Origin of the sequence: Enterobacter cloacae complex sp. IR5402 (genome assembly GCF_049238125.1) — a bacterium.
Taxonomy (GTDB): Bacteria; Pseudomonadota; Gammaproteobacteria; order Enterobacterales; family Enterobacteriaceae; genus Enterobacter; species Enterobacter hormaechei_C.
Map to the genome: position 1 here is coordinate 56,272 of NZ_JBMKHO010000010.1, position 98,635 is coordinate 154,906.

The 98,635-nt window shown below is 55.7% G+C and carries 95 protein-coding genes and 4 tRNA genes (1 of these 99 cut by a window edge); 40 read left to right on the top strand and 59 right to left on the bottom strand.

Annotation, left to right across the window (positions count from 1 at the left end):
- The 5 genes from ACOTXL_RS16585 to ytfQ form a co-directional block, all read right to left on the bottom strand.
- Positions 1-1,305 carry the 5' portion of a methyl-accepting chemotaxis protein gene (locus ACOTXL_RS16585; protein ID WP_045350665.1) on the bottom strand. The gene continues 264 nt to the left of window position 1, outside the view, so only the first 1,305 of its 1,569 coding nucleotides appear in the window; it begins with the start codon at positions 1,303-1,305; its stop codon lies beyond the left edge, outside the window.
- A 93-nt stretch (positions 1,306-1,398) separates the two neighbouring features.
- Positions 1,399-2,400: a galactofuranose ABC transporter, permease protein YjfF gene (gene yjfF / locus ACOTXL_RS16590; protein WP_023302976.1), complete on the bottom strand. Its 1,002-nt coding sequence runs from the start codon at positions 2,398-2,400 to the stop codon at positions 1,399-1,401.
- Positions 2,387-3,412 carry a galactofuranose ABC transporter, ATP-binding protein YtfT gene (ytfT, locus tag ACOTXL_RS16595; RefSeq protein WP_161353898.1) on the bottom strand — a complete coding sequence of 342 codons (1,026 nt, stop codon included), beginning with the start codon at positions 3,410-3,412 and terminating at the stop codon, positions 2,387-2,389. The genes yjfF and ytfT overlap by 14 nt, the downstream gene beginning before the upstream one ends.
- A gap of 10 nt (positions 3,413-3,422) precedes the next feature.
- Positions 3,423-4,925: a galactofuranose ABC transporter, ATP-binding protein YtfR gene (gene ytfR, locus ACOTXL_RS16600; RefSeq protein WP_017383923.1), complete on the bottom strand. Its 1,503-nt coding sequence runs from the start codon at positions 4,923-4,925 to the stop codon at positions 3,423-3,425.
- 132 nt (positions 4,926-5,057) lie between these two features.
- Positions 5,058-6,014 (bottom strand): galactofuranose ABC transporter substrate-binding protein YtfQ, encoded by a 957-nt coding sequence (gene ytfQ / locus ACOTXL_RS16605; RefSeq protein WP_017383924.1) that lies wholly within the window; start codon positions 6,012-6,014, stop codon positions 5,058-5,060.
- A gap of 309 nt (positions 6,015-6,323) precedes the next feature.
- Between ytfQ and ppa the strand changes: the two genes are divergently transcribed.
- Entirely contained in the window at positions 6,324-6,854 is a 531-nt protein-coding gene (gene ppa / locus ACOTXL_RS16610) for an inorganic diphosphatase (protein WP_006810347.1), read from the top strand.
- 117 nt (positions 6,855-6,971) lie between these two features.
- Here the strand turns inward: ppa and ACOTXL_RS16615 are convergent, their stop codons facing one another.
- The 3 genes from ACOTXL_RS16615 to tamA are packed head-to-tail and all read right to left on the bottom strand — an operon-like array spanning position 6,972 to position 12,825.
- A complete protein-coding gene (locus ACOTXL_RS16615; protein ID WP_017383925.1) occupies positions 6,972-7,316 on the bottom strand; it encodes a gamma-glutamylcyclotransferase family protein in 345 nt (114 codons plus the stop codon).
- Positions 7,317-7,318: 2 nt separating this feature from the next.
- A complete protein-coding gene (gene tamB, locus ACOTXL_RS16620; RefSeq protein WP_045350664.1) occupies positions 7,319-11,095 on the bottom strand; it encodes an autotransporter assembly complex protein TamB in 3,777 nt (1,258 codons plus the stop codon).
- Positions 11,092-12,825 carry an autotransporter assembly complex protein TamA gene (gene tamA, locus ACOTXL_RS16625; protein WP_022650273.1) on the bottom strand — a complete coding sequence of 578 codons (1,734 nt, stop codon included), beginning with the start codon at positions 12,823-12,825 and terminating at the stop codon, positions 11,092-11,094. Before tamA ends, tamB begins: the two co-directional genes overlap by 4 nt.
- A 224-nt stretch (positions 12,826-13,049) precedes the next feature.
- Here tamA and msrA point away from each other — a divergent pair, with 224 nt between their 5' ends.
- Together msrA and ACOTXL_RS16635 are read left to right on the top strand one after the other, a co-directional pair.
- Positions 13,050-13,691 (top strand): peptide-methionine (S)-S-oxide reductase MsrA, encoded by a 642-nt coding sequence (gene msrA, locus ACOTXL_RS16630; RefSeq protein ID WP_003856057.1) that lies wholly within the window; start codon positions 13,050-13,052, stop codon positions 13,689-13,691.
- Positions 13,692-13,902: 211 nt separating this feature from the next.
- Complete coding sequence (locus ACOTXL_RS16635; protein WP_022650272.1) at positions 13,903-15,240, top strand: hemolysin family protein; 1,338 nt, start codon at positions 13,903-13,905, stop codon at positions 15,238-15,240.
- A gap of 83 nt (positions 15,241-15,323) precedes the next feature.
- Here the strand turns inward: ACOTXL_RS16635 and ACOTXL_RS16640 are convergent, their stop codons facing one another.
- Both ACOTXL_RS16640 and ACOTXL_RS16645 read right to left on the bottom strand, forming a co-directional pair.
- Positions 15,324-15,731 (bottom strand): hypothetical protein, encoded by a 408-nt coding sequence (locus tag ACOTXL_RS16640; RefSeq protein ID WP_023315275.1) that lies wholly within the window; start codon positions 15,729-15,731, stop codon positions 15,324-15,326.
- Positions 15,732-16,066: 335 nt separating this feature from the next.
- Positions 16,067-16,273 carry a DUF1107 domain-containing protein gene (locus tag ACOTXL_RS16645; RefSeq protein ID WP_003856054.1) on the bottom strand — a complete coding sequence of 69 codons (207 nt, stop codon included), beginning with the start codon at positions 16,271-16,273 and terminating at the stop codon, positions 16,067-16,069.
- Between the two features lie 324 nt (positions 16,274-16,597).
- Here ACOTXL_RS16645 and ACOTXL_RS16650 point away from each other — a divergent pair, with 324 nt between their 5' ends.
- On the top strand, positions 16,598-17,155 hold the full coding sequence (locus tag ACOTXL_RS16650) for a YtfJ family protein (protein ID WP_022650270.1): 558 nt from the start codon (positions 16,598-16,600) through the stop codon (positions 17,153-17,155).
- On the opposite strand, the gene cysQ is transcribed toward ACOTXL_RS16650, so the two are convergent.
- Entirely contained in the window at positions 17,149-17,889 is a 741-nt protein-coding gene (gene cysQ, locus ACOTXL_RS16655) for a 3'(2'),5'-bisphosphate nucleotidase CysQ (protein ID WP_015572488.1), read from the bottom strand. The genes ACOTXL_RS16650 and cysQ overlap by 7 nt on opposite strands.
- A 190-nt stretch (positions 17,890-18,079) precedes the next feature.
- Here cysQ and ACOTXL_RS16660 point away from each other — a divergent pair, with 190 nt between their 5' ends.
- Complete coding sequence (locus tag ACOTXL_RS16660; protein WP_023324053.1) at positions 18,080-20,023, top strand: bifunctional 2',3'-cyclic-nucleotide 2'-phosphodiesterase/3'-nucleotidase; 1,944 nt, start codon at positions 18,080-18,082, stop codon at positions 20,021-20,023.
- A gap of 93 nt (positions 20,024-20,116) precedes the next feature.
- Here the strand turns inward: ACOTXL_RS16660 and ACOTXL_RS16665 are convergent, their stop codons facing one another.
- Entirely contained in the window at positions 20,117-20,503 is a 387-nt protein-coding gene (locus tag ACOTXL_RS16665; protein WP_045350663.1) for a winged helix-turn-helix transcriptional regulator, read from the bottom strand.
- Positions 20,504-20,587: 84 nt separating this feature from the next.
- Here ACOTXL_RS16665 and ACOTXL_RS16670 point away from each other — a divergent pair, with 84 nt between their 5' ends.
- From ACOTXL_RS16670 to ACOTXL_RS16680, 3 genes are all read left to right on the top strand, one after another.
- Positions 20,588-21,436, top strand: coding sequence for an SDR family oxidoreductase (locus ACOTXL_RS16670; RefSeq protein ID WP_045350662.1), 849 nt, complete (start codon positions 20,588-20,590; stop codon positions 21,434-21,436).
- A gap of 81 nt (positions 21,437-21,517) precedes the next feature.
- Complete coding sequence (locus ACOTXL_RS16675; RefSeq protein ID WP_023315272.1) at positions 21,518-22,342, top strand: AraC family transcriptional regulator; 825 nt, start codon at positions 21,518-21,520, stop codon at positions 22,340-22,342.
- A gap of 75 nt (positions 22,343-22,417) precedes the next feature.
- Positions 22,418-23,383, top strand: coding sequence for a DMT family transporter (locus tag ACOTXL_RS16680; protein ID WP_045350661.1), 966 nt, complete (start codon positions 22,418-22,420; stop codon positions 23,381-23,383).
- Between the two features lie 87 nt (positions 23,384-23,470).
- On the opposite strand, the gene ACOTXL_RS16685 is transcribed toward ACOTXL_RS16680, so the two are convergent.
- Positions 23,471-25,120: a methyl-accepting chemotaxis protein gene (locus ACOTXL_RS16685; RefSeq protein ID WP_023315271.1), complete on the bottom strand. Its 1,650-nt coding sequence runs from the start codon at positions 25,118-25,120 to the stop codon at positions 23,471-23,473.
- Between the two features lie 245 nt (positions 25,121-25,365).
- On the opposite strand from ACOTXL_RS16685, the gene ytfE reads away from it, so the two are divergent.
- Complete coding sequence (gene ytfE / locus ACOTXL_RS16690; protein WP_003856046.1) at positions 25,366-26,028, top strand: iron-sulfur cluster repair protein YtfE; 663 nt, start codon at positions 25,366-25,368, stop codon at positions 26,026-26,028.
- Positions 26,029-26,114: 86 nt separating this feature from the next.
- Here ytfE and cycA read toward each other — a convergent pair whose 3' ends face one another.
- Complete coding sequence (cycA, locus tag ACOTXL_RS16695; RefSeq protein WP_003856045.1) at positions 26,115-27,524, bottom strand: D-serine/D-alanine/glycine transporter; 1,410 nt, start codon at positions 27,522-27,524, stop codon at positions 26,115-26,117.
- 314 nt (positions 27,525-27,838) lie between these two features.
- Complete coding sequence (gene fklB, locus ACOTXL_RS16700; RefSeq protein ID WP_008502892.1) at positions 27,839-28,459, bottom strand: FKBP-type peptidyl-prolyl cis-trans isomerase; 621 nt, start codon at positions 28,457-28,459, stop codon at positions 27,839-27,841.
- Positions 28,460-28,690: 231 nt separating this feature from the next.
- Here fklB and ACOTXL_RS16705 point away from each other — a divergent pair, with 231 nt between their 5' ends.
- On the top strand, positions 28,691-29,329 hold the full coding sequence (locus ACOTXL_RS16705; RefSeq protein ID WP_045330822.1) for an OapA family protein: 639 nt from the start codon (positions 28,691-28,693) through the stop codon (positions 29,327-29,329).
- A gap of 46 nt (positions 29,330-29,375) precedes the next feature.
- Here the strand turns inward: ACOTXL_RS16705 and ACOTXL_RS16710 are convergent, their stop codons facing one another.
- The 5 genes from ACOTXL_RS16710 to rpsF all read right to left on the bottom strand — a co-directional run bounded on the left by ACOTXL_RS16710 (position 29,376) and on the right by rpsF (position 31,897).
- A complete protein-coding gene (locus ACOTXL_RS16710) occupies positions 29,376-30,305 on the bottom strand; it encodes a DMT family transporter (RefSeq protein WP_017383942.1) in 930 nt (309 codons plus the stop codon).
- A 152-nt stretch (positions 30,306-30,457) separates the two neighbouring features.
- The gene (rplI, locus tag ACOTXL_RS16715) at positions 30,458-30,907 is read right to left on the bottom strand and encodes a 50S ribosomal protein L9 (protein ID WP_003856039.1); all 450 of its coding nucleotides are present in this window, start codon (positions 30,905-30,907) and stop codon (positions 30,458-30,460) included.
- Positions 30,908-30,948: 41 nt separating this feature from the next.
- Entirely contained in the window at positions 30,949-31,176 is a 228-nt protein-coding gene (rpsR, locus tag ACOTXL_RS16720; protein WP_000135199.1) for a 30S ribosomal protein S18, read from the bottom strand.
- Between the two features lie 4 nt (positions 31,177-31,180).
- Complete coding sequence (gene priB / locus ACOTXL_RS16725; RefSeq protein WP_003856035.1) at positions 31,181-31,495, bottom strand: primosomal replication protein N; 315 nt, start codon at positions 31,493-31,495, stop codon at positions 31,181-31,183.
- A gap of 6 nt (positions 31,496-31,501) precedes the next feature.
- Positions 31,502-31,897: a 30S ribosomal protein S6 gene (gene rpsF / locus ACOTXL_RS16730; protein WP_003856034.1), complete on the bottom strand. Its 396-nt coding sequence runs from the start codon at positions 31,895-31,897 to the stop codon at positions 31,502-31,504.
- Positions 31,898-32,237: 340 nt separating this feature from the next.
- On the opposite strand from rpsF, the gene yjfY reads away from it, so the two are divergent.
- Positions 32,238-32,513, top strand: a complete 276-nt coding sequence (gene yjfY / locus ACOTXL_RS16735; protein WP_017383944.1) for a DUF1471 family protein YjfY — start codon at positions 32,238-32,240, stop codon at positions 32,511-32,513.
- 134 nt (positions 32,514-32,647) lie between these two features.
- On the opposite strand, the gene ACOTXL_RS16740 is transcribed toward yjfY, so the two are convergent.
- From ACOTXL_RS16740 to ulaA, 6 genes are read right to left on the bottom strand one after another with little or no spacing between them, the layout of a single operon-like run.
- Positions 32,648-33,334, bottom strand: a complete 687-nt coding sequence (locus tag ACOTXL_RS16740) for an L-ribulose-5-phosphate 4-epimerase (protein ID WP_003856029.1) — start codon at positions 33,332-33,334, stop codon at positions 32,648-32,650.
- The gene (locus ACOTXL_RS16745; protein WP_022650261.1) at positions 33,327-34,187 is read right to left on the bottom strand and encodes an L-ribulose-5-phosphate 3-epimerase; all 861 of its coding nucleotides are present in this window, start codon (positions 34,185-34,187) and stop codon (positions 33,327-33,329) included. Before ACOTXL_RS16745 ends, ACOTXL_RS16740 begins: the two co-directional genes overlap by 8 nt.
- Before the next feature lie 9 nt (positions 34,188-34,196).
- Positions 34,197-34,847 (bottom strand): 3-keto-L-gulonate-6-phosphate decarboxylase UlaD, encoded by a 651-nt coding sequence (gene ulaD / locus ACOTXL_RS16750; RefSeq protein ID WP_003856025.1) that lies wholly within the window; start codon positions 34,845-34,847, stop codon positions 34,197-34,199.
- Positions 34,848-34,859: 12 nt separating this feature from the next.
- The gene (gene ulaC / locus ACOTXL_RS16755) at positions 34,860-35,327 is read right to left on the bottom strand and encodes a PTS ascorbate transporter subunit IIA (RefSeq protein WP_003856024.1); all 468 of its coding nucleotides are present in this window, start codon (positions 35,325-35,327) and stop codon (positions 34,860-34,862) included.
- A 9-nt stretch (positions 35,328-35,336) separates the two neighbouring features.
- The gene (gene ulaB / locus ACOTXL_RS16760; RefSeq protein ID WP_003856022.1) at positions 35,337-35,642 is read right to left on the bottom strand and encodes a PTS ascorbate transporter subunit IIB; all 306 of its coding nucleotides are present in this window, start codon (positions 35,640-35,642) and stop codon (positions 35,337-35,339) included.
- Positions 35,643-35,654: 12 nt separating this feature from the next.
- Positions 35,655-37,055, bottom strand: a complete 1,401-nt coding sequence (gene ulaA / locus ACOTXL_RS16765) for a PTS ascorbate transporter subunit IIC (protein ID WP_015572475.1) — start codon at positions 37,053-37,055, stop codon at positions 35,655-35,657.
- A 359-nt stretch (positions 37,056-37,414) separates the two neighbouring features.
- Between ulaA and ulaG the strand changes: the two genes are divergently transcribed.
- Together ulaG and ulaR are read left to right on the top strand one after the other, a co-directional pair.
- Positions 37,415-38,479: an L-ascorbate 6-phosphate lactonase gene (gene ulaG, locus ACOTXL_RS16770; protein ID WP_032671498.1), complete on the top strand. Its 1,065-nt coding sequence runs from the start codon at positions 37,415-37,417 to the stop codon at positions 38,477-38,479.
- Positions 38,480-38,589: 110 nt separating this feature from the next.
- Positions 38,590-39,345 (top strand): HTH-type transcriptional regulator UlaR, encoded by a 756-nt coding sequence (ulaR, locus tag ACOTXL_RS16775; protein ID WP_003856014.1) that lies wholly within the window; start codon positions 38,590-38,592, stop codon positions 39,343-39,345.
- Here ulaR and yjfP read toward each other — a convergent pair.
- Positions 39,342-40,064, bottom strand: coding sequence for an esterase (gene yjfP, locus ACOTXL_RS16780; protein WP_045350660.1), 723 nt, complete (start codon positions 40,062-40,064; stop codon positions 39,342-39,344). The two genes, ulaR and yjfP, sit on opposite strands and share 4 nt — an antisense overlap.
- A 137-nt stretch (positions 40,065-40,201) precedes the next feature.
- On the opposite strand from yjfP, the gene bsmA reads away from it, so the two are divergent.
- The 3 genes from bsmA to ACOTXL_RS16795 all read left to right on the top strand — a co-directional run bounded on the left by bsmA (position 40,202) and on the right by ACOTXL_RS16795 (position 43,057).
- On the top strand, positions 40,202-40,531 hold the full coding sequence (gene bsmA, locus ACOTXL_RS16785; protein WP_003856011.1) for a biofilm peroxide resistance protein BsmA: 330 nt from the start codon (positions 40,202-40,204) through the stop codon (positions 40,529-40,531).
- A 148-nt stretch (positions 40,532-40,679) separates the two neighbouring features.
- Positions 40,680-40,955: a DUF1471 family protease activator YjfN gene (yjfN, locus tag ACOTXL_RS16790; protein ID WP_003856009.1), complete on the top strand. Its 276-nt coding sequence runs from the start codon at positions 40,680-40,682 to the stop codon at positions 40,953-40,955.
- A 170-nt stretch (positions 40,956-41,125) separates the two neighbouring features.
- Positions 41,126-43,057, top strand: coding sequence for a methyl-accepting chemotaxis protein (locus ACOTXL_RS16795; RefSeq protein ID WP_045350659.1), 1,932 nt, complete (start codon positions 41,126-41,128; stop codon positions 43,055-43,057).
- Here ACOTXL_RS16795 and ACOTXL_RS16800 read toward each other — a convergent pair.
- Complete coding sequence (locus ACOTXL_RS16800) at positions 43,054-44,676, bottom strand: isovaleryl-CoA dehydrogenase (RefSeq protein ID WP_045350658.1); 1,623 nt, start codon at positions 44,674-44,676, stop codon at positions 43,054-43,056. The two genes, ACOTXL_RS16795 and ACOTXL_RS16800, sit on opposite strands and share 4 nt — an antisense overlap.
- Before the next feature lie 195 nt (positions 44,677-44,871).
- On the opposite strand from ACOTXL_RS16800, the gene ACOTXL_RS16805 reads away from it, so the two are divergent.
- On the top strand, positions 44,872-46,146 hold the full coding sequence (locus tag ACOTXL_RS16805; RefSeq protein WP_023315262.1) for an MFS transporter: 1,275 nt from the start codon (positions 44,872-44,874) through the stop codon (positions 46,144-46,146).
- Between the two features lie 91 nt (positions 46,147-46,237).
- Here ACOTXL_RS16805 and rlmB read toward each other — a convergent pair whose 3' ends face one another.
- The 14 genes from rlmB to nnr all read right to left on the bottom strand — a co-directional run bounded on the left by rlmB (position 46,238) and on the right by nnr (position 62,008).
- Positions 46,238-46,969 (bottom strand): 23S rRNA (guanosine(2251)-2'-O)-methyltransferase RlmB, encoded by a 732-nt coding sequence (gene rlmB, locus ACOTXL_RS16810; protein WP_003856001.1) that lies wholly within the window; start codon positions 46,967-46,969, stop codon positions 46,238-46,240.
- 63 nt (positions 46,970-47,032) lie between these two features.
- Positions 47,033-49,474 carry a ribonuclease R gene (rnr, locus tag ACOTXL_RS16815; RefSeq protein ID WP_003855999.1) on the bottom strand — a complete coding sequence of 814 codons (2,442 nt, stop codon included), beginning with the start codon at positions 49,472-49,474 and terminating at the stop codon, positions 47,033-47,035.
- A gap of 38 nt (positions 49,475-49,512) precedes the next feature.
- The gene (gene nsrR / locus ACOTXL_RS16820; RefSeq protein WP_003855998.1) at positions 49,513-49,938 is read right to left on the bottom strand and encodes a nitric oxide-sensing transcriptional repressor NsrR; all 426 of its coding nucleotides are present in this window, start codon (positions 49,936-49,938) and stop codon (positions 49,513-49,515) included.
- A 192-nt stretch (positions 49,939-50,130) separates the two neighbouring features.
- A complete protein-coding gene (locus tag ACOTXL_RS16825) occupies positions 50,131-51,429 on the bottom strand; it encodes an adenylosuccinate synthase (protein WP_003855997.1) in 1,299 nt (432 codons plus the stop codon).
- 103 nt (positions 51,430-51,532) lie between these two features.
- On the bottom strand, positions 51,533-51,730 hold the full coding sequence (locus ACOTXL_RS16830; protein ID WP_003855996.1) for a DUF2065 domain-containing protein: 198 nt from the start codon (positions 51,728-51,730) through the stop codon (positions 51,533-51,535).
- Between the two features lie 71 nt (positions 51,731-51,801).
- Positions 51,802-52,806, bottom strand: a complete 1,005-nt coding sequence (gene hflC / locus ACOTXL_RS16835; protein ID WP_003855994.1) for a protease modulator HflC — start codon at positions 52,804-52,806, stop codon at positions 51,802-51,804.
- Positions 52,807-52,808: 2 nt separating this feature from the next.
- Positions 52,809-54,068, bottom strand: a complete 1,260-nt coding sequence (hflK, locus tag ACOTXL_RS16840; RefSeq protein WP_003855992.1) for an FtsH protease activity modulator HflK — start codon at positions 54,066-54,068, stop codon at positions 52,809-52,811.
- 56 nt (positions 54,069-54,124) lie between these two features.
- On the bottom strand, positions 54,125-55,405 hold the full coding sequence (gene hflX, locus ACOTXL_RS16845) for a ribosome rescue GTPase HflX (protein ID WP_003855991.1): 1,281 nt from the start codon (positions 55,403-55,405) through the stop codon (positions 54,125-54,127).
- Positions 55,406-55,479: 74 nt separating this feature from the next.
- Entirely contained in the window at positions 55,480-55,791 is a 312-nt protein-coding gene (gene hfq / locus ACOTXL_RS16850; RefSeq protein ID WP_003855990.1) for an RNA chaperone Hfq, read from the bottom strand.
- 85 nt (positions 55,792-55,876) lie between these two features.
- Positions 55,877-56,827 carry a tRNA (adenosine(37)-N6)-dimethylallyltransferase MiaA gene (miaA, locus tag ACOTXL_RS16855; protein WP_003855989.1) on the bottom strand — a complete coding sequence of 317 codons (951 nt, stop codon included), beginning with the start codon at positions 56,825-56,827 and terminating at the stop codon, positions 55,877-55,879.
- On the bottom strand, positions 56,820-58,664 hold the full coding sequence (gene mutL / locus ACOTXL_RS16860) for a DNA mismatch repair endonuclease MutL (RefSeq protein ID WP_003855987.1): 1,845 nt from the start codon (positions 58,662-58,664) through the stop codon (positions 56,820-56,822). Before mutL ends, miaA begins: the two co-directional genes overlap by 8 nt.
- Before the next feature lie 9 nt (positions 58,665-58,673).
- Positions 58,674-60,014: an N-acetylmuramoyl-L-alanine amidase AmiB gene (amiB, locus tag ACOTXL_RS16865; RefSeq protein WP_045350657.1), complete on the bottom strand. Its 1,341-nt coding sequence runs from the start codon at positions 60,012-60,014 to the stop codon at positions 58,674-58,676.
- Positions 60,015-60,030: 16 nt separating this feature from the next.
- Complete coding sequence (gene tsaE, locus ACOTXL_RS16870; protein WP_003855970.1) at positions 60,031-60,492, bottom strand: tRNA (adenosine(37)-N6)-threonylcarbamoyltransferase complex ATPase subunit type 1 TsaE; 462 nt, start codon at positions 60,490-60,492, stop codon at positions 60,031-60,033.
- Entirely contained in the window at positions 60,485-62,008 is a 1,524-nt protein-coding gene (gene nnr / locus ACOTXL_RS16875) for a bifunctional ADP-dependent NAD(P)H-hydrate dehydratase/NAD(P)H-hydrate epimerase (RefSeq protein WP_045350656.1), read from the bottom strand. The genes tsaE and nnr overlap by 8 nt, the downstream gene beginning before the upstream one ends.
- On the opposite strand from nnr, the gene queG reads away from it, so the two are divergent.
- Positions 62,007-63,146 carry a tRNA epoxyqueuosine(34) reductase QueG gene (queG, locus tag ACOTXL_RS16880; protein WP_003855966.1) on the top strand — a complete coding sequence of 380 codons (1,140 nt, stop codon included), beginning with the start codon at positions 62,007-62,009 and terminating at the stop codon, positions 63,144-63,146. The genes nnr and queG overlap by 2 nt on opposite strands.
- A gap of 270 nt (positions 63,147-63,416) precedes the next feature.
- On the opposite strand, the gene ACOTXL_RS16885 is transcribed toward queG, so the two are convergent.
- The 4 genes from ACOTXL_RS16885 to orn form a co-directional block, all read right to left on the bottom strand.
- Positions 63,417-63,492 (bottom strand) — tRNA-Gly (locus ACOTXL_RS16885).
- Positions 63,493-63,537: 45 nt separating this feature from the next.
- Positions 63,538-63,613, bottom strand: a tRNA-Gly gene (locus tag ACOTXL_RS16890).
- A gap of 45 nt (positions 63,614-63,658) precedes the next feature.
- Positions 63,659-63,734, bottom strand: a tRNA-Gly gene (locus ACOTXL_RS16895).
- A 196-nt stretch (positions 63,735-63,930) separates the two neighbouring features.
- Positions 63,931-64,476, bottom strand: a complete 546-nt coding sequence (orn, locus tag ACOTXL_RS16900; protein WP_003855965.1) for an oligoribonuclease — start codon at positions 64,474-64,476, stop codon at positions 63,931-63,933.
- Between the two features lie 107 nt (positions 64,477-64,583).
- Here orn and rsgA point away from each other — a divergent pair, with 107 nt between their 5' ends.
- From rsgA to mscM, 3 genes are all read left to right on the top strand, one after another.
- Positions 64,584-65,636 carry a small ribosomal subunit biogenesis GTPase RsgA gene (gene rsgA, locus ACOTXL_RS16905; protein ID WP_003855964.1) on the top strand — a complete coding sequence of 351 codons (1,053 nt, stop codon included), beginning with the start codon at positions 64,584-64,586 and terminating at the stop codon, positions 65,634-65,636.
- A gap of 97 nt (positions 65,637-65,733) precedes the next feature.
- Positions 65,734-66,702 (top strand): archaetidylserine decarboxylase, encoded by a 969-nt coding sequence (gene asd, locus ACOTXL_RS16910; RefSeq protein ID WP_032645928.1) that lies wholly within the window; start codon positions 65,734-65,736, stop codon positions 66,700-66,702.
- A 19-nt stretch (positions 66,703-66,721) separates the two neighbouring features.
- A complete protein-coding gene (gene mscM / locus ACOTXL_RS16915; protein ID WP_003855962.1) occupies positions 66,722-70,045 on the top strand; it encodes a miniconductance mechanosensitive channel MscM in 3,324 nt (1,107 codons plus the stop codon).
- Positions 70,046-70,081: 36 nt separating this feature from the next.
- On the opposite strand, the gene yjeM is transcribed toward mscM, so the two are convergent.
- Together yjeM and epmA are read right to left on the bottom strand one after the other, a co-directional pair.
- A complete protein-coding gene (yjeM, locus tag ACOTXL_RS16920; RefSeq protein WP_003855961.1) occupies positions 70,082-71,581 on the bottom strand; it encodes a glutamate/gamma-aminobutyrate family transporter YjeM in 1,500 nt (499 codons plus the stop codon).
- A 178-nt stretch (positions 71,582-71,759) separates the two neighbouring features.
- The gene (epmA, locus tag ACOTXL_RS16925) at positions 71,760-72,737 is read right to left on the bottom strand and encodes an elongation factor P--(R)-beta-lysine ligase (RefSeq protein ID WP_003855960.1); all 978 of its coding nucleotides are present in this window, start codon (positions 72,735-72,737) and stop codon (positions 71,760-71,762) included.
- A 310-nt stretch (positions 72,738-73,047) separates the two neighbouring features.
- On the opposite strand from epmA, the gene frdA reads away from it, so the two are divergent.
- From frdA to frdD, 4 genes are read left to right on the top strand one after another with little or no spacing between them, the layout of a single operon-like run.
- Positions 73,048-74,838: a fumarate reductase (quinol) flavoprotein subunit gene (frdA, locus tag ACOTXL_RS16930; protein ID WP_045351090.1), complete on the top strand. Its 1,791-nt coding sequence runs from the start codon at positions 73,048-73,050 to the stop codon at positions 74,836-74,838.
- Positions 74,831-75,565, top strand: a complete 735-nt coding sequence (locus ACOTXL_RS16935; protein ID WP_003855955.1) for a succinate dehydrogenase/fumarate reductase iron-sulfur subunit — start codon at positions 74,831-74,833, stop codon at positions 75,563-75,565. The genes frdA and ACOTXL_RS16935 overlap by 8 nt, the downstream gene beginning before the upstream one ends.
- 10 nt (positions 75,566-75,575) lie before the next feature.
- The gene (frdC, locus tag ACOTXL_RS16940; protein WP_023324035.1) at positions 75,576-75,971 is read left to right on the top strand and encodes a fumarate reductase subunit FrdC; all 396 of its coding nucleotides are present in this window, start codon (positions 75,576-75,578) and stop codon (positions 75,969-75,971) included.
- Between the two features lie 10 nt (positions 75,972-75,981).
- Complete coding sequence (frdD, locus tag ACOTXL_RS16945; RefSeq protein WP_000609653.1) at positions 75,982-76,341, top strand: fumarate reductase subunit FrdD; 360 nt, start codon at positions 75,982-75,984, stop codon at positions 76,339-76,341.
- Positions 76,342-76,370: 29 nt separating this feature from the next.
- Here frdD and ampR read toward each other — a convergent pair whose 3' ends face one another.
- On the bottom strand, positions 76,371-77,246 hold the full coding sequence (ampR, locus tag ACOTXL_RS16950; protein WP_045351091.1) for a LysR family transcriptional regulator AmpR: 876 nt from the start codon (positions 77,244-77,246) through the stop codon (positions 76,371-76,373).
- Positions 77,247-77,378: 132 nt separating this feature from the next.
- On the opposite strand from ampR, the gene ACOTXL_RS16955 reads away from it, so the two are divergent.
- A complete protein-coding gene (locus tag ACOTXL_RS16955) occupies positions 77,379-78,524 on the top strand; it encodes a cephalosporin-hydrolyzing class C beta-lactamase ACT-25 (protein WP_045351092.1) in 1,146 nt (381 codons plus the stop codon).
- Positions 78,525-78,682: 158 nt separating this feature from the next.
- A complete protein-coding gene (locus ACOTXL_RS16960; protein WP_003855945.1) occupies positions 78,683-79,213 on the top strand; it encodes a lipocalin family protein in 531 nt (176 codons plus the stop codon).
- Here ACOTXL_RS16960 and sugE read toward each other — a convergent pair.
- Positions 79,210-79,527 (bottom strand): quaternary ammonium compound efflux SMR transporter SugE, encoded by a 318-nt coding sequence (gene sugE / locus ACOTXL_RS16965; RefSeq protein ID WP_003855944.1) that lies wholly within the window; start codon positions 79,525-79,527, stop codon positions 79,210-79,212. The genes ACOTXL_RS16960 and sugE overlap by 4 nt on opposite strands.
- A 262-nt stretch (positions 79,528-79,789) precedes the next feature.
- Here sugE and ACOTXL_RS16970 point away from each other — a divergent pair, with 262 nt between their 5' ends.
- Entirely contained in the window at positions 79,790-80,389 is a 600-nt protein-coding gene (locus tag ACOTXL_RS16970; protein WP_022650247.1) for a helix-turn-helix transcriptional regulator, read from the top strand.
- Between the two features lie 37 nt (positions 80,390-80,426).
- On the opposite strand, the gene ecnB is transcribed toward ACOTXL_RS16970, so the two are convergent.
- The 3 genes from ecnB to efp form a co-directional block, all read right to left on the bottom strand.
- Positions 80,427-80,573: a lipoprotein toxin entericidin B gene (gene ecnB, locus ACOTXL_RS16975; RefSeq protein WP_003855942.1), complete on the bottom strand. Its 147-nt coding sequence runs from the start codon at positions 80,571-80,573 to the stop codon at positions 80,427-80,429.
- A 108-nt stretch (positions 80,574-80,681) separates the two neighbouring features.
- A complete protein-coding gene (locus ACOTXL_RS16980; protein WP_045351093.1) occupies positions 80,682-80,813 on the bottom strand; it encodes an entericidin A/B family lipoprotein in 132 nt (43 codons plus the stop codon).
- 57 nt (positions 80,814-80,870) lie between these two features.
- Entirely contained in the window at positions 80,871-81,437 is a 567-nt protein-coding gene (gene efp, locus ACOTXL_RS16985) for an elongation factor P (RefSeq protein ID WP_003855940.1), read from the bottom strand.
- A gap of 40 nt (positions 81,438-81,477) precedes the next feature.
- Here efp and epmB point away from each other — a divergent pair, with 40 nt between their 5' ends.
- A complete protein-coding gene (epmB, locus tag ACOTXL_RS16990; RefSeq protein WP_003855939.1) occupies positions 81,478-82,506 on the top strand; it encodes an EF-P beta-lysylation protein EpmB in 1,029 nt (342 codons plus the stop codon).
- 65 nt (positions 82,507-82,571) lie between these two features.
- Here the strand turns inward: epmB and ACOTXL_RS16995 are convergent, their stop codons facing one another.
- On the bottom strand, positions 82,572-82,925 hold the full coding sequence (locus ACOTXL_RS16995; protein WP_003855938.1) for a DUF4156 domain-containing protein: 354 nt from the start codon (positions 82,923-82,925) through the stop codon (positions 82,572-82,574).
- Between the two features lie 233 nt (positions 82,926-83,158).
- On the opposite strand from ACOTXL_RS16995, the gene ACOTXL_RS17000 reads away from it, so the two are divergent.
- Genes ACOTXL_RS17000 through iadA form a run of 3 tightly spaced genes read left to right on the top strand, consistent with a single transcriptional unit; the run spans position 83,159 to position 85,438 of the window.
- Positions 83,159-83,806, top strand: coding sequence for a nucleoside recognition domain-containing protein (locus ACOTXL_RS17000; RefSeq protein ID WP_022650246.1), 648 nt, complete (start codon positions 83,159-83,161; stop codon positions 83,804-83,806).
- On the top strand, positions 83,803-84,264 hold the full coding sequence (locus tag ACOTXL_RS17005; protein WP_003855935.1) for a YjiG family protein: 462 nt from the start codon (positions 83,803-83,805) through the stop codon (positions 84,262-84,264). The genes ACOTXL_RS17000 and ACOTXL_RS17005 overlap by 4 nt, the downstream gene beginning before the upstream one ends.
- A gap of 10 nt (positions 84,265-84,274) precedes the next feature.
- Positions 84,275-85,438 (top strand): beta-aspartyl-peptidase, encoded by a 1,164-nt coding sequence (gene iadA, locus ACOTXL_RS17010; protein ID WP_045351094.1) that lies wholly within the window; start codon positions 84,275-84,277, stop codon positions 85,436-85,438.
- A gap of 65 nt (positions 85,439-85,503) precedes the next feature.
- Here iadA and groL read toward each other — a convergent pair whose 3' ends face one another.
- A complete protein-coding gene (gene groL, locus ACOTXL_RS17015; protein WP_003855930.1) occupies positions 85,504-87,150 on the bottom strand; it encodes a chaperonin GroEL in 1,647 nt (548 codons plus the stop codon).
- A 40-nt stretch (positions 87,151-87,190) separates the two neighbouring features.
- Positions 87,191-87,484, bottom strand: a complete 294-nt coding sequence (locus ACOTXL_RS17020; RefSeq protein WP_003855929.1) for a co-chaperone GroES — start codon at positions 87,482-87,484, stop codon at positions 87,191-87,193.
- 178 nt (positions 87,485-87,662) lie between these two features.
- On the opposite strand from ACOTXL_RS17020, the gene yjeH reads away from it, so the two are divergent.
- A complete protein-coding gene (gene yjeH, locus ACOTXL_RS17025; protein ID WP_023315246.1) occupies positions 87,663-88,910 on the top strand; it encodes an L-methionine/branched-chain amino acid transporter in 1,248 nt (415 codons plus the stop codon).
- 23 nt (positions 88,911-88,933) lie between these two features.
- Here the strand turns inward: yjeH and ACOTXL_RS17030 are convergent, their stop codons facing one another.
- Positions 88,934-89,398 (bottom strand): FxsA family protein, encoded by a 465-nt coding sequence (locus ACOTXL_RS17030; protein WP_003855925.1) that lies wholly within the window; start codon positions 89,396-89,398, stop codon positions 88,934-88,936.
- A gap of 334 nt (positions 89,399-89,732) precedes the next feature.
- Here ACOTXL_RS17030 and aspA point away from each other — a divergent pair, with 334 nt between their 5' ends.
- From aspA to ACOTXL_RS17055, 5 genes are all read left to right on the top strand, one after another.
- Entirely contained in the window at positions 89,733-91,169 is a 1,437-nt protein-coding gene (gene aspA / locus ACOTXL_RS17035) for an aspartate ammonia-lyase (protein ID WP_003855923.1), read from the top strand.
- Positions 91,170-91,285: 116 nt separating this feature from the next.
- The gene (locus tag ACOTXL_RS17040) at positions 91,286-92,587 is read left to right on the top strand and encodes an anaerobic C4-dicarboxylate transporter (protein ID WP_003855921.1); all 1,302 of its coding nucleotides are present in this window, start codon (positions 91,286-91,288) and stop codon (positions 92,585-92,587) included.
- A 113-nt stretch (positions 92,588-92,700) separates the two neighbouring features.
- Complete coding sequence (cutA, locus tag ACOTXL_RS17045; RefSeq protein ID WP_003855908.1) at positions 92,701-93,024, top strand: divalent cation tolerance protein CutA; 324 nt, start codon at positions 92,701-92,703, stop codon at positions 93,022-93,024.
- A complete protein-coding gene (locus ACOTXL_RS17050) occupies positions 93,000-94,709 on the top strand; it encodes a protein-disulfide reductase DsbD (RefSeq protein WP_023315244.1) in 1,710 nt (569 codons plus the stop codon). Before cutA ends, ACOTXL_RS17050 begins: the two co-directional genes overlap by 25 nt.
- Positions 94,710-94,758: 49 nt before the next feature.
- Positions 94,759-95,334, top strand: coding sequence for a transcriptional regulator (locus ACOTXL_RS17055; RefSeq protein WP_003855905.1), 576 nt, complete (start codon positions 94,759-94,761; stop codon positions 95,332-95,334).
- Here the strand turns inward: ACOTXL_RS17055 and ACOTXL_RS17060 are convergent.
- Together ACOTXL_RS17060 and ACOTXL_RS17065 are read right to left on the bottom strand one after the other, a co-directional pair.
- The gene (locus ACOTXL_RS17060; RefSeq protein WP_045351095.1) at positions 95,331-95,921 is read right to left on the bottom strand and encodes a LysE family translocator; all 591 of its coding nucleotides are present in this window, start codon (positions 95,919-95,921) and stop codon (positions 95,331-95,333) included. The two genes, ACOTXL_RS17055 and ACOTXL_RS17060, sit on opposite strands and share 4 nt — an antisense overlap.
- A 37-nt stretch (positions 95,922-95,958) precedes the next feature.
- Positions 95,959-96,804: an AraC family transcriptional regulator gene (locus ACOTXL_RS17065; RefSeq protein WP_045351096.1), complete on the bottom strand. Its 846-nt coding sequence runs from the start codon at positions 96,802-96,804 to the stop codon at positions 95,959-95,961.
- Between the two features lie 169 nt (positions 96,805-96,973).
- Here ACOTXL_RS17065 and ACOTXL_RS17070 point away from each other — a divergent pair.
- Positions 96,974-97,049: transfer RNA gene (locus ACOTXL_RS17070), tRNA-Phe, on the top strand.
- A 197-nt stretch (positions 97,050-97,246) separates the two neighbouring features.
- Positions 97,247-98,509, top strand: a complete 1,263-nt coding sequence (locus ACOTXL_RS17075) for a tyrosine-type recombinase/integrase (protein ID WP_045351097.1) — start codon at positions 97,247-97,249, stop codon at positions 98,507-98,509.
- The last annotated feature ends 126 nt before the right edge of the window (positions 98,510-98,635 follow it).

Genomic DNA, 98,635 nt, shown 5'->3' on the forward strand with positions numbered 1-98,635 from the left:
CGCCAGCTCGCTGCCCTCGTTCACGTGGGTTTGCGAATCGCTGATAAGCGAGCGGATCTCTTTCGCCGCATCAGCACTGCGGCTGGCGAGATTACGCACCTCACCCGCCACGACCGCAAAACCTCGCCCCTGCTCACCCGCACGCGCCGCTTCAACGGAGGCGTTCAGCGCCAGAATATTGGTCTGGAAGGCAATGCCGTCGATGACGCTCAGGATATCGGCGATGCGTGCCGAGCTGCCGGAGATGTCGCGCATCTTCTCAATGACATAGCAGACCATTTCGCTGCCGTGATCGGCGGTATCGGAGACCGACTTCGCCAGCTGGTGCGCCTGCTCGGCGTTATCGGCGTTAAGTTTCACCGTGGCGGTGATCTCTTCCATGCTGGCGGCCGTCTGCTCCAGCGAGGTGGCGGTGGATTCCGTGCGCTGAGCCAGGTTCATATTCCCGGCCGTCAGCTCGCGGCTGCCGGTATCAATCTGCGAGCTGGCGTCACGCACCCGCAGAACGGAGTCCATCAGCGACTGGCGCATCCCTTCGATCGCCGCGTTAAGGCGATTAAATTCCTGGCTCGCCGGCGCGTTCAGGGTATGGGTTAAATCCCCGGCCGCCACATGTTCCAGCTGGGCAATCGAGGCTGAAAGCGGCTTGAGCAGCATATGGCGCAGAACCAGCCAGGCCAGCACGATAATGCCAGCCGTCAGCAGCGCCGCGACGATAATCAGGATCAGCACGCGGGTTTTACTCGCCTGCACGGCGCTCACCTCCGCTTTGCCGCGCGCCTCGCTCCATGCCTGGAACGCCTGCATATCGTTATCAAACTGCTTCGCCACCGGGACCAGCTTGTTTTCCAGCAGATCGTAATAGCTGTCCGCGCTTTGCTCGTTCAGGGCTTTCAGCATCGAGCTGATACCCTGCTGGTTGTACACCGCCAGGCTCGCGGCGACGTTATCCAGCAGCTTTTGCCCCTGCTCATCCGCCACGCCGCTGCCGATCACGCCCTTCAGCGTTTTCTGTGCCAGCGCCACTTCCTGGTTAATGGTTTTGACCGCCCTGGCCGCATCGTCCAGCAGGCCGACCTCCATCATGCGGACGGCCTGCCCCGCTTCGTTACGCGCGCGCAGGATCAGCGTATAGCCGGCATTCAGCTGCACCATCTGTTCACCCTGAAGATGATTGATGCGCTGGAGAGAAGAGGAACTTTGTGTAAGGGCATAAATGCCGATGCCGCTGACAATCAGCAGCAGAAGGGTCATAACGGCCAGTAAAGAGAGCAAGCCGGTACGAATCGATAGCGTTTTAAGCATGATGTTATTTCCGGTAGCGAGATATTTCTGGGCATAAAAAAAGAGTATCGGCCGCTACCGGAAAATGTTTAGAGTTTAAGCAATTTCAGCATGTTATCGCCCTGTTACAGAGGTATTCACCCGGGTAACAGGCGAGCTCTGGCGGTTCTCCCACAGCACCGTCAGGCCGCGCTGGAGCGCGATAAAAATAAACAGCAGAATGCCGATGGCAATTTTGGTCCACCAGGAGCTGAGCGTGCCGTCGAAGTTGATATAGGTCTGAATCAACCCCTGGATCGCCACGCCAAACAGCGTGCCGAGCACCGTCCCCACCCCGCCGCTGAGCAGCGTACCGCCAATCACCACCGAGGCAATGGCGTCCAGCTCAACGCCCACCCCCGCCAGGGCATAGCCTGCCTGGGTATAAACCGAGAATACAATCCCCGCGAGCGTGGCCAGCCCGGTCGAAAGCATGTAGATGCGGATAGTCGTGCTGCGCGTGGAAATTCCCATCAGGTTCGCGGACGTGGCGCTGCCGCCAATGGCATAAACCTGGTTACCAAACCGGGTACGGTGGGCGAGGAAGATCCCGATCACCACCACGCCCAGCATCAGCAGCCCCATTGCGCTCAGGCGCCCCCCGCCGGGGATTTTCCACGCCAGGCTGGAGAGCGTGTCGTAGATCGGGTGGTTAATGGGAATTGACTCCTCCGACACCAGATAGCTCACGCCGCGCAGGAAGAACATCCCGGCGAGGGTGATAATAAAGGCCGGGATTTTCAGCGCATCGATCAAAAGCCCCATAAAGGCGCCGAACGCGCAGCCCATGACCAGCACCAGCGGAAAAGCCAGCAGCGGCGAAATGCCCCAAAAGCCAATCGCCTTGGCAAGGAACACGCCAGTAAAGGCGATCACCGACCCAACGGAGAGATCGATCCCGCCGGAGAGGATCACAAACGTCATGCCGACGGCGATAATGCCTAAAAAGGCATTGTCGGTCAGGATGTTGCAAATCACCCGCGTGGAGGCGAAGCCCGGGAACTGGGTCAGGCAGTAAAGGTATCCCAGCACGAACACGCCCAGCGTGATCATTAACGGCAAATTACGTTTTATCATGACCGCGGAACCTCTTAATGAGAGTGATAAAGCGCGGCGACTGCACGATAAGCACGATAAGCACCACGACCGCTTTGACGACCTGATTCAGCTCCGGCTGGAACCCGGAGAGCAAAATACCGGTATTCATACCCTGAATAATCAACGCCCCCACCACCGAGAGCAGCAGATTAAAACGTCCGCCCATCAGCGATCCACCGCCGATAACCACCGCAAGGATCGCATCCAGCTCGAGCCAGAGTCCGGCGTTATTGGCATCCGCTCCGCGAATATCGGCGGCCACGATCACCCCGGCAATCGCAGCACAGACGCCGCTCAGCACGTAAGTCAGCATCACCATCAGCCGCGTATTTACCCCGGCGTTTTTCGCGGCCCGAATGTTAATCCCCACCGCTTCGATGAACATCCCGAGCGCCGTTTTGCGGGTGAAAAGCCAGAACACCACCAGCGTCACCAACGCGACGATCACCGGCGTCGGGAAGAACAGAAAATTACCGCTGCCGATCCACGCCAGGCTCGGGGAGTTAAAGGTGACGATTTGACCGGAGGTGATAAGCTGCGCCACACCGCGCCCGGCCACCATCAAAATCAACGTCGCGACAAACGGCTGGATCTTGAGCACCGCGACCAGAATGCCGTTCCATAGCCCGGCTAGCACGCCGGAGCCCAGCGCGGCCAGCAGAACCACCGGCAGGCTGTGCCCGGCGACGGTCATCGAGGCGGCGGTGGCGCCCGCAATCGCCATTACCGCACCGACGGAGAGGTCGATCCCGCCAGTGGCAATGACCAGCGTCATACCAATCGCCAGCAGCGCCACGGGCGCGGCACGATTTAAGATGTCGATCGGGCTACCAAACAGCCGGCCATCCTGCACGACGATCTGGAAAAAATGCGGAGCCACCAGGCTATCCACCAGCAGCACCAGCAGCAGCGCCACGATTTGCGGCGTGCCGGTCGGCCAGCTGAAGCGGCGCTTCGCTTCGCCAGTTTGCGAAAGAGAACGGGACATCACATTTGACTCCTTACGCCGCGATGGCATTCATGATCGCCGGAACCGACAGTTTATCCAGCGGGATCTCTGCCACCTGCCTGCGATCGCGCATGATGATGACGCGATCGGCATAGCCGACCAGCTCCTCCAGCTCAGACGAGATCACCAGCAGCGCCAGACCGTCGGCGCAGAGCGTTTCGATAAGCCGGATGATTTCGGCGTGCGCGCCCACGTCGATACCGCGCGTGGGCTCGTCGAGGATCAGGAATTGCGGCTTGGTGAGCAGCCAGCGCGAGAGCAACACCTTCTGCTGATTACCGCCCGAGAGGAACTCGATGGGCTGTTCCGCGCTCGGGGTACGTATACCGAGCTGGCGGATGAAGCGCTCGGCAATCGCGTTCTGCTCGCGCTTAGGGATCGGACGCAGCCAGCCGCGCTGGGCCTGTAGCGCCAGAATGATGTTTTCCCGCACCGAGGCGGCGGCAATAATACCGTCCGTTTTCCTGTCCTCCGGGCAGAAGCCCACGCCGAGGCACGACGCCTGATGCGGTGAACGTAGCGTTTGTGGTTTGCCTTTGATCAGCGCCGTTCCGCTGTCGGCAGGTTTGATCCCGAAGATGACTTCGGCGGTTTCGGTGCGCCCGGAGCCTAACAGACCCGCCAGTCCCACAATTTCACCGGGGCGTACCTCGAGGTTAAACGGCGCGATGGTCCCTTTTCTGCCGTAATCGTGAAACGCGGCGATCGGTTTTTCGCTCAGCAGCGTACGGCCCGCGCGCTGAAGCGCGTTGGTCTCCAGCTCGCGGCCCAGCATCATTTTGACCAGCTCTATCTGCGGCAGCTCGCGGGTTTCCCGGCAGCCGACAAAGCTGCCGTTGCGCAGCACCGTAATACGGTCGCTCACCTCGTAAACCTGATCGAGGAAATGCGTCACGAAAATCAGGCTAACGCCCTGATTACGCAGCTGGCGCATCAGGGTAAAAAGCATCTCCACTTCCTGGGTATCGAGGCTGGCGGTGGGTTCATCGAGGATCAGCACTTTCGCCGAGAGATCGATAGCGCGACAGATCGCCACGATCTGCTGCATCGCCACGGAGAAACGGTTCAGCGGTTCGCGCACGTCGAGAGAGAAGCCATACGATTCCATCAGCTTCGCGGCGCGCGCTTCCATCTCTTTGCGGCGCAGCAGGCCAAAACGTCTGGGCTCGCGGCCAATAAACAGGTTATCCGCTACCGACATGTTTGGCAGCAGATTTACTTCCTGGTAGACCGTGCCGATCCCCAGTTGCTGGGCATGTGCGGTGTTTTTGGGCGAAATGGCGTTACCTTCCAGCCAGATAGCGCCGCGATCGGCGTGATAGACCCCGGTCAGGGTTTTAATCAGCGTCGACTTCCCCGCCCCGTTTTCGCCGAGCAACGCCATGATCTCCCCCCGCCGCAGGCTGAAATCAACGTTATCCAGCGCCTTAACGCCAGGGAAAAATTTACTCAGGCCCTCTGTGCGAAGGATTTCCTGGTGTTGTTCGGTGGTCATGGTTTCCCCCTCACCCTGACCCTCTCCCAGGAGGGGAGAGGGGACTATGTCGTGCCCATCTTTAATTTTCTGCCCAACCCGCCCTTTTCCCTCTCCCCTCCGGGGAGAGGGCTAGGGTGAGGGGGCGAGGGCTTAGTAGCCCATATTTTTCTTCTTCTCTAACTCTTCTTTCGCCGTGTCCGGCAGGTAGAGCGTGGATTTGGTGATGGTCAACTTCTCAGGCTGGGTGCCGTCTTTCTTGAATTTCTCCAGCGCATCGAATGCCGGGCCCGCCATATTTGGCGTCAGCTCCACGCTGGCGTTCGCTTCGCCGTCAATCATTGCTTTGTAGATGTCCGGTACGCCGTCGATCGAGCCGGTGAGGATATCTTTGCCCGGCTTCAGGCCCGCTTCTTTGATGGCCTGGATGGCGCCGATCACCATGTCGTCGTTGTGGGCGTAAACCATGCAAATATTTTTGCCGTTATTTTCTGCCTTGATGAAGCTTTCCATGACCTCTTTACCCTTGCTGCGGGTGAAGTCGCCGGACTGAGAACGGATGATTTTGATGTTTGGTGCTTTGGCGATGGCCTCCGCGAAACCTTTCTTACGGTCGATAGCCACGCTCGCTCCGACGGTGCCCTGCAACTCAACCACGTTACACGGCTTGCCATCCACCTGCTTCACCAGCCAGTCACCAATCAGTTTGCCTTCCAGCACGTTATCGGCGGTGACGGTGGTCATATAGAGAGATTTGTCTTTTACGTCGATGGAACGGTCGAGCAGGAAGACCGGAATTTCAGCATCTTTGGCTTCCTTCAGCACCGGCTCCCAGCCCGTAGCGACAACCGGGGCAATAAAGATGGCATCCACGCCCTGAGCGATAAACGAGCGCACCGCTTTAATCTGGTTCTCTTGCTTTTGCTGACCATCGGCGATTTTCAGCGTAATACCGCGCTTTTCGGCCTCACTTTTCGCCACATTCGTTTCAGCGGCGCGCCAGCCGGATTCAGATCCGACTTGCGAAAATCCCACGGTTAAAGGTGCGGCCATCGCCATAGACGACATGGCTGCCGAAACTGCTGTAACAAGAAGTAAGCGCTTCCACATATGAACGTCCTCGTAGGGTAGGTTATTGTTGGTTAAAAGATGTTCCGCGGATGAACTATAGCCAATGGAATATGTTACGGATTGCGTTACATCACACTTCAGAAAAGTGAATAAAACGTTAATCACAAGTTTGTAATCGCTTTCATTTCAACATTTAAAATGCGGCTGAGTTTATGGATTATCCTGTCATGGAAACGGTCTGAAAAGTGAAGGCGCGAGGGAGAGAAGTCGAAAACAGGCGGAGACTTTCAGCGCCAGTTGGCTATAATACCTGCCACTTGTTTACCATCCATTTTAAAGGACACCGACATGAGCTTACTCAACGTCCCTGCGGGTAAAGAACTGCCAGAAGACATCTACGTTGTGATCGAAATCCCGGCCAACGCAGATCCAATCAAATACGAAATCGACAAAGACACCGGTGCGCTGTTCGTTGACCGTTTCATGTCTACCGCCATGTTCTATCCGTGCAACTACGGCTACATCAACCACACTCTGTCTCTGGACGGTGACCCGGTTGACGTACTGGTCCCGACGCCATACCCATTGCAGCCAGGCTCCGTCATTCGCTGCCGTCCTGTTGGCGTGCTGAAAATGACTGACGAAGCGGGTGAAGATGCGAAACTGGTTGCCGTACCGCACACCAAGCTGAGCAAAGAGTACGATCACATTAAAGATGTGAACGACCTGCCAGAGCTGCTGAAAGCGCAGATCGCCCACTTCTTCGAGCACTACAAAGATCTCGAAAAAGGCAAATGGGTTAAAGTTGAAGGCTGGGATAACGCAGAAGCGGCGAAAGCAGAAATCATCGCCTCTTTCGAGCGTGCTGCTAAGAAGTAATTCTTACTGCTGATACTAAGCCCCGCGCGTCGGGGCTTTTTTGTGCCTTTCGATCCCGGTAACCCGTGCTAATGGGCGCAAAAAAACAACGCCACCTTACGGTGGCGTTGTCGTTTTTCAGAACTGGTCTCTGTCTAACCAGTTACCGCTTTCAATCAGCGTTAACCCGTCGACCGAACGTTGGTACACGTACATCCATGCACTGCCGTAAGGTGTCTGGATCAACTGGCGAGCGTATTCACCGCCCCTGGTGCGCAAGGCATCAAGTTCGGCCAGCGTGGCATTATCAATACGATAAACCTCACCCTGTACCGTTCCGTTCCCCGGAACTGCGCCTGGATAGTGGCCCAGACTGTACAACTGGTAGTTTTCGATTGTGTAATTTCCCAGCAACTGGGCGTTGGTCATCCAGTGGCTGTTGCCTTGCCTGGTTCGTAAACTGCCGTAAACAAATATTCGCATTGCTAAAACTCAAACTGATAGAGCAGATCAAGTGCCTGGTCTACGCCGGACACTGCTTCCAGATATAGCTTAGGCATCAGGCGATAACGTAACGTGAGTGTAGCCAGTGAGTCAAAGATCCCCACGCCATATTTTACCTGTAGACCCGGCAGTACATAGCCGCTGACCACTACCTGCGAAGAGTCACCCACGCCCTGAGTGTCCAGCGCCAGATTGCTTACGCCAAACGTCTCGCCGATTTTACCCACAACCTGACCACTTTGTGCAACCCCCAGACCGACTAACATTGATGTCATTGCCGCACCATCGCCCTGTTGGCTATCCAGACCCTGGCCGCGCAGCAGGTAAGAGAGCGCTTCCTGTTGCGACATGGCCGGGTCAGAGAAGATCTCTGCCTTAGGTTCATCGGCGGAGCCCGTCACGCGCACGCCCGCAATCACATCATCTTCGGTGGCTTCCGGATTACGTATCGCTTCGATATTGAGTACCGGCTGATCCGGTGGACCGGAGAACAGCAGCTCGCCTTTACGCACAATCAAATCCTGACCGTAGGCATGGAAGCGCCCTTCAGGAATATTGATTTGTCCATTGAGGCCAAGCCCCTGTTGATCCTGCGCCACTTTCAGGTCACCTGTGAGTCTCGCCTTCAGCCCAAACGCGTCCAAACGCACGTTATTCCCCACGTGCACGATAAGATTACTATTGATCGGTATGCCCGCGCTCTTCTGTTCAACAGGTTTCAGATTTTCATTGAGCATAACTTCATCACTGGAGACGCCAACCGCGCTTTCCGGCACTTCGTGAACCACGATGCGCGCCCACGGTACGTCAACACGGCCGTCCAGGGTGAAGAGACTCGGCGTTGCCTCAAAGACCACGTCTGGCGACACGTCCAGGCGCACCATCGGCGGTACCGTGATACGCACCCTGCTGCCCTTGGCCGCAATACGGGCGCGCCAGTTGTCGAGCTGGCTCCAGTCTGCGTCACCGCTCAGGTTGATTTGTCCCTGCTGCGTCAGCACTGAGCCACTGAGGGTTGAGCTTTGGCCGTTAAAGTTCATCGTCAGCTGGCTTGGCTGCATATCGAACGGCATAAAGTTACCGTCAATGTCCACGCCGTTTAACCGCATCTGGCCAAACAGCTGCGGGCTTTGCGCATCCCCCGCCAGACGCAGGTTGGCGCTGAGCATCCCCGCCGCCTTTTCTCCCCGCGAGAAGATCGGATTCACCATCGCCAGGTTGAAGTTGCGAATATTGACGTTGCCGCCGAGATTGCGCCGCCCTTGCGGATCGGTAATTTGCACCTGTCCGTCAAACTGACCGTTGTTGGTCAGGCGGATCAGCCATCCCAGTTCAGCACGATTGTTACGCAGGTCAGCGTTCACATTCAGGGTGTCGAACGCTACCGGCAGCGGCGCGTCATTGACCTCCTGCGTCACCTTCACGTTACGCCCGGAGAGCGTAACGCTGCCCTGCGGCAGCCCCTCTTTGGTGGTGTCCCACGCGACGTCCGCTTTACCGCTGAAGACCCCGCTGGCCTGGGTGGTTTCCGGCATAAACGGTTTCAGCATCGCCAGGTCGAAACGGTTGAGGTTGATCTGCGCGCGTCCTTCCGCGCCCGCATCAATGGTCTGCGGCACGCACAGCTCAGCATTCGGGTTGGTCCAGCAGTGTGGCCCAATGCTTAACTTTTGCTCCGCATTGCGGTAGTCCAGCGCGATGGATCGGGACAGCATCAGCGGGCCGACCGGCGTGCTGAAGCGGGTGTTATCCAGTACGCCCTTCCAGCGCGTTGCCTGGCGATCAAAACTGCCCGTCAGGTGCAGCTGCCCGGAGACCGGCTCGCCCTGCACGCGCAGCTGGAGATCGTGCTGCTTTTCGTTACCTTTTGCCGCCAGCGTGACCAGACTGATGTTCACGTCCGGCTGGGAGATACGCTCCACGCGCAGGTCCAGGTTTCCGCCGATCTGATCGGTGGATTTCACGTCCCCTTCGACGCGCACGCGGGCAATGGAAAGTTCCTGCCAGCGCAGGTTATTAGCGGTGATGTCCGCCAGCAGCTGCGGTGCCTCCACCGTACCGCGAACCTTCACTAACCCCTTCGCCGTGCCGCCAAGACCCGGCAGGGCGTTATCGAGATTTGGCGCGTCGATGGTGGCATCCAGATCGAGATCTTTCACCCCCAGCTCGCCTTTGATATCTGCCGTGTTGCGGCCCAGCGCCACGTGCAGGCCCGGGATCACCCACTGGAGATAGCTGTTGCCCTTAAGCGAGCCCTCTACGTTGACTTTGTTCTGCTTCACGTTGCCGGTGAGCTTGAGTTCCGGCACGTCCATCTGCCAGGTGCCACCGTACAGGCTACCGCGGGTTTTGATCAGGCCATCCAGTTTTGACGGCCAGTCCGGGACCTCTTTAGCGGTGTTGATCCCGGTCAGCTTCAGCTCGCCGCGCCAGCTGATCGCCTGCTGCCAGTCGAGCAGCGCGGTCAGCTCTGTTTTTCCTTCCAGCGCCGCCACGGTCAGCTTGTCGAGGTTAACCTGCAACTCGTTACCCTTCGCATCCAGGGTGATATCGGCGGGCGGTACCCCCTGCCCCTTCACTGCCGTGCGGAACGACAGCGTGTAGTCGGTCATTTTGCCACTCAGCTTCAGCTTCAGATCGTCAGCCTGGAACTGTTTTTCGCCGGTGAACGGCCAGTAAAGCTGCTTGCTGACAACCTCAAGGTTGAGCGGTAAACCGGCCTCTGCCAGCTGGGTTTGCCCGCGCAGCACCATATCCACCGGTCCGGAAAGGTTCACGCCGAACTCCAGCTTCTCACGCAGCGCGCCGCCGACCTTCACCTTCACCTTTTCGCCCTTCAGCGGATCGATGTTCAGGGCGCTGTTCAGCGTAATATCAACCGGCCAGTTGTCGCGCAGCTGCGCGTTGCCTGAGGCGTTCACCGAGCCCTGACTGGAGTCGATATCCAGCGCGTCGAGCTTCATGTTGCCGTCGATGCTGCTGACTTTAAGCAGCATGTTGAAGACTGTCAGATCGGTATCACCCGTCAGACGCAGCTGCTCGCCCTTAAACTCTTCGATATTGAGGTTCAGCGGCAGATGCACGTCGGTCATCTCCGGCAGAACCGGTTTCGAGAAGAGATCTTTCAGCGTTTCGCCCAGCGGTTTTTCTTCCGGCTGCGGGTTCTGGATCTTCGGCTCGACGATCTCTTCCTGCGCCACGTCGGCCACCTTCGGCAGCGCAATCAGCAGCCCTTGCAGGGAGGTTGGGGTCAGGGTGAGGTTTTTCTCCTGCCAGCGCAGACCGGAGGTGAAATCCATCACGGATACCGTCGTATCGTCGATTTTGATATTGACGTTATCCAGCGCAACCCGGTAGAGCGCAATCGGGTACGGCGTGGAGAGATTCAGCGGGCCGCTGTCCTCTTCTTCGACAGGCTCAGACTTCGGCATTTTTTTGGAATCTATCGCCACGTTAACGTCTTTTAGCGACAGATCGTTTACGCACAGCTGGCTGTCACGCAGGCAGCCGAGCTTGACCGCCAGATGAAACTCGCCCGCGTTCACCGCCACGCCGGGCTGTTCGTAACGGATATTTTTCAGGCGCAGATCGCGCCAGCCGCCCGTCACCTGGCCGATTTCCAGCCCCGGCACCCAGCGGTTCGCGGCGTTAAACAGCAGATGCAGGCCCGTGGTGGTGCCCACCAGAAACGCCACCGTACCGAGCAGTAATACGATAAAAATCAGCACCCCGAGGCTTATCTTCTTCCATAAACTCATAATTCAGGCCCCAGACCGATGTAAAACTGTAAACCGTGTTCGTCTTTGTCGCCCACCGGAACGGCGAAATCGAGCTTGATTGGCCCGACCGGTGACTGCCAGCGCACGCCTACGCCCGCGCCGGTTTTGAAATCGCTGCGGCGGATATCGTTCACCGCTTCACCGCCGTCAACGAACATCGCCCCCCACCACTTGCCGCTGACGTTGTACTGGTACTCCAGCGAGCCGGTCGCCAGTTTTGACGCCCCGGTCAACTGGCCTTTGTCGTTTTCAGGTGAGATCGATTTGTACTTATACCCGCGAATGCTGCGGTCGCCCCCGGCGAAGAAGCGCAGATCCGGCGGGACGCGTTCGAAATCACCGGTTTCGATCCAGCCGAGATTACCGCGCATCACAAAGCGGTGTTTGTCGTACAGCGTGCGGATCCAGACGTTTTGCGCCTGAAAGACGGAGAAGTCTACGTCGGAGCCCCACGCAGTGTTGGAGTAATCGATGGAGTAGCGCTGAGAGTCGCCCCAGGTCGGCATCAGGCCACCGCGCGAGCGGGTACGGCTGATCATCACGCCCGGATAAAGCAGCATGGTGGTGTTGGTAACGTTTGCCTGGGTAAAGTGGTCGAGGCTCCAGCGCAGGTTAATGGCGCGCTGCCAGCCGCTGGAGAGATCCCAGAAGCGTGATACCGCAAGCGTCGTCGAGTCCTGCTCGGTATCGTTCAAATCGGTACGCTTAAAGCCGCCCTGCACGAGGTAGTATTGCTCAAGCGGATTTTTCAGCAGCGGCATTTTATAGCTGAAGTCCAGCTGCTGTTCAGGCGCAGACAGGCTCACGCTGGTGGTCAGGCTGTGGCCGTAGGAGTTCATCCACGGTTTTTTCCACGAGGCTTTCACGCGCGGGCCGACGTCCGTGGAGTAGCCGACACCGGTCTCAATGGTGTTTTCGGTGCGCGGAGAGACCACGCCATGCAGCGGTAACACTTTCGTTTTACGGGATTTATCAAATTCCGGCGCCACCACCACGGAGTTAAACCAGCCCGTCGCGGACAAACGACGGTTCAGCTCGCCCAGGTCGCTGGACTGGTAATAGTCGCCCTTTTTAAACGGCACCAGGTTTTGCAGATACTCATCACGGATTTGCGATCCTTCGAAGGTCACATCGCCAAACCGGTAGCGCTCGCCGCTGTCGTAATCGATATCCCAGAATGCCTGACGTCGCTCAAGCGCAACGCCTAGCTGGCTTTTGTTGAACTGGCTGTCGAAGTAGCCTTTGCGCAGCGAAACGCTGGTTAATGATTTTTTAAAACGATCGTAATCCCCGTGATTGAGCACAGTGCCCACTTTCGGACGGGTGCTGAGCAGATCCAGGTAGTCACGATCCGTGCGCGCGCCGCCGCGCAGCACCACGTTCGTGCCGCCAATCAGGACGGGTTCGCCCGGCGAGACGCGGGCAATCAACACCTGACGTCCTTTTGCCGGCGGCGGGCGTAAATCGAAATCGATGGTGGGTTCGTAGTACCCCAACGCCTTTAAGCCTTCGCGAATGGCGTCATCCACGCGCGCGCGAAAACGCCGATCCGGCGTGACCTCATCGCTCTGGATAGTAGAAAGCTGCGCACGCACGTTTTTTTCCAGCGCCCCGGATAACCCCTCAACCTGCAAACGGACATTCGCCGCGCTGGCAATCCCGCTGGTCAGCAGTAAGCTGACTAAACATAACTGGCGGATCTTTGTCACGTTTTCTCCTGAATATCCCTGTTTCCACCCTGGAAGCAAATGCAGTGCCGCTCCGCGGCAAAATACGGCCTGAAAGCCAAAAACCCAAATTACGGGTTGAAAAAGGGTGTAACACCCAAATATTTCTTATGATTAAATCTAGACTCATTCATCGCATTTATTGTGTTCAATTAAACGCTTCGTGACAACCTTAACCGAAACAACGCTACCCCGGAGGCCCCACCGTGAGTTTATTTGATAAAAAGCATCTGGTATCACAAGCCGATGCGTTACCGGGACGCAACACCCCTATGCCAGTGGCGACATTACACGCCGTAAACAACCATTCAATGACAAACGTTCCTGATGGAATGGAGATCGCCCTGTTTGCCATGGGCTGCTTCTGGGGCGTAGAACGCCTGTTCTGGCAACTGCCGGGCGTGTACAGCACCGCTGCGGGCTACACCGGAGGATATACGCCTAACCCAACCTACCGCGAAGTCTGTTCCGGTGAGACCGGTCATGCTGAAGCGGTGCGTGTGGTGTATGACCCGAGCGTCATTAGCTATGAACAGCTGCTCCAGGTGTTCTGGGAAAACCATGACCCGGCGCAGGGCATGCGTCAGGGTAACGATCACGGCACCCAATACCGTTCGGCCATCTACCCGCTCACCCCAGAGCAGGAGGCCGCGGCCCACGCCAGCCTGACGCGTTTCCAGGAAGCGATGCAGGCGGCCGGTGATAAACGTCAGGTCACGACGGAAATCGCTACCGCGAAACCGTTCTACTATGCCGAAGACGACCACCAGCAGTACCTGCATAAAAATCCGTACGGCTACTGCGGCATTGGCGGCATCGGCGTCTGTCTGCCTCCACAACAGGACTGATTACGGCTTCAGCGCCACGCGAGCCGCGTGGCGCACAGCCTCTCCCTCCGGCCACTTTTTGCCGAAAACGTGACCTCTGGCAGGTTTACACGTCTTTACGCTATACTACCGCTGAAATAATCGGCTCAACGCTACGAGCTGACTTCAATGTGTCTTCACACGAATGGTATCAACTCCCCTTCTGAGGATCTGGCGAGAAGCCGGATAAACTATGTTAAACAGTATTTTAGTAATACTTTGTCTTATTGCCGTCAGTGCATTTTTCTCGATATCGGAGATCTCGCTGGCTGCCTCCCGTAAAATCAAACTGAAGCTGCTTGCCGACGAGGGCAACATCAACGCATCACGCATTCTGAAAATGCAGGAAAACCCCGGCATGTTCTTTACCGTGGTGCAGATTGGCCTGAACGCGGTCGCCATTCTTGGCGGTATCGTGGGTGATGCAGCGTTTTCTCCGGCGTTTTATGGCCTCTTTGTTAAGTACATGTCCGTAGAGCTGGCCGAGCAGTTGAGCTTCATCCTCTCCTTCTCCCTGGTGACCGGCTTGTTCATTTTATTCGCGGACCTGACCCCGAAACGCATCGGTATGATTGCGCCAGAAGCTGTGGCTTTGCGTATCATCAACCCGATGCGCTTCTGCCTTTATGTCTTCCGTCCGCTGGTGTGGTTCTTTAACGGCCTGGCGAACGTCATTTTCCGCATCTTCAAGCTGCCGATGGTGCGTAAAGACGACATCACCTCCGATGATATTTATGCCGTGGTGGAAGCCGGGGCGCTGGCAGGCGTGCTGCGCAAGCAGGAGCACGAGCTGATTGAGAACGTTTTCGAACTGGAATCCCGTACCGTGCCGTCCTCCATGACCGGCCGTGAAAACATCATCTGGTTCGATCTGCATGAAGACGAGCAGAGCCTGAAGACCAAAGTGGCGCAGCATCCACATTCCAAGTTCCTGGTCTGTAACGAAGATATCGACCATATCATCGGCTATGTGGACTCCAAAGACCTGCTGAACCGCGTGCTGGCAAACCAGAGCCTGGCGCTGAACAGCGGCGTGCAGATCCGCAACACCCTGATTGTGCCGGACACCCTGACGCTCTCCGAAGCGCTGGAAAGTTTCAAAACCGCCGGGGAAGACTTCGCGGTGATCATGAACGAATACGCGCTGGTGGTGGGCATTATCACCCTCAACGACGTTATGACGACCCTGATGGGCGACCTGGTCGGCCAGGGGCTGGAAGAGCAGATTGTTCAGCGTGACGAAAATTCATGGCTCATCGATGGCGGTACGCCGATTGAAGACGTCATGCGCGTGCTCGACATCGACGAGTTCCCGCAGTCCGGCAACTACGAGACCATCGGCGGCTTTATGATGTTTATGCTGCGTAAAATCCCGAAACGTACCGACTCAGTGAAGTTCTCCGGCTTCAAGTTTGAAGTGGTGGATATTGATAACTACCGCATCGATCAGCTGCTGGTAACGCGTATTGATAGCAAACCGACCGTGCTGGTGCCGAAACTGCCGGATGCGGAAGAGAAGGTGTCGGCGTAATTTATGAAGGGCAGCGTTGAGCTGCCCTTTTTGTTTTAAAACGGAAGCTGCCGTTTATGTAATTTAAATAATTTTTTAAGTCCTTAGAAGGGGGACGAATTGAGATAAATAAAGGCAGAGCCTACGATATTATTAAATTTAAAAATATCCCCGCTTACTTTAAGAAAAATCGTTCTGTCTTCAATGCTAACTTTCACGCCAGGATCGGTGGTGACAAGGAAAGGTTCATAACCATTTTTAATGTCTTCTAAAAAAACTTCATCGGTCTTTTGTGCCGTGTAAAGATAATATTTATATACGAAAGAAGTCGTCGCACCCGCGCTGCTTTCCGTGATATACAACATAGACTTATCAGCTACGGCATGCCGATAAACTATAGTCTGTTCAAGGTAAAAAAAGTCACCAAGCATGCGCCAAATCCCATATCCTATGGTAGCTAACATAAATAACACAAATATATTCTTATTTTTAAAAACCAGATCTCGATGCATAATTATTCCATTTATTTTCCATGCGTAACGGCTTCCCTTCTCAGCCAACAGTTAAAGCTGACCTTTTTACAACTCGCTTATAAAAAGTATAGGGGTATTGTTTATGCCATGGATAATAAGTCCAATAGTGATCCAAGTTTTTAATGTTTTATATCAATTTTTAGCACTGAAAAAGATTTTAAGAAAAACTTCATCAATTCATGGTTATGCCCGTTAATACAAATAACGCCAAGTCAAAACTATCTGCTTCAGGGTATGTCTCTGGACTGGCCCTACAAACATCAACGGCTCCCATTGGGAGCCGTCTTTTTAACAACTACTGCATAGCACGTTGGTTAAGCCATCTCAGTTTGCAGACGCATAACCTGACGGTTGACTTCGGACATCACAGACAAGTGCTGTTTGTCCTTCACTTTCGGGATAAGGATTTTGCCCTTATCGAACTCAAAAGCGCCAACATCCTTGATGTACAACCGTCCACGGAACAGGATCTTCACGTACTTCGCCACCTGAAGCGGGTTGTAGCGTTGGAAAATTTTCATTCTTGTATCTCCTGCGAATCATACGCTCTTGCGGTGCCACAATCGGCCCGACTGTCCTGAGCGCAAATTTTGATGCCCAATGACTATAGACCAGAACCTCGTACTTACCCAGTGTGCATAAGTTTATTTACCGTTTGATTACAATTATTCAGAATAATCTTTGCAAAGCGTGATACAGCGCAGTATATGCCGTCGTTTTTGCATAGATATGTGCGTTCGCCCGCAAACTGGCATCGGGATTGCGGGAAAAGCCTATTGATCGCACTTATGATTAAAAGCGCATGACCAAGTGGTCGGATCACCTGCTAACAATAAGGAAACACCATGACCCTACGTAACCTCCTGGCAGCAGCTTGCCTGTTGCTGCCGCTGATGGCTTCCGCACACAACATTGAAAAAGGACAACGTGTCCCGCCGGTCGGGATTGCTGACCGGGGAGAATTGATTCTCGACAATGATAAGTTTAGCTATAAAGCCTGGAATAGCGCGCAGCTTGCGGGCAAAGTGAGAGTTGTACAACATATTGCCGGACGTACATCCGCTAAAGAGAAAAACGCTACCCTCGTGGAGGCGATCAAGGCCGCAAAACTCCCGCACGATCGCTACCAGACCACCACCATCGTGAACACCGACGACGCCATTCCCGGCTCCGGCATGTTTGTGCGCTCAAGCCTTGAGAGCAATAAGAAGCTCTATCCCTGGTCGCAGTTTATTGTCGACAGCAACGGCGTGACGCGTAAGGCGTGGCAGCTGGAAGAGGAGAGTTCAGCGATTGTCGTGCTGGACAAAAACGGTCGCGTAGAGTGGGTTAAAGACGGCGCGCTGACGCAGGATGAGGTGCAGCAGGTGGTTGCCCTGCTGCATAAGCTGCTGACTCAGTAAAGTGACACCCGGAAGCCCGGATTCAGGAATGACTCGCGCGGGGTGTAGTCCAGTGGCTTACCCTGCCAGTCATGCACATGCGCGCCAGCGGCCGCCGCCACCGCATGCCCTGCCGCCGTATCCCAGACGTTCGTCGGCCCGAAACGGGGGTACAGCTGCGCCTGCCCTTCCGCCACCAGACAGAACTTCAGCGACGAGCCAATCGACGTCGTCTGGTGTTCACCCAGCTGTTGCAGATACTCCTCCAGCTCGCTGTCACTGTGCGAGCGGCTGATCACCACCAGCGGAGGACGGGCATCACGCACCTGGATCTGCTTACGCACGCCGCACTCTTCCTTCCAGGCTTTACCTTCCGCCGCGCTGTACATCACCTTCATCACCGGGGCATAAACCACGCCCAGTACCGCTTTCCCTTTTTCAATCAGAGCGATGTTGACGGTGAATTCACCGTTACGCTTGATAAACTCTTTCGTGCCGTCCAGCGGGTCGACAAGCCAGTAACGCTGCCAGTGCTGACGTTCATCCCAGCTCTGGGGCGCTTCTTCAGAAAGGACCGGAATATCCGGCGTCAGGGCCTGCAAACCTTTCAGGATCACCGCATGCGCCGCGATATCCGCCGCCGTCACCGGGGAGTCATCCGCTTTGCTGACAACATCCATCGGTTTCGCACCGTCGTACACCTGCATAATGGCATCACCCGCATCCCGTGCGAGCTGACAAATTTTATCTAACATTCTCCACCTCTTCGTTAACGCAGTGGGCATAACTTATTGTTTTAGTTATATCGTAATGTGAACAATTCCGCTATCTGTGAAGCAATTCTGGTTTCAGCGCCCTTTTTTCTGGCAGCATTCACACTTCTGTAAGCAACAAATACTACATACATATTCTTTTGTGGCTTGGATCGAAAAAAGGACTCCTCAGATGATTAAGTTTAGCGCAACGCTCCTGGCAACGCTGATTGCGGCAAGCGTTCAGGCAGCGACGGTGGATCTCCGTATTCTGGAAACCACCGATCTGCACAGCAATATGATGGACTTCGATTACTACAAAGATACCCCTACGGAAAAATTCGGACTGGTACGCACGGCAAGTTTGATCAACGCCGCCCGCGGTGAAGTGAAAAACAGCGTGCTGGTTGATAACGGGGACTTAATTCAGGGCAGCCCGCTCGGCGACTACATGGCGGCGAAGGGGCTGAAAAAAGGCGAGATCCACCCTGTCTATAAAGCGATGAACACCCTGGATTATGCGGTTGGCAACCTGGGCAACCACGAATTTAACTACGGCCTGAAATACCTGCACGACGCGCTGGCAGGGGCAAAATTCCCGTACGTTAACGCCAATATCATCGACGTTAAGACGAAGAAGCCGCGCTTCACCCCTTATCTGATTAAAGAGACCGAGGTTGTCGACCAGGACGGTAAAAAACAGACGCTGAAAATCGGCTATATCGGTTTTGTACCGCCGCAGATCATGACCTGGGATAAAGCCAACCTCGACGGGAAAGTAACCGTCAACGATATTACCGAAACCGCGCGCAAATACGTGCCGGAGATGCGGGCGAAAGGGGCGGATGTGGTGGTCGTCGTGGCCCACTCCGGCCTCTCGGCCGACCCGTATCAGGTGATGGCTGAGAACTCCGTGTACTATCTCAGCCAGGTGCCGGGCGTGGATGCGATCCTGTTTGGTCACGCCCATGCCGTCTTCCCGGGCAAAGATTTCGCTGATATCAAAGGCGCGGACATCGAAAAAGGGACGCTCAACGGTGTGCCATCGGTGATGCCGGGCATGTGGGGTGACCACCTTGGCGTGGTGGATCTGGTGCTGAATAACGACAGCGGAAGCTGGAAAGTCACGCAGTCGAAAGCGGAAGCGCGTCCGATCTACGACGCAGCGGCCAAAAAATCTCTGGCAGGGGAAGATAAAAAGCTGGTCGACGTCCTGAAGCATGACCACGACGCGACGCGTGAATTTGTCAGCAAGCCGATCGGTAAATCGGCTGATAACATGTACAGCTTCCTCGCGCTGGTACAGGATGACCCGACCGTGCAGGTAGTCAACATGGCGCAGAAAGCCTATGCGGAGCACTATATTCAGGGCGATCCGGATCTGGCAAATCTGCCGGTACTGTCTGCCGCGGCGCCATTCAAAGTGGGCGGACGTAAGAACGATCCGGCCAGCTACGTTGAGGTGGAAAAAGGCCAGCTGACCTTCCGTAATGCCGCCGATCTCTACCTCTATCCCAACACACTCGTGGTGGTGAAAGCCACCGGGAAAGAGGTGAAGGAGTGGCTGGAGTGCTCTGCCGGACAGTTCAACCAGATCGATCCGCACAGCAGCAAACCGCAGTCGCTGATTAACTGGGACGGTTTCCGCACCTACAACTTCGACGTGATCGACGGCGTGGATTATCAGATTGACGTTACCCAGCCCGCGAAATATGACGGCGAATGTCAGGCCATTAATCCGCAGGCAGAACGCATCAAAAACCTGACCTTCAACGGCAAAGCGATTGATCCTAATGCCACTTTCCTGGTGGTGACCAACAACTACCGCGCCTATGGCGGTAAGTTTGCCGGTACGGGTGACAGCCATATCGCCTTTGCCTCACCGGATGAGAACCGTTCGGTGCTGGCGGCGTGGATCAGCGCGGAGTCGAAAAAGGCGGGTGAAATTCATCCGGCGGTGGATAACAACTGGCGTCTGGCACCGATCCACAGCGACACTAAGCTGGATATTCGCTTTGAGACATCTCCGTCCGATAAAGCAGCCGCGTTTATCAAGGATAAGGCGCAGTATCCGATGCAAAAGGTCGCGACGGATGATATTGGGTTCGCGATTTATCAGGTGGATTTGAGCAGGTAGCGATGATTGTGCCGGGTGGCGGCTTCGCCTTACCCGGCCTACCCGCAATCCTCGATCCCGTAGGCCGGGTAAGCGCAAGCGCCACCCGGCATTTCATGCCGCACGCTCGTCCCTATTCGCCATCACCTGCCGCGTATTGACCTCAATCCAGTCGGCCAGCGCGGCCACCTTCTCGCTTACCTCCCGCCCCAGCGGCGTCAGGCTATACTCCACATGCGGCGGCACGACCGGATACGACACGCGATCGACAAACCCGTCATGTTCCAGCGCCTGTAAAGACTGAGCCAGCATCTTCTCGCTGACGCCGCCCATCTTGCGGCGCAGATCGCTGAAGCGATGCGTCCCCTGACGTAACGCCACCAGGATCAGCACGCCCCAGCGGCTGGTTACGTGTTTGAGCACCTCCCGTGACGGGCACTGTTCCGCAAAGAGGTTGCCATCGCGCATTTGCTCGCTGAGCGTTGGTATTGTTGTTTTCATACTTACCTTTTTGTACGTACTTACTAAAAGTTAGTTATGGTGATAGTGTGCCACAACACCAGACAAACACGAAGGAGATTCATCATGATCGCGATTACCGGCGCAACCGGCCAGCTTGGCCAACACGTTATTGAAGAACTGCTGAAAACCGTTCCGGCCAGCCAGATCGTGGCTATTGTGCGTAACCTGGCGAAAGCCGAAGCGTTGCGTCAGCAAGGGGTCGTTGTGCGTCAGGCGGATTACACCGATGAAGCCGCATTTACCACCGCACTGAACGGCGTGGATAAACTACTGCTCATCTCCTCCAGCGAAGTGGGCCAGCGCGCCGTACAGCACCAGAACGTGATAAACGCCGCCAAAGCCGCCGGGGTGAAATTCATCGCCTATACCAGCCTGCTGCATGCTGACAAATCCCCGCTGGGTCTGCACGTTGAGCACGTCGAAACCGAAAATGCCCTGGCGGCCTCCGGCGTGCCTTACGCCCTGCTGCGCAACGGCTGGTACACCGAAAACTACCTGGCAAGCGCGCCGCCAGCGCTGGAACACGGCGTGTTTATGGGGGCCGCAGGCGAAGGCAAAATTGCCTCTGCGACCCGTGCGGATTACGCGGCGGCGGCAGCGAAAGTGATTTCTGAAGAGGGTCATGCCGGCAAGGTGTATGAACTGGCGGGTGATAATGCCTGGACGCTGAGCGAACTGGCTGCGGAACTGAGCAAGCAGAGCGGTAAGCCGGTAACGTATCAGAACCTCAGCGAAGCCGATTTCGCCGCTGCGCTGAAGGGCGTTGGTCTGCCTGCCGGGCTGGCGGAAATGCTGGCGGACTCCGACACCGGCGCGTCCAAAGGCGGCCTGTTCGACGACAACCATACCCTGAGCAAGCTCATTGGCCGCCCAACCACACCGCTGGCGGAAAGCGTCAAAGCCATCCTGTAGTTGTTAAAAATTGGTTATTTTTTGTGGCATCCCCTCGGGTCATCTCTGATAATGAAGCGATGACCCACAAGGAGGCTCACCGTGCAAGGCGTACCGGAACAGTTCACTGATGAGAGAGACAGCGCGCGCTTTCGCCATCTGGCGCAGCTGCCGGGCCTGGAGCTTTATCACGCCCATATCTCTGACTACGCCTTCGAGCCGCACACTCATGAAGCCTTCGGTATCGGCACCATCGAAACCGGTGCCGAACGCTTCCGCTATCGCGGTACCCAGCATCTTGCCGCGGAAAAATCCGTCGTGACCATGAACCCGGACGAGATCCACACCGGGGAATCCGCCACTGAAGGCGGCTGGCGCTACCGGATGGTCTACATCGAACCCGACCTGCTGGAAGAGGTCACTGGCCTGCGTCACTGGTGGTTTAGCGACGTCACGCGTCACGATCCGCTGCGCTCGCAACAGATAGGCCAGTTGATTTATGGCCTGTGGCACACGGACGATCCGCTGGCGCAGAAGGGGCTGCTACTGGATTTGATTCAGACTTTTCAGCCGCTGGCCCACCATGCGCCGGTGGTGCAGGAGGCCACGCACCGCTTCGAACGCGTTCGCGACTACCTGCACGACAACTATATGCGCTCGCTGACCCTGGACGAGCTGGCTAACGTTGTCTCGCTCAGCCCGTACCATTTTCAGCGCCAGTTCAAAGCCCATTTCCACGTTACGCCCCACCAGATGCTGATGGCCATCCGGCTGTGGCGCGCCAAAGCATTCCTCACCCATGGCATGCCTGCCGCCGAGGTGGCCGCCGCGACCGGGCTGACCGATCAGTCGCACCTGACCCGCGCCTTCACCCGTCGCTACGGCATCACACCCGTGCGCTACCAGAAACAGGTTATGCCGCGCTAATGCGCAACCTCATACAATACGCGCCCGTTTTGCCCTCCTACACTGAGCGCAAAGTGAATCAAGATGGATGGAAAAATGATTAGCGGCGTGTTGTATGCCCTGCTTGCGGGTTTGATGTGGGGGCTGATTTTTGTCGGCCCGCTGATTGTGCCGGAGTACCCGGCAATATTGCAGTCGACCGGACGTTACCTGGCGCTGGGGCTGATTGCCGTGCCGCTGGCGTGGCTGGGGCGCACGCGTCTGCGTCAGCTGGGCCGCCAGGACTGGCTCACCGCGCTGGGGCTGACCATGATGGGTAATCTGATCTACTACGTCTGTCTGGCGAGCGCCATTCAGCGCACCGGTGCGCCGGTGTCGACCATGATTATCGGCACGCTGCCGGTGGTCATCCCGGTTTTCGCGAACCTGCTTTACAGCCAGCGTGACGGCAAACTGGCGTGGTCAAAAATGGCGCCGGCGCTGGTCTGCATTGCCGTGGGGCTGGTGTGCGTGAATATTGCCGAGCTTCGCCATGGTCTGGAAAATTTCAGCGTGTGGCGTTACGGTTCAGGGATCTTTCTGGCGTTTATTTCGGTTGTCTGTTGGGCCTGGTATGCCCTGCGCAACGCACGCTGGCTGCGGGAAAACCCGGATAAACATCCGATGATGTGGGCGACGGCGCAGGCGCTGGTCACCCTCCCTGTCTCGTTGCTGGGCTATGTGGGCGCGTGTGTCTGGCTGGGTAGCCAGCAACCGGCATTTACCCTGCCCCTCGGACCGCGCCCGTGGGTATTCGTCGGGCTAATGGTCGCCATTGCCGTGCTCTGTTCGTGGGTGGGCGCGCTGTGCTGGAACATTGCCAGCCAGAAGCTGCCGACGGTGATACTGGGGCCGCTGATTGTCTTTGAGACGCTGGCCGGGCTGCTCTATACCTTCCTGATGCGTCAGAGCGTGCCGCCGCTGCTAACGGCCTGCGGGATCGCGCTGCTGGTCGTTGGGGTGGTGATTGCGGTGAGAGCGAAGCCGGAAAAACCGATGGTCGTTCCGGCGTCGGAGGGGTGATTTCTGCCGGGTGGCGCTGACGCTTACCCGGCCTACAAAATAACGCCTCGTAGGCCCGGTAAGGCGTAGCCGCCACCGGGCAAGCCTTTAGAACGTCTCCCAGTTCGCTTCAGACGCCGTTGCTACGGGCTGCGCCTTAGGCGCGTAAGCCTTCACGGGCGCGGCTTTCACCGCCTGGTTGCGGGTGATCTTAAACACCGCCACCGCGTCGTTCAGGCGTGCTGCCTGATCTTCCAGCGCCGCCGCTGCCGCCGCAGACTCTTCCACCAGCGAGGCGTTCTGCTGGGTGACGCGATCCATCTCCGCCACCGCCTGACCCACCTGGTCGATACCGCGGCTCTGTTCGTCGGAGGCCGACGCAATCTCACCCATGATGTCCGTTACGCGCGTAACCGCATTGACGATCTCCGCCATCGTCGCGCCCGCTTCATTTACCAGCTGAGAACCCGCGTTGACGCGTTCGCCGGAATCATCGATCAGCGCTTTGATCTCTTTCGCCGCCTGCGCGCTGCGCTGCGCAAGGGTACGCACCTCGCCCGCGACAACCGCGAAGCCACGTCCCTGCTCGCCCGCGCGCGCCGCTTCTACCGCCGCGTTCAGCGCCAGAATATTGGTCTGGAAAGCAATGCCGTCGATCACGTTAGTAATTTGCGCGATTTTGCTGGAACTGGTGGCGATTTCATCCATGGTGCGCACAACGCCCTCGACCACGTTACCGCCCTTCTTCGCGGTGGAAGAGGCGTCCAGCGCCAGGCGTGACGCCTGACGCGCGTTATCGGCGTTTTGCTTCACGGTAGCGGTTAACTGTTCCATGCTGGCTGCCGTCTCTTCCAGAGAAGCGGCCTGCTGCTCGGTACGGGAGGAGAGATCGTTGCTGCCCGCCGAGATTTCACCCGCGCCGGTGTAGATGGTATCTGCGCCTTCACGCACCACGCCCACCGTGTTGGCCAGCGCAGTCTGCATCTCCTGAACGTTGCGCGCCAGGATCGCCATTTCATTTTTACCCTCAGCCTGAATCGGCTGGGTTAAATCCCCTGCGGCAATGGCGCGGATATGGTTGATCACCTCTTCCAGCGGCAGCAGCAGCACGCGGCGCATCGCAATCCAGCTGGAAATAATCACCGCGATCACCAGCAGCATCACCGCAGAAAGGATCCACAGAATGCGTTTGTAGTCGCTTTCATTGTCCTGGATACCTTTGGCGGTCAGCGCGGCCTGCGCCTCACGCCACTCGCGATAAACCTTTTGCATCGCGGTCTGCTTCTGTTCGGCATTTTGTTTGAACATATCTTCCAGATTGCCCTGCCCCAGCAGAACGTTCATTTGCGTCAGCGTGGCGGAGTAGACGCGGTACTGCTCTTCCAGGCGATCGGCCAGGTGCTCGTCCATACCCGGCGTTTCCGGCAGCGCATAGTATTTATCGTAATGGGTCTGGGCATCGGCCAGCAGGTTTTTCGCGGTATTGACCAGCTCGTTCAACTGCCCGCCGTTAATCTGCGACGCCATGCTGCTTTGCAGGCGCAGCATGCCGCGGTTGAGGGTGACGCGCGCCTGGTTCAGGCTGATCCAGGCGTCGGTAAACTCCGCAACGTTCTGGCTGGAAAGCTGAGAAACGGTGAAGTTCTCTTTATCGTTATTGAGTGCATTAATGAAAATGCCAGCGGAGATCAGCTGCATGATGCCGAGCACAAGCAGCACCGAAATCAAAAGAGTAATGACTTTTATACGTTTAAACATGCGTTGCCTTATTTATATACAGGTATTGTCTGACCTGTATCTATCGGCACGCGCGGCAGGTTGTTTACTGTTTCTCCACCTTTAAAAACTTTCGAAAGCCCTTTTCTGCATTCAATCAGCAAGTTAAAAGCACGCTTTTTTTGTGATCCCTTTCTCGTTTTCACCCTTGCCTCTAAAGGGTTATAGTATCCACTTAAAGATGCATTTAAAATGCATCTTATATTTCTGATGATGAGGTAACTGCTATGGCCTTCCGCGACCAACCCTTAGGCGAGCTGGCGCTCTCCATCCCTCGCGCTTCTGCGCTGTTCCGTAAATACGATATGGATTACTGCTGCGGTGGTAAGCAAACGCTGGCGCGCGCAGCGTCGCGTAAAGAGCTGGATGTAGAGGCTATCGAAGCGGAGCTGGCTCAGCTGGCTGAACAGCCCGTCGACAAAGACTGGCGCACTGCGCCGCTGGCTGAAATCATCGACCATATCATTGTGCGTTACCACGATCGTCACCGCGAGCAGCTGCCGGAGCTGATTTTACAGGCGACCAAAGTTGAACGCGTTCATGCCGATAAACCTTCCGTACCGCGCGGCCTGGCGAAATACCTGACCATGCTGCACGAAGAACTTTCCAGCCACATGATGAAAGAGGAGCAGATCCTCTTCCCGATGATCAAACAGGGCATGGGCAGCCAGGCCATGGGGCCCATCAGCGTGATGGAAAGCGAACATGATGACGCCGGCGAACTGCTGGAAGTGATTAAACACACCACCGACAACGTCACACCGCCGCCAGAGGCGTGCACCACCTGGAAAGCCATGTACAACGGCATTAACGAGATGATCGACGATCTGATGGAACACATCAGTCTTGAGAATAACGTTCTGTTCCCGCGTGCATTAGCGGGGGAATAAAAAAGCCCGGCGGCGCTAGCGCTTACCGGGCCTACAACGTCCGCGAACGTAGGCCGGGTAAGCGTCAGCGCCACCCGGCAACATGCTTAACGCATGCTCGCCATACGTTTCTTACCGATAAACAGCCAGCCCAGCCCCAGCGCAATAAACCACAGCGGCGTGACGATCAGCGCCTGGCGGGTATCTTCTTCCAGCGTCAGCAGCACCAGCACGAAGACGAAGAACGCCATGCACACCCAGCACATCAGCTTGCCCAGCGGCATCTTGTAGATCGACTTCTCATGCAGGTGTGGACGCTGTTTGCGGTACACCAGGTATGAGCAGAGGATAATGGTCCAGACGAACATGAACAGGATCGCCGACACCGTAGTGATCATGGTGAACGCGCCGATTACGCTCGGGTTGACGTAGAGCATCACCACACCGCCCAGCAGACAGATGCAGGAGAAGGTCAGCCCTTTCGCCGGTACCGCGCGTTTAGACAGTTTGGCAAACGCGCTCGGAGCAACGCCCTCCTGCGCCAGACCGAACAGCATACGGCTGGTGGAGAAGACGCCGCTGTTCGCGGAAGAGGCCGCAGAGGTCAGCACCACGAAGTTAATCAGGCTCGCGGCAGCAGGCAGTCCCACCAGCACGAACAGCTCGACGAACGGGCTCTTGGTTGGCACCACCGAACTCCATGGCGTCACGGACATAATGACGATCAGCGCGAACACGTAGAACATGATGATACGCAGCGGAATGGAGTTGATCGCGCGCGGCAGGGATTTCTCCGGATCTTTGGTTTCCGCCGCCGTGGTACCGACCAGCTCAATCCCGACAAACGCGAACACCGCAATCTGGAAGCCGGCAAAGAAGCCGCTGATCCCTTTCGGGAACCAGCCGCCGTCATTCCACAGATGGGCAAACGACGCCTGTACGCCGGTTGGCGACTGGAAGTGCGTCAGCACCATCACCAGCCCGACGACAATCAGCGCGATGATGGCGACGATTTTGATCATCGCGAACCAGAACTCCATCTCACCGAACATTTTAACGGTGGCGAGGTTCAGGCTCAGCAGCAGGACAATCACCGCCAGCGAAGCCACCCAGTCCGATAGCCCTGGGAACCAGAATTGCGCGTACGCCGTGATGGCCACAACGTCAGCCATGCCGGTGACCACCCAGCAGAACCAGTAGGTCCAGCCGGTAAAATAGCCCGCCCACGGGCCGAGCAGGTCTGACGCGAAGTCGCTGAAGGATTTGTATTCAAGATTCGAGAGCAGCAATTCACCCATTGCACGCATCACGAAAAAGAGCATAAAACCGATGATCATATAAACGAAGATGATCGACGGGCCGGCAAGACTGATGGTTTTGCCCGAGCCCATAAACAGCCCTGTGCCGATGGCTCCGCCAATGGCAATAAGCTGAATGTGACGGTTCGTGAGATTTCGCCGTAGCGACTGTTCAGACGTCGCCTCTTCTGCGGCGGCGACTTTGACCTGATCTACCATGTGATATTTTCCTGTTTATGCCTGTCTGTGTTGTTAAGGCTCTTCTGGCCTTTATTTACGCCAAATAAATGACGGCCCCTGTGTAAGGACTAATCGATAGTAGGTAAGAATCGGCGGGATGAATACTATGATTTGAATATTATGTTAATAATATGTTGAAAGTGAGTGTCATATCACTCATACAGCGCGAAACAGCTCACAAAAATACACGTAACAGTTTCGTTTGCAATACAAAATGTTGATTCCGTCGTAACTCCGGGTTTTATCGCTATTTTCCTCTCTCCGATCGGAGAGAGGAAAATAAGAAAAACCGATTACAGGATTTCCAGCAGCTCGACTTCAAACACCAGGGTGCTGAATGGCGGAATGGACGCGCCAGCGCCACGCTCGCCGTAAGCCAGGTTGTGCGGGATAGTCAGTTCCCATTTGGAACCTACTGGCATCAGGGTCAGGGCTTCGATCCAGCCTGCGATAACGCCGTTGACCGGGAACTCAGCCGGTTCGCCACGCGCGACGGAGCTGTCGAACACGGTACCGTCGATCAGCTTACCGGTGTAGTGTACGCGAACGTGGTCGGTACGCGCCGGGATTGCGCCATCACCCTGATTGATTACGCGGAACTGCAAGCCGGACTCGGTGCTGTTCACGCCTTCACGCTCACGGTTCTCTTCCAGATATTTCACGCCTTCTGCCGCCATCTCTTCGAAACGCGCGCGACGCACGGCGTCAGCACGTTCGTGGATTTCACGCAGCGCACGGTGCACAACGTCAACCGGCACAGCGGGCTGCTTGCCTTCCAGCGCGTCAGCGATACCCGCCACCAGCGCTTCCGGTAACAGACCTTCCAGGCCGGATTCGCTCAGCTGCTGTCCTACCTGCAAGCCGATGCCGTAGCTTGCCTGCGCTTCGATAGTGTCAAAAGTCGGGGTGGTCATGGGTTTTCCTTCCATCACATTTAAAGTAGCGGGCAGCATATCAGCCATGCCCTTATGGGTAAAACTTTGTCTTAAGTAAAGGTGACAAACTGCGACGAAACGGAAACAATAGTAGCCGTCAGGATTTTCCCTAATATATGTCACGAAAGCTGGCTTTGTTACGCCCATCAGGCAGTTAGCAAACTACACTTCTCAGGACAGGATAAAAAGACGCGGAGCAGGAGGAGAGCCATGCCCGGGCGATTTGAACTGAAACCTACCCTGGCGAAAATCTGGCATGCGCCGGATAACTTTCGCATCATGGACCCGCTGCCGCCTTTGCATCGCAGAGGCATTATCATCGGCGCGTTGCTGATCGTCATCGGCTTCCTGCTTCCTTCCGGCAGTGACAACGTTGATACCGCGCCGGTCAGCCGGAATGCTGAGTTGGATATCCAGTCGCAAAGCCAGCCGCAGCCTGGTTCACAGCCGATGCAGACGCAGCTGGTCACACCGTCTAACGATCCGGGCCAGGTTGCGCCGGTTGAACCTGAACCTGTTCAGGAAGATCAGGAGCAGGCCGCCGCCCCTTCAGAGCCACAGGCGCAACAGCCCACCGGCATTGAGCAGCAGTGGCGTTCGTATCGCGTAGAGCCTGGGAAAACTCTTGCCCAGCTGTTCCGCGACCACAATTTGCCAGCAACGGATGTGTATGCCATGGCGCAAGTCGAGGGGGCAGGCAAGCCGCTCAGCAACCTGCAAAATGGTCAGATGGTGCAGATCCGTCAGAATGCCAGCGGCGTGGTGACCGGGTTAACGATCGATACCGGAAACGGGCAGCAGGTACTGTTTACCCGCCAGCCGGACGGCAGTTTCATCAGAGCACGTTAATGGCCCAGGCCGGGTAAGGCGATGCCGCCACCCGGCACTTTTGTTCTCAGGCACGCCGTTTATTCACCCACCAGATCCCCGAGCAGACCAGCACCAGCGCAATCGCGTATTTGATGTCCAGAATGTTTTCGCCGAGGAAGATGGCGGAGAGCACCGTCCCTGCTACAGGTATGACAAAGTTGAACGGGGCAATCATACTCACGCGGTTTACTTTCAGCAGCGCGCTCCACAGGGCGAACGCCACGGATGAGAGCAGCGTCAGATACCCCAGCACGGCGACGGCTTTCATGCTGTGCACCTCCAGCGTCCCGCCCGTGGCGTAGCCTCCCGCAACCAGTGCCGCCCCGCCTATCCCCAGCTGCCATCCCGTCATTACCGTCGGGTCAACGGTCTGGGAAATGCGTTTCCCGTAAAGCGTGGCCGCAGAGAGAATAAAGGCGGCCAGCACCACAAATCCGTCACCTTTCCACACAAACTGGAACTCACTTAACCCGCTGTGGAAGTTCACCAGCATCACCCCGGCAAAGCCCAGAACACACCCCAGCGTTTTGTTATAGCTGAGTTTGTCGTTGTGGTAGATAAAGTGCGCCAGCAGCACGCTGAAGAAGGTCCCGGTGGCATTCATGATGGAGCCGTTCACCCCGGTCGTGTAGGCCAGGCCGATATAAAAGAAGGTGTACTGGAGGGAGGTCTGGGTCAGTCCGAGGATCGTGAGCTGGCCAAACTGCGTGGGCGTGAGCCTGCCAATCGGTTTTCGCTGGGCCAGGGCAAAAAGCAGCAGCAACGCGCCGGCAAACAGAAAACGGTATCCGGCAAAGACGACTTTGGAGGGGATATCATCGGTCGCGATCTGAAAGAGTTCGTAGCCACTTTTAATGGCCGGGTACGAGCTTCCCCAAAGCAGACAGCAGAGCGTGGCGCAGGCATAGGCCACATTTCGACGGGCAAAGACGGGCGTGGGCAGAGCAGTATCCATGACAAATCTCATAAATAAAATTGCGTTTCAATTTATTATCAGAGAATGCGTCAGGAATAGCGACCTTACAAGAGCAAAAGATGACGCAGGGTCACGCTAAAAAGCAAAACGCCGGCACAAGGCCGGCGCTTCGACGCGAGCAGAGTAAAAAATTACTCAGCTACTACGTTAACAACCAGTTTAGCGAATACTTCGCTGTGAACCTGGAAGTCAACTTCGTGCTCACCAGTGGTACGCAGAACGCCGTTCGGCAGACGAACTTCGCTCTTAGCCACTTTAACGCCTGCCGCAGTAACTGCATCAGCGATATCGCGGGTACCGATGGAACCGAACAGTTTACCTTCGTCGCCAGCTTTGGACGCGATGGTAACGGTGCCCAGTGCGTTGATTGCTTCAGCGCGAGCGTTAGCAGCCGCCAGAACGTCAGCCAGTTTGGCTTCCAGTTCAGCACGACGTGCTTCGAAAAACTCTACGTTTTTCTTAGTAGCTGGAACAGCTTTACCCTGTGGAACCAGGAAGTTACGAGCGTAACCCGCTTTAACGTTTACCTGATCACCCAGGCTGCCCAGGTTTGCTACTTTATCAAGCAGAATAACTTGCATTACCTTATCCTCTTAAAGTCGTATTAATGGACCGTGCCCGATTACTGATGACGATCAGTGTACGGCAGCAGAGACAGGTAGCGAGCGCGTTTGATAGCGCGAGCCAGCTGACGCTGATATTTTGCACGAGTACCGGTGATACGGCTTGGGACAATCTTACCGCTTTCGGTGATGTAGTTTTTCAGCGTTGCGATATCTTTATAGTCGATCTCTTGAACGCCTTCCGCGGTGAAACGGCAGAACTTGCGACGACGGAAATAACGTGCCATATGGCTAGTCTCCAGAATCTATCAAATCAATCTGCTCGGCATGCAGAACCATTTTGCTCAGGCCGTTCTTTGCCTTGTGGCAAGAAATGAACCCCTGAACGATTACTGCGCTACCGACCGTTAAACTGTGAGTAATGGCCTGGTTTTCGTGTCCGCTAATAATTACGGGCATTTGGCACCACGCCTGCCGGTGAAACCCGGCTTCCTCTTGCACAGAACGATGCTCAAGCACGAACTGGCAATGCGGAATTCCTGATGGGCTGACCTTTCGAAGGGGGGTCCTGCACACGGTGCCGGACAACACCAGACGGTTGGTCATCAGAAATTACTCTTCAGAATCCCCAGCATCAGAATCATCTGCGGTTTCGTTTGCGAAATCATCGCGACGCTCACGGCGCTCGTCTTTCGCTTTAACCATCGGAGATGCTTCGGTCACTGCGTGTTTGGTACGCATAACCATGCTGCGGATAACGGCATCGTTGAAGCGGAAGGTAGTTTCCAGCTCATCGATCACTTCCTGCGGAGCTTCAACGTTCATCAGAACGTAGTGTGCTTTGTGCAGTTTGTTGATCGGGTAAGCCAGCTGACGGCGGCCCCAGTCTTCCAGACGGTGGATCGTGCCTTCTGCACCAGTGATGGCAGCAGAGTAACGCTCGATCATGCCCGGAACCTGTTCGCTCTGGTCAGGGTGGACCATAAAAACGATTTCGTAATGACGCATCGAATTGCTCCTTACGGATTATTCAGCCTCCTGTCTGGGTCAGCCGAGGCCCGGGGAGGCAAGGAACGTGTTAAAGGTCGGCTGAAAAATTGACGCGTCATAATACTTGCGCCCCCCAGGAAACTCAAGCTGATTGCACAAATAATTCGCACAAAGGGTAAAGCTGTTCTAAGTGGGTGATTTAAAATCGCACTCATCAGAAGCGCTGTTTTTTTGAACAACATCATCAGAAATGGTCACCCATCCCAACCCGGGTAGCGATTACACTTTAATCAGAAACCCTGAACAGAGAAGGAGAGCATTCCGCCGTATCACAGCACGCAGTCGTGGAGCGCATATCATGAAAAGAATCGCAATCGCCATTTTGGCTGCGCTTTTGCTCAGTGCAAACGCGATGGCAGCCATCAGAATAGACAGCCAACAGGCCAGAAACATGGATGATGTGCAGAGCTTAGGCGTTATTTACATCAATCATAACTTCGCCACTGAAAGTGAAGCAGATCAGGCGCTTAATGAAGAAACCGATGCGCAGGGCGCAAAATACTATCACGTCATGCTGACACGTGAGCCCGGCAGCAACGGTAATATGCACGCCAGTGCAGATATTTACCAGTAACGCTTTATCGCTAGCACCAGGAAAGCAAAAGAAAATCAAAGCCATATATAATTTGCCCCCTGCCCGGGGGCTTTTTTATGAATGGCTCCGGAATACCACCGGTTACAACTGTTTCGGTATTCCAGAGCACTTATTCACTTCTGCCCGTAATAAGCATTCGGGCCGTGCTTACGCATGAAATGCTTGTTCATCAGATAATCATCAATGCCCTGAAGCTGTGGGTTAATGCCGCGCGCAATCCACGCCATTCTGGCCACCTCTTCCATCACCACCGCGTTATGCACGGCGTCATGCGCATCTTTACCCCAGGAGAATGGACCATGCTGGTACACCACAATACCCGGCGTATGCAGTGGTTCCGTCTCACCCAGCGTTTCGATAATGACCCTGCCGGTGTTAAGTTCGTACTCGCCTTCGACCTCAGTCTGCGTTAACGCCCGCGTGCAGGGAATATCACCGAAGAAGTAGTCCGCGTGCGTTGTACCCAAAGCAGGGATCGCCAGCCCGGCCTGTGCCCAGGCGGTGGCGTGCGTGGAATGGGTATGTACAATCCCCCCCAAGGACGGGTAACGCTGGTACAGCGCCAGATGGGTTGCCGTATCAGAAGAAGGACGCCATTTGCCTTCAACGACCAGTCCTTCCAGGTCAACCACCACCATATCGTCCGCTTTCATGGCGTCATAGGCCACGCCGCTCGGCTTAATCACCACCAGCCCCTGCTCGCGATCGATGGCGCTTACGTTGCCCCACGTAAACGTCACCAGTCCATAGCGCGGGAGATCCATATTGGCTTCAAAGACCTGCTGTTTCAGCTTAAGCATGTTCCGCCTCCATCAGTCCTGCCCGCGCCATGCGCTCGCACACCCAGTCCCGGGCTTTCGCCACTTCTGCCGCCGGATCGTCCGCGGTTTCGCTCCACATCTCAATCAGGTAAGGCCCGCAATAACCTGTCTGTTTGAGCGTCTGGAAGCACCGTTCGAAATCCACCACCCCGGTGCCGAACGGTACGTTTTTAAACACGCCGGGACGGGTATCTTTAACGTGCACCGCCACGATATGCCCGATGCCCGCCTGAAGCTCCATCTGTACGTCGTTATCCCATGCCGACAGGTTGCCGATATCCGGATAAAGCTGGAACCACGGGTTATTCAGATAGTGCGCGTAGCCCAGCGCCTTGCTGATGGAGTTCATCAACGGATAATCCATGATCTCCATCGCCAGCGTCACCTGCGCACGGCTTGCCATCTCAACGCTCTCTTTCAGGCCGTCACGGAAACGACGGCGCGTTTCATCATTGGCTTCCTGATAGTAAACATCGTAACCCGCCAGTTGAATCACGCGGATGCCGACATCCTGTGCGAAGCGAATAGCTTTACGCATGATCTCCAGCCCTTCGGCGCGTACGGCATCATCTTCGCTGCCAAGCGGAAAACGACGATGAGCGCTCAGGCACATGGATGGCACGCGCACGCCGGTTTCGGCAATGGCGCTCACCAGCGCCAGACGCTGGTCGCGGCTCCAGTCCAGGCGAGCAAGACGCTCGTCCGTCTCATCCACCGACATTTCGACAAAATCGAAACCCAGCTGCTTCGCCAGCTGTAACCGCTCCAGCCAGCACTCCCCCGCAGGGAGTGCCTTTTCATAGATGCCAAGCGGGACCTGTTTTGACAACATACCCGCTCCTTAACCCCAAAGCTGAGCGATTGAGCGTTTAAACTGACGCGCAGCTTCCACCGGAGATTCCGCATCGCGAATGCTACGACCGGCAATAAAGACGTGAATTGGAATCCCCTTGAACAGCGGCAGATCTTCCAGCGCCAGGCCACCGGTTACGGTCACTTTGAAGCCCATATCGGCCAGACGTTTGATCGCGCTGATATCGGCTTCACCCCACGCCACGCCTGCGGCCTGCGCATCACGGCTGCGGTGATAAACCACCTGCTGGATACCTGCTTCGCGCCACTCCTGCGCCTGCTCCCAGGTCCAGAAACCGGTCAGTTCAATCTGCACGTCGCCATTGAACTCCTTCGCCACGTCCAGCGCGCCTTTCGCAGTGTTGATATCCGCACAGCAGATCACGGTGACCCAGTCGGCGTTGGCTTCAAAGCACATGCGAGAGAGAATTTTGCCCGCATCGGCGATTTTGGCATCCGCCAGCACGATTTTATGCGGATAGAGCGCCTTCAGGTCACGAACCGCACGAACGCCTTCGCCCACGCACAGAATGGTGCCGACTTCGATGATGTCCACTTCTTCCGCAATCAGACGGGTGGTTTCGTAAGCGTGAGACAGAGTCTGGTTATCCAGCGCGACCTGCAACATTGGTAATGACATTTTCAATTCCTCTTAAACGGCCGCCGCAGTGGCGTTATCAATTAAATCCAGCACGTCCTGCGCGGTACGGCAGGCGCGTAAACGGTCAAAATTAGCTTCATCATCAAACAGATTGACGATCTGCATGATGCCCACCTCCTGGTGGGTATTGGCATCGACAGCCGCCATAGTGATAAGGATGTCGACCGGGTCGTTATCTTCGTGGTTAAACACCAGCGGCGTTTTCAACGTCACCAGCGCGAAGCCGGTTTTCTTGACGCCCTCTTCCGGGCGGCCATGCGGCATCGCCAGGCCTGGCGCAATCACAAAGTAAGGGCCATGCTGCGCCACGCCATCCAGAATCGCCTGGTAGTAACGCGGCTCGACAACGTCAGCCTTAACCAGCAGATCCACGCTCAGCTTCACCGCTTCCTGCCAGGTGCTGGCTTCGGCCTGTAAAAGGATGGAGTTATTCTCTGCCAGCGAATCACGTAGTTTCATGTGGCATCCTTACTTCACGTCTTGTGGGAAGTGTTCTTTGATCACTTCCAGCAGCTTTGGTCCGAAATCCGCAGGCGATAGCATGTTGCGTACGCCTACCACGTATTTGTTGCCCGACACGCTAATCTCGCCGGCAATGTGCGTTGAGGCGATGATGATGTCCGCGCCATTCAGTTCACTTTTGTATTCACCCACTGCGCAGCTGTTCACCGTGTGGTCAATGTTTGACTGGGTTAAAAACTGGTCCACTTTCATCTTCATGATCATGGAGCTACCTTGCCCATTGCCACACACAGCCAGGATACGTACGGTCATAATCGAAACTCCTTAATGAGCAGACACTTCTGCTGTTTGTTTTTCCGCATCTTCTTCAGCCCGCAGCGAACGGCCAGCGAAGAACATATAAGCCAGGGCAATCAGGATGATGACGGCCATAAAGACCAGCCCGACGGACGCAAAGCCCTGCATCATCGGCGGCGCCAGAATTGACCAGTCCGCCATGCCCATCCAGGCGCTCATGCCGGTGAGCTTGACCGCCCACACGCACCCGAAGATTTCAACCATGCCCATCACCAGGCAGATCTTGAGCGCTGCGCGCCATCCGCCGAAGTGGTTAGCAAACACGCCGATAGTGGCGTTGGAGAAGAACATCGGGATAAAGCCAGGAATAATCAGGATTGAGGAGCCACAGCCCACCAGAATGCCGACCGCAATCAGCTGGCCGATGGTGCCCCACATAAAGCCCCAGACGACGGCGTTTGGCGCAAAGCTATAGATAGCCGCACAGTCAATCGCCAGCACCGCGCCAGGGATCAGGCGCTGGGAGATGCCGTTAAACGCTTCCGACAGTTCGGCGACGAACATACGCACGCCCTGGGTGATGATGAAAATAGCAACAGCGAAGGAGAAACCGGTTTGCAGGATATAGACCGTCCAGTGGGTTTTACCCGCCATCGCCTGCACCACGTCAATGCCAAAGGAGAGCAGGATGGCACCGAAGAAGATGGTCATCACAATTGCCGTGGAGACGATGTTGTCGTGGAAGATATTCAGCCAGCCAGGCAATTTGAGGTCTTCAACACTCTCCTCTTTTTTGCCCAGGTACGGCGCAACTTTGTAAGCAATCCAGGAGGCGAACTGCTGCTGGTGACCGATGGAGAAGCCGCAGCCGTCCGTAACGTCCTGCGTTGGCTTATACATCATGTTGGAGGTGATGCCCCAGTAAAGCGAGACCAGTATTGCCGTGCAGATGACGGTGGTCCACATTGGGTAGCCGAAGATATAGAGAGAAACCGCAATCAGCCCCGCCTGCTGGAACATGATGTGCCCGGTGAGCATGATGGTGCGAATACCGGTGATGCGGCGCAGGAGCACGTAAATGATGTTCAGCGCCAGCGCGAGCAGTACCGCATACCCAACCCAGCTGTACGCATCCCCCATACGATCGATGGTGGCCATCATGGACGCGTAAGTGTCAGAGATGGCGCCGTTAATGCCGTACACCTCTGACATTTTGGCAACAACCGGCTTAAACGTGCTGGTCAGAATGCCAGACCCCGCCTGCAACAGCATAAAACCAATGATGGTTTTGATGGTGCCTTTGATAATCACGCTGACGCTTTTGCGCAGCAGGATGTACCCCAGGCACGTCACGATACCCAGCAACAGCGGGGCGTTGGTCATTACCTGATTAAAGAACACGGTAAAGACGTTGTAGAGGATCTCCATAACTCTCTCCAGAAAATGAGAACACGAGGGGCAATCCCTGTGTGGTTGGTGTCATCACTCTATTAATCACAAATAATCATCACAAGATTGCATTTGATTATTTGTGACGGATCACGCAATTTATTTCCATGGTATTAGTAATGATTTTCACTACCAATCCAAACAAATAAATAAATTCTTAAATTTCAATATATTAATCATTTATAATGGTTATCTTAACAACGTCATGAAGTTTTTTCTGTGAGGTGGTGAGGGGAATTTTCCGCAAATCAGCCATTGCAAATCGATTAAAACAGTGCCAGCATTAATCACAACAAGTCACAGTATGATTACTTTTGATTAAAACCAGGAGTCAAACGATGAGTAAAGTGAAAACCATCACCCGTGAATCATGGATTCTGAGTACCTTTCCGGAGTGGGGTAGCTGGCTGAACGAAGAGATCGAGCAGGAACAGGTTGCTCCTGGCACATTTGCGATGTGGTGGCTGGGCTGCACCGGGATCTGGCTGAAATCAGAAGGCGGCGCCAACATTTGTGTTGATTTCTGGTGCGGCACCGGCAAACAGAGCCACGGCAATCCACTGATGAAAAAAGGCCACCAGATGCAGCGTATGGCCGGCGTTGAAAAGCTCCAGCCGAACCTGCGCACCACGCCTTTCGTGCTTGATCCTTTTGCCATTCGTCAGATCGACGCCGTACTCTCTACCCACGATCACAACGATCATATCGACGTGAACGTGGCGGCAGCGGTAATGCAAAACTGCGCGGACGACGTACCGTTTATTGGGCCGCAGACCTGCGTGGATTTGTGGATTGGCTGGGGCGTGCCAAAAGAGCGCTGCATCGTGATGAAGCCGGGCGAGGTAGTGAAAATCAAAGACATTGAAATTCACGCGCTGGATGCCTTTGACCGTACCGCGCTGATCACCCTGCCTGCCGACCAGAAAGCCGCAGGCGTACTGCCAGACGGGATGGATGAGCGCGCGGTGAACTACCTGTTCAAAACGCCTGGCGGTTCCCTGTATCACAGCGGTGACTCCCACTACTCCAACTATTACGCGAAGCACGGTAACGAGCATCAGATTGACGTGGCGCTTGGCTCTTACGGTGAAAACCCGCGCGGGATCACCGACAAAATGACCAGCGCAGACATGCTGCGTATGGCCGAAGCGCTGAACACCAAAGTGGTGATCCCGTTCCACCACGATATCTGGTCAAACTTCCAGGCCGATCCGCAAGAGATCCGCGTCCTGTGGGAGATGAAAAAAGACCGCCTCAAGTATGGCTTCAAGCCGTTCATCTGGCAGGTTGGCGGCAAGTTCACCTGGCCGCTGGATAAAGACAATCTTGAGTACCACTACCCGCGTGGTTTCGATGATTGCTTTACGATTGAACCCGATCTGCCGTTCAAATCCTTCCTCTGATTCTGAGGCCCAATCGCCAGACCTTGCGTCTGGCGATGTCATATTTATCTTAGTAATTTCACGCTATTTCAAATATCATCTTTTCAAATCAATTCTTATCGGAATAGCTCATGACGGAAGCGCAACGGCATCAAATTTTACTGGAACTCCTGGCGCAAACAGGGTTTATCACCGTCGAGAAAGTGATCGAACGTTTAGGGATCTCCCCCGCTACCGCGCGGCGGGACATTAACAAGCTGGATGAGAGCGGCAAGCTGAAAAAAGTCCGCAATGGCGCAGAGGCCATCAGCCAGCAGCGTCCACGCTGGACGCCGATGAACATCCACCAGGCGCAGAATCACGATGAAAAGGTGCGGATTGCCAGAGCGGCATCACAGCTGGTAAATCCTGGAGAAAGCGTGGTGATCAACTGCGGTTCGACGGCGTTTCTGCTGGGCCGTGAGATGTGCGGCAAGCCGGTGCAGATCATCACCAACTATTTGCCGCTGGCCAACTATCTCATTGACCAGGAACATGAAAGCGTGGTGATCATGGGCGGCCAGTATAACAAGAGCCAGTCCATCACCCTTAGCCCGCAGGACAGTGAAAACAGCCTCTACGCCGGGCACTGGATGTTTACCAGCGGCAAAGGTCTGACGGCGGATGGCCTGTATAAAACCGATATGCTCACCGCAATGGCAGAACAGAACATGCTTAACGTAGTGGGCAAACTGGTGGTGCTGGTCGACAGCAGCAAGGTCGGTGAACGCGCCGGCATGCTTTTCAGCCGCGCCGAGCAAATCAGCATGGTGATCACCGGCAAAAACGCCAACCCCGAGATCCTCAGCAAGCTGGAGGATCAGGGTGTCACAGTGCTGCGCGTTTAAAGGTGCTGACGGAAGAATTCCACGGTTGACTCCAGCGCGGCCGGGGTAATACGGTGCCGGACACCTGCTCCCCACAGGCAGGTCAGATTGCTGTCCAGCCCTTCGCGCTGTAGCGCCTGTTGCAGGCGGAACGTTTCACCGGGCGGTACGACGTCATCGGCGTCCCCATGCCACAGAAGCAGCGGACGATCGGCCAGCTGCGAAAGCGCATGGCTGACGTCCCATTCAGACAACAGGGTCTCAATCTCCTGAGGGGCCTGCGGCGGGAATAGCGTCTTTGCCAGCGACGTAAAGTAGCCCGATCCCATCAGGCAAGCCACGGACGTCACCTCCGGATGCCTGGCCATGATCCCCAGCGCCGTCATTCCGCCCATTGATGCGCCTGCGACCGCCAGCCGTTTCCCCTCCACCAGCCCGGCCTGCAAGAGCGCGTCACGCAGCCCGGCGAACTCGGTCAGATTGCCGTGCAGCGTTTGCCAGAACAGCCCCAGCCGCGCCTGCTCATCGCCCGTAAAGCGTGCCCCATGATTCGGCGCATCAGGCATGACCACCCGGAAACCGGCCTGCGCCAGCGCGACGGCAAAATAGCTGTAGACCAGCTTCGAGGAGAGAAAGCCATGATAGAAAACTACCGTCGGCAGCGGCTGTTCACCTTTACCAGCCGGAAAAGCATGGATGATTTCATGCTCACTCAGCTGGCGAGTTTCAATTTCAATCATTGTCGATCCTGTGCTGATGAATGATTCATAATGTTGAGAGCTGGATTACGGTTTCACGATATTTTCATTCGAAATCTACGTCCCAGATAACACTTCGGGAACATTCCCCCAAAACTAAATTCGCAGACAACTACACTATGGCTATCAGGAAAAGAGACAGGTTTATGCGCAGGCTTACCGCTTTATTGCTGGTCTCGCTGCTCAGCGGATGTTCCGTATTGCAGGGTACGCCAGAACCGGCGCCGCCGGTTACCGATCATCCTCAGGAAATTCGTCGTAATCAGACGGAAGGATTACAACGCCTGGGTACCGTATCCGCGATGGTTCGTGGTTCCCCGGATGATGCAGAAGACGCAATTGAAGCGCAGGCCGTTGCCGCAAAAGCAGATTATTACGTCATCACGATGATTGATGAAACCATTATTACGGGACAGTGGTACGCCCAGGGCATTTTGTACCGTAAGTAAGCATCATCATTTGAACGACTTTTACACTGCTTTGCGTCCGTAGACATTTTCCTGTCCACAATAAACTCCATGCCAGCAACAATGGAAATGAGTTTATTCGCGAAGGATTGCCCGGCGGATACCGGAGACACGTGAAAAGGAGCTGACGATGAAACGAACCCTTGCTTTAACGACGCTATTGCTTTCAGCGGGCCTGCTGAGCACCACGGCGCAGTCGGCCGAATTTGCCAGCGCGGATTGCGTCACGGGCCTGAACGAGATTGGTCAGATCTCCGTCAATAATATCACGGGGAGTCCGCAAGACGTTGAACGTGTCGTCGCTCTGAAGGCCGATGAACAGGGCGCATCCTGGTATCGCATCGTCCAGATGCAGGAAGATCACCATGTTAATCACTGGCGCGTGCAGGCCATTCTTTATGCCTAATCCCTTCCGATAAAAGCCACTTAATTTTAGTGGCTTTTCACTTTTGCAAATTTTTTATCTTTCCCAAAACCTAACGAAAACAAACATGTAACATTAGGTTACATTAAAAAGGTAAACGTTATCTCTGCTCTGCCGTTGAACAGCCATCACTTTTCAATAATGAGCAATTTATGATCACCTTTTTCCGCCGGGCAGGTCTGGGCACGAAGCTATCGCTGCTAACAGGTGCCAGTGTCGCCACGCTTTTTTTGCTGTTCACTTTTCTGTTGAGCCACAACGCCAGCCAGCAGCTTGAAGATCTTGCGGTTGAAGACCTGCATAACCAGTCTACCGGCATGGTGGATATGGTAGAGATGTTCAACACCAGCCTGAGCGAAGAGGTCGAGAGCAATACCCGCCTGTTCACCACCTTTTTGCCACAGCCATTGAACAGCGACAGCAGCCAGAGCCGCACCATTAACGGCCTTACCGTTCCTCTGCTGAAGGGCGGTGAAACGGAGTTGCATGAAAACAATACGCTTTCTGATGACTTCCTGAGCCGAACGGGGGCCATCTCGACGCTGTTTGTCCGCAGCGGTAACGATTTTATCCGCGTGGCCACGTCGCTGCGCAAAGAGAATGGCGACCGCGCCATCGGAACCGTTCTTGATAGCACCAGCCCGGCATTTGCGGCTGTCACCAAAGGGGAGGTCTATCGCGGCCTCGCGCTGCTGTTCGGCAAGCGCTATATCACGCAGTACCAGCCTGTTAAAAATGCGGAAGGCCAGGTTATCGGGATTATCTTTGTTGGCGTCGACATCACCCATTCCTGGAACGTCATGCGCGAGAAAATCCTTAACCGTCGTCTGGGCGAGAGCGGTCACTTCTTTGTACTGGATCGCAGCAGCGGTAAAACGCGCGGACAGTATCTGTTCCATGCCAGCGAAGAGGGCAAATTGCCCAACTGGGACACGGCGACACAGCAGCAGCTTCTGAGTGATAAAGCCGGCACGCTGGAACGCGTGAGCGCGGATGGCCGTACGCTCAAAGTCGCCTACACGCCGCTGCCGGGCTGGAACTGGACCATCGTGGGTGAAGTGGATAAAGCCGTACTGCTTTCAAGCGTCACCACGCTGCGCGATCGCTTCCTGATGGCGGGCGTGGTGCTATCCGCGCTCTTCGCGGGCCTGTTCGTTATCCTCATTCGCCGGATGCTAACCCGCCCACTGCGCGCAGTGATCGCGCTTGCCCGGCAGTATGCCGCAGGCGATCTGCGCGCCAGCCTGCCGGTAACCCGCCAGGATGAAGTCGGCCAGCTGATTGATGCCATCAATGGGATCGGGGGCGGCCTGCAAAAAATTGTGTTGCAGGTCCGCGAGGCCGCAAGCGAAATCCATCTGGGGACTAACGCGCTGGCTTCAGATACCGGCGAGATCTCTGAACAGATCAACAAACAGGCCAGCAGCGTTGAGGAGACCTCCGCCAGTATGGAGCAATTAGCCGCCACCGTGCAGCAAAATGCCGCCAACATGGAGCAAACTCAGCAGCTGGTGGGGGAAACCTCGCGCGCGGTGCATCAGGGTGGAGAGACGGTGACCCACGCAGTTTCCACCATGGATGATATTCGTGATGCATCGAAACGCATTGAAGTCATCACCCGCGTGATTGAGTCCATCGCTTTCCAGACCAATATTCTGGCGCTCAATGCGGCGGTTGAAGCGGCGCGGGCGGGCGAGCACGGGAAAGGTTTCGCAGTGGTGGCGCAAGAGGTGCGCGCCCTGGCCGCACGCAGCGCCAACGCGGTAAAAGAGATTGAGCAGCTGATTGGCGACACGCTGAACAAGGTGAGCGAAGGCCATGCGCTTTCTGAGCAGACGCGTCTGGCGATGGATGCCATCATTGTTCATATCGATAACATCAGCCAGCTTGTTACCGAGATCAACCACGCCTCCCGCGAGCAGTCTGCGGGGATTGGTCAGGTGAATCTGGCGATGACGCACATCGGTGAGGCATCGCACATCAATGCTGATCGTATCTCACGCAGCGAGCAGACGGCGCAGACGCTGCGCGAGAAGGGTTCACATCTCACCCGGCTGGTGAGCCTGTTCCAGCTTAAAGCTTAACCGACCCGGCCCGTGGCGCGCAGCAGCAGGTCGTTTTGCACCTGTTCGCTCATCAGCGTGCCGCCCCGGGTATCCAGCATCATGCGGCACCACGCCTGCGCCACGGGCGGCGTTGCGTGCCGCAGCATCTGGCTTCCGGCCCCGAGTAAAAAGAGCTGCCGCGCGATCTCCCTGCCCTGCGCTTCCTGCGGTTTACGCAGCTTCTGCTGTAGCTGCCGCCAGCTGCGATCGAAGTGCCTGTCCTGGCCTTTTACCTGCGCGAAATCATCGGCGAGCAGGTCGAGAATGCCCGACTGCTTCGCCAGCACGCGCAGGACATCCAGGCACATAATATTGCCAGAGCCTTCCCAGATGCTGTTAACGGGCATTTCACGGTACAACCGCGGAAGCTCACTCTCTTCGCAATAGCCTGCGCCACCCAGCACCTCCATTGCCTCTGCCACAAACGGTATGCCCGCTTTGCAGACGCTGTATTTTGCCGCCGGCGTGAAAAGCCGCGCCCATGCGGCTTCCTGCGAGTCGGTGCGGTTATCCCACGCCCGGGCGAGTCGGAACAGCAGTGCCGTGTGTCCCTCCAGCACCAGCGCCATACGGCTTAGCACGTCGCGCATTAACGGCTGGTCGATCAGATTTTTGCCGAAGGTCTGCCGCTGATGGGCATGATAAAGCGCCACCGAGAGCGCACGGCGCATCAGTCCGTGGCTGCCAAGCGCGCAGTCAAAGCGCGTCAGCCCACCCATCTTAAGAATTTGCCGGACACCTTCACCCTCTTCGCCCAGCAGCCAGCCGTAAGCATCAAGGAACTCAGCCTCACTGCTGGCATTTGAACGGTTACCGAGCTTGTCCTTCAGACGCTCAAGGCGCACGGCATTGCGTTGCCCGTCGGGTAAGAAACGCGGAACAAAAAAGCAGGAAAGCCCGCCCTTCGCCTGCGCCAGCACCAGATGCGCATCGCTCTGCGGCACGGAGAAAAACCATTTGTGCCCCACCAGCCGGTAACTGCCATCACTGCATTTCTCTGCTTTGGTGGTATTACTGAGTACGTCCGAACCGCCCTGCTTTTCCGTCATCCCCATGCCGATCAGCAGGCCGCGCTTTTGCGCCCCCGGTGCGAGATGGGGATCGTAGCGATCGCTCATCAGCGGCGTTAACCAGTCGTGAAACGGTTTGGGTAGCGACTGTAGCAACAGCGGCGTGGCCGCAAAGGTCATGGTCACCGGGCATAGCGTTCCCGCCTCCACCTGAGCATGAAGCACAAAACGCGCGGCCCGGGCGACGAACGATCCTTTCCGCGCCTCCTCCTCCCACGCCAGGTTGTGCACCCGGTTGGCGCAAAGCCCCTGCATCAGAAGATGCCATGCCGGATGAAAGCGGACGTCATCCAGCCTCGCTCCCGTGGCGTCATAACGCAGCAGCTCCGGCGGATTAACGTTCGCCAGCCTGCCCAGCTCCAGCGACTCCGCCGTACCCAACTGCTGTCCGATGCTGGCAAGAAGATCCACATCCCACTCAGCCCCTTCGCGCGCTACCGCATCGCGCAGGGCGCAATCAGAGAGAAAAAGGTTGCTGTTCGATAGCGGTGCAGGTTGATTAAAAACGGTATGAGTCTGCCAGTGCATGCTGTCTCCCTCCTTTCATTGGCAATAAAGGTAAGTATGGACAGAGGGCATGCACGCTGCATGGGAGGAGGGTCACACGATGACGATCGTGTTGATATCATTCGTGAAATAGCTCACAGAACATAAGAATAAACTATTTCATTACTTCACTAATGCTGAATAATTTATTCTTACCCCGTTTTTGTGAGGATCGTTATGCAACAGGATGCGCACAAGCGTGCATTAATTGCAGGCTCCATCGGTAATTTCATCGAGTGGTATGAATTTGCGGTCTACGGTTTTCTGGCAACGGTGATTGCCAGAAACTTCTTCCAGCTTGAGGGGGAAGCGGAGCTCACCAGCCTGATCCTTACCTGGGCCTCGTTCGCCATCGCTTTCTTCTTCCGTCCGCTGGGTGCGGTGGTCTTTGGCCGCATTGGCGACAGGATTGGCCGCAAACCGACGCTGATTATCGTGCTGGTATTGATGACGCTCGCCACCGCTGCCATCGGTATTGTGCCGGTCTACGCCAGTATCGGGATTGCCGCGCCGCTGATCGTTACGCTCCTGCGTATTCTGCAAGGACTGTTCGCGGGCGGTGAGTATGGCGGTGCGGTCTCATTGATGACGGAGTTCGCCCCGCGCGGCAAGCGCGGTCTTTACGGGGCATGGCAGTCCTTCACCGTGGCGCTCGGACTGTTAGCGGGCGCAGGTATTGTCGCGTTGCTCTCTGCCCTGCTCTCCCCTGAAGCCTTGCACGACTGGGGCTGGCGCATTCCGTTCTTCCTGGCGTTGCCGATGGGTGCGGTCGCGCTATGGCTGCGGGTGAGCATGGAAGAGACGCCGAGCTTTGTGCAGCAACGGGAAAAACCGGTTGTTACTCAGGCCACCACCGCCGCCACGTTCAAAACCATCCTGATGGGCATTGGCCGCGTGATGGTCTGGTCTGCGGCGGGCTATACCTATCTGGTGATTATGCCGACCTATCTGCAATCTGCGCTGCACACCGGTTTTAACCAGGCGCTGCTGATTGCGGTGATTTCTAACATTGGGTTTGCGCTCACGATCATTCCGTCGGGCATGCTGAGCGACAGGATCGGGCGGCGGACGGTGATGATTATCTCCACCGTGCTCCTGCTGATCCTCGCCCTGCCGCTGCTGAAAATTTTGCAGGCGGAAACCAGTACGCTGGCGGTCAAAGCGATTGTGGTGCTGATTGCGGGAGGTCTGGTTGGGATGCTGGCAGGGCCGGGGCCGGCAATGCTGTCTGAGATGTTCCCGACGCGCGTGCGTTATACCGGGCTGGGGCTGGCCTATTCTCTGTCGAATGCGATCTTCTCGGGCTGCGCGGGGCTGATCATTACCGGGCTGATTAAAGAGACGGGCAATCTGGATATTCCGGCGTACTACGTGATGGCAACGGCGGTGGTGAGTATTTTCGCGCTGATGACGCTGAGGAAGGATGACCATTTACGGTCGTTAGAGGAGTGAGATTGTTGCCCGGTGGCGCTGCGCTTAGCGGGCCTACGTTACCATGCTTTTGTAGGCCGGGTGAGGCGAAGCCGCCACCCGGCACAACAGGCTACCCGCGCTGACGCACCGCTTCGAACAGGCAGATACCCGTCGCAACAGAAACGTTCAGGGACGACACGCTGCCTGCCATCGGGATGCTGATCAGCTCGTCGCAGTGCTCGCGCGTCAGACGACGCATGCCTTCACCTTCTGCCCCCATCACCAGCGCCATGCGGCCGGTCATTTTGCTCTGATACAGGGTGTGATCCGCTTCACCGGCTGTGCCGACGATCCAGATATTCTCTTCCTGCAACAGACGCATGGTGCGCGCCAGGTTAGTCACGCGGATCAGCGGAACGTTTTCCGCCGCGCCGCAGGCAACTTTTTTAGCGGTAGCGTTAAGCTGCGCGGAACGATCTCTTGGCACAATCACCGCATGCACGCCTGCTGCATCGGCGCTACGCAGGCACGCGCCCAGGTTATGCGGGTCGGTTACGCCATCAAGGATCAGGAAGAACGGGTTATCCAGCTCAGCGATCAGATCCGGCAGATCGTTCTCCTGATACTGACGGCCTGGCTTCACGCGCGCGATAATGCCCTGGTGTACAGCTCCTTCGCTTTTCTCATCCAGATACTGGCGGTTCGCCAGTTGGATCACTACGCCCTGCGCTTCCAGCGCGTGGATCAGCGGCATCAGACGTTTATCTTCTCGCCCTTTCAGAATAAAAACTTCCTGAAAACGCTCCGGCGCGCGCTCCAGCAGGGCCTGCACCGCGTGGATGCCGTAAATCATTTCACTCATTGATGGTTCTCGTAATAAATATTTTCCCTCTCCCGTTGGGGAGAGGGTCAGGGTGAGGGGAAATTACTCCGCCTGCTGTTTCTTCGCCGCGCGCTTCGCTTTGGTCGCGGCCGCTATTTTTTGGGTCTTGGTCGACGGTTTTTTCGCTTTACGAGCGTCTTTTTTCGCCGCCTTGGGCTTCTGTTTCTTCTCGCCACGGAAAGCGCTGTCTGGCTCAAAGTTTACTCTTTTACCTGCCTGACGTCGCTTGCCGCCCGCTTTACCGTTGCCACCTTTTTTCGCTTTCTCACGCTCGGTTTTCCCGACGTTACGCGGCGCGCGCTCGCTGGAGATCAGGCTGAAGTCGATTTTTCGGTCGTCCATATTCACGGCTTCAACCTTCACTTCCACCCGATCGCCCAGACGGTAGGTCTGGCCGCCGGATTCGCCGATCAGACGTTGTCCGACCTGGTCGAAGCGGTAGTAATCGTTATCGAGGCTGGAAACGTGCACCAGACCGTCGATAAACAGCTCATCCAGACGCACGAAGAAGCCAAAGCCGGTGACGCTGGCAATCACGCCTTTAAAGATATTACCCACCTGATCCAGCATAAAGTCACACTTCAGCCAGTCCGCCACGTCGCGCGTTGCTTCATCCGCACGACGCTCGGTCATGGAACAGTGCTGGCCCAGTTGCAGCATCTCTTCAATGGAGTAATGATACCCTCCGGTTTCGGTCGTATTGCCTTTATGACCCTGCTCGTGTGCCAGCAGATACTTGATCGCACGGTGCAGGGACAGATCCGGATAACGGCGGATCGGCGAGGTGAAGTGCGCGTACGACTGTAAGGCCAGGCCAAAGTGGCCCCGGTTTTCCGGATCGTAAATCGCCTGCTTCATGGAGCGCAGCAGCATGGTTTGCAGCATTTCCGCGTCAGGACGATCGCTGATGGATTCCAGCAGCTCGGCGTAATCGCGTGGCTCAGGCTTATTACCGCCAGGCAGCTCCAGGCCGAGTTCAGCCAGCACGGAGCGGAACGAGGTTACGGCTTCCGTGGTTGGCTTGTCGTGAATACGGAACAGCGCAGGCTCTTTGGCTTTCTCAACGAAACGTGCCGCCGAGATGTTCGCCAGGATCATACACTCTTCAATCAGCTTGTGCGCATCGTTACGCTGGGTCTGCTCGATACGCTCGATACGACGCTCAGCGTTAAAGATAAACTTCGCCTCTTCACTCTCAAACGAGATCCCACCGCGCTCTTCGCGCGCCTGATCCAGCGTTTTGTAGAGGTTGTGCAGCTCTTCGATGTGTTTGACCAGCGGCGCGTACTGTTCGCGCAGATCCTGATCGCCCTGCAACATATGCCAGACCTTGGTATAGGTCAGGCGCGCATGAGAACTCATCACTGCTTCGTAGAACTTATAGCCCGTCAGACGTCCCTTGCTGGAGATGGTCATTTCGCAGACCATACACAGGCGGTCCACCTGCGGATTGAGGGAACACAGGCCGTTGGAGAGCACTTCTGGCAGCATCGGTACAACCTGAGACGGGAAGTAGACCGACGTACCGCGGCTGCGCGCTTCGTTATCCAGCGGCGTGTGTGGACGTACGTAATAACTCACATCCGCGATGGCCACCCACAGACGCCAGCCACCACCACGTTTTTTCTCACAATATACGGCATCATCGAAGTCACGGGCGTCTTCACCATCAATGGTGACCAGCGGCAGATCGCGCAGATCCACGCGGCCTGCTTTGGACTCTTCCGGCACTTCTTCACGCAGGTTTTCGATCTGGTCTTCAACCGCTTTCGGCCAGACGTACGGAATTTCATGGGTGCGCAGCGCCATATCAACGGCCATGCCGGTGCCCATGTTATCGCCCAGCACTTCGACGATTTTACCTACCGCTTTTGTGCGACGAGTTGGGCGCTGGGTGAGTTCAACCACCACCACAAAGCCCATGCGTGCGCCCATCACCTCTTCAGGCGGGATGAGAATGTCGAAGCTCAGACGGCTGTCGTCCGGCACCACAAAACCTACGCCCGCATCGGTAAAGTAACGGCCAACGATCTGGCTGGTTTTCGGCACCAGCACGCGGACCACGCGCGCTTCGCGGCGGCCTTTACGGTCTGCACCCAGCGGCTGCGCCAGGATCTGGTCGCCGTGAATACACATCTTCATCTGTTCGGATGAGAGGTACAGATCGTCTTTACGGCCTTCCACGCGCAGGAAGCCGAAGCCATCGCGGTGACCAATAACGGTGCCTTTCAGCAGGTCGAGGCGTTCTGGCAGCGCGTAGCACTGGCGACGAGTAAAGACCAGCTGCCCGTCACGCTCCATGGCGCGCAGGCGGCGGCGAAGGGCTTCAATTTGCTCTTCACCTTCAATATTTAATTCAACGGCAAGTTCTTCACGATTGGCGGGTTTTTCGCGTTTTGTTAAGTGTTCAATGATGAACTCGCGGCTGGGGATAGGATTCGCGTATTTTTCGGCTTCGCGTTCCTGGAAAGGATCTTGTGACATGTCGGTTCCTCCGTTGTCAGCTCCGGTGGAAATTTTCTTCATTCCACCAGCAATAATTTATAAAGCGGTTGATTCTCTTCAACCAAATCGGCCAGCGTGTAGTTATCCAGTTCCTTGAGAAAACTTTGCACGGCCTTTGAAAGCGCCTGTTTCAGGCGGCAAGCGGGCGTAATGTGGCAGAACGCGCTGCTACAGTTCACCAGAGAGAGCGGCTCCAGTTCACGTACCACATCGCCAATACGGATACTCTGTGCCGGTTTACCGAGACGGATCCCTCCATTCTTCCCGCGGACGGCAGCAACGTATCCGGCACGACTAAGTTGATTGATTATTTTGACCATATGATTACGGGACACACCGTACACCTCTGTGACTTCAGAGATGCTGGTCATCTTCCCATCGGGTAACGACGCCATGTAAATCAGCGCGCGTAAGCCGTAATCGGTGAAACTTGTTAACTGCACATCAACCTCAGGAAAAAGGGAAAACGCGGTTAAACCGCAGAGATATTCATTAATGATGATAAACCAGCCAGATAGTTAGCGGCTAATTTATTTGACAGACGGGGCGAAAAAGCGGAGATCCAGGAGCGGTCGCCGGATGGCGCTGCGCTTATCCGGCCTACGGGTTTCCCCGCAGGCCAGCAGTCACGAAGATTATGCGTCGAACGGGTCGCGCAGGATCATCGTTTCAGTACGATCCGGGCCGGTAGAAATAATATCGATCGGCACTTCGGTCAGTTCTTCAATGCGCTTGATGTAGTCCAGCGCGGCTTTTGGCAGGCCACTACGCTCTTTCACACCGAAGGTGGTCTCAGACCAGCCCGGCATGGTTTCGTAGATTGGCTCAATGCCTTCCCAGTCGTCAGCAGCCAGCGGAGTGGTGGTCACTTCGCGGCCATCTGGCATGCGGTAGCCAACGCAGATTTTCACTTCTTTCAGGCCGTCCAGTACGTCCAGCTTGGTCAGGCAGAAGCCAGACAGGGAGTTGATCTGCACTGCGCGACGTACGGCAACGGCGTCCAGCCAGCCGGTACGACGACGACGACCGGTGGTCGCGCCAAACTCGTTACCCTGCTTGCACAGGAACTCGCCGGTTTCATCAAACAGTTCGGTCGGGAATGGACCCGCACCCACGCGAGTGGAGTACGCTTTGATGATGCCCAGAACGTAATCCACATAACGTGGACCCAGGCCAGAGCCGGTCGCCACGCCACCCGCGGTGGTGTTAGAGGACGTAACGTACGGATAGGTACCGTGGTCGATGTCCAGCAGCGTACCCTGCGCACCTTCGAACATGACGAAATCGCCACGCTTGCGCGCCTGGTCCAGCAGATCGGACACATCAACAACCATACCGGTCAGAATGTCTGCAATCGCCATGACGTCATCCAGCACTTTCTGGTAGTCAACGGCTTCGGCTTTATAGAAGTTCACCAGCTGGAAGTTGTGATATTCCATCACTTCTTTCAGTTTTTCAGCGAAGGTTGCTTTGTCGAAGAGGTCACCGACGCGCAGACCGCGACGAGCCACTTTATCTTCGTAAGCCGGGCCGATGCCACGACCGGTGGTGCCGATCGCTTTCGCGCCACGCGCTTTTTCACGCGCCACGTCCAGCGCCACGTGATAGTCCAGGATTAGCGGGCAGGCTTCGGAGAGCAGCAGACGCTCACGAACAGGGATACCACGGTCTTCCAGACCTTTCATCTCTTTCATCAGCGCAGCTGGAGACAGCACAACGCCGTTACCGATGATGCTGGTGACGTTTTCGCGAAGGATGCCTGATGGAATAAGATGGAGGACGGTTTTTTCACCGTTGATTACGAGAGTATGGCCTGCGTTGTGACCGCCCTGGTAGCGTACAACATATTTAGCCCGTTCAGTCAGAAGATCAACAATCTTCCCTTTACCTTCGTCACCCCATTGGGTGCCCAGTACGACGACGTTGTTACCCATTTTTTCAAAATCACCGTTTGCTTAAAAATGGATTCTACCATCGCTTTTTCAGATATACAGCACTTTTTGACCCTAAAATATGCCAATTGCGGTTAGTTTTTGATCAGCCAATCGTTTTCCTCAACATGTAGTAGATAACGATACCAGCAACCACAAGACCACCGCCAAAACGACGCAAAATATTATCCGGCAGTTGGCTCATGGTGGCGATCATCCGGCGCCATGCGCGCGGATAAAGCATCGGGCCGAGGCCTTCCAGCACCAAAACCAGGGCCAGCGCGAGCCAGATCGTTGAATTCATTTTTCATCCTTATAAAAGAAAACCACCGCTCCGTGAAGAGCGGTGGTTTGAATACTCAAACGAGCCTGAGTTTATCGCGTTGCGTTGGTCGGCGTCTTCATATAACGGAAGAAATCGCTGTCCGGGCTGAGCACCATCACATCCTGGTTGCTCTTGAAGCTATTCTCGTAAGCGCGCAGGCTACGAATGAAGGCATAGAAGTCCGGATCCTGGCTGAATGCATCAGCAAACAGTTTCGCGGCTTCCGCATCACCTTCACCGCGCAGGATACGACCCTGGCGCTCAGATTCCGCCAGCGTCTTGGTGACTTCATAGTCCGCTGCCGCGCGCAGTTTTTCCGCTTCTTCCTGACCCTGTGAACGGTGACGACGGGCTACCGCTTCACGCTCGGCGCGCATACGGTTGTAGATCGCCTCGGACACTTCCGCTGGCAGGTTGATCTGCTTGATGCGCACATCAACCACTTCGATGCCCAGCGCCGCCATACTGTTCGGGTTGATCACCGGCACTTTACCGTTGGTTTCAGCCTGAACACGTTCAGCCGCTTTGGCAATCGCATCGTCTGCCGCCGGGGTTTCAACTTCATCCTCGGTGCCCGCAGAGCCGGAGTTCAGCGCATCACGCACTTCCAGCGTCAGACGACCACGGGAGTCGGTCACAATGTCTTTCACATCCAGACGACCAATTTCAGAACGCAGACGGTCAGAGAACTTACGTTTCAGCAGCACTTCTGCCTGAGAAACGTCGCCACCCCCGGTTGCCAGGAAGTAGCGGCTGAAATCGCTGATGCGCCATTTGATATAGGAATCAACGATCAGGTCTTTCTTCTCTTTGGTCACGAAACGATCGGCCTGGTTATCCATGGTCTGGATACGCGCATCGAGCGTTTTCACTGACTGAATGAACGGGATCTTAAAGTGCAGACCCGGCTCATAAATCACCGGACGCTTGTCGCCGTCACGCACGACGCTGCTGAACTGGAACTTGATCCCACGCTCGCCCTCTTTCACCACAAAGATGGAGGTGTAGAGCACGACCAGTACAATGATGATGATCGCAATAACTGACTTACGCATCCTTATTCCCCCTGACGCTGGTAGTCGTTACGCTGCGCGTTGGCACGGCGTTGGTCCATAATGTCACCATCGTTCGAAGAAGGCGTTGTGTTCGCGCTGGCGCTGCCAGACGAGGCCGGTGGCAGACGCAGCAGGTTGTTCGCACCGCTGTTGTCTTTTGCTGCCGGTGCAGAACCGCCTTTCAGCATCTGATCCAGCGGCAGGACCATCAGGTTTCCGCCTTTGTTGTCGTTAACCAGCACTTTACGCGTATGGCTCAGCACTTTTTCCATGGTCTCGATATAGAGACGCTCACGGGTAATTTCCGGCGCGGCTTTATATTCCGGCAGGATCTTCGCGAAGCGAGCCACTTCACCCTGTGCTTCCAGGATGGTCTGGGTCTTATACGCACGCGCTTCTTCCAGAATACGCTGCGCCTGACCGTTTGCACGCGGCTGAACTTCGTTGGTGTACGCTTCCGCTTCACGGATGTACTGCTGTTCGTTTTCACGCGCGGCAATCGCATCGTCAAAGGCGGCTTTCACCTCTTCCGGCGGACGTGCAGCCTGGAAGTTGACGTCCAGCAGGGTGATACCCATGTTGTACGGACGGATGGTCTCTTCCAGCTCACGCTGGGTATCGCTACGAATAACGGTACGACCTTCGGTCAGGATACGGTCCATGGTGTATTTACCGATCACGCCACGCAGGGCGCTGTCGGTCGCCTGACGCAGGCTGTCATCGGCGCTGGTCACGCTAAACAGATAACGTTCCGGATCGGTCACGCGGTACTGTACGTTCATCTCAACGCGCACCACGTTCTCGTCAGAGGTCAACATCACGCCAGAGGCGGCCAGTTCACGGACGGACTCCACGTTAACCGCGGTCACGTCATCAATGAAGGTCGGCTTCCAGTTCAGGCCCGGTTCAACCAGATGGCTGAACTTACCGAAACGGGTGACCACGCCGCGTTCTGCTTCTTTAATGGTGTAGAACCCGCTGGCTGCCCAGATGATTACTACCGCAGCGGCGACAATGCCCACCACGCGGCCACCCATTGGCGGGCGCGGACTCTGAGTGGAATTGCCACCCGAGCCAGAACCTTTTCCTCCGCCAAGGCCACCAAGCTTTTTGCTCAGTTTGCGGAAGATATCATCCAGATCCGGCGGCCCCTGCTCGCGACCACCTTTGTTGCCATTTCCCCCAGAGTTGCCGCCTTGATTATTGCTGCTTCCCCACGGGTCGCGGTCTTGTCCGTTATTACCGGGCTGATTCCACGCCATGTATATGCTCCATATTTGTTATGCAAGGGCGAATTTTTCAGGCTTCCCCTTTCTGATCAGACGATATAGTCCGCCAGCGCAGGTTCTTGTTTACAGAGGCGACGCCAGTCAACGATCGGCATACGCACCTGCATCCCCACGCTGCCGTCATCCTCCATCCACTCTTTTTCTATCGCCTGAAGCTGATAAAACCGGCTGCGCAGCCTGCCTTCCTGTGGCGGCAGTCGCAGCGTGTGCTGAGCTACCTCACCGGAAAGACGTTCTGTCAAAGCCTGGAAAAGCAGTGGCACACCAATCCCGGCCTGAGCAGACAGCCAGACCCGAATCGGTTTGTTCTCTTCGTCTCGGTCAATACGCGGTTCAAAATCGTCCAGCATATCGATCTTGTTCATCACCAACAGGGTAGGAATTTCGTGGGCGTCGATCTCTTCGAGCACCACGTTCACCGCGTCGATGTTCTCCTGCACGCGTACGTCAGCCGCATCAATCACATGCAGTAGCAGGGTCGCCTGACGCGTCTCCTGCAACGTCGCTTTAAACGCCGCGACCAGATCGTGCGGCAGATGGCGAATAAACCCTACGGTATCCGCCAGCACCGTTTCACCGACGTCTGCAACATCAATACGGCGCAGGGTTGGGTCCAGGGTCGCAAACAGCTGGTCTGCGGCATACACCTGGGCTTCGGTTATCTGGTTAAACAGGGTGGATTTACCGGCGTTGGTATAGCCCACCAGCGACACCGTAGGAATGTCGGCTTTGGTTCGCGCCCGACGCCCCTGCTCGCGCTGTTTCTCTACACGTTCCAGACGTGAAAGGATCTGGGTAATACGCCCACGCAGTAAACGGCGGTCGGTTTCGAGCTGGGTTTCACCCGGGCCGCGCAAACCAATCCCGCCTTTTTGTCTTTCAAGGTGTGTCCAGCCACGCACCAGACGCGTCGCCAGATGGCGCAACTGCGCCAGCTCAACCTGCAACTTACCCTCGTGGGTACGCGCACGCTGAGCAAAAATATCTAAGATCAACCCCGTGCGATCGATAACACGGCATTCGCAGAGAGCTTCCAGGTTACGTTCCTGAGCCGGAGACAGCGCATGATCAAACAGCACAACAGATGCGCCGGTTGCTTTTACGGCATCCGCAATTTCTACTGCTTTACCTTCACCTACAAAATACTTCGGGTGCGGCGCTTTACGGCTACCGGTAATCACCTGCATTGCTTCGACACCGGCGGAAGAGACCAGAGATTCAAACTCCTGGAGGTCTTCCATATCTTTGTCTTGCGAAAAATAGATGTGTACCAGCACCGCCTGCTCACCGGCGTCATAACGGTCAAACAAGCGTAAACCTCTCTAAAAAGATCAGCGGGGAACGCAGGATCCCTGGCTCCCCGTGTGGATAACAGCCCAAAACCTTATTCGGTTTCTTCGCTGTCCTGCGCTGGTGTTGAAGAACCCTGCGCGTTGCTGCCGTGATGGTAGTTACTGCCAGTGCCGCCGCCAGCGTTATTGCTGTGATGAGATACCGGACGGGACGGAACAACAGTAGAAATCGCGTGCTTATAGACCATCTGGCTGACCGTGTTTTTCAACAGGATCACGAACTGATCGAAAGACTCAATCTGACCTTGCAGCTTAATACCATTCACCAAATAAATAGAAACTGGAACACGCTCCCGACGCAATGCGTTCAGGAACGGATCTTGTAAAGATTGCCCCTTAGCCATTCTATCTTTTCCTTATATGCTTGTTTTGTACTTAGAACCTTGCGATTCTGAAAAATTGCGCACGATACGGCTTAATTGTACACATTCAGTCAGCGATATCACCAATAACCTCAATCACTTCGTTTAACGCCTGTTGTGGTTTTTCACTGTCTAACCAGTGAACCCCCTTCCAACCGCGTAACCAGGTGATCTGGCGCTTCGCTAACTGTCTCGTGGCGCAAACACCTCGATAAACCATTTCATCGTATGAAATCTCGCCTTCAAGATACGACCACATCTGGCGGTACCCCACACAACGAATGGAAGGCATGTCCGTATGCAAATCTCCACGGGCAAAAAGCGCCCGCACTTCTGCTTCAAAATCTGAAGCCAACATCTGATGAAAACGCTGCTCAATTCGTTGATGGAGCAGTTCACGGCTCGCCGGGGCGATGGCGAACTGATGCACCTGATACGGCAGAGCGTCTCCTGACGTTTGCGTCAGTTCCGTTAAAGTTTTACCCGAAATGAAAAAAACTTCCAGTGCCCGGGAAAGCCTTTGCGGATCGTTTGGGTGGATCCGCGCTGCGGCAACCGGGTCAATCTCTTCCAGTTGCCTGTGCAAAACGTCCCACCCCTGCTCTGCCGCCTGCCGCTCAATCTTCGCTCTCACTTCCGGATCGGCCGATGGCAGAGGCGATAACCCCTCCAGCAGCGCCTTAAAGTAGAGCATCGTGCCGCCAACTAACAGCGGTATGCGTCCCGCGGCGGTAATCTCGGCCATCTCGGCTAAGGCGTCGCGGCGAAAATCTGCCGCGGAGTAAGCCTGTGCCGGGTCGAGAATATCCAGTAAACGGTGCGGTGCCGCACGCAGTTCGTCTGCGTTGGGCTTCGCCGTGCCGATGTCCATCCCTCGGTAGATGAGGGCTGAATCAACGCTAATCAACTCTACTGGCAAAACTTTACGTAACTCAATGGCTAACGCCGTTTTGCCGGAGGCCGTTGGCCCCATTAGAAAAATCGCCTTTGGCAGGCTCGCCTTACTTACATCAGTCATGTTTCAGGGCGGTCATCGCCGTTTGTAAATCAACAGGTTGTAACAAGCCACCTGGAGGTGCTTTCACCAGCTGTGGACAGAGGCGCTCCACCTCCGCCAGAACGGTAATCGCCTGCGCCATACTCCACGGCGAATGTTCGCTGGCCAGATGGCGGGCGATCCACTGCGCGGTATCGGCGGCATCAAACGTCGTTTGCTGCGCCAGGTAGCCTATCAGTTCAGGAATCAAGTTTTGTAAATTTTGTTGGCGTAAGGGTAAAGGCACTGCGCGAATTGTCACATGCTGCGCGTCCAGTACGATTTCAATCCCCATTTCGGCCAGTTGCGTCTGCACGCGCCGCAAAACCCCTGTTTCTTCAGGGGTTATTTTCAGGCGAACAGGAATCAACAGCGGCTGCGCGCAGGCGGCATTCACCCCCGGAGTTAACTGCGCCTGTTTGAGCCAGCGCTCCGCCACGGAAAGCGCCAGCAACAGGAGTTTACCTTCGCGTTCAAGCAATGCCATGTCGGGGGCAATAATGGTTAATACCCGACCAAAACTCTGGCTATGTCCATCCAGAGAGGGGGGTGAAACCGTGATGTGCTCTTTATGCTCAACGGACGGGGTATCCAGCAGCTTGCGGTACAGCGCCCCCTGCTGTTTATGATAGCCCGGCTGAGCGTTGGGATAGTTGGCACCGGTTGGTCGCGGCGCGTTGCCCGCCGAGGATAAACGTGGAGCAGCCGGCTCGCGCGCTACCGCCGGTTCAGCAAAATGGTTACGCCCGGCCGCCACGCGGTTTTCCGGCAGTGGGCGCGGCGCGGGCGCTTCTTTTGCCAGCGGCAACTCTGGCTCTGCCTGCTGCTGCAATACAGCGGCAACGCCCTGGTAGATGAAATCATGCACCAGGCGCGACTGGTGGAAACGCACCTCGTGCTTGGCGGGGTGCACGTTAACGTCAACCTGGTGCGGGTCGATCTCCAGATAAAGCACAAAGGCGGGCTGTTGATCGGCGCCGAGCTTATCTTCGCAGGCCTGTCGAATAGCGTGGTTAATCAGGCGGTCGCGCATCATGCGGCCGTTGACGTAGCAATACTGAATTTCAGCAAAAGCGGCGCTGCTGGCGTTCGGATCGGCAACCCAGCCACGCAAGGTCAGATCGCCATGCTGCCACTCAATGGCCAGCGCTTTTTCCAGGAACGGTGTGCCGCAGATAGCGCCCAGCCGACGCTCTTTTTGCCCGCCTTCCGCCACTGCGCGATACTGGCGCATCACTTTGCCGTTATGGCTAAGGTTGATCGTGACATCAAAGCGCGCCAGCGCGATGCGGCGGATGATCTCGTCGATATGTCCGAATTCGGTCTTCTCGGTTCGCATAAACTTGCGCCGGGCGGGCGTGTTATAGAAGAGATCCAGCACTTCAAGCGTGGTGCCTACCGGGTGCGCCGCAGGTTTAACCGTGACGTCCATATCACGCCCTTCGGCGTAGGCCTGCCAGGCTTCCTGCTGGTCGGCCGTGCGGGAGGTCAACGTTAAGCGGGAAACGGAGCTGATACTGGCCAGCGCTTCGCCGCGAAAACCCAGGCTTATAATCGCTTCCAGATCGTCAAGTGAGGCAATTTTACTGGTGGCATGACGCGCCAGCGCCAGCGCCAGTTCGTCCTTTTTGATGCCACAGCCGTTATCACGAATGCGGATAAGCTTTGCGCCCCCGCGTTCGATATCGATATCAATGCGGGTCGCCCCTGCATCGAGGCTGTTTTCCACCAGTTCCTTCACCACCGACGCAGGGCGTTCCACCACCTCACCGGCGGCGATTTGGTTCGCGAGCTGCGGCGGTAGAACCTGAATCGGCATGAACTCTCCTTAATTAGTCGCGGTCATTTCACCCGGCAGCGCGGCGCTTGCCGTCTGGGCTGCCCCGCCCTGCGGCGCAGACTGAAGCGGATGCGCGTCAAAGTATTTACGCAGACCGTTATAAATCGCTTCGGCAATTTGCTGCTGATAGCTGTCGCTTCCCAGTAAACGCTCTTCACCATGGTTACTGATAAAGCCCGTCTCTACCAGAATCGACGGGATATCCGGCGAACGCAGGACACCAAGGCTTGCATGCTCCGGGCGACGCTTATGCAGCGATCCAATGCTTTGCAGCTGGCTCAGTACGTTAGTGGCGACATCATACCCGACGCGCTGAGAATGACCGAACTGTAAATCCAGTACCGCCTGGCTGAGATACGGATCGGCCTGGCTGTTTGCCAGCACATCGCCTGCCCCGCCTAACAGTTCAGATTGCTTCTCGTGCTCTTCAAGCCAGTTCGCCATTTCACTGTTGGCTCGACGGTTCGACAGCACCCATACCGACGCGCCGGTGGCGTTACGGTTCGGCGCAGCATCCGCGTGAATCGACACCAGGAAGTTGGCGTTTTGCTTACGCGCCACATCCGAGCGTCCCATCACTGAAATAAAGTAATCTCCGTCGCGGGTCATGACCCCTTTAAACATCGGATCGTCATTCAGAAGCGCACGCAGCTTACGGGCAATGGCGATAGTGACGTTTTTCTCCCGCGTGCCGCCCGGGCCAATCGCGCCAGGATCTTGCCCGCCGTGTCCGGCGTCGATGGCGATAATCACTTTGTCGCCACTGACCGGTGTTCGCCGCGCGCTGACCGCCGGACGCGTCACCGTGTTGCTGCTGGTCACGGCGGTAAGTCGGTCATTTTGTGATTTAAACGGATTACGGGCTGGCTCAGACGGCCTTGGGGTATAAACCGGCGCTTCCACGCGTTTTGCTACAACAGGTGCAGGCGGTGGCGGCGGCGGAACATCAGCATTAATGGTAAAGACCACCGTATAATTGGCGCCGTTTTGCTGCTTAACCGCCTTCGTTTTGCCCTTTTCGGTGAGATCGACCACCAGACGCAGAGACTGCGTATCCTTCGGCGTTCCCGAACGGATGCTTTTCAGCAGATTGTTGCCGCTGAACTGGAGCGGCAGCCCCTGGATCACCCCGGTCTGTTTAATATCGAGCGCCACGCTGCGGCTGTCGATTTGTGAGAAAGCATATTCAGGATCGCCCATAAAGCTGAACGTAATGCGGGCCTGGCTATCGCCATTCGACACCTGAATATCCGAGAGGCTGGCCGCCCCGACCTGCGCGCACAGCAGGACCGTGGCAGCCAGCACCCAACCTTTAACGCGATTAATCATCCCGTTATCCCTACGCTCAACCGGCTAAACGCGCCAGTAAGGAACAGCCTGATGAGGAAACCGCACTGATGCGTGCCTCACGCCCTTGTGCCTGGTAATCTAAGTGAATTTCGACATCCGGGTCAGGCAGCACACCCGCACCTTGTTGCGGCCACTCCACCAGGCAGATGGCGTCGTTGGCAAAGTAATCGCGGATCCCCATAAATTCCAGCTCCTCCGGGTCCGCAAGACGATATAAATCAAAGTGGTACACCATGATATTTTCAAGCGTGTACGGTTCCACCAGCGTGTAGGTCGGGCTTTTTACGTTCCCGTTATGGCCTAACGCCTGCAAAAAGCCACGGCTGAAGGTTGTTTTACCCGCGCCTAAATCACCATACAGATAAATGACGGTCGCCCCCTGACAGGCCTGCGCCACGCGCTTGCCGAGATCTAAAGTGGCTTGTTCATCAGGTAAAGGAATCGCTCGATTAGTCATTTTCTACGTCAATCACATCCGGGTTAACAACACGCCGCAGCGTGCAAAAAAGATCGGTGGCCAGCATACCGCGCGTTCCGTAACGAGCAGCCAGCCTGTCAGCCGCCGTACCGTGGGCCACGCAGCCCGCACAGGCTGCATCATAAAGGGGAAGTTTCTGTCCGAGCAATGCGCCAATGATGCCAGAGAGTACATCGCCCATGCCGCCGCTCGCCATGCCTGCATTACCGGCATCAACGATGCCCATCGCATCATCGCTGGCGATAACGGTTCCCGCCCCTTTCAAAACGGCAACACCTCCGTAACGTTTTACCAGACGTTGGGCTGAAAGTAAGCGATCGCTTTCAATTTCTGCCACGCTACAGTTAAGCAGCCGTGCGGCTTCGCCGGGGTGCGGCGTCAGAATGCGATTGTGACGCTTATCCGGGTTTATTGCCAGAAGGTTAAGCGCGTCGGCATCCCAGAGCATCGGTTTACGAAAATTCTCGGCCTTTTGCAGGGCCTGTTTACCCCACTCCTGCTGACCCAGGCCCGGACCAATGACCACCACGTCCGCCCACTCAAGACCCTTTTCAATCGCCTGCGGGGTAAGCTCGTGGACCATCAGCTCCGGCCGCGCGGTAATAATGGGCGGATTGTTTTCGCTGCGGGTCAGCACGCGTATTAATCCGCCGCCGCTGCGCAACGCGGCCTCTCCGGTCATTCGAATCGCACCTGCCGTGCCATGATCGCCACCAATAATCAGCAGTCGGCCATGGTCACCCTTATGGGAGGTGGGACGACGCGGCGGTAGCCACTGTGCAAGCTGGGAGGCATCAAAGCGGGTGATGTGGGTATCCTGTCCGATCAGCCAGTTTTCCAGCCCCAGGGCGTTGTGGTGTAACGTGCCCACGACATCCCGCGCTTTCCCGGTAAGCAGCCCCGGCTTCAGGGCGATAAAGGTCACGGTGTGCGCCGCCTCAATCGACACGCCCGGCGTCGCGCCGGTTTGCGCCATCAGGCCGGAGGGAATATCCAGCGCTACCACCGGGGCGGGGTGCGCATTAGCGCGCGTAATCAGCGCGGCGACGTCATCGCGAGGCGCGCGCATCAGTCCCGTCCCCAGCAGACCATCAACAATCACGTCGACATCCTCGGGCCAGATAATATCAGGCGCATGAATAATGCCCCCCGCATTCAGCCAGGCCTCTCTCGCCATGCCAGCCTCTTCCGGTAGCGGCTTGTCGCTCTCCAGCGCCATCAGGGTGACGCGCAGCCCCGCCGCCACCGCAAGACGAGCCACCACATAGCCATCGCCACCGTTATTGCCGTGCCCGCACAGGATCAGATAGTGCGAGGCATCCGGATAAGCCGTGCGCGCCACGTTAAACGCCGCCTCGCCCGCGCGCTGCATCAGTTCGTAAAGGGTAATGCCGAGGCTATCTGCGGCCTCTTTCTCGGCCCGACGGAGGTCATCCGCATGCCAGATGGAATGTGGTATACTTGCGAGGTTTTTCTTCACAGTATGGTCCGTCATGTCACAGCCCCTCGATCTCAATGAATTAGCGCAAAAAATAAAACAGTGGGGTGCTGAACTGGGCTTCCAGAAGGTCGGTATTACTGACACCGACCTCTCTGCCAGTGAGCCTAAGCTCCAGGCATGGCTGGATAAACAATACCACGGCGAGATGGAGTGGATGGCGCGTCACGGTATGATGCGTGCCCGCCCCCACGAGCTGTTGCCGGGTACGCTGCGCGTTATTAGCGTACGCATGAACTATCTGCCTGCTAACGCGGCCTTTGCGCGCACGCTAAAAAATCCTTCGCTGGGTTACGTCAGCCGATACGCGCTGGGGCGTGATTACCATAAACTTCTACGCAACCGTCTAAAAAAGCTCGGGGAAACCATTCAGCAGCACTGTGTTTCGCTGAATTTTAGACCCTTTGTCGATTCTGCGCCTATTCTTGAGCGCCCGATCGCCGAAAAAGCCGGGCTCGGCTGGACAGGTAAGCACTCACTTATCTTAAGCCGCGACGCGGGCTCATTCTTTTTCCTGGGTGAACTACTGATTGATTTACCTCTGCCGGTAGACAGTCCGGTGGAAGAAGGTTGTGGCCGCTGTGTGGCCTGTATGACCATCTGCCCGACGGGCGCGATTGTCGAACCGTATACCGTTGATGCGCGCCGCTGTATCTCTTATCTCACTATCGAGCTGGAAGGCGCTATTCCAGAGGAGTTTCGTCCGCTTATTGGCAACCGCATCTACGGCTGTGATGACTGTCAGCTGATTTGTCCGTGGAACCGTTATTCACAGTTGACGGACGAAGAAGACTTCAGTCCGCGCAAGGCGTTACATGCCCCGCAGTTGATCGAACTGTTCGCCTGGAGCGAAGCCTGGTTCCTGAAGGTGACGGAGGGTTCCGCCATACGTCGTATCGGCCACCTGCGCTGGCTGCGTAATGTGGCCGTTGCGCTGGGGAATGCCCCGTGGGATGAAGCAAATCTTCAGGCGCTCGAAAGCCGTAGAGGTGAGCACCCACTTCTTGATGAGCACATAGAATGGGCGATTGCGCAGCAAATTGAGAAGCGAAATGCAGGCGTGGTTGAAGTGCAGTTACCGAAGAAACAGCGCCTGGTCAGGGTGATTGAAAAAGGACTGCCGCGGGATGTGTGATATATTCACAGGCTGTGAATAAAAATAAGAATTCAGGCGCCATCAGCTCTGGCAAACAGGTCAAGTGATCTCAATAACATTTTGAAATCAAATTTTCTTCATAAATTACAGTTAATTACGAAGATATTATTCACCCTGCTAACATTTCGTAGAGACTGGTTTTATCACGGTTTCTGTGGATAACTCTGTTCACAAGAGTATTTCAGACATAATAGAAAACGTCCCCAACGAAGCACTTCGCTGTGGATAATCTGGAGATGAAGAAGAATTTGGAGCGGGAAACGAGACTCGAACTCGCGACCCCGACCTTGGCAAGGTCGTGCTCTACCAACTGAGCTATTCCCGCTTGGGTGTTCTGGTGCTATGCGTATCTTGCGATACTTTCAAATTTTGGAGCGGGAAACGAGACTCGAACTCGCGACCCCGACCTTGGCAAGGTCGTGCTCTACCAACTGAGCTATTCCCGCTTGGGTGTTCTGGTGCTGGCGTATCTTGCGATACTTTTCAAATTTTGGAGCGGGAAACGAGACTCGAACTCGCGACCCCGACCTTGGCAAGGTCGTGCTCTACCAACTGAGCTATTCCCGCAAATCTGTACTGCTTTTGTTGCTGTCGTAACGTGTAATTCTCTGTCGTTACGGGAGGCGCATTATACGAGAAATCCGTTTAGCTGCAACCCCCCTCAAAGCGATTTTTTTGAAATTCAGTTCAAGTGCTTATTTAATCGGCAAGCTGAACAATTTAGCGACAAAAACCCGGCCACGCAAGGCGCCGGATCGCAAAATCAGAGCTTAATAAAGTTTTCGCGATAGTACGCCAGCTCCGCAACAGACTCACGGATGTCATCCATCGCCTGGTGCGTCCCCTGCTTTGTGAAGCCGTCGAGAATTTCCGGTTTCCAGCGGCGGGCCAGCTCTTTCAGGGTGCTCACATCCAGATAGCGGTAGTGGAAGTAGGACTCCAGCTCCGGCATGTACTTAAACAGGAAACGACGATCCTGACCAATGCTGTTGCCACAGATAGGCGATTTTCCTGCCGGCACCCACTGCTTCAGAAATTCAAGCGTCGCCAGCTCCGCTTCGCGGTCGCCCAGGGTGCTGGCCTTCACGCGTTCCACCAGCCCGCTGCCGGTATGGGTACGCACGTTCCACTCATCCATCAGCGCAAGCTGGTCATCGGACTGGTGCACGGCAATCGTTGGGCCTTCCGCCAGAATATTGAGGTTGGCATCGGTGACCAGTGTGGCGATCTCAATAATGCGATCGCGCTCGGGATCAAGGCCGGTCATCTCCAGATCGATCCAAATCAGGTTGTTTTCGTCCGCGCTCATGTTATTTTCCACCCTTCTCGCATAACCGGCAGTAGCAGGTTAACTAGTATTAATTAGAGTGTATCATAGAGGTTTTGCCCGCTACGGGCGACCAGGAGCCAGCGCGATTGAGTAAAAATAAACTCTCCAAAGGGCAGCAGCGCCGCGTGAATGCAAATCACCAGCGCCGTCTTAAAACCACTACGGAGAAGCCCGATTACGACGACAACCTGTTTGGCGAAGCGACAGAAGGCGTTGTGATTAGCCGCTTCGGCATGCACGCCGATGTCGAATCTGCCGACGGGGATATCCACCGTTGCAATATCCGTCGCACCATCCGTTCCCTGGTGACCGGTGACCGCGTGGTCTGGCGTCCGGGCAAGGAGGCGGCGGAAGGGGTAACGGTTAAAGGCATCGTTGAAGCCGTGCATGAACGCACGTCGGTTCTGACCCGTCCGGATTTCTACGACGGCGTGAAGCCCATTGCCGCCAACATTAACCAGATCGTGATCGTTTCGGCGATTTTGCCTGAGCTTTCACTCAACATTATTGACCGTTATCTGGTGGCCTGCGAAACGCTACAGGTTGAGCCGCTTATCGTGCTGAATAAAATCGATCTGCTGGATGACGAGGCCATGGCCTTTGTCAATGAGCAGATGGATATTTACCGCAACATTGGCTATCGCGTGTTGATGGTGTCCAGCCGCACCAAAGACGGCCTGAAGCCGCTGGAAGATGCGCTAACCGACCGCATCAGCATCTTTGCTGGGCAGTCCGGCGTGGGTAAATCCAGTCTGCTTAACAATTTGCTCGGCCTTCAGCAGGAGATCCTGACCAACGATGTGTCGGACGTCTCCGGGCTGGGCCAGCACACCACCACCGCCTCACGTCTCTATCACTTCCCGCACGGCGGCGATGTGATTGACTCCCCGGGCGTGCGTGAATTTGGTCTCTGGCATCTCGAGCCGGAACAAATCTTTAACGGATTTGTCGAATTCCATGACTATTTAGGCGCTTGCAAATACCGCGACTGTAAACATGACAACGATCCGGGCTGCGCCATCCGCGAAGCGGTAGAGAACGGAGAAATTGCGGAAACCCGTTTCGAAAATTACCACCGTATTCTCGAAAGCATGGACCAGGTAAAAACGCGTAAAAACTTTTCTGATTCTGATAACTGACAACTAAGCTAAGCGTCGCTAAAATCGTCCCCTTTTTTCAGGTTCCGGCAGCGTAATGCCGGATCAGGAACGACAAAACAATGGCCTGGAGGCTACCTTGTTAAACTCATTTAAACTTTCGCTTCAATACATTCTGCCGAAACTGTGGCTCACTCGCCTGGCGGGCTGGGGCGCGAGCAAACGAGCGGGCTGGCTGACCAAACTGGTCATCGACCTGTTCGTGAAATACTACAAGGTCGACATGAAAGAAGCGCAGAAGCCGGATACGGCAAGCTATCGTACCTTCAACGAATTTTTTGTGCGTCCGCTGCGCGATGAAGTGCGCCCGCTGAATACCGACCCGAACGTGCTGGTGATGCCAGCGGACGGCGTGATCAGCCAGCTGGGTAAAATTGAAGACGACAAAATTTTGCAGGCGAAAGGCCATAACTACAGCCTGGAAGCGCTGCTGGCCGGTAACTACATAATGGCCGATCTGTTCCGTAACGGGACTTTCGCGACCACCTATCTCTCCCCGCGCGATTACCACCGCGTGCATATGCCGTGTAACGGTATTCTGCGCGAGATGATCTACGTGCCGGGGGATCTGTTCTCCGTCAATCACCTGACGGCGCAAAACGTTCCTAACCTGTTTGCCCGTAACGAGCGCGTCATCTGCCTGTTTGATACTGAATTTGGCCCAATGGCGCAGATTCTGGTGGGTGCTACCATTGTAGGCAGCATCGAAACCGTCTGGGCGGGCACCATTACTCCGCCACGCGAAGGCGTGATCAAGCGCTGGACCTGGCCTGCCGGCGAAGAAGAAGGTTCTGTGGCCCTGCTGAAAGGTCAGGAAATGGGCCGCTTCAAGCTGGGCTCAACGGTCATCAACCTGTTCGCTCCGGGCAAAGTTAACCTGGTCGACGAGCTGGAAAGCCTGTCCGTGACCAAACTCGGCCAGCCTCTGGCAGTATCGACGGAGGTCTTTGCAACACCAGACGTTGCGCCAGCCCCGTTGCCGGAAGATGAGATCAAAGCCGAGCACGACGCCAGCCCGCTGGTTGACGACAAAAAAGACGAAGGCTAACAACAGAAGGATCGCTGACGTGCGCCCGATTATCGTATTACTGATGGCCTGGTGCCTCAGCATGGGGGCGTACGCAGCGACGGCCCCCGACGCCAAACAGATAACCCAGGAGCTGGAGCAGGCAAAAGCGGCAAAACCCGCTCAGCCGGAGACCGTTGAGTCACTCCAGTCTGCACTGAACGCGCTTGAGGAACGAAAGGGTTCCCTTGAGCGCGCGCAGCAGTATCAACAGGTTATCGACAATTTCCCCAAACTCTCTCAGACCCTGCGCTCGCAGCTAAACAACCTGCGCGATGAACCACGCCAGGTCCCCGCGGGGATGACGTCCGAGGCGCTGAATCAGGAGATCCTGCAAGTCAGCAGCCAGCTGCTGGAAAAAAGCCGTCTGGCGCAGCAGGAGCAGGAACGGGCGCGTGAAATTGCCGATTCCCTCAGTCAGCTTCCACAGCAGCAAACCGATGCCCGCCGTCAGTTAAATGAGGTGGAACGCCGCATCGGGACGCAGACAGGCAGCACACCGCAGAATCAGGCGCAAAATCTTGGGTTGCAGGCGGAATCCGCCAGACTAAAAGCCCTGGTTGATGAACTGGAGCTGGCGCAGCTTTCCGCTAACAACCGCCAGGAGCTGTCGCGGATGCGTTCCGAGCTGGCGCAGAAGCAGAGCCAGCAGCTGGATGCGTATCTCCAGGCGCTGAGAAATCAACTCAACAGCCAGCGTCAGCGTGAAGCTGAACGTGCTCTGGAAAGCACAGAGTTACTGGCCGAAAACAGCGCTAACCTGCCCGACAGCATCGTCGCCCAGTTTAAGGTTAACCGCGAGCTTTCTGCTGCGCTGAATCAGCAGGCGCAGCGCATGGATTTGGTGGCCTCGCAGCAGCGTCAGGCTACCAATCAAACCCTTCAGGTTCGTCAGGCACTCAACACGCTGCGTGAACAGTCCCAGTGGCTTGGCTCGTCTAACCTGTTGGGCGAAGCGTTACGCGCGCAGGTGGCCCGTCTGCCAGAGATGCCAAAACCACAGCAGCTTGATACGGAGATGGCGCAGCTGCGTGTTCAGCGTCTTCATTATGAAGATCTCCTCAACAAGCAGCCGCAAATCCGCCAGATCCGTCAGGCTGACGGACAGCCGCTCACCGGCGAGCAAAGTCGTATTCTGGAAGCGCAGCTGCGCACCCAACGCGAACTGCTCAATTCCCTGTTGCAGGGGGGCGATACGCTGATCCTTGAGCTGACCAAGCTGAAAGTCTCGAATAGCCAGCTGGAGGATGCGCTGAAAGAGGTCAACGAAGCCACGCACCGTTACCTTTTCTGGACGTCCGACGTGCGGCCGATGACCTTCGCCTGGCCGATTGAGATCGTGCAGGATCTGCGCCGCCTCATTTCGCTGGACACCTTTAGCCAGCTGGGCCTCGCCAGCGTAATGATGATAACCAGTAAGGAAACTATCTTCCCGTTGCTGGGGGCGCTGATTCTGGTGGGCTTCAGTATTTATTCCCGTCGTCACTTTACCCGTTTCCTTGAGCGCTCCAGCGCCCGAGTGGGAAAAGTAACGCAGGATCACTTCTGGCTGACGTTGCGTACGGTGTTCTGGTCAATTCTGGTCGCGTCTCCGCTGCCGGTGCTGTGGATGACGCTCGGATACGGACTGCGTGAAGCCTGGCCCTACCCGCTTGCCGTCGCGATTGGCGATGGCGTGACCGCCACCGTCCCGCTGCTGTGGGTGGTGATGATTTGCGCCACGTTTGCGCGGCCAAATGGTCTGTTCATCGCTCACTTTGGCTGGCCGCGTAATCGCGTTGCGCGGGCGATGCGTTACTACCTGATGAGTATCGGGCTGATTGTGCCGCTGATTATGGCGTTGATCATGTTCGATAATCTCAATGACCGGGAGTTCTCCGGCTCGCTGGGACGGCTGTGCTTTATGCTGATCTGCGGGGCGTTAGCGGTAGTGACGCTCAGCCTGAAACGCGCCGGGATCCCGCTCTATCTCGACAAGACCGGCAGCGGCGATAACATGTTAAACCGTCTGCTGTGGAACCTGCTGCTCAGCGCGCCGCTGGCGGCGATGCTGGCGGCAGCGGTCGGTTATCTCGCCACGTCGCAGGCGCTGCTCGCCCGACTGGAAACGTCGGTGGCCATCTGGTTCCTGCTGCTGGTGGTCTACCATGTTATCCGCCGCGGCATGCTGATCCAGCGTCGTCGTCTGGCGTTTGACCGTGCTAAACATCGTCGCGCAGAAATTCTGGCCCAGCGCGCGCGGGGTGAGGAAGAGCCAAACCACGTCAACAGCACCGAAGGGACTACAGACGCTGATGACGTCGAACTGGATCTGGATGCGATAAGTACCCAGTCCCTGCGGCTGGTACGCTCAATTCTGATGCTGGTTGCCCTGCTGTCGGTGATCTACCTGTGGTCAGAAATCCACTCCGCGTTTGGCTTCCTGGAGAACATCTCTTTATGGGATGTGACATCCACGGTGCAGGGAGTCGAAAGCCTGGAGCCCATCACCTTAGGGGCCGTGCTGATTGCGATTCTGGTGCTGATCATCACCACCCAGCTGATACGTAACTTCCCTGCCTTGCTGGAGCTGGCGCTGTTGCAGCATCTGGATTTAACCCCAGGCACAGGCTATGCCATCACCACCATCACCAAGTATTTAATCATGCTGTTTGGTGGGCTGGTCGGCTTCTCGATGATTGGTATCGAATGGTCAAAACTGCAATGGCTGGTTGCCGCCCTGACCGTAGGCCTGGGCTTTGGTTTACAGGAGATTTTTGCCAACTTCGTTTCTGGTCTGATCATTCTGTTTGAAAAGCCGATTCGAATTGGTGATACGGTGACCATCCGCGATCTCACCGGCAGCGTCACCAGGATCAACACCCGTGCCACCACCATCAGCGACTGGGACCGTAAAGAGATCATCGTCCCGAACAAGGCATTTATCACCGAGCAGTTTATCAACTGGTCGCTGTCCGACTCCGTCACGCGTGTGGTGCTGACCGTACCCGCTCCGTCGGATGCCAACAGCGAAGAGGTGACGCAGATCCTGTATACGGCTGCTGAACGCTGTTCGCTGGTAATCGACAACCCACCGCCGGAAGTCTTCCTGGTTGATTTGCAGCAGGGGATCCAGATTTTCGAGCTGCGTATCTACGCCGCCGAGATGGGACACCGTATGCCGCTGCGCCATGAGATCCACCAGCTGATTCTGGCTGGCTTCCGCGAGCACGGAATTGATATGCCGTTCCCACCGTTCCAGATGCGTCTGGAAACGCTGGACGGACGTAAGACGGGAAGAACGTTGACGTCAGCGGCGCGTACGCGCCCGGCGGGAAGTTTGTAATCCTTTCCCCCTCCCCATCGGGAGGGGGTCAATCCTTTATGCCACTTCTGCTACACAGGCCGTCGAGCGACGACGGTAATGCTCATAAATCCCCATTGCCAGCAGCGAGAAGAAGATCGGTCCGCCAACCATCCACAGCGTGCTGTTCCAGTCATTTGCCTCAACAACGGGCTGAATGACGGTAAAAATGTTGGCGAACGCGACGACCAGCACCACAACAGTGGTCGCCAGCAGCGTCGCCGCACGGGTTTTGAAGATCACAAACGGTCGTTCCAGATCCTGCTTCGCCTTAAAGAACGGGAACGCCAGGGTCAGGAACAGATACGGAAGCGTCATCGATACGTTTGCCATCAGGGTCAGCTTGTTATAGAACGCCGACGCGGTATCACCGCCGAAGGACACCAGCAGAATGAACACGCACACCAGCATGCACTGCATCCACATCGCGTTGGCAGGCATACCGGCAGCGTTCAGCTGAGTCATACGTGCAGGCCACAGCGCCTTTGGCGTCCCCTGAATAATCGCTTTCAGCGGCGAGTAGATCAGCGTGAAGAACGCGCCAGTATAGGCGAGGAACATCGACAAACCGGTAATCCGCGCAAACCAGATCCCCAGGGTGGCCGACGTTTCCGGCGCGAGATCCATGGCGTTGCCCAGCGTCACCCCCAGGCTTTTCATCAACACGTAGGTAATGTTGCCGAGGTTGGTAGTGTTATTGCTCAGTACCTGCTGCCAGTTGGTGCTGACGCCCCAGAGGAAAATCGCCAGTGAGTAGCCAATGGATATGACGATGGCGGCAAAGATAATGCCTTTGGCGAAGTTCTTTTCCGGATTTTCGGTTTTGTCGACCAGGCCGCCCACGGCTTCAATTCCACCGTAAGCAAAGATGGCAAACACCACGAAGGAGAGCATGGCCAGTCCGGACTGGTAACCCGGATTAGGCGATGAAACGAAGTTGACTTCCTGTGCGAAATGCCCGCCGTTCAGGCACAGAATGGCGATGCTGACCAGCAGCAGCACCAGGTTCAGGCACATCACGGAAATACCGCCAACGGCAGTGATACGGGCAATTTTGTTGATGCCTTTCGAGGCCACCAGCGTGACCACCACCATCCAGCACACCGCCAGAATACCGACCACCTGCGTGGAGCTCAGCCCCGCCAGAGACCAGACCTGCGTTTTATCCGCACCGAAGAGAAACGTTGAGAACGGCACCCAGACCTTGGCCGCCGTGCTGACCATCCAGACGACGTAGGATGAAAACCACATGAACGTACCGATAAACGCATAACGCGGACCGACGCTGTTGTTCATCCACGAATAGATGCCACCCTCTTCTTTCCGGTACGCCGAGCCCATCTCCGCCATCATCAGCGCAAACGGGATAAAGAAGAACAGAGCGGAAACGATATAAAACGGCGTCGCGCTGTAGCCCATCAGATAAAACGCGGACGGGCTATTGGCAAAGCCAAAGACTGACGTAAAAATCATCAGAATGAGCCCGGTAAGGGTCATTTTTTTGAGTGAGTGAGACATATAACCATCCGAAACGGAATTAAACTGCGCGGATGGTAGCAGATGACCAGACAAATATTGTGGCTATCCGAGGCAATTTAAGAAAAAGACCCGTCTATAGCGAAAAGAGCAGTTTTTAATGTGGCAGAGTTAAATGACCGAGTAGGCCGGGTAAGCGACAGCGCCACCCGGCATTTTTTCAGGCGCGATCGACCGTAAAGGCAATCACATCGCCCAGCTGCTCGGCACCCAGCGCCAGCATGACCAGACGATCCACACCCAGCGCCACGCCGGAGCAGTCCGGCAAACCGGCCTTAAGCGCTTCCAGCAGGTTGGTGTCAATCGGCTGCTGCGGCAGACCGCGCGCGTTGCGCTTGCGGTTATCCTGCTCGAAACGCTGCTGCTGTTCGCGCGCGTCGGTCAGCTCGTGGAAACCGTTCGCCAGCTCAATGCCTTTGAAGTACACCTCAAACCGTTCCGCCACGCGGTGATCTTCGGTGCTGATCTGCGCCAGCGAGGCCTGGCTGGCCGGGAAGTGATAGACAAACGTCGGGCGATCTTTACCAATTTGCGGTTCAACGCCAAAGGTGAACAGCAGTTGCAACAGCGTGTCGCGGTCCTCTTCGTTATCCGCCACATTGCTCAGATCCAGTTTTGCCGCCACTTCACGCAGCTGTGTTTTATCAGCCGACAGCGGATCGATTTCCAGATGGCGCTGGAAGGCCTGCTGATAGGAGAGCGTTTCAGCTTCCGCGCAATCCAGCACCTGTTGCAGCAGATCGTCGACTTCGTTCATCAGACGATACATGTCGTAGTGCGGGCGGTACCACTCCAGCATGGTGAATTCCGGATTATGGTGTCGGCCCATCTCTTCATTACGGAAGCTACGGCACAGCTGATAGACCGGACCACACCCGGCCGCCAGCAGACGCTTCATATGGTATTCCGGGCTGGTCATCAGATACAGATTCATGCCCTGAGAGTGGCCTGGGCCAACAAAACGGGTTTCAAACGGGACCAGATGAATATCCGTGACCGTCGCCTGACTCATGCACGGCGTTTCCACCTCCAGGACGCCGCGGTCGGCAAAGAAACGGCGGATCTCCGCCATAATTGCTGCGCGCTTTAGCAGGTTTGGAATGGATGCGCTCGGCTGCCAGGTGGCCGTTTCGCTCATGAGTTATTTCTCCGTTTTCAGACAAGGGCACGAAGTCTACTCGCAAGCCGGGGCAGAGACAAATTTTGCACAGTAAAAGTCCCTTTTCATTGCACAGAGAAATACTGTGACGCCATTCATTAATCACGATGATAAATCACCGCACAGAACAGCAAAAAAATCGAACACGTCAAATTTCCCTCCCTTCTACGCGGTTATACTGTTTTACCCATAAAGGAGCAGTGGAATCGCTTCCGCAATCGCCCGTTCGGGCAGGTGAACGTCCTTTAGCTCATCGCGTTGCGGGAAAACAAAAATCTGGAGGAATGTCGTGCAAACTTTTCAAGCCGATCTTGCCGTAATAGGCGCTGGCGGGGCTGGATTACGCGCTGCAATTGCTGCGGCACAAGCCAATCCGAACGCTAAAATCGCATTGATTTCAAAAGTCTATCCGATGCGCAGCCACACGGTAGCCGCAGAAGGAGGATCCGCTGCCGTCGCGCAGGATCATGACAGCTTCGAATACCATTTCCACGACACGGTTGCAGGGGGCGACTGGCTTTGCGAACAGGATGTCGTTGATTACTTCGTGCACCATTGCCCAACGGAGATGACCCAGCTGGAACAGTGGGGATGCCCGTGGAGCCGCCGTCCGGACGGGAGCGTCAACGTCCGCCGCTTCGGTGGCATGAAGATCGAACGCACCTGGTTTGCCGCCGATAAGACCGGCTTCCACATGCTGCACACCCTGTTCCAGACCTCCCTCCAGTTCCCACAAATCCAGCGCTTTGACGAACATTTCGTTCTCGACATTCTGGTCGACGACGGTCATGCGCGCGGACTGGTGGCGATGAACATGATGGAAGGCACGCTTGTCCAGATCCGCGCTAATGCGGTGGTGATGGCAACGGGCGGCGCGGGCCGCGTATACCGCTACAACACCAACGGCGGCATCGTCACCGGTGACGGTATGGGCATGGCGCTCAGCCACGGCGTCCCGCTGCGTGATATGGAGTTCGTCCAGTATCACCCAACCGGCCTACCGGGCTCCGGCATACTGATGACGGAAGGCTGCCGCGGCGAAGGCGGAATTCTGGTCAACAAAAACGGCTATCGCTATTTGCAGGATTACGGCATGGGTCCGGAAACCCCACTTGGCGAGCCGAAAAACAAATACATGGAACTCGGCCCTCGCGACAAAGTCTCTCAGGCTTTCTGGCACGAGTGGCGCAAAGGCAACACCATCTCAACGCCGCGCGGCGACGTGGTGCATCTCGACCTGCGTCATCTCGGCGAGAAGAAACTGCTGGAGCGTCTGCCGTTTATCTGCGAGCTGGCGAAAGCGTATGTGGGCGTCGATCCGGTGAAAGAACCGATCCCGGTGCGTCCAACCGCGCACTACACCATGGGCGGCATCGAAACCGATCAGCAGTGCGAAACCCGCATCAAAGGGCTGTTTGCGGTGGGCGAGTGTTCCTCCGTCGGTCTGCACGGCGCAAACCGTCTGGGCTCGAACTCGCTGGCTGAGCTGGTGGTCTTTGGTCGCATGGCGGGCGAACGTGCGGTGGAGCGTGCCGCAACGGCAGGTGAAGCTAACAGCGCGGCGCTGGATGCGCAGGTTGTAGACGTCGAAAAACGCCTGAAAGACCTGGTGAACCAGGAAGGTAACGAAAACTGGTCGAAGATCCGCGACGAAATGGGGCTGTCGATGGAAGAAGGCTGCGGGATCTACCGTACGCCAGAGCTGATGCAGAAAACCGTCGATAAGCTGGCGGAGTTGCAGGAGCGCTTCAAGCGCGTGCGTATCACCGACACTTCCAGCGTATTCAATACCGAACTGCTTTATACCATTGAACTGGGCCACGGCCTGAACGTCGCAGAATGTATGGCCCATTCCGCCCTGGCGCGTAAAGAGTCCCGCGGCGCGCACCAGCGTCTGGATGAGGGCTGCACTGAACGTGACGACATCAATTTCCTTAAACACACTCTCGCCTGGCGCGATGCGGATGGCACCACCCGTCTGGACTACAGCGACGTGAAAATCACCACGCTGCCACCGGCGAAACGCGTGTACGGTGCAGAAGCAGAAGCCGCCGATAAGAAGGAGAAGGCGAATGGCTGAGATGCAAAAACTGAAAGTTGAAGTGGTGCGCTACAATCCGGAAGTGGACGCCGCGCCGCATAGCGCTTTCTATGAAGTCCCTTACGACGAGCAAACCTCCCTGCTGGATGCGCTCGGCTATATCAAAGATAACCTGGCCCCAGACCTGAGCTACCGCTGGTCCTGCCGCATGGCAATTTGCGGCTCCTGCGGCATGATGGTCAACAAGGTGCCAAAGCTGGCGTGTAAAACCTTCCTGCGTGATTACACCAAAGGCATCAAGGTTGAAGCGCTGGGCAATTTCCCGATTGAGCGCGATCTGGTGGTCGACATGACCCACTTTATCGAAAGCCTCGAAGCGATTAAGCCGTACATCATCGGCAACCCGCGCACACCGGATCAGGGGCCAAACACTCAGACGCCCGCGCAGATGGCGAAATACCATCAGTTCTCCGGCTGCATCAACTGCGGCCTGTGCTACGCCGCCTGTCCACAGTTTGGCCTGAACCCTGAGTTTATCGGCCCGGCCGCCATTACCCTGGCGCACCGCTATAACGAAGACAGCCGCGACCACGGCAAAAAAGAACGTATGGCCCAGTTGAACAGCCAGAACGGGGTCTGGACCTGCACGTTTGTCGGTTACTGCTCCGAAGTCTGTCCGAAGCATGTCGACCCGGCCGCCGCCATTCAGCAGGGTAAGGTGGAAAGCTCGAAAGACTTTCTTATCGCTACCCTGAAACCACGCTAAGGAGTGCATGATGACGACTAAACGCAAAGCCTACGTGCGACCAATGCCGTCCACCTGGTGGAAAAAACTGCCGTTTTATCGCTTCTATATGCTGCGTGAAGGCACGGCAATTCCCGCGGTCTGGTTCAGCCTCGAACTGATGTACGGGGTGTATGCCCTCAAGCACGGCCCGGAAGCCTGGGCCAGTTTTGTGGGCTTCCTGCAAAACCCAATCATCGTAGTACTGAACCTGATTGTGCTCGCCGCCGCGCTGCTTCATACCAAAACCTGGTTTGAACTGGCGCCAAAAGCAGCGAACATCATTGTAAAAGGCGAAAAAATGGGGCCAGAGCCGGTCATTAAAGGGCTCTGGGCAGTGACAGCAGTTGTCTCTGTGGTCATTCTGTTTGTCGCACTGTTCTGGTAAGGAGACTACTGTGATCAATCCAAATCCAAAACGTTCAGACGAGCCGGTTTTCTGGGGGCTGTTTGGCGCAGGCGGCATGTGGAGCGCCATTATTGCCCCGGTCATTATCCTGCTGGTCGGGATCATGCTGCCGCTGGGGTTGTTCCCGGGCGATGCGCTGAGCTATGAGCGCGTACTGGCCTTTGCGAGCAGCTTTATTGGCCGCGTGTTCATCTTCCTGATGATCGTCCTGCCGCTGTGGTGTGGTCTGCACCGTATCCACCATGCGATGCACGATCTGAAAATCCATGTGCCAAGCGGTAAATGGGTCTTCTACGGTCTGGCGACCATTCTGACGGTCGTTACGTTGATTGCCGTGGTCACCATCTGACTGAACAGGCCCGCCATCCGGCGGGCTTTTTACTTTTTCATCTTCTCCACCAGCCACCGGGAAAATTCGCACATGGCTGGCGTTTCTGCCCGGGACTGCAATCGGGTCAGCCAGTAGCTACCGAGCTCAATCTGCGTCGCAAAGGGCTGCACAATGCGCTCGCTGGCTAACAGATGGGTAAACATATCGACAGGCGCAATGGCAATGCCCACCCCTGCCTGAGCGGCCTCCAGCATGGTCACGGACGAATCAAATACCATCACGCGGTGCGTTGGCGAAGGGGGATGCTCGCCGGCCGCCTGCATCCACGCGGTCCATTCATCGCGTCGGTAAGAGCGCAGCAGCGTAAACCTGAGGATGTCGGCCGGACTGTGCAGACTGAAGGCGATATCGGGCGTACACAGCGGCGCGAGCGGCGCATGACAAAGGAATTCAGCCTCGGTGCCGTGCCACGCCCCGCCACCGTAGCGGATCGTATAGTCAAGCCCTTCGGCAGCCGGATCAACGCGGTTGTTATGGGTGGAAAGCTGAAGATCGATGTGCGGATAGCCACGGCGAAAATCCTCCAGCTGCGAGAATAAAACCCCGGTGGCAAATGTACCCACCACGCCGATTTTCAGCTTCTCCTGCGCACGATGGTTAGCGAAGCGATCCAGCATTCCGGCTATACGATCGAAAGAATCATTCAACACCGGCAGTAAATTTTCACCCTCGGTAGTCAACATCAGCCCGCGCGACACGCGAACGAACAGCTGACAGTTCAGGTGCTGCTCCAGCGTTTTCACATGCTGGCTAATGGCTGAATGGGTCACGTTCAGCTCAATGGCCGCATGCGTAAAGCTGAGATGTCTCGCGGCGGCTTCAAAAGCTCGAAGCGAATTGAGGGGGAGATAGCTTCGCGTCATGGTCTCTTCCGTTAGAAAAATTAACAGCTAATGCTAAATTTAACCGTTTGTCAGGCACAGTCAAATCCAACAGACTACGCCTGTCTGATGGGCCCGGACACCCCCTTGACTCGCTATTACGGAAGATTACTGATGATGAAAAAATCCCTTTGCTGCGCCCTGCTGCTGGGCCTCTCTTGCTCTGCTCTCGCCGCGCCAGTATCAGAAAAACAGCTGGCGGAGGTGGTCGCGAATACGGTTACCCCGCTGATGAAAGCCCAGTCTGTTCCAGGCATGGCGGTGGCCGTTATTTATCAGGGAAAATCGCACTATTACACGTTTGGCAAGGCCGATATCGCGGCGAATAAACCCGTTACGCCTCAGACCCTGTTCGAGCTGGGTTCTATAAGTAAAACCTTCACCGGCGTTTTAGGTGGGGATGCCATTGCTCGCGGTGAAATTTCGCTGGACGATCCGGTGACCAGATACTGGCCACAGCTGACAGGCAAGCAGTGGCAGGGTATTCGTATGCTGGATCTCGCCACCTACACCGCTGGCGGCCTGCCGCTACAGGTACCGGATGAGGTCACGGATAACGCCTCCCTGCTGCGCTTTTATCAAAACTGGCAGCCGCAGTGGAAGCCTGGCACAACGCGTCTTTACGCCAACGCCAGCATCGGACTTTTTGGCGCGCTGGCGGTCAAACCTTCTGGCATGCCCTATGAGCAGGCCATGACGACGCGGGTCCTTAAGCCGCTCAAGCTGGACCATACCTGGATTAACGTTCCGAAAGCGGAAGAGGCGCATTACGCCTGGGGCTATCGTGACGGTAAAGCGGTGCGCGTTTCGCCGGGAATGCTGGATGCACAAGCCTATGGCGTGAAAACCAACGTGCAGGATATGGCGAACTGGGTCATGGCAAACATGGCGCCGGAGAAGGTTGCCGATGCCTCACTTAAGCAGGGCATCGCGCTGGCGCAGTCGCGCTACTGGCGTATCGGGTCAATGTATCAGGGTCTGGGCTGGGAGATGCTCAACTGGCCCGTGGAGGCCAACACGGTGGTCGAAGGCAGCGACAGTAAGGTAGCGCTGGCGCCATTACCCGTGGCAGAAGTGAATCCACCGGCTCCCCCGGTCAAAGCGTCCTGGGTCCATAAAACGGGTTCTACTGGCGGATTTGGCAGCTACGTGGCCTTTATTCCTGAAAAGCAGATCGGTATTGTGATGCTCGCGAATAAAAGCTATCCGAACCCGGCACGCGTTGAGGCGGCATACCATATCCTCAAGGCGCTTCAGTAAAACATTGCCGGGTGGCGCTACGCTTACCCGGCCTACACAACGCGTGAACTTTGTAGGCCGGGTAAGGCGAAGCCGCCACCCGGCAAAACACCCTACACAATCTCCCGCATTTTCCCTGCTGTCATCTACACTTAACAAAAAACAGTAAGGAAACTCCTATGCGCATTCTGCCTGTTATTGCCGCAGTAACAGCCGCGTTTTTAGTGGTTGCTTGCAGTTCCCCTACTCCTCCGCCTGGCGTCACGGTAGTCAGTAATTTCGACGCACAGCGCTTCCTCGGCACCTGGTATGAAATCGCCCGAATGGACCATCAGTTCGAACGGGGCTTAGAAAAAGTCACGGTCAACTACAGCGCGATGGATGACGGCGGGATCCGGGTCATTAACCGCGGCTATAACCCGGATCGCCAGATGTGGCAGCAGTCAGTTGGTCAGGCCTATTTCACCGGCGCGTCTAACCGCGCGGCCATGAAAGTCTCTTTCATCGGCCCATTCTACGGCGGGTATAACGTCATTGCGCTGGACAGAGAGTACCGCCATGCGCTGGTGTGTGGGCCGGATCGCAACTATCTGTGGATCCTCTCCCGCACGCCAACGATCCCGGCGGAAATGAAACAGCAGATGCTGGACATAGCGACCCGGCAAGGGTTTGACGTGACGAAATTACTCTGGGTAAAACAGCCGCATTAGTGGGTACTGAGTTTTAACCCGATGATACCCGCGACGATTAACGCGAGGCTGGCGATGCGCGCCAGGCTCGCAGACTCCCCCAGCAGCAGAATACCGGTAATGGCAGCCCCTACCGCGCCAATTCCCGTCCAGACAGCGTAAGCCGTTCCGACTGGCAAGCTTCGCATCGCCCATGACAACATGACGATACTGACAATCATTGCGGCGATAGTGATGACGCTGGGCGTCAGGCGGGTAAAACCATGGGTATATTTCAGGCCAATTGCCCATACCACTTCGAGCAAACCGGCAATAACAAGAACGATCCAGGACATATCAGGCTCCTTAACTTAACGACAAGTTGGGGCCGTCCCCGATGAATGAAGCGCTTACGGGTCGTCCCGCAAGGCTGAGGTTGCGCCTTATATTTTGGTTAGCATGGAATTTTTTTTCAAACTTTTTCTGCTGAACATGTTAAGGCAAGAAATAGCCTCTGTAAGACACGGAGTTCAGGCATTTATGACTCATCCGACTTCTCTATGATGATAGGCTTTCTGATGGCAGGAAGCCAAACCACTAGCCGACTGCGAAAATTTTATGTTTAAAATTCTTTTGATTGACCGTTGTCACTTCACCCGCACGGGATTTGAAGCCTGGGTCAATCATTCAGACCTGTTTTCGGGTCATTTCGTCGTAACCGGGGTAAATAATCTTTTCCTCGCCAGAGAGCATATCCTGCAATGGAAACCTGCGCTGGTCATCGCTGATTTATCTGGCTTCCGGCAGGATTTACACCATTTTCAGCAGCTATCCTCCCTGCTGATTGCCAGCGAAACATTGCCTTTTATTATGCTGCAATCAGGCCAGGAGCAAGAGATGACAGATTATCTGGCGCAGTTCCCGATATGGTCTTCTCTTTCCAAAAATACCGATCTGGAAAAACTAGCGGCGGTGATAAATGACGCGCTAACGTCATGCGCAAGCGCGGAGCTTCCGGAGATGGCGGCACCATTACTGACGCGTCAGGAAGAGAGAGTTCTTAGCCTGTGGATGGATGGCGCGAGCAACCAGAAAATTGCCAGCAATCTGCGCATTAACGGAAAAACGGTGTACACGTACAAACGCAATATCCGCATGAAGCTACATATGGATACGCGCTACTCCCCGTTTTTATCGCTACAGGAAGTGGAGAATTGACGGTACGGTGAAATGACCTGCCGTACCGTCGCTTTCATTAGTTCTGAGCTTTAGTTGCTGCGCCAGAAATCGCGTTACCACCGTCGGAGATATCTTCCCCTACGCCACGGGTGGTGTTACATGCAGTCAGTACCGAAGAAAGCACCAGAACAGAAAAGATCGCTGCAATTGTTTTCTTAACCATAATATCTTCCTTTTATAGCCAAAGTTATTTTGTGTATAGCAACTTAAGAATAGACAAGATCTTGTCGTTTGACGGAAAAGGAAGAATTTTTAGGAAAATTAGACGGAATTAGCTGGCCGCATGGGAAATGATATGGCCAAGATCCTGGATATCTTCACCCACGCCACGCGCGGTGTTGCAACCGGAGAGACTTGCGCTGGAGAGCGCTAACAGAAGCAGAATTTTAACGGTACGTTTCATCTTCCCTGCCTGCAAAATCAGGCGCAGCGGGCGCTGCGCCTTACATCATGACGTAAATTACTTCACGCGGGATACGTATTCGCCGGAGCGGGTATCCACTTTGATCACTTCACCGATCTGTACGAACAGTGGCACTTTCACCACAGCGCCGGTAGACAGAGTGGCAGGCTTGCCGCCAGTACCTGCGGTATCACCTTTCAGACCTGGATCGGTTTCAACGATTTCCAGCTCAACGAAGTTCGGAGGCGTAACCGCGATAGGCTGACCGTTCCACAGGGTCACGATGCACTCAGCCTGATCCAGCAGCCACTTGGCGTTGTCACCAATCGCTTTTGCGTCCGCAGACAGCTGCTCGAAGGTTTCGTTGTTCATGAAGTGCCAGAACTCACCGTCGTTGTACAGGTAAGTCAGGTTCATATCGACAACATCAGCGCCTTCAGCGGAGTCAGTAGATTTGAAGGTTTTCTCAACACGGGTACCGGTCAGCAGGCGGCGCAGCTTTACGCGTGCGAATGCCTGGCCTTTACCTGGTTTAACGAATTCGCTGGCTTCAACCGCGTACGGTTCGCCGTCCATCATGATTTTAAGACCAGCACGAAAATCGTTGCTATAGTACGTTGCCATAAGGCCCTCTAAATTTGTTAACTGGTAGCTAAGCCACAAAATGGCGCATATTGTAACCCTAAACACCCCGTCCAGAGAAGATTGGTTATCGCAACTTGCCGATGTAATCACCAGTCCTGATGAATTGCTGCGTCTTTTAGACCTCGAACAGCACGAAGCGTTGCGTGCAGGTCGTGAGGCGAAACGCCTTTTCGCCCTGCGCGTTCCCCGCGCGTTTGTTGCCCGAATGGAAAAGGGCAATCCTGATGATCCGTTATTAAAACAAACGCTTACCTCTCAGGATGAGTTTATTACCGCCCCCGGCTACAGCACCGATCCGCTGCAAGAGCAGAACAGTGTCGTACCGGGTTTGCTGCATAAATACCGCAATCGTGCCCTGCTGCTGGTTAAGGGCGGTTGCGCGGTAAATTGCCGCTATTGCTTCCGTCGCCACTTCCCGTACGCCGAAAACCAGGGCAATAAGCGCAACTGGCAGGTGGCGCTGGACTACATCACGGCGCACCCGGAACTGGATGAAATCATCTTTTCCGGCGGCGACCCGCTGATGGCAAAAGATCATGAGCTGGACTGGCTGCTGACTCAGCTTGAGACCATCCCGCACATTAAGCGTCTGCGCATTCACAGCCGTTTACCGATCGTCATCCCGGCGCGTATCACCGACGCCCTGGTCACGCGCCTGGAGCAGTCCCGTTTGCAGGTGCTGCTGGTGAATCATATCAACCACGCGAATGAAATTGACGCGGACTTTCGTGCGGCGATGGCGCGTATGCGAAAGGCAGGCGTGACGCTGCTCAACCAGAGCGTATTACTGCGCGGCGTGAACGACAGCGCCCGCGTGCTGGCCGATCTCAGCAATGCCTTATTTGATGCGGGCGTTATGCCCTATTACCTGCATGTTCTGGATCGCGTCCAGGGCGCGGCGCACTTCATGGTGACAGATGAAGAGGCCCGGAAGATTATGCGCGAGCTGTTAACGCTGGTTTCAGGTTATATGGTGCCGAAGCTGGCACGTGAGATTGGCGGAGAGCCGAGTAAGACGCCGCTGGATTTGCAGCTGCGTCAGCAGTAAAAAGGCAGGTGGCGCTACGCTTACCTGCCCTGGAGATAAAGCGGCAGCGCCATCAAACGGTTATATCAGTTCGGGCACTTATAGACCTGGCCGTTCATCTGGCTGGCGGTTGGCACAAAGCTGGACAGCATCCCCTGCGTCGGGCTGCTTACCCCGTAAATCACGTTGCCGCCCATTGCCGCAGCCTGATTACGCAGGGCATTGGCCGCACCGCGCATAGAGCCGCCCTCTTCGCCGTGCTGCCCCGACATCCAGTTGCTTTGCTCGCCAGTGGCGGTGCCTAACAGCTGGCATTCGCTGCCCGGCTTATCTTCCACAAAGCGAACGCTCTGGCCCGCTGCCGTCAGCTCATTGCTGGTGCTACAACCCGCCAGCAGCAATGCTGCACCTACAATCCCTGCACAGACTTTTATGCGCATGTTATTCCTCGTTTTCAATAAGCTGGACAGTAGTTGTCCGCGTGTAAACCTTATACTAAAAAGATGACCAAAAGAAAAATGCTGAGCATTTCTGCGAGCCAGATTCCGCTGGCACTCCTCCGACATCTTAAATGAATTCTGATAATAACCTTTGGGATATCGTGTTTTAGCCCCCGATCGTTTTTAGTGATGCGACGTACAACTTTTGTACGCGACTCAAAAAAGGGGGTTTCATGAGTGCATCATCCTCAGGAGAGGAAAAAGTAACCTGGGTGGGCTATCTGGCGTTCGTGCTCACCATCGTATTTTTCTCAGGTTTTTTCGCCAAAAGTACCGAATGGTGGCGCGTGCTGGATTTTACCGTCCTGAACGGCAGCTTTGGACCGGTGAACGGTGCGCTGACGTTTCGCGGCGAGGGCGGCACGGGAGCGAAAGATGGGTTTTTGTTTGCCCTTGAACTGGCGCCCTCGGTCATTTTATCGCTCGGGATCATTGCCGTTACCGAGGGGCTGGGCGGGCTGCGCGCCGCACAACAGCTTATGACGCCCATTCTGCGCCCGCTGCTCGGCGTGCCGGGCATTTGCTCTCTGGCGCTTATCGCCAACCTGCAAAATACTGATGCTGCCGCAGGGATGACCAAAGAGTTGACCAACGAAGGGGCAATTACTGACCATGAGCGCGCCATTTTCGCCACCTTCCAGACCAGCGGTAGCGCCATTATTACCAACTATTTTTCTTCCGGCGCCGCACTCTTTACCTTTATTACCGTCCCGGTAATCACGCCGCTTGCCGTCATTCTGGTGTTCAAATTTGTTGGCGCCAACTTTCTGCGACTGTGGATCGCCCACATGGAAGTTCGCTGCGCTCAGGAGGAAAAATGATCGCCCGGTCGCGTAAAAATATCATGGACTTGTTTATCGATGGCGCCCGCCGCGGCTTTACCATCGCCACCACCAGCCTGCTACCGAACGTGGTCATGGCGTTTGTTATCATTCAGGCGCTCAAGGTAACCGGCCTGCTGGATATTGTCGGCAAGGTATGCGAGCCCATCATGGCTCTGTGGGGACTTCCGGGTGCGGCGGCAACGGTTCTTCTGGCCTCGGTGATGAGCATGGGGGGCGGTGTGGGGGTCTGCGCCAGTCTGGTCGCTGCCGGCACGCTCAACGGTCACGATGCCACCATCCTGCTGCCCGCCATCTATCTGATGGGTAATCCGGTGCAAAACACGGGTCGTTGCCTTGGCACCGCAGGCGTCAACCCGAAGTATTATCCGCACATCATCGCTGTCTGCGTCATTAACGCCCTGCTCTCAATGTGGGTGATGCAACTACTCTTCTGAGGAGATAAAAATGGATTTTTCAGTGCTGGAACCGCACCTTTTCCGCAATGCGCAGCTTTACGCTCCCGAGGATCTTGGGCATTGCGATCTGCTGATTGCCGGAGGAAAAATCGTCGCAGTCGAAAAAGCGGGCCACGCCACAATGAGGCCAGACTGTCCTGAAAGCGATCTCGCCGGAGCGGTGGTTTGCCCGGGGTTTATCGATCAGCATGTACACCTGATTGGCGGCGGCGGTGAAGCCGGTCCCCACACCCGGACGCCAGAGGTACGATTGTCTGCGCTGGTGGCGGCTGGCATCACCTCCGTTGTAGGCCTGCTGGGCACCGACGGCGTGACCCGCCATCCCGAGTCGCTGCTGGCGAAAACTCGGGCACTTGAGCATGAAGGGATCAGCGCATGGATGCTGACAGGCGCGTATGGCCTGCCTTCTCCGACGATCACTGGCAGTATCGAAAAGGATGTGGCGCTAATTGATAAAATCATTGGCGTGAAATGCGCGATTTCTGACCATCGCTCTTCCGCACCGGCAGATGACCAGCTCGCGAATATGGCCGCCCAGTCGCGCGTCGGCGGGCTGCTGGGCGCCAAAGCGGGGATATCCGTATTTCACCTCGGCAACAGCCCTAAACTGCTGGAGCCACTGCTTAACATCCTGAATAACGCCGACGTGCCTCGCACGAAGCTGCTGCCAACCCACGTCAACCGCGCCCAGGCACTGTTCCACGCCGCACTGGACTATGCCCGCGAAGGGGGGTACATCGACATCACCACCAGCATCAGTGAGCCCATTGATGCCGCTACCGCCATCGCGACGGCCCGTGACGCGCAGGTGCCGTTTAACCGGCTCACGCTCAGCTCGGATGGCAACGGCAGCCAGCCGAATTTTGACGCAAACGGTAATCTTGTTGGCATTGGCGTGGCGGGTTTTGAGTCCCTGCTTGATACGCTACAGCAGCTGGTCGGCCGGTATCACCTGCCTCTGGAGGAGGCACTTCTGCCATTTACGCGTAACGTGGCGGAGTTTCTCGGTCTGGAGCATAAAGGGCGGATCGCGCCCGGATGCGATGCCGATTTCCTGGTGCTGACGGATGACCTGAAGATCCGTGAGGTCTGGGCGAAAGGCCGCCAGATGGTGCGTGAAGGCGTGGTGTGCGTGAAAGGCACGTTTGAGTAGAAGATAATAAAAAACCCCGGGCATTGCTGCCCGGGGCTCGTTCTGAGAGGTTCAGAACAGCATGATTACATCATGCCGCCCATGCCACCCATGCCGCCCATACCACCAGCAGCACCTAAGTCAGGCGCGTCGCCTTTAGGCAGGTCGGTCACCATGCACTCGGTCGTGATCATCAGGCCAGCTACAGATGCCGCGTATTGCAGAGCAGAACGGGTCACTTTAGTTGGATCCAGGATACCGAAGTCGATCATGTTGCCGTATTCTTCAGTTGCCGCGTTGTAACCGTAGTTACCTTCACCCGCTTTCACCTTGTTCGCAACCACAGACGGCTCTTCACCGGCGTTGGACACGATCTGACGCAGCGGAGCTTCCATTGCGCGCAGCGCAACTTTGATACCCACGTTCTGGTCTTCGTTCTGAGCAGTCAGGCCAGCCAGTTTAGCGGCTACACGCACCAGCGCGACACCACCACCAGCAACCACGCCTTCTTCTACCGCAGCACGGGTCGCGTGCAGGGCGTCGTCAACGCGTGCTTTCTTCTCTTTCATTTCAACTTCGGTAGCCGCACCGACTTTGATTACCGCTACGCCACCTGCCAGTTTCGCTACGCGCTCCTGGAGTTTTTCACGGTCGTAATCGGAAGTTGCTTCTTCGATCTGCTTACGGATCTGACCAACACGGCCCTGAATAGCGGCTTCTTCACCCACACCGTCGATGATGGTGGTGGTGTCTTTGTTGATCACAACGCGTTTCGCCTGGCCCAGGTCTTCCAGAGTCGCTTTTTCCAGCTCCATACCGATCTCTTCGGAGATCACGGTACCGCCGGTCAGGGTAGCGATATCCTGGAGCATCGCCTTACGACGATCGCCGAAGCCAGGTGCTTTAACCGCTGCCACTTTCACGATGCCACGCATGGTGTTAACCACCAGGGTCGCCAGCGCTTCGCCTTCAACGTCTTCAGCAATGATTACCAGCGGCTTGCCTGCTTTCGCAACGGCTTCCAGCACTGGCAGCATTTCGCGGATGTTGGAGATTTTCTTGTCAGCCAGCAGGATGAACGGGCTTTCCAGCTCAACAGCGCCAGTTTCTGGCTTGTTGATGAAGTATGGGGACAGGTAACCGCGGTCGAACTGCATACCTTCAACCACGTCCAGTTCGTCTTCCAGACCAGTACCGTCTTCAACGGTGATCACGCCTTCTTTACCGACTTTATCCATCGCTTCAGCGATCAGTTTACCTACGGTTTCGTCGGAGTTAGCGGAGATAGTACCAACCTGAGCAATGGCTTTAGAGTCAGAGCACGGTACGGACAGCGCTTTCAGTTCTTCAACAGCGGAAGCGACGGCTTTGTCGATACCACGTTTCAGATCCATTGGGTTCATGCCCGCAGCAACGGCTTTCAGGCCTTCGGTGATGATCGCCTGCGCCAGTACGGTCGCGGTGGTGGTACCGTCACCGGCAGCGTCGTTCGCTTTAGAGGCAACTTCTTTCACCATCTGTGCGCCCATGTTTTCGAACTTGTCTTCCAGCTCGATTTCACGTGCAACAGAAACACCATCTTTGGTGATGGTTGGCGCGCCGAAGGATTTGTCCAGCACTACGTTACGGCCTTTCGGGCCCAGAGTGACTTTCACTGCGTCTGCCAGTACGTTTACGCCGCGGAGCATTTTTACACGAGCGTCGTTACCGAATTTTACGTCTTTAGCTGCCATGTTCTTATTTCCTCAAATTCGTACAGTTTTCGTGCGTTAATTACGCTTCAACAATTGCCAGAATGTCGCTCTCGGACATGATCAACACTTCTTCATTGTCGATCTTCTCGGATTTTACGCCGTAGCCATCGTTGAAAATGACGATGTCACCAACTTTAACGTCCAGTGGCTGCACAGTTCCGTTTTCCAGGATGCGGCCCTTACCGACAGCGATGATTTCGCCACGCGTTGATTTTGCTGCTGCTGAACCGGTCAGAACGATGCCGCCAGCAGACTTGGTTTCAACTTCTTTACGTTTGACGATCACACGATCATGTAACGGACGAATACTCATTGATAGCTCTCCTTTGAGAAAGTCATTATCAGTTATGGATGACGCCGGTCCGCATGCGGTTTTCCGGCTAGTGCCCTGAGAGATGGGGATAGCTTTTTACCCCTTCAAGGGGTAATCGAAAAAAAATTTGCGAAAGTGTTACCATCCACTCTCTTTTGATGGTGGCGGGACGAGGTAAATGAGTGGACTCAGGCAGGAGTTGGGGCTGGCGCAGGGCATTGGCTTACTCTCAACGTCTTTATTAGGCACGGGGGTATTTGCGGTTCCCGCGCTGGCGGCGTTGGTTGCCGGCAATAACAGTCTTTGGGCATGGCCGGTGCTGATCGTGCTGGTGTTTCCGGTGGCGATTGTCTTTGCCATACTCGGGCGGCACTTCCCGAGCGCAGGCGGCGTAGCGCATTTTGTCGGCATGGCGTTTGGGCCGCGGATGAAGCGTGTCACCGGCTGGCTATTTTTGTCGGTGATACCCGTTGGCCTTCCGGCAGCCCTGCATATCGCAACCGGCTTCGGACAGGCGCTGTTTGGCTGGCACGATGAACAACTGCTGCTGGCTGAAATCGGTACGCTGGCGATTGTCTGGTGGGTTGGCTCGCGAGGGGCCAGTTCCAGCGCCAATCTGCAAACGCTGGTCGCCGTGTTAATTGTCGCGCTGATCGTCGCCATCTGGTTTGCGGGTGACATTACGGTGGCGGATATCCCTTTCCCCGCGATTAACGACATCGACCACGCACAGCTTTTCGCTGCACTATCCGTCATGTTCTGGTGTTTCGTCGGTCTGGAGGCGTTCGCTCATCTGGCATCCGAGTTTAAACAGCCCGAGCGTGACTTTCCCCGCGCTCTGATGATTGGCCTGCTGCTGGCGGGCACCGTGTACTGGGCCTGTACCGTACTGGTGCTGCACTTCAACGCGTTCAGTGAAGAGAAAGCCGCCGCCGCGTCGCTGCCGGGCATCGTGGTGCAGCTGTTTGGTGTTAAAGCCCTGTGGGTAGCCTGCGTGATTGGCTATCTCGCCTGCTTTGCCAGCCTCAACATTTATATTCAGAGCTTCGCCCGGCTGGTGTGGTCTCAGGCACTTTATAAACCGGATAGCCCCCTCTCACGCCTGTCAAAGCGTCAGCTTCCGGTGAATGCGCTGAATACCGTACTGGGCTGCTGCGTGGTGAGTTCCCTGGCCATTTATCTCCTCGACATCAACCTTGACGCGCTGATTGTCTACGCCAACGGTATTTTCATCATGATCTACCTGCTGTGCATGCTGGCGGGCTGTCGGCTACTGAAAGGACGTTTTAAGGCGCTGGCGGCTGTCGGGTGTGTCCTGTGCCTGATGCTGCTGGCGATGGTGGGATGGAAGAGTGTGTACGCCATCGTCATGCTGGCGGGGCTGTGGGTGTTTTTACCGAAGCGGCAAGCTCCGCAGGCCCGGTGAGCGAGCGCCACCGGGCCAGAAACTCACCGATCGTCTTTATGATCTAACCGGTCGCGCTGCTCATCCTTACGCTGGTATTCCCCTTCAAAGGTATCCCCCGGGCCGGTGCTGAAACCACCGCCTGGCATACGGCTGAAACGCAGATGCGGCAGCAGCTTCATGGTCAGGTGCTTCTGCACCGGCGGCAACAGCAACAGCAGGCCGAGGAAGTCTGTAAAGAAGCCCGGCAGGATCAGCAGCAAACCAGCAATAATCAGCGACACGCTTTTGATCATCTCGGCGGCCGGGCTTTCGCCTGCGGCCATCTTCTGCTGCATTAACAGGAAATTTTTGAAACCCTGATTGCGCACCAGCGACATGCCGATGACGGAGGTGAAGATCACCAGAATCAGCGTCAGCAGGACGCCCAGCACATGGGCAACCTGGATGAAAATCGAAATTTCAATGTAAACATAAAGAAAGAAAGCAATAAATGGTATCCAGCGCACTGGCATCTCCTGTATGGCAGGTGCCTTCTGGCCCTGACTGAATGTGTTCGCGAAGCGCGTAGATAAGAGATGGCGACGGTTAGCCAAATTTCAATCGGTTTGCACGGATATTTTTTCTGGAAATATTAAAGCGGTGACATATTTCACAGATTAATAATTATCATGAAATCGGGTCGATAATAAGTGATCCAGCTTACGGCAATTCGCTATCATCAGCATATGATCTCGAACATCTGGCCGATTGAGGGAATAATCGTCGGTCATAAAATATTCAAAACCACATATATACTGTGTGTTTAGTACAATCCATCGGCAGCTTGAAAAGAAGGTTCACATGTTAAACAACATTCGTATCGAAGAAGATTTGTTGGGTACCAGGGAAGTTCCAGCGGATGCCTACTATGGTGTTCACACTCTGAGAGCGATTGAAAACTTCTACATCAGCAACAGCAAAATCAGCGACATCCCTGAATTTGTGCGTGGCATGGTGATGGTAAAAAAAGCCGCGGCTCTGGCAAACAAAGAGTTGCAAACCATTCCTAAAAGCGCTGCAAATGCGATTATCGCCGCGTGCGATGAGGTGCTGAACAACGGCAAATGCATGGATCAGTTCCCGGTCGACGTCTATCAGGGCGGCGCGGGCACCTCTGTCAACATGAACACCAACGAAGTGCTGGCAAACATCGGCCTGGAGCTGATGGGTCATCAGAAAGGTGAATACCAGTACCTGAACCCGAACGACCACGTTAACAAATGTCAATCCACCAACGACGCCTACCCAACCGGCTTTCGCATCGCGGTGTATGCCTCTGTCGTCAAACTGGTCGACGCGATTAATCAGCTGGGCGATGGCTTCCAGCGTAAAGCCGTTGAGTTCCAGGACATCCTGAAAATGGGCCGTACCCAGTTGCAGGACGCGGTGCCAATGACCCTCGGACAGGAATTCCACGCGTTTAACGTGCTGCTGAACGAAGAGACGAAAAACCTGCTGCGTACGTCCGAACTGCTGCTGGAAGTGAACCTGGGCGCAACCGCCATCGGTACACGCCTGAACACGCCAGATGGCTATCAGCAACTGGCGGTACAGAAGCTGGCTGAAGTGTCCAACCTGCCAGTTGTGCCTGCGGAAGACCTGATTGAAGCTACCTCAGACTGCGGCGCCTACGTGATGGTGCACAGCGCCCTGAAACGTCTGGCGGTGAAACTGTCCAAAATCTGTAACGACCTGCGCCTGCTCTCCTCCGGTCCGCGCGCTGGCCTGAATGAAATCAACCTGCCAGAGTTGCAGGCGGGTTCATCCATCATGCCAGCTAAAGTGAACCCGGTGGTGCCAGAAGTGGTGAACCAGGTTTGCTTCAAGGTGATTGGTAACGATACGACCGTCACCATGGCCTCCGAAGCCGGTCAGCTCCAGCTGAACGTGATGGAGCCGGTGATTGGCCAGGCGATGTTTGAATCTATCCATATTCTGACCAACGCCTGCTACAACCTGCTGGAAAAATGCATTAACGGCATCACCGCGAATAAAGAAGTGTGTGAAGGCTACGTCTATAACTCCATCGGCATCGTTACCTACCTCAACCCGTTCATCGGCCACCACAACGGCGATATCGTCGGGAAGATTTGTGCCGAAACCGGTAAGAGCGTACGTGAGGTAGTTCTCGAGCGAGGATTGTTGACCGAAGCCGAACTGGACGATATCTTCTCCGCCCAGAACCTGATGCACCCGGCATATAAAGCGAAACGATATACCGATGAAAGCGAACAGTAACCGTTCAGGCTAAGCTTCCGAAAGGCACGTCACTTGTGACGTGCCTTTTTTCTTTATGGGCGTTACCAAAACACAACAATTCAATATCAACTTGTTAATGAGCAAGGCAGGTCTTTATGTTTGGAGCAGAACTCGTCATCGTCCTGTTGGCGATTTATTTGGGCGCACGACTCGGGGGAATCGGCATCGGTTTTGCTGGCGGTCTCGGAGTGCTTGTACTTACCCTGATCTTTCAGATTAAACCCGGCGCAATCCCTTTTGACGTTATCGAAATCATCATGGCGGTTATTGCTGCTATCGCGGCCATGCAGGTCGCTGGCGGTATGGACTACCTGGTGAGCCTGGCGGAGCGTATGCTGCGTCGCCATCCGAAATACATCACCTTCCTTGCCCCGCTGGTGACCTGGTTTATGACCATTCTCGCCGGTACTGGCCATACTGCCTTCTCCACGCTGCCGGTCATCACCGAAGTGGCGAAAGAGCAGGGTATTCGCCCGTCTCGCCCTCTTTCTATTGCCGTGGTCGCCTCCCAGATTGCGATTACCGCCTCGCCTATTTCCGCGGCGGTGGTCTTCTTCGCGGGCATCCTTGAGCCAATGGGCGTAAGTTACCTGACGCTGCTGGCAATCTGTATTCCGGTCACGTTGATTGCGGTAATGATCACTGCCGTGCTGTGTAACTTCCTCGGTGCCGAGCTGAAAGACGATCCGGTTTACCAGGAGCGTCTGGCAAAAGGTGAAGTGAGTCTGCGCGGTAGCCAGGTCTTCGAGCTGAAGCCGCATGCAAAACGCTCCGTGCTGCTGTTTCTGATTGGTATCGTCGCCGTGATGTTCTACGCGACCGCCATCAGCGACACGGTAGGTTTGATCCAGAACCCGGTTCTGCCGCGTAACGAAGCCATTGTGGTGTTTATGCTGACCATCGCGACGCTGATCAGCATCACCTGTAAAATCGACACCAGCGAAGTGCTGAACGCCAGCACCTTCAAATCCGGTATGAGCGCCTGCGTGTGCGTGCTGGGCGTGGCGTGGCTCGGTGATACCTTTGTGAAAGCGCACATCAGCGATATCCAGACCGTTGCAGGCGACCTGCTGCACAACTATCCGTGGCTGCTGGCAGTAGTGCTGTTCTTTGCCGCGACGCTGCTGTACTCCCAGGCTGCGACCACCAAAGCGCTGATGCCTGCGGCACTGATGCTGGGCGTGACGCCGCTGACGGCGATTGCCTCTTTTGCAGCGGTTTCCGCCCTGTTCGTGCTGCCCACCTACCCAACCCTGCTGGCCGCAGTTGAGATGGATGACACCGGCTCAACCCGTATTGGTAAGTACGTGTTTAACCACGCGTTCCTCATCCCGGGCGTGGTGGCGATTACGCTCTGCGTGATCCTCGGCTTTATCATCGGCGGCATTGTGCTGTAAACGATTAGCCGTTGTAAAAATAGTTAAAAACGGGCCGCTCTGCGGCCCGTTTCATTAATGACCAACCGCCTTGCGTGATATAGTGAAGACTTTCGTGATGAGGAGGTCGACTTGTGAACACGCCTGATGCTGTTGTTGTACTGTGCACCGCCCCTGATGAAGCTTCTGCCCAGGATCTGGCCGCCAAAGTGCTGGCCGAAAAACTGGCTGCCTGTGTCACGCTTCTTCCCGGCGCCACCTCCCTTTATTACTGGGAAGGCAAGCTGGAGCAAGAGTACGAAGTCCAGATGTTGCTCAAAACCAACCTGACAAACCAGCAGGCGCTCCTCGACTGCCTCAAGTCTCATCATCCATACCAAACCCCGGAGCTGCTGGTGCTGCCAGTGGTCCACGGCGATAACGATTATCTCTCATGGCTCAACGCTTCATTACGCTGATCCTGCTGCTGTGCAGCACGTCAGTTTTTGCCGGGTTGTTTGACGCACCCGGCCGTTCGAACTTTATTCCTGCCGACCAGGCATTCGTTTTCGACTTTCAGCAAAACCAGCACGATCTCAGTCTCACCTGGCAGGTGAAAGAGGGTTACTACCTCTATCGCAAGCAGGTCAGCATCACGCCGACAAAGGCGAACGTCGGCGCATTGCAGATGCCCGCTGGCGTGTGGCACGAGGACGAGTTCTACGGTAAGAGTGAAATTTATCGCCAGCGCTTAAGCGTGCCCGTCACGGTGAACCATGCCGATAAAGGTGCCACATTAACGGTCACCTATCAGGGCTGCGCAGACGCCGGATTCTGTTACCCACCTGAAACAAAGGTCGTTCCGCTTAGCGAAGTGAAAGGCGCTGCCTCCCCTCTCCCATCAGGGGAGAGGGCCAGGATGAAGGGTGAAGGCGCAGGCGAAGCCACTTCAGACCTTCCGTTCTCAGCACTTTGGGCGTTATTGATTGGTATCGGCATCGCCTTTACGCCCTGCGTACTGCCTATGTACCCGCTTATCTCTGGCATCGTGCTGGGCGGTAAACAACGCCTTTCCACCGCCCGTGCGCTGTTGCTGGCCTTTATCTATGTACAGGGCATGGCGTTAACCTATACGGCGCTCGGCCTAGTGGTCGCCGCTGCCGGGTTGCAGTTCCAGGCCGCCCTTCAGCATCCTTATGTGCTTATCGGACTGTCAGCGGTGTTTATTCTGCTGGCGCTGTCGATGTTTGGCCTGTTCACCCTGCAACTGCCCTCTTCCCTGCAAACCCGTCTGACGCTGATGAGCAACCGTCAGCAGGGTGGCTCTGCGGGCGGCGTGTTCGCCATGGGTGCCATCGCCGGGCTGATTTGCTCCCCCTGCACCACTGCGCCGCTGAGCGCCATTCTGTTATACATTGCTCAGAGCGGCAACCTGTGGCTCGGCGGCGGCACGCTGTACCTCTACGCGCTCGGCATGGGCCTGCCGCTGATCCTGGTGACGGTGTTTGGCAATCGTCTGCTGCCGAAAAGCGGCCCGTGGATGGAGACGGTGAAAACCGCGTTTGGTTTTGTCATTCTGGCGCTGCCGGTATTTCTGCTGGAGCGCATCATCGGTGATGTGTGGGGTACACGTCTTTGGGCGATGCTCGGCGTGGCCTTCTTCAGCTGGGCGTTTATCGTGAGTCTGGGGGCGAAGAAACCGTGGATGCGCCTGCTACAGATCCTTCTGCTGGCGGCCGCGCTGGTGAGCGTCCGTCCGCTACAGGACTGGGCGTTTGGCACCCCGGCAGGTCAAACGCAGGCTCATCTGAATTTTATACAGATTAAAAACGTAGATGACCTTAACCACGCCCTGGCGCAGGCGAAAGGCAAACCGGTCATGCTCGATCTCTATGCCGACTGGTGCGTGGCCTGCAAAGAGTTTGAAAAATACACCTTCAGCGATCCGCAGGTACAACATGCGCTGAGCGATACCGTTCTGCTCCAGGCGAACGTTACCGCCAACAGCACGCAGGATAAGGCTCTGCTGAAGCAACTTAAAGTGCTCGGGTTGCCTACCATCCTGTTCTTCAATGAACAGGGGGAAGAACAGCCGACGCAGCGTGTAACCGGGTTTATGGACGCGACGGCATTCAACGCGCATTTGCGCAATCGCCAACCGTAAACAACACTTTAGACGGGACAAACCGTTGGGAATAGCGGAGGAGATAACCGTGCAACGCGAAGACGTACTGGGACAAGCCCTGCAATTGCTTGAGATTCAAGGGATCGCCAGCACCACGCTTGAGATGGTCGCCGACCGTATCGATTACCCTCTGGATGAACTTAGGCGCTTCTGGCCGGATAAAGAGGCGCTGCTGTACGATGCCCTGCGCTATCTCAGCCAGCAGGTGGATATCTGGCGCAGGCAGCTGATGCTGAATGAAGAACTGACCACCGAGCAAAAGCTGCTGGCGCGCTATACCGCACTGACGGAGTGTGTTACCAACAACCGTTACCCAGGTTGTCTGTTTATCGCCGCCTGCACCTACTATCCGGATCCTGGGCACCCCATCCATCAACTGGCAGATCAGCAAAAACGAGCCGCGCACGAGTTCACACATGAGCTGCTGACCACACTAGAAGTGGATGATCCGGCAATGGTCGCGAAGCAGATGGAGCTGGTGCTGGAAGGTTGCCTGAGCCGCATGCTGGTGAACCGTAGCCAGGCGGATGTGGATACGGCGCACCGTCTGGCGGAAGATATTTTGCGGTTCGCGCAGTGTCGTATGGGTGGTGCACTGACCTAAGCCAGCATTCCCATCCAGGCGGAAATAAACAAACACAGCGCCATCGCGCGCTGAAATCGCACCATCGCCACGGTGGTGCGGAAAATCCGGTTCACCGCCTTCCCCAGCCACGCCCAGCACAACAAACAGACCACGGAGATCGCCAGAAACCATAGCGCCATCAGCGTAATATCCCGTAATGCATGGTCGCTTGCCGGAGCAAACAGGCTGACAACTGCCAGCGCCATCATCCATGTTTTTGGGTTTACAACCTGTAGTAACGCCGCCGCCCGCGCGGTAAATCGGACGTGACTGCTGGAGGAGAGATTCGCGGCCGGGGCGCTAAACAGCTGCCAGCTCATCCAGGAAAGCCACAGCACACCCGCCCAGCTCATTACCTGACGTATCAATGGATACTGGCGTAACACTTCTCCTGCCCCAGCGCCTGAAACCAGAACAATAGCGCTGGCGGCAATACACCCGCCCAGGATCGCAGGAACCGTATTTTTTACGCCAAAGTGCTGACTGTTAGCCAGTACCAGAATGTTGGTTGGCCCCGGTGTAATCGAGGCGACAAATGCAAACAGCAGGAAGGGTAATAAATTCACAGGTGACTCCTTTTTTATTAGAGCCACGAATGTGCCGTTATTTTCTGGAAACGTCTGGAAGGTTTGTGCACAACCGGCGGTAGTGTGCCGGAGAAATACGGTATGCACGCTGGAACCAGCGACCAAGATGGCTTTGATCGGCAAAACCCACTGCCGTCGCAACATCAACAGGCAGTTCCCCACACGCCAGCATCTGTCGGGCCTTTGCCAGTCGCAGCTGGATAAGCCAGGCGTGCGGTGCCAGGTGAAATTCGCGTTTAAAACAGCGGGTGAGGGTAAAGCGATCCGTACCCGTCTCGCGGGCAAGGTCTGATAGCCCCACGTTCTCGCCGATATGCGCATAGAGATAGTCGCGGGCACGATGCGCCACAGCGGAGCTTTGTAATTGCGACGGGAGTTTCTTACGCCAGTGGCAGTGGGTAGTTATCTGAGAGAGCAGGTTATCCATTGTGCTCTGTTGGACGATCTTCATCTCATCGTTATGCAACGAGGCAAATGTATCACCGATAGCGCGCACCAACTGAGGCTCTCGCGTCAGCGTTTGGGCAAAGTGGAGAGTGTAACTCCCGGGAGTAGAGTCATACAGGCCTTGAAGCGTATGGGTGAGCCAGTGTTCATCCAGATAAAAGGTCAGATAAGTAAAGCCGCCCTCTACCGGCGCATCACCGTCATGGATCTCCCCGGGCTCAAGTAAAAAAGCATCGCCCGGCAGGCTACGGTGGCGTTCACGGCGACAGTGGAACTGCTGCGTACCGGAAAGGGTTATTCCGACCAGATAGCTATCATGCCAGTGGGGATCAAAGGCATGTCCTTCGAAATGCGCCTTAATTGTCTCAATACCTGTTTCTGCATGCTGACGCAGCTCAAGCCAGTCGTTTGCCATACTGCCCTCCTCTTACCGTCAGCATTGTCACATCTTGCCTGAACTGTCTGGAAGATTAGTGCAATTCCAGGGCACAAACGGACAGATTGCCGCAAACTTAAGCAGTTGAACAGCTTTTCCCGAAATAATGTTGACGATCGCGCGCGATTGCGGTTTAATGCGCTCCGTTGCCCGGATAGCTCAGTCGGTAGAGCAGGGGATTGAAAATCCCCGTGTCCTTGGTTCGATTCCGAGTCCGGGCACCAAATTCATATCAACGGACCTCCACGGAGGTCCGTTTTTCGTTTCAGAACGCCACAATTTAAGCATTCTGCCTCCAAATCAATTCTACCGAACTCAACCAGATTCCCCCCACATCAACCCCATTGTGTGGGTATAATTGCGGGTATACCCCAGTTCGACAGAATTTGTACCCTCTTTAACGCATTCAGAAGGCTGAACTATGGCACTGACTGACGCAAAAATCCGGGCTGCAAAGCCCACCGACAAGGCTTATAAACTCACTGACGGGGCCGGCATGTTCCTGCTGGTTCATCCTAATGGTTCCCGTTACTGGCGTCTCCGTTATCGTATTCTGGGTAAGGAGAAAACCCTGGCACTTGGTGTGTATCCGGAAGTTTCTCTCTCCGAAGCTCGTACAAAACGGGATGAGGCCCGAAAACTGATTTCGGAGGGGGTTGACCCTTGCGAACAAAAAAGAGCTAAAAAAGTAGTCCCTGATTTACAACTCTCTTTTGAACATATTGCACGACGCTGGCATGCCAGTAATAAACAATGGGCACAATCACACAGCGATAAAGTACTCAAAAGCCTCGAGACACACGTTTTCCCCTTTATCGGCAACCGGGATATCACAACACTCCGTACCCCGGACCTGCTTATCCCTGTTCGTGCCGCAGAAGCTAAACAAATTTATGAAATCGCCAGTCGTCTGCAGCAAAGAATATCTGCTGTAATGCGTTATGCCGTACAGTCTGGCATCATCAGATATAATCCTGCTCTGGATATGGCTGGCGCATTGACCACTGTAAAACGCCAGCATCGCCCCGCTCTTGATCTTTCTCGCCTGCCTGAACTTTTGTCGCGTATTAGCAGTTACAAGGGGCAACCTATCACCCAGCTTGCCGTTATGCTGAATTTACTGGTTTTTATTCGTTCCAGTGAACTCAGATACGCCCGGTGGTCTGAAATTGATATTGACAATGCCATGTGGACTATTCCAGCCGAACGCGAACCTCTGCCCGGCGTAAAATTCTCACACCGGGGCTCCAAGATGCGAACACCACATCTTGTGCCACTCAGCAAACAGGCTGTAGCCATACTGACAGAACTTCAGACATGGGCAGGTGAAAATGGTCTGATATTTACGGGTGCACATGACCCGCGTAAACCAATCAGTGAAAATACTGTAAATAAAGCCCTGAGGGTGATGGGGTATGACACAACTCAGGAAGTCTGTGGCCATGGATTCCGGGCGATGGCGTGCAGTGCATTGATTGAATCAGGTTTGTGGTCCCGCGATGCTGTGGAACGTCAGATGAGCCATCAGGAGCGTAATGGTGTACGTGCTGCGTATATCCATAAAGCAGAACATCTGGAAGAACGGCGACTGATGTTGCAATGGTGGGCCGATTTTCTGGATGCGAACCGGGAGAAGGGTATCAGTCCGTTTGAATATGCAAAGATTAACAATCCATTAAAATAGTAAGCAGTCCGGGCAATCAGCCCGGACTGCTTTGGTAATGCTGCCAACTTACTGATTTAGTGTATGATGGTGATTTTAAGGTGCTTGCGTGGCTTCCATTTCCATCAGATGTCCTTCCTGCTCCGC

Excerpts from the sequence above, each read along its gene's own strand:
- mutL (WP_003855987.1), bottom strand. The coding sequence starts at position 58,664 with ATGCCGATTCAGGTTCTACCGCCGCAGCTCGCGAACCAAATCGCCGCC.
- ACOTXL_RS16825 (WP_003855997.1), bottom strand. The coding sequence starts at position 51,429 with ATGGGTAACAACGTCGTCGTACTGGGCACCCAATGGGGTGACGAAGGT.
- cycA (WP_003856045.1), bottom strand. The coding sequence starts at position 27,524 with ATGGTAGATCAGGTCAAAGTCGCCGCCGCAGAAGAGGCGACGTCTGAA.
- ulaC (WP_003856024.1), bottom strand. The coding sequence starts at position 35,327 with ATGAAACTACGTGATTCGCTGGCAGAGAATAACTCCATCCTTTTACAG.
- ACOTXL_RS16705 (WP_045330822.1), top strand. The coding sequence starts at position 28,691 with ATGCCCGGGCGATTTGAACTGAAACCTACCCTGGCGAAAATCTGGCAT.
- ulaR (WP_003856014.1), top strand. The coding sequence starts at position 38,590 with ATGACGGAAGCGCAACGGCATCAAATTTTACTGGAACTCCTGGCGCAA.
- ACOTXL_RS16670 (WP_045350662.1), top strand. The coding sequence starts at position 20,588 with ATGATCGCGATTACCGGCGCAACCGGCCAGCTTGGCCAACACGTTATT.
- yjfF (WP_023302976.1), bottom strand. The coding sequence starts at position 2,400 with ATGATAAAACGTAATTTGCCGTTAATGATCACGCTGGGCGTGTTCGTG.
- ACOTXL_RS16955 (WP_045351092.1), top strand. The coding sequence starts at position 77,379 with ATGATGAAAAAATCCCTTTGCTGCGCCCTGCTGCTGGGCCTCTCTTGC.
- ulaA (WP_015572475.1), bottom strand. The coding sequence starts at position 37,055 with ATGGAGATCCTCTACAACGTCTTTACCGTGTTCTTTAATCAGGTAATG.
- priB (WP_003856035.1), bottom strand. The coding sequence starts at position 31,495 with ATGACCAACCGTCTGGTGTTGTCCGGCACCGTGTGCAGGACCCCCCTT.
- ACOTXL_RS17065 (WP_045351096.1), bottom strand. The coding sequence starts at position 96,804 with ATGGCAAACGACTGGCTTGAGCTGCGTCAGCATGCAGAAACAGGTATT.
- ACOTXL_RS16935 (WP_003855955.1), top strand. The coding sequence starts at position 74,831 with ATGGCTGAGATGCAAAAACTGAAAGTTGAAGTGGTGCGCTACAATCCG.
- ytfR (WP_017383923.1), bottom strand. The coding sequence starts at position 4,925 with ATGACCACCGAACAACACCAGGAAATCCTTCGCACAGAGGGCCTGAGT.
- ACOTXL_RS17040 (WP_003855921.1), top strand. The coding sequence starts at position 91,286 with ATGTTTGGAGCAGAACTCGTCATCGTCCTGTTGGCGATTTATTTGGGC.
- ACOTXL_RS16980 (WP_045351093.1), bottom strand. The coding sequence starts at position 80,813 with ATGAAACGTACCGTTAAAATTCTGCTTCTGTTAGCGCTCTCCAGCGCA.
- ACOTXL_RS16960 (WP_003855945.1), top strand. The coding sequence starts at position 78,683 with ATGCGCATTCTGCCTGTTATTGCCGCAGTAACAGCCGCGTTTTTAGTG.
- rnr (WP_003855999.1), bottom strand. The coding sequence starts at position 49,474 with ATGTCACAAGATCCTTTCCAGGAACGCGAAGCCGAAAAATACGCGAAT.
- iadA (WP_045351094.1), top strand. The coding sequence starts at position 84,275 with ATGGATTTTTCAGTGCTGGAACCGCACCTTTTCCGCAATGCGCAGCTT.
- aspA (WP_003855923.1), top strand. The coding sequence starts at position 89,733 with ATGTTAAACAACATTCGTATCGAAGAAGATTTGTTGGGTACCAGGGAA.
- ulaD (WP_003856025.1), bottom strand. The coding sequence starts at position 34,847 with ATGTCATTACCAATGTTGCAGGTCGCGCTGGATAACCAGACTCTGTCT.
- ACOTXL_RS16615 (WP_017383925.1), bottom strand. The coding sequence starts at position 7,316 with ATGCGAATATTTGTTTACGGCAGTTTACGAACCAGGCAAGGCAACAGC.
- tsaE (WP_003855970.1), bottom strand. The coding sequence starts at position 60,492 with ATGACTAATCGAGCGATTCCTTTACCTGATGAACAAGCCACTTTAGAT.
- ACOTXL_RS16795 (WP_045350659.1), top strand. The coding sequence starts at position 41,126 with ATGATCACCTTTTTCCGCCGGGCAGGTCTGGGCACGAAGCTATCGCTG.
- ppa (WP_006810347.1), top strand. The coding sequence starts at position 6,324 with ATGAGCTTACTCAACGTCCCTGCGGGTAAAGAACTGCCAGAAGACATC.
- ACOTXL_RS17075 (WP_045351097.1), top strand. The coding sequence starts at position 97,247 with ATGGCACTGACTGACGCAAAAATCCGGGCTGCAAAGCCCACCGACAAG.
- ACOTXL_RS16680 (WP_045350661.1), top strand. The coding sequence starts at position 22,418 with ATGATTAGCGGCGTGTTGTATGCCCTGCTTGCGGGTTTGATGTGGGGG.
- orn (WP_003855965.1), bottom strand. The coding sequence starts at position 64,476 with ATGAGCGCGGACGAAAACAACCTGATTTGGATCGATCTGGAGATGACC.
- ACOTXL_RS16745 (WP_022650261.1), bottom strand. The coding sequence starts at position 34,187 with ATGTTGTCAAAACAGGTCCCGCTTGGCATCTATGAAAAGGCACTCCCT.
- epmA (WP_003855960.1), bottom strand. The coding sequence starts at position 72,737 with ATGAGCGAAACGGCCACCTGGCAGCCGAGCGCATCCATTCCAAACCTG.
- rpsR (WP_000135199.1), bottom strand. The coding sequence starts at position 31,176 with ATGGCACGTTATTTCCGTCGTCGCAAGTTCTGCCGTTTCACCGCGGAA.
- ulaG (WP_032671498.1), top strand. The coding sequence starts at position 37,415 with ATGAGTAAAGTGAAAACCATCACCCGTGAATCATGGATTCTGAGTACC.
- ACOTXL_RS16710 (WP_017383942.1), bottom strand. The coding sequence starts at position 30,305 with ATGGATACTGCTCTGCCCACGCCCGTCTTTGCCCGTCGAAATGTGGCC.
- miaA (WP_003855989.1), bottom strand. The coding sequence starts at position 56,827 with ATGACTGATGTAAGTAAGGCGAGCCTGCCAAAGGCGATTTTTCTAATG.
- yjfN (WP_003856009.1), top strand. The coding sequence starts at position 40,680 with ATGAAACGAACCCTTGCTTTAACGACGCTATTGCTTTCAGCGGGCCTG.
- efp (WP_003855940.1), bottom strand. The coding sequence starts at position 81,437 with ATGGCAACGTACTATAGCAACGATTTTCGTGCTGGTCTTAAAATCATG.
- ACOTXL_RS17020 (WP_003855929.1), bottom strand. The coding sequence starts at position 87,484 with ATGAGTATTCGTCCGTTACATGATCGTGTGATCGTCAAACGTAAAGAA.
- ulaB (WP_003856022.1), bottom strand. The coding sequence starts at position 35,642 with ATGACCGTACGTATCCTGGCTGTGTGTGGCAATGGGCAAGGTAGCTCC.
- ACOTXL_RS16665 (WP_045350663.1), bottom strand. The coding sequence starts at position 20,503 with ATGAAAACAACAATACCAACGCTCAGCGAGCAAATGCGCGATGGCAAC.
- ACOTXL_RS16685 (WP_023315271.1), bottom strand. The coding sequence starts at position 25,120 with ATGTTTAAACGTATAAAAGTCATTACTCTTTTGATTTCGGTGCTGCTT.
- ytfE (WP_003856046.1), top strand. The coding sequence starts at position 25,366 with ATGGCCTTCCGCGACCAACCCTTAGGCGAGCTGGCGCTCTCCATCCCT.
- ACOTXL_RS16805 (WP_023315262.1), top strand. The coding sequence starts at position 44,872 with ATGCAACAGGATGCGCACAAGCGTGCATTAATTGCAGGCTCCATCGGT.
- ACOTXL_RS16800 (WP_045350658.1), bottom strand. The coding sequence starts at position 44,676 with ATGCACTGGCAGACTCATACCGTTTTTAATCAACCTGCACCGCTATCG.
- ytfQ (WP_017383924.1), bottom strand. The coding sequence starts at position 6,014 with ATGTGGAAGCGCTTACTTCTTGTTACAGCAGTTTCGGCAGCCATGTCG.
- yjeM (WP_003855961.1), bottom strand. The coding sequence starts at position 71,581 with ATGTCTCACTCACTCAAAAAAATGACCCTTACCGGGCTCATTCTGATG.
- frdC (WP_023324035.1), top strand. The coding sequence starts at position 75,576 with ATGACGACTAAACGCAAAGCCTACGTGCGACCAATGCCGTCCACCTGG.
- ACOTXL_RS16740 (WP_003856029.1), bottom strand. The coding sequence starts at position 33,334 with ATGCTTAAGCTGAAACAGCAGGTCTTTGAAGCCAATATGGATCTCCCG.
- yjfY (WP_017383944.1), top strand. The coding sequence starts at position 32,238 with ATGAAAAGAATCGCAATCGCCATTTTGGCTGCGCTTTTGCTCAGTGCA.
- ACOTXL_RS16830 (WP_003855996.1), bottom strand. The coding sequence starts at position 51,730 with ATGAATTCAACGATCTGGCTCGCGCTGGCCCTGGTTTTGGTGCTGGAA.
- ACOTXL_RS17005 (WP_003855935.1), top strand. The coding sequence starts at position 83,803 with ATGATCGCCCGGTCGCGTAAAAATATCATGGACTTGTTTATCGATGGC.
- ACOTXL_RS16635 (WP_022650272.1), top strand. The coding sequence starts at position 13,903 with ATGTTAAACAGTATTTTAGTAATACTTTGTCTTATTGCCGTCAGTGCA.
- cysQ (WP_015572488.1), bottom strand. The coding sequence starts at position 17,889 with ATGTTAGATAAAATTTGTCAGCTCGCACGGGATGCGGGTGATGCCATT.
- hflK (WP_003855992.1), bottom strand. The coding sequence starts at position 54,068 with ATGGCGTGGAATCAGCCCGGTAATAACGGACAAGACCGCGACCCGTGG.
- epmB (WP_003855939.1), top strand. The coding sequence starts at position 81,478 with ATGGCGCATATTGTAACCCTAAACACCCCGTCCAGAGAAGATTGGTTA.
- ACOTXL_RS17000 (WP_022650246.1), top strand. The coding sequence starts at position 83,159 with ATGAGTGCATCATCCTCAGGAGAGGAAAAAGTAACCTGGGTGGGCTAT.
- tamB (WP_045350664.1), bottom strand. The coding sequence starts at position 11,095 with ATGAGTTTATGGAAGAAGATAAGCCTCGGGGTGCTGATTTTTATCGTA.
- ACOTXL_RS16640 (WP_023315275.1), bottom strand. The coding sequence starts at position 15,731 with ATGCATCGAGATCTGGTTTTTAAAAATAAGAATATATTTGTGTTATTT.
- queG (WP_003855966.1), top strand. The coding sequence starts at position 62,007 with ATGTCACAGCCCCTCGATCTCAATGAATTAGCGCAAAAAATAAAACAG.
- nnr (WP_045350656.1), bottom strand. The coding sequence starts at position 62,008 with ATGACGGACCATACTGTGAAGAAAAACCTCGCAAGTATACCACATTCC.
- ACOTXL_RS16650 (WP_022650270.1), top strand. The coding sequence starts at position 16,598 with ATGACCCTACGTAACCTCCTGGCAGCAGCTTGCCTGTTGCTGCCGCTG.
- bsmA (WP_003856011.1), top strand. The coding sequence starts at position 40,202 with ATGGCTATCAGGAAAAGAGACAGGTTTATGCGCAGGCTTACCGCTTTA.
- rlmB (WP_003856001.1), bottom strand. The coding sequence starts at position 46,969 with ATGAGTGAAATGATTTACGGCATCCACGCGGTGCAGGCCCTGCTGGAG.
- rpsF (WP_003856034.1), bottom strand. The coding sequence starts at position 31,897 with ATGCGTCATTACGAAATCGTTTTTATGGTCCACCCTGACCAGAGCGAA.
- amiB (WP_045350657.1), bottom strand. The coding sequence starts at position 60,014 with ATGATTAATCGCGTTAAAGGTTGGGTGCTGGCTGCCACGGTCCTGCTG.
- sugE (WP_003855944.1), bottom strand. The coding sequence starts at position 79,527 with ATGTCCTGGATCGTTCTTGTTATTGCCGGTTTGCTCGAAGTGGTATGG.
- ACOTXL_RS16660 (WP_023324053.1), top strand. The coding sequence starts at position 18,080 with ATGATTAAGTTTAGCGCAACGCTCCTGGCAACGCTGATTGCGGCAAGC.
- hfq (WP_003855990.1), bottom strand. The coding sequence starts at position 55,791 with ATGGCTAAGGGGCAATCTTTACAAGATCCGTTCCTGAACGCATTGCGT.
- hflC (WP_003855994.1), bottom strand. The coding sequence starts at position 52,806 with ATGCGTAAGTCAGTTATTGCGATCATCATCATTGTACTGGTCGTGCTC.
- ACOTXL_RS16970 (WP_022650247.1), top strand. The coding sequence starts at position 79,790 with ATGTTTAAAATTCTTTTGATTGACCGTTGTCACTTCACCCGCACGGGA.
- yjeH (WP_023315246.1), top strand. The coding sequence starts at position 87,663 with ATGAGTGGACTCAGGCAGGAGTTGGGGCTGGCGCAGGGCATTGGCTTA.
- ACOTXL_RS17050 (WP_023315244.1), top strand. The coding sequence starts at position 93,000 with ATGGCTCAACGCTTCATTACGCTGATCCTGCTGCTGTGCAGCACGTCA.
- ampR (WP_045351091.1), bottom strand. The coding sequence starts at position 77,246 with ATGACGCGAAGCTATCTCCCCCTCAATTCGCTTCGAGCTTTTGAAGCC.
- ecnB (WP_003855942.1), bottom strand. The coding sequence starts at position 80,573 with ATGGTTAAGAAAACAATTGCAGCGATCTTTTCTGTTCTGGTGCTTTCT.
- rplI (WP_003856039.1), bottom strand. The coding sequence starts at position 30,907 with ATGCAAGTTATTCTGCTTGATAAAGTAGCAAACCTGGGCAGCCTGGGT.
- groL (WP_003855930.1), bottom strand. The coding sequence starts at position 87,150 with ATGGCAGCTAAAGACGTAAAATTCGGTAACGACGCTCGTGTAAAAATG.
- ACOTXL_RS16645 (WP_003856054.1), bottom strand. The coding sequence starts at position 16,273 with ATGAAAATTTTCCAACGCTACAACCCGCTTCAGGTGGCGAAGTACGTG.
- yjfP (WP_045350660.1), bottom strand. The coding sequence starts at position 40,064 with ATGATTGAAATTGAAACTCGCCAGCTGAGTGAGCATGAAATCATCCAT.
- ACOTXL_RS16995 (WP_003855938.1), bottom strand. The coding sequence starts at position 82,925 with ATGCGCATAAAAGTCTGTGCAGGGATTGTAGGTGCAGCATTGCTGCTG.
- fklB (WP_008502892.1), bottom strand. The coding sequence starts at position 28,459 with ATGACCACCCCGACTTTTGACACTATCGAAGCGCAGGCAAGCTACGGC.